Source organism: uncultured Tateyamaria sp. (assembly GCF_947503385.1).
Classification (GTDB): domain Bacteria; phylum Pseudomonadota; class Alphaproteobacteria; order Rhodobacterales; family Rhodobacteraceae; genus Tateyamaria.
Genome location: NZ_CANNDO010000007.1, coordinates 56,248 through 168,971, shown reverse-complemented (window position 1 = coordinate 168,971; position 112,724 = coordinate 56,248). Strand labels below are relative to the sequence as shown.

Annotated in this window: 112 protein-coding genes and 1 pseudogene (2 of these 113 only partly in view); 49 read left to right on the top strand and 64 right to left on the bottom strand. The window is 62.0% G+C overall.

The features are described 5' to 3' along the window. Positions 1 to 165, top strand: partial view of a triose-phosphate isomerase gene (gene tpiA / locus Q1A85_RS19225; RefSeq protein WP_299693414.1) — the end only. 582 nt of this gene lie to the left of the window's left edge; the window shows 165 of its 747 coding nt (coding positions 583–747); the start codon falls outside the window, past its left edge; it ends in the stop codon at positions 163 to 165. A gap of 87 nt (positions 166 to 252) precedes the next feature. On the opposite strand, the gene Q1A85_RS19220 is transcribed toward tpiA, so the two are convergent. The 5 genes from Q1A85_RS19220 to Q1A85_RS19200 form a co-directional block, all read right to left on the bottom strand. Next, positions 253 to 1,629 carry a TRAP transporter large permease gene (locus Q1A85_RS19220; protein WP_299693411.1) on the bottom strand — a complete coding sequence of 459 codons (1,377 nt, stop codon included), beginning with the start codon at positions 1,627 to 1,629 and terminating at the stop codon, positions 253 to 255. A 4-nt stretch (positions 1,630 to 1,633) separates the two neighbouring features. Further along, positions 1,634 to 2,323: a TRAP transporter small permease gene (locus Q1A85_RS19215; RefSeq protein ID WP_299693408.1), complete on the bottom strand. Its 690-nt coding sequence runs from the start codon at positions 2,321 to 2,323 to the stop codon at positions 1,634 to 1,636. Between the two features lie 85 nt (positions 2,324 to 2,408). After that, a complete protein-coding gene (locus tag Q1A85_RS19210; RefSeq protein WP_299693405.1) occupies positions 2,409 to 3,407 on the bottom strand; it encodes a DctP family TRAP transporter solute-binding subunit in 999 nt (332 codons plus the stop codon). Positions 3,408 to 3,636: 229 nt separating this feature from the next. After that, a complete protein-coding gene (locus tag Q1A85_RS19205; protein WP_299693402.1) occupies positions 3,637 to 4,866 on the bottom strand; it encodes a sigma-54 dependent transcriptional regulator in 1,230 nt (409 codons plus the stop codon). After that, entirely contained in the window at positions 4,863 to 6,614 is a 1,752-nt protein-coding gene (locus Q1A85_RS19200) for an ATP-binding protein (RefSeq protein ID WP_299693399.1), read from the bottom strand. Before Q1A85_RS19200 ends, Q1A85_RS19205 begins: the two co-directional genes overlap by 4 nt. 65 nt (positions 6,615 to 6,679) lie before the next feature. On the opposite strand from Q1A85_RS19200, the gene Q1A85_RS19195 reads away from it, so the two are divergent. After that, positions 6,680 to 7,852, top strand: a complete 1,173-nt coding sequence (locus tag Q1A85_RS19195; RefSeq protein WP_299693396.1) for a cytochrome P450 — start codon at positions 6,680 to 6,682, stop codon at positions 7,850 to 7,852. Positions 7,853 to 8,078: 226 nt separating this feature from the next. Here the strand turns inward: Q1A85_RS19195 and Q1A85_RS19190 are convergent, their stop codons facing one another. Continuing rightward, complete coding sequence (locus Q1A85_RS19190; protein WP_299693392.1) at positions 8,079 to 8,546, bottom strand: Lrp/AsnC family transcriptional regulator; 468 nt, start codon at positions 8,544 to 8,546, stop codon at positions 8,079 to 8,081. A 141-nt stretch (positions 8,547 to 8,687) separates the two neighbouring features. Between Q1A85_RS19190 and cysG the strand changes: the two genes are divergently transcribed. The 6 genes from cysG (at position 8,688) to Q1A85_RS19160 (ending at position 14,186) form a co-directional block, all read left to right on the top strand. Further along, the gene (cysG, locus tag Q1A85_RS19185; protein WP_299693389.1) at positions 8,688 to 10,088 is read left to right on the top strand and encodes a siroheme synthase CysG; all 1,401 of its coding nucleotides are present in this window, start codon (positions 8,688 to 8,690) and stop codon (positions 10,086 to 10,088) included. Beyond that, complete coding sequence (locus Q1A85_RS19180; RefSeq protein ID WP_299693387.1) at positions 10,088 to 10,387, top strand: DUF2849 domain-containing protein; 300 nt, start codon at positions 10,088 to 10,090, stop codon at positions 10,385 to 10,387. The genes cysG and Q1A85_RS19180 overlap by 1 nt, the downstream gene beginning before the upstream one ends. Next, positions 10,387 to 12,051 carry a nitrite/sulfite reductase gene (locus tag Q1A85_RS19175; RefSeq protein ID WP_299693384.1) on the top strand — a complete coding sequence of 555 codons (1,665 nt, stop codon included), beginning with the start codon at positions 10,387 to 10,389 and terminating at the stop codon, positions 12,049 to 12,051. Before Q1A85_RS19180 ends, Q1A85_RS19175 begins: the two co-directional genes overlap by 1 nt. Positions 12,052 to 12,057: 6 nt before the next feature. After that, on the top strand, positions 12,058 to 12,813 hold the full coding sequence (locus Q1A85_RS19170) for a phosphoadenylyl-sulfate reductase (RefSeq protein ID WP_299693381.1): 756 nt from the start codon (positions 12,058 to 12,060) through the stop codon (positions 12,811 to 12,813). Then, on the top strand, positions 12,810 to 13,220 hold the full coding sequence (locus Q1A85_RS19165; protein WP_299693379.1) for a DUF934 domain-containing protein: 411 nt from the start codon (positions 12,810 to 12,812) through the stop codon (positions 13,218 to 13,220). Before Q1A85_RS19170 ends, Q1A85_RS19165 begins: the two co-directional genes overlap by 4 nt. A 114-nt stretch (positions 13,221 to 13,334) precedes the next feature. Further along, positions 13,335 to 14,186, top strand: a complete 852-nt coding sequence (locus Q1A85_RS19160) for a ferredoxin--NADP reductase (RefSeq protein ID WP_299693377.1) — start codon at positions 13,335 to 13,337, stop codon at positions 14,184 to 14,186. Between the two features lie 446 nt (positions 14,187 to 14,632). Here the strand turns inward: Q1A85_RS19160 and Q1A85_RS19155 are convergent, their stop codons facing one another. Then, positions 14,633 to 15,775, bottom strand: coding sequence for a hypothetical protein (locus tag Q1A85_RS19155; RefSeq protein ID WP_299693375.1), 1,143 nt, complete (start codon positions 15,773 to 15,775; stop codon positions 14,633 to 14,635). Between the two features lie 204 nt (positions 15,776 to 15,979). Between Q1A85_RS19155 and infC the strand changes: the two genes are divergently transcribed. Further along, a complete protein-coding gene (gene infC / locus Q1A85_RS19150; protein ID WP_366140614.1) occupies positions 15,980 to 16,528 on the top strand; it encodes a translation initiation factor IF-3 in 549 nt (182 codons plus the stop codon). 98 nt (positions 16,529 to 16,626) lie between these two features. On the opposite strand, the gene Q1A85_RS19145 is transcribed toward infC, so the two are convergent. The 6 genes from Q1A85_RS19145 to Q1A85_RS19120 all read right to left on the bottom strand — a co-directional run bounded on the left by Q1A85_RS19145 (position 16,627) and on the right by Q1A85_RS19120 (position 23,092). Beyond that, a complete protein-coding gene (locus tag Q1A85_RS19145; protein WP_299693372.1) occupies positions 16,627 to 17,013 on the bottom strand; it encodes a phasin family protein in 387 nt (128 codons plus the stop codon). A gap of 137 nt (positions 17,014 to 17,150) precedes the next feature. Beyond that, positions 17,151 to 17,939, bottom strand: coding sequence for a xanthine dehydrogenase family protein subunit M (locus tag Q1A85_RS19140; protein WP_299693369.1), 789 nt, complete (start codon positions 17,937 to 17,939; stop codon positions 17,151 to 17,153). Between the two features lie 107 nt (positions 17,940 to 18,046). Next, the gene (locus Q1A85_RS19135) at positions 18,047 to 20,416 is read right to left on the bottom strand and encodes a xanthine dehydrogenase family protein molybdopterin-binding subunit (RefSeq protein WP_299693367.1); all 2,370 of its coding nucleotides are present in this window, start codon (positions 20,414 to 20,416) and stop codon (positions 18,047 to 18,049) included. Positions 20,417 to 20,530: 114 nt separating this feature from the next. Beyond that, entirely contained in the window at positions 20,531 to 21,016 is a 486-nt protein-coding gene (locus Q1A85_RS19130) for a (2Fe-2S)-binding protein (protein ID WP_299693365.1), read from the bottom strand. Positions 21,017 to 21,134: 118 nt separating this feature from the next. After that, positions 21,135 to 22,127, bottom strand: a complete 993-nt coding sequence (locus Q1A85_RS19125; RefSeq protein ID WP_299693363.1) for a molybdopterin-binding protein — start codon at positions 22,125 to 22,127, stop codon at positions 21,135 to 21,137. Further along, positions 22,124 to 23,092, bottom strand: coding sequence for an XdhC/CoxI family protein (locus tag Q1A85_RS19120; protein ID WP_299693361.1), 969 nt, complete (start codon positions 23,090 to 23,092; stop codon positions 22,124 to 22,126). The genes Q1A85_RS19125 and Q1A85_RS19120 overlap by 4 nt, the downstream gene beginning before the upstream one ends. 139 nt (positions 23,093 to 23,231) lie before the next feature. On the opposite strand from Q1A85_RS19120, the gene Q1A85_RS19115 reads away from it, so the two are divergent. From Q1A85_RS19115 to grxD, 3 genes are read left to right on the top strand one after another with little or no spacing between them, the layout of a single operon-like run. After that, a complete protein-coding gene (locus tag Q1A85_RS19115) occupies positions 23,232 to 23,471 on the top strand; it encodes a BolA/IbaG family iron-sulfur metabolism protein (protein WP_299693358.1) in 240 nt (79 codons plus the stop codon). A gap of 1 nt (position 23,472) precedes the next feature. Then, positions 23,473 to 23,775, top strand: coding sequence for a hypothetical protein (locus Q1A85_RS19110; RefSeq protein ID WP_299693355.1), 303 nt, complete (start codon positions 23,473 to 23,475; stop codon positions 23,773 to 23,775). Then, positions 23,772 to 24,134: a Grx4 family monothiol glutaredoxin gene (grxD, locus tag Q1A85_RS19105; protein ID WP_299693352.1), complete on the top strand. Its 363-nt coding sequence runs from the start codon at positions 23,772 to 23,774 to the stop codon at positions 24,132 to 24,134. The genes Q1A85_RS19110 and grxD overlap by 4 nt, the downstream gene beginning before the upstream one ends. Before the next feature lie 134 nt (positions 24,135 to 24,268). Here grxD and tkt read toward each other — a convergent pair whose 3' ends face one another. Continuing rightward, positions 24,269 to 26,284: a transketolase gene (gene tkt / locus Q1A85_RS19100; protein ID WP_299693488.1), complete on the bottom strand. Its 2,016-nt coding sequence runs from the start codon at positions 26,282 to 26,284 to the stop codon at positions 24,269 to 24,271. Between the two features lie 294 nt (positions 26,285 to 26,578). On the opposite strand from tkt, the gene Q1A85_RS19095 reads away from it, so the two are divergent. Next, the gene (locus Q1A85_RS19095) at positions 26,579 to 27,064 is read left to right on the top strand and encodes a hypothetical protein (RefSeq protein WP_299693350.1); all 486 of its coding nucleotides are present in this window, start codon (positions 26,579 to 26,581) and stop codon (positions 27,062 to 27,064) included. After that, positions 27,057 to 27,449: a cell division protein ZapA gene (locus tag Q1A85_RS19090; protein ID WP_299693347.1), complete on the top strand. Its 393-nt coding sequence runs from the start codon at positions 27,057 to 27,059 to the stop codon at positions 27,447 to 27,449. Before Q1A85_RS19095 ends, Q1A85_RS19090 begins: the two co-directional genes overlap by 8 nt. Here Q1A85_RS19090 and Q1A85_RS19085 read toward each other — a convergent pair. Together Q1A85_RS19085 and Q1A85_RS19080 are read right to left on the bottom strand one after the other, a co-directional pair. Beyond that, on the bottom strand, positions 27,446 to 28,978 hold the full coding sequence (locus Q1A85_RS19085; protein ID WP_299693344.1) for a right-handed parallel beta-helix repeat-containing protein: 1,533 nt from the start codon (positions 28,976 to 28,978) through the stop codon (positions 27,446 to 27,448). The two genes, Q1A85_RS19090 and Q1A85_RS19085, sit on opposite strands and share 4 nt — an antisense overlap. Before the next feature lie 145 nt (positions 28,979 to 29,123). Next, positions 29,124 to 30,089: a DUF808 domain-containing protein gene (locus Q1A85_RS19080; RefSeq protein WP_299693341.1), complete on the bottom strand. Its 966-nt coding sequence runs from the start codon at positions 30,087 to 30,089 to the stop codon at positions 29,124 to 29,126. 199 nt (positions 30,090 to 30,288) lie between these two features. Between Q1A85_RS19080 and gap (Q1A85_RS19075) the strand changes: the two genes are divergently transcribed. The 3 genes from gap (Q1A85_RS19075) to gap (Q1A85_RS19065) all read left to right on the top strand — a co-directional run bounded on the left by gap (Q1A85_RS19075) (position 30,289) and on the right by gap (Q1A85_RS19065) (position 32,630). Continuing rightward, positions 30,289 to 31,290 carry a type I glyceraldehyde-3-phosphate dehydrogenase gene (gap, locus tag Q1A85_RS19075; protein ID WP_299693338.1) on the top strand — a complete coding sequence of 334 codons (1,002 nt, stop codon included), beginning with the start codon at positions 30,289 to 30,291 and terminating at the stop codon, positions 31,288 to 31,290. A 70-nt stretch (positions 31,291 to 31,360) separates the two neighbouring features. After that, positions 31,361 to 31,504, top strand: coding sequence for a hypothetical protein (locus Q1A85_RS19070; protein ID WP_299693335.1), 144 nt, complete (start codon positions 31,361 to 31,363; stop codon positions 31,502 to 31,504). A 121-nt stretch (positions 31,505 to 31,625) separates the two neighbouring features. Continuing rightward, positions 31,626 to 32,630, top strand: coding sequence for a type I glyceraldehyde-3-phosphate dehydrogenase (gene gap, locus Q1A85_RS19065; RefSeq protein WP_299693332.1), 1,005 nt, complete (start codon positions 31,626 to 31,628; stop codon positions 32,628 to 32,630). Positions 32,631 to 32,750: 120 nt separating this feature from the next. Here the strand turns inward: gap (Q1A85_RS19065) and Q1A85_RS19060 are convergent, their stop codons facing one another. The 5 genes from Q1A85_RS19060 to Q1A85_RS19040 form a co-directional block, all read right to left on the bottom strand. Beyond that, complete coding sequence (locus Q1A85_RS19060) at positions 32,751 to 33,614, bottom strand: glycosyltransferase (protein ID WP_299693329.1); 864 nt, start codon at positions 33,612 to 33,614, stop codon at positions 32,751 to 32,753. After that, a complete protein-coding gene (locus Q1A85_RS19055) occupies positions 33,611 to 34,840 on the bottom strand; it encodes an FAD-dependent oxidoreductase (protein WP_299693326.1) in 1,230 nt (409 codons plus the stop codon). The genes Q1A85_RS19060 and Q1A85_RS19055 overlap by 4 nt, the downstream gene beginning before the upstream one ends. A 140-nt stretch (positions 34,841 to 34,980) precedes the next feature. After that, positions 34,981 to 35,472 carry a pantetheine-phosphate adenylyltransferase gene (coaD, locus tag Q1A85_RS19050; RefSeq protein WP_299693323.1) on the bottom strand — a complete coding sequence of 164 codons (492 nt, stop codon included), beginning with the start codon at positions 35,470 to 35,472 and terminating at the stop codon, positions 34,981 to 34,983. Positions 35,473 to 35,537: 65 nt separating this feature from the next. Beyond that, entirely contained in the window at positions 35,538 to 35,972 is a 435-nt protein-coding gene (locus Q1A85_RS19045; protein WP_299693320.1) for a CBS domain-containing protein, read from the bottom strand. Between the two features lie 32 nt (positions 35,973 to 36,004). Continuing rightward, positions 36,005 to 37,000 (bottom strand): LysR family transcriptional regulator, encoded by a 996-nt coding sequence (locus Q1A85_RS19040; RefSeq protein WP_299693317.1) that lies wholly within the window; start codon positions 36,998 to 37,000, stop codon positions 36,005 to 36,007. 111 nt (positions 37,001 to 37,111) lie between these two features. On the opposite strand from Q1A85_RS19040, the gene Q1A85_RS19035 reads away from it, so the two are divergent. Then, positions 37,112 to 38,611 carry a CoA-acylating methylmalonate-semialdehyde dehydrogenase gene (locus Q1A85_RS19035; protein WP_299693314.1) on the top strand — a complete coding sequence of 500 codons (1,500 nt, stop codon included), beginning with the start codon at positions 37,112 to 37,114 and terminating at the stop codon, positions 38,609 to 38,611. Between the two features lie 2 nt (positions 38,612 to 38,613). Then, positions 38,614 to 39,033 carry a hypothetical protein gene (locus Q1A85_RS19030; RefSeq protein WP_299693311.1) on the top strand — a complete coding sequence of 140 codons (420 nt, stop codon included), beginning with the start codon at positions 38,614 to 38,616 and terminating at the stop codon, positions 39,031 to 39,033. Positions 39,034 to 39,085: 52 nt separating this feature from the next. Here Q1A85_RS19030 and Q1A85_RS19025 read toward each other — a convergent pair whose 3' ends face one another. After that, the gene (locus Q1A85_RS19025; protein ID WP_299693308.1) at positions 39,086 to 39,961 is read right to left on the bottom strand and encodes a LysR substrate-binding domain-containing protein; all 876 of its coding nucleotides are present in this window, start codon (positions 39,959 to 39,961) and stop codon (positions 39,086 to 39,088) included. A gap of 121 nt (positions 39,962 to 40,082) precedes the next feature. Between Q1A85_RS19025 and Q1A85_RS19020 the strand changes: the two genes are divergently transcribed. After that, positions 40,083 to 41,078 (top strand): hypothetical protein, encoded by a 996-nt coding sequence (locus tag Q1A85_RS19020; protein ID WP_299693305.1) that lies wholly within the window; start codon positions 40,083 to 40,085, stop codon positions 41,076 to 41,078. 42 nt (positions 41,079 to 41,120) lie between these two features. Here Q1A85_RS19020 and Q1A85_RS19015 read toward each other — a convergent pair whose 3' ends face one another. Further along, positions 41,121 to 41,984: a hypothetical protein gene (locus tag Q1A85_RS19015; protein WP_299693302.1), complete on the bottom strand. Its 864-nt coding sequence runs from the start codon at positions 41,982 to 41,984 to the stop codon at positions 41,121 to 41,123. A gap of 149 nt (positions 41,985 to 42,133) precedes the next feature. Here Q1A85_RS19015 and Q1A85_RS19010 point away from each other — a divergent pair, with 149 nt between their 5' ends. The 5 genes and pseudogenes from Q1A85_RS19010 (at position 42,134) to Q1A85_RS18995 (ending at position 47,351) form a co-directional block, all read left to right on the top strand. Next, entirely contained in the window at positions 42,134 to 43,276 is a 1,143-nt protein-coding gene (locus Q1A85_RS19010; RefSeq protein ID WP_299693299.1) for an acyl-CoA dehydrogenase family protein, read from the top strand. Then, positions 43,273 to 43,623, top strand: a complete 351-nt coding sequence (locus tag Q1A85_RS19005) for a RidA family protein (protein ID WP_299693296.1) — start codon at positions 43,273 to 43,275, stop codon at positions 43,621 to 43,623. Before Q1A85_RS19010 ends, Q1A85_RS19005 begins: the two co-directional genes overlap by 4 nt. Continuing rightward, positions 43,620 to 44,627, top strand: a pseudogene (locus Q1A85_RS23005) (enoyl-CoA hydratase/isomerase family protein); the annotation flags it as partial. The gene Q1A85_RS19005 and the pseudogene Q1A85_RS23005, both read left to right, overlap by 4 nt. 33 nt (positions 44,628 to 44,660) lie before the next feature. After that, positions 44,661 to 45,539: a 3-hydroxyisobutyrate dehydrogenase gene (gene mmsB / locus Q1A85_RS23000; RefSeq protein WP_366140613.1), complete on the top strand. Its 879-nt coding sequence runs from the start codon at positions 44,661 to 44,663 to the stop codon at positions 45,537 to 45,539. Between the two features lie 243 nt (positions 45,540 to 45,782). Further along, positions 45,783 to 47,351, top strand: coding sequence for a Hint domain-containing protein (locus Q1A85_RS18995; RefSeq protein WP_299693290.1), 1,569 nt, complete (start codon positions 45,783 to 45,785; stop codon positions 47,349 to 47,351). A gap of 3 nt (positions 47,352 to 47,354) precedes the next feature. Here Q1A85_RS18995 and uvrA read toward each other — a convergent pair whose 3' ends face one another. The 9 genes from uvrA to Q1A85_RS18950 form a co-directional block, all read right to left on the bottom strand. Then, positions 47,355 to 50,288, bottom strand: a complete 2,934-nt coding sequence (gene uvrA / locus Q1A85_RS18990; RefSeq protein WP_299693287.1) for an excinuclease ABC subunit UvrA — start codon at positions 50,286 to 50,288, stop codon at positions 47,355 to 47,357. 81 nt (positions 50,289 to 50,369) lie between these two features. Next, positions 50,370 to 50,930 (bottom strand): methyltransferase domain-containing protein, encoded by a 561-nt coding sequence (locus Q1A85_RS18985; RefSeq protein WP_299693284.1) that lies wholly within the window; start codon positions 50,928 to 50,930, stop codon positions 50,370 to 50,372. 27 nt (positions 50,931 to 50,957) lie between these two features. Continuing rightward, the gene (locus Q1A85_RS18980; RefSeq protein ID WP_299693281.1) at positions 50,958 to 52,118 is read right to left on the bottom strand and encodes an MFS transporter; all 1,161 of its coding nucleotides are present in this window, start codon (positions 52,116 to 52,118) and stop codon (positions 50,958 to 50,960) included. Positions 52,119 to 52,159: 41 nt separating this feature from the next. Then, the gene (locus Q1A85_RS18975; protein WP_299693278.1) at positions 52,160 to 52,558 is read right to left on the bottom strand and encodes a hypothetical protein; all 399 of its coding nucleotides are present in this window, start codon (positions 52,556 to 52,558) and stop codon (positions 52,160 to 52,162) included. A gap of 76 nt (positions 52,559 to 52,634) precedes the next feature. Beyond that, positions 52,635 to 54,032, bottom strand: coding sequence for a dihydrolipoyl dehydrogenase (gene lpdA / locus Q1A85_RS18970; RefSeq protein ID WP_299693275.1), 1,398 nt, complete (start codon positions 54,030 to 54,032; stop codon positions 52,635 to 52,637). 102 nt (positions 54,033 to 54,134) lie between these two features. After that, positions 54,135 to 54,713 (bottom strand): DUF924 family protein, encoded by a 579-nt coding sequence (locus Q1A85_RS18965; protein WP_299693272.1) that lies wholly within the window; start codon positions 54,711 to 54,713, stop codon positions 54,135 to 54,137. 127 nt (positions 54,714 to 54,840) lie between these two features. After that, positions 54,841 to 56,109: an MFS transporter gene (locus Q1A85_RS18960; RefSeq protein ID WP_299693269.1), complete on the bottom strand. Its 1,269-nt coding sequence runs from the start codon at positions 56,107 to 56,109 to the stop codon at positions 54,841 to 54,843. A gap of 102 nt (positions 56,110 to 56,211) precedes the next feature. Continuing rightward, positions 56,212 to 57,258 carry a tRNA preQ1(34) S-adenosylmethionine ribosyltransferase-isomerase QueA gene (queA, locus tag Q1A85_RS18955; protein WP_299693266.1) on the bottom strand — a complete coding sequence of 349 codons (1,047 nt, stop codon included), beginning with the start codon at positions 57,256 to 57,258 and terminating at the stop codon, positions 56,212 to 56,214. A 21-nt stretch (positions 57,259 to 57,279) separates the two neighbouring features. Further along, on the bottom strand, positions 57,280 to 60,693 hold the full coding sequence (locus Q1A85_RS18950) for a DUF3971 domain-containing protein (protein WP_299693264.1): 3,414 nt from the start codon (positions 60,691 to 60,693) through the stop codon (positions 57,280 to 57,282). Between the two features lie 71 nt (positions 60,694 to 60,764). Between Q1A85_RS18950 and bcp the strand changes: the two genes are divergently transcribed. The 5 genes from bcp to Q1A85_RS18925 all read left to right on the top strand — a co-directional run bounded on the left by bcp (position 60,765) and on the right by Q1A85_RS18925 (position 65,535). Continuing rightward, positions 60,765 to 61,226: a thioredoxin-dependent thiol peroxidase gene (gene bcp, locus Q1A85_RS18945; RefSeq protein WP_299693261.1), complete on the top strand. Its 462-nt coding sequence runs from the start codon at positions 60,765 to 60,767 to the stop codon at positions 61,224 to 61,226. Then, the gene (locus tag Q1A85_RS18940; protein WP_299693259.1) at positions 61,227 to 62,036 is read left to right on the top strand and encodes a ferritin-like domain-containing protein; all 810 of its coding nucleotides are present in this window, start codon (positions 61,227 to 61,229) and stop codon (positions 62,034 to 62,036) included. A gap of 185 nt (positions 62,037 to 62,221) precedes the next feature. Then, complete coding sequence (locus tag Q1A85_RS18935) at positions 62,222 to 63,544, top strand: M23 family metallopeptidase (RefSeq protein WP_299693257.1); 1,323 nt, start codon at positions 62,222 to 62,224, stop codon at positions 63,542 to 63,544. Further along, a complete protein-coding gene (locus Q1A85_RS18930; protein WP_299693255.1) occupies positions 63,534 to 64,034 on the top strand; it encodes a polymer-forming cytoskeletal protein in 501 nt (166 codons plus the stop codon). Before Q1A85_RS18935 ends, Q1A85_RS18930 begins: the two co-directional genes overlap by 11 nt. 13 nt (positions 64,035 to 64,047) lie before the next feature. Continuing rightward, the gene (locus Q1A85_RS18925; protein WP_299693253.1) at positions 64,048 to 65,535 is read left to right on the top strand and encodes an MFS transporter; all 1,488 of its coding nucleotides are present in this window, start codon (positions 64,048 to 64,050) and stop codon (positions 65,533 to 65,535) included. Between the two features lie 7 nt (positions 65,536 to 65,542). On the opposite strand, the gene Q1A85_RS18920 is transcribed toward Q1A85_RS18925, so the two are convergent. Together Q1A85_RS18920 and Q1A85_RS18915 are read right to left on the bottom strand one after the other, a co-directional pair. After that, a complete protein-coding gene (locus tag Q1A85_RS18920) occupies positions 65,543 to 66,100 on the bottom strand; it encodes a peptidylprolyl isomerase (protein WP_299693250.1) in 558 nt (185 codons plus the stop codon). After that, complete coding sequence (locus tag Q1A85_RS18915) at positions 66,090 to 66,599, bottom strand: peptidylprolyl isomerase (protein WP_299693247.1); 510 nt, start codon at positions 66,597 to 66,599, stop codon at positions 66,090 to 66,092. Before Q1A85_RS18915 ends, Q1A85_RS18920 begins: the two co-directional genes overlap by 11 nt. A 130-nt stretch (positions 66,600 to 66,729) precedes the next feature. On the opposite strand from Q1A85_RS18915, the gene Q1A85_RS18910 reads away from it, so the two are divergent. The 6 genes from Q1A85_RS18910 to Q1A85_RS18885 all read left to right on the top strand — a co-directional run bounded on the left by Q1A85_RS18910 (position 66,730) and on the right by Q1A85_RS18885 (position 73,145). Then, positions 66,730 to 67,917, top strand: a complete 1,188-nt coding sequence (locus tag Q1A85_RS18910; protein ID WP_299693245.1) for a phosphoglycerate kinase — start codon at positions 66,730 to 66,732, stop codon at positions 67,915 to 67,917. A 67-nt stretch (positions 67,918 to 67,984) separates the two neighbouring features. Further along, complete coding sequence (locus Q1A85_RS18905; protein WP_299693242.1) at positions 67,985 to 68,761, top strand: SDR family oxidoreductase; 777 nt, start codon at positions 67,985 to 67,987, stop codon at positions 68,759 to 68,761. A 101-nt stretch (positions 68,762 to 68,862) separates the two neighbouring features. Beyond that, positions 68,863 to 69,162 (top strand): septum formation initiator family protein, encoded by a 300-nt coding sequence (locus Q1A85_RS18900; protein ID WP_299693239.1) that lies wholly within the window; start codon positions 68,863 to 68,865, stop codon positions 69,160 to 69,162. Positions 69,163 to 69,436: 274 nt separating this feature from the next. After that, the gene (gene pdhA / locus Q1A85_RS18895; RefSeq protein ID WP_299693237.1) at positions 69,437 to 70,450 is read left to right on the top strand and encodes a pyruvate dehydrogenase (acetyl-transferring) E1 component subunit alpha; all 1,014 of its coding nucleotides are present in this window, start codon (positions 69,437 to 69,439) and stop codon (positions 70,448 to 70,450) included. A gap of 16 nt (positions 70,451 to 70,466) precedes the next feature. Further along, a complete protein-coding gene (locus Q1A85_RS18890; RefSeq protein WP_299693234.1) occupies positions 70,467 to 71,849 on the top strand; it encodes a pyruvate dehydrogenase complex E1 component subunit beta in 1,383 nt (460 codons plus the stop codon). Positions 71,850 to 71,861: 12 nt separating this feature from the next. Beyond that, entirely contained in the window at positions 71,862 to 73,145 is a 1,284-nt protein-coding gene (locus tag Q1A85_RS18885; protein ID WP_299693231.1) for a pyruvate dehydrogenase complex dihydrolipoamide acetyltransferase, read from the top strand. 68 nt (positions 73,146 to 73,213) lie between these two features. Here Q1A85_RS18885 and cysE read toward each other — a convergent pair whose 3' ends face one another. From cysE to fabD, 26 genes are all read right to left on the bottom strand, one after another. Further along, a complete protein-coding gene (cysE, locus tag Q1A85_RS18880; protein WP_299693227.1) occupies positions 73,214 to 74,023 on the bottom strand; it encodes a serine O-acetyltransferase in 810 nt (269 codons plus the stop codon). Positions 74,024 to 74,096: 73 nt separating this feature from the next. Then, positions 74,097 to 74,348, bottom strand: coding sequence for a hypothetical protein (locus tag Q1A85_RS18875; RefSeq protein WP_299693223.1), 252 nt, complete (start codon positions 74,346 to 74,348; stop codon positions 74,097 to 74,099). Positions 74,349 to 74,392: 44 nt separating this feature from the next. After that, complete coding sequence (locus Q1A85_RS18870) at positions 74,393 to 78,343, bottom strand: glycoside hydrolase/phage tail family protein (RefSeq protein ID WP_299693220.1); 3,951 nt, start codon at positions 78,341 to 78,343, stop codon at positions 74,393 to 74,395. Further along, positions 78,343 to 78,792 (bottom strand): NlpC/P60 family protein, encoded by a 450-nt coding sequence (locus Q1A85_RS18865; protein WP_299693218.1) that lies wholly within the window; start codon positions 78,790 to 78,792, stop codon positions 78,343 to 78,345. The genes Q1A85_RS18870 and Q1A85_RS18865 overlap by 1 nt, the downstream gene beginning before the upstream one ends. Continuing rightward, a complete protein-coding gene (locus Q1A85_RS18860; RefSeq protein ID WP_299693215.1) occupies positions 78,789 to 79,676 on the bottom strand; it encodes a DUF2163 domain-containing protein in 888 nt (295 codons plus the stop codon). The genes Q1A85_RS18865 and Q1A85_RS18860 overlap by 4 nt, the downstream gene beginning before the upstream one ends. Next, the gene (locus Q1A85_RS18855) at positions 79,676 to 80,308 is read right to left on the bottom strand and encodes a DUF2460 domain-containing protein (RefSeq protein ID WP_299693212.1); all 633 of its coding nucleotides are present in this window, start codon (positions 80,306 to 80,308) and stop codon (positions 79,676 to 79,678) included. Before Q1A85_RS18855 ends, Q1A85_RS18860 begins: the two co-directional genes overlap by 1 nt. Before the next feature lie 20 nt (positions 80,309 to 80,328). Next, entirely contained in the window at positions 80,329 to 80,991 is a 663-nt protein-coding gene (locus Q1A85_RS18850) for a phage tail tape measure protein (protein ID WP_299693210.1), read from the bottom strand. Next, positions 80,988 to 81,191: a rcc01693 family protein gene (locus Q1A85_RS18845; protein WP_299693208.1), complete on the bottom strand. Its 204-nt coding sequence runs from the start codon at positions 81,189 to 81,191 to the stop codon at positions 80,988 to 80,990. Before Q1A85_RS18845 ends, Q1A85_RS18850 begins: the two co-directional genes overlap by 4 nt. Continuing rightward, a complete protein-coding gene (locus Q1A85_RS18840) occupies positions 81,188 to 81,505 on the bottom strand; it encodes a gene transfer agent family protein (protein WP_299693206.1) in 318 nt (105 codons plus the stop codon). The genes Q1A85_RS18845 and Q1A85_RS18840 overlap by 4 nt, the downstream gene beginning before the upstream one ends. Before the next feature lie 3 nt (positions 81,506 to 81,508). Beyond that, complete coding sequence (locus Q1A85_RS18835; RefSeq protein WP_299693203.1) at positions 81,509 to 81,925, bottom strand: phage major tail protein, TP901-1 family; 417 nt, start codon at positions 81,923 to 81,925, stop codon at positions 81,509 to 81,511. 47 nt (positions 81,926 to 81,972) lie between these two features. After that, on the bottom strand, positions 81,973 to 82,383 hold the full coding sequence (locus Q1A85_RS18830; protein ID WP_299693200.1) for a DUF3168 domain-containing protein: 411 nt from the start codon (positions 82,381 to 82,383) through the stop codon (positions 81,973 to 81,975). Beyond that, a complete protein-coding gene (locus Q1A85_RS18825) occupies positions 82,380 to 82,718 on the bottom strand; it encodes a head-tail adaptor protein (protein ID WP_299693197.1) in 339 nt (112 codons plus the stop codon). The genes Q1A85_RS18830 and Q1A85_RS18825 overlap by 4 nt, the downstream gene beginning before the upstream one ends. Continuing rightward, a complete protein-coding gene (locus Q1A85_RS18820; RefSeq protein WP_299693195.1) occupies positions 82,715 to 83,314 on the bottom strand; it encodes a head-tail connector protein in 600 nt (199 codons plus the stop codon). Before Q1A85_RS18820 ends, Q1A85_RS18825 begins: the two co-directional genes overlap by 4 nt. A gap of 166 nt (positions 83,315 to 83,480) precedes the next feature. Further along, a complete protein-coding gene (locus Q1A85_RS18815) occupies positions 83,481 to 84,659 on the bottom strand; it encodes a phage major capsid protein (protein ID WP_299693192.1) in 1,179 nt (392 codons plus the stop codon). Positions 84,660 to 84,697: 38 nt separating this feature from the next. After that, entirely contained in the window at positions 84,698 to 85,261 is a 564-nt protein-coding gene (locus tag Q1A85_RS18810) for an HK97 family phage prohead protease (RefSeq protein ID WP_299693189.1), read from the bottom strand. A gap of 16 nt (positions 85,262 to 85,277) precedes the next feature. Further along, positions 85,278 to 85,505: a hypothetical protein gene (locus Q1A85_RS18805; RefSeq protein ID WP_299693186.1), complete on the bottom strand. Its 228-nt coding sequence runs from the start codon at positions 85,503 to 85,505 to the stop codon at positions 85,278 to 85,280. After that, a complete protein-coding gene (locus tag Q1A85_RS18800) occupies positions 85,498 to 86,682 on the bottom strand; it encodes a phage portal protein (RefSeq protein ID WP_299693183.1) in 1,185 nt (394 codons plus the stop codon). The genes Q1A85_RS18805 and Q1A85_RS18800 overlap by 8 nt, the downstream gene beginning before the upstream one ends. 128 nt (positions 86,683 to 86,810) lie before the next feature. Beyond that, positions 86,811 to 88,175 carry a terminase family protein gene (locus Q1A85_RS18795; RefSeq protein WP_299693180.1) on the bottom strand — a complete coding sequence of 455 codons (1,365 nt, stop codon included), beginning with the start codon at positions 88,173 to 88,175 and terminating at the stop codon, positions 86,811 to 86,813. After that, on the bottom strand, positions 88,096 to 88,440 hold the full coding sequence (locus tag Q1A85_RS18790) for a hypothetical protein (RefSeq protein ID WP_299693178.1): 345 nt from the start codon (positions 88,438 to 88,440) through the stop codon (positions 88,096 to 88,098). Before Q1A85_RS18790 ends, Q1A85_RS18795 begins: the two co-directional genes overlap by 80 nt. A 253-nt stretch (positions 88,441 to 88,693) precedes the next feature. After that, positions 88,694 to 89,860, bottom strand: a complete 1,167-nt coding sequence (mltG, locus tag Q1A85_RS18785; protein ID WP_299693176.1) for an endolytic transglycosylase MltG — start codon at positions 89,858 to 89,860, stop codon at positions 88,694 to 88,696. Beyond that, positions 89,860 to 91,119, bottom strand: a complete 1,260-nt coding sequence (gene fabF / locus Q1A85_RS18780) for a beta-ketoacyl-ACP synthase II (RefSeq protein WP_299693173.1) — start codon at positions 91,117 to 91,119, stop codon at positions 89,860 to 89,862. Before fabF ends, mltG begins: the two co-directional genes overlap by 1 nt. A gap of 75 nt (positions 91,120 to 91,194) precedes the next feature. Next, the gene (locus Q1A85_RS18775; RefSeq protein ID WP_299693170.1) at positions 91,195 to 91,731 is read right to left on the bottom strand and encodes a GNAT family N-acetyltransferase; all 537 of its coding nucleotides are present in this window, start codon (positions 91,729 to 91,731) and stop codon (positions 91,195 to 91,197) included. A 151-nt stretch (positions 91,732 to 91,882) separates the two neighbouring features. Further along, positions 91,883 to 92,116: an acyl carrier protein gene (locus Q1A85_RS18770; RefSeq protein ID WP_299693167.1), complete on the bottom strand. Its 234-nt coding sequence runs from the start codon at positions 92,114 to 92,116 to the stop codon at positions 91,883 to 91,885. A 185-nt stretch (positions 92,117 to 92,301) separates the two neighbouring features. After that, positions 92,302 to 93,039 carry a 3-oxoacyl-[acyl-carrier-protein] reductase gene (gene fabG / locus Q1A85_RS18765; RefSeq protein WP_299693164.1) on the bottom strand — a complete coding sequence of 246 codons (738 nt, stop codon included), beginning with the start codon at positions 93,037 to 93,039 and terminating at the stop codon, positions 92,302 to 92,304. Between the two features lie 19 nt (positions 93,040 to 93,058). Further along, positions 93,059 to 93,490, bottom strand: a complete 432-nt coding sequence (locus Q1A85_RS18760) for a GyrI-like domain-containing protein (RefSeq protein WP_299693161.1) — start codon at positions 93,488 to 93,490, stop codon at positions 93,059 to 93,061. Further along, entirely contained in the window at positions 93,483 to 94,415 is a 933-nt protein-coding gene (gene fabD / locus Q1A85_RS18755) for an ACP S-malonyltransferase (protein WP_299693157.1), read from the bottom strand. Before fabD ends, Q1A85_RS18760 begins: the two co-directional genes overlap by 8 nt. A gap of 179 nt (positions 94,416 to 94,594) precedes the next feature. Here fabD and Q1A85_RS18750 point away from each other — a divergent pair, with 179 nt between their 5' ends. Then, a complete protein-coding gene (locus Q1A85_RS18750) occupies positions 94,595 to 95,827 on the top strand; it encodes a cytochrome b/b6 domain-containing protein (protein ID WP_299693154.1) in 1,233 nt (410 codons plus the stop codon). A gap of 142 nt (positions 95,828 to 95,969) precedes the next feature. On the opposite strand, the gene Q1A85_RS18745 is transcribed toward Q1A85_RS18750, so the two are convergent. Together Q1A85_RS18745 and Q1A85_RS18740 are read right to left on the bottom strand one after the other, a co-directional pair. Then, positions 95,970 to 96,548: a YceI family protein gene (locus tag Q1A85_RS18745; protein WP_299693151.1), complete on the bottom strand. Its 579-nt coding sequence runs from the start codon at positions 96,546 to 96,548 to the stop codon at positions 95,970 to 95,972. A 128-nt stretch (positions 96,549 to 96,676) separates the two neighbouring features. Further along, positions 96,677 to 97,186: a hypothetical protein gene (locus Q1A85_RS18740; RefSeq protein ID WP_299693148.1), complete on the bottom strand. Its 510-nt coding sequence runs from the start codon at positions 97,184 to 97,186 to the stop codon at positions 96,677 to 96,679. Between the two features lie 268 nt (positions 97,187 to 97,454). Between Q1A85_RS18740 and rpsF the strand changes: the two genes are divergently transcribed. The 5 genes from rpsF to Q1A85_RS18715 all read left to right on the top strand — a co-directional run bounded on the left by rpsF (position 97,455) and on the right by Q1A85_RS18715 (position 100,742). Then, positions 97,455 to 97,808, top strand: a complete 354-nt coding sequence (rpsF, locus tag Q1A85_RS18735; protein WP_299693145.1) for a 30S ribosomal protein S6 — start codon at positions 97,455 to 97,457, stop codon at positions 97,806 to 97,808. Positions 97,809 to 97,823: 15 nt separating this feature from the next. Next, the gene (rpsR, locus tag Q1A85_RS18730) at positions 97,824 to 98,051 is read left to right on the top strand and encodes a 30S ribosomal protein S18 (protein WP_010139260.1); all 228 of its coding nucleotides are present in this window, start codon (positions 97,824 to 97,826) and stop codon (positions 98,049 to 98,051) included. Between the two features lie 12 nt (positions 98,052 to 98,063). Beyond that, a complete protein-coding gene (gene rplI, locus Q1A85_RS18725) occupies positions 98,064 to 98,711 on the top strand; it encodes a 50S ribosomal protein L9 (RefSeq protein ID WP_299693134.1) in 648 nt (215 codons plus the stop codon). Between the two features lie 191 nt (positions 98,712 to 98,902). Beyond that, positions 98,903 to 100,108, top strand: coding sequence for an MFS transporter (locus tag Q1A85_RS18720; protein WP_299693131.1), 1,206 nt, complete (start codon positions 98,903 to 98,905; stop codon positions 100,106 to 100,108). After that, positions 100,095 to 100,742 (top strand): DUF4329 domain-containing protein, encoded by a 648-nt coding sequence (locus tag Q1A85_RS18715; RefSeq protein ID WP_299693128.1) that lies wholly within the window; start codon positions 100,095 to 100,097, stop codon positions 100,740 to 100,742. Before Q1A85_RS18720 ends, Q1A85_RS18715 begins: the two co-directional genes overlap by 14 nt. Positions 100,743 to 100,772: 30 nt before the next feature. On the opposite strand, the gene Q1A85_RS18710 is transcribed toward Q1A85_RS18715, so the two are convergent. Together Q1A85_RS18710 and tig are read right to left on the bottom strand one after the other, a co-directional pair. Next, positions 100,773 to 102,290 (bottom strand): hypothetical protein, encoded by a 1,518-nt coding sequence (locus tag Q1A85_RS18710; protein ID WP_299693125.1) that lies wholly within the window; start codon positions 102,288 to 102,290, stop codon positions 100,773 to 100,775. A gap of 223 nt (positions 102,291 to 102,513) precedes the next feature. Continuing rightward, complete coding sequence (gene tig / locus Q1A85_RS18705) at positions 102,514 to 103,845, bottom strand: trigger factor (RefSeq protein ID WP_299693122.1); 1,332 nt, start codon at positions 103,843 to 103,845, stop codon at positions 102,514 to 102,516. 265 nt (positions 103,846 to 104,110) lie between these two features. On the opposite strand from tig, the gene Q1A85_RS18700 reads away from it, so the two are divergent. The 7 genes from Q1A85_RS18700 to Q1A85_RS18670 all read left to right on the top strand — a co-directional run. Then, positions 104,111 to 104,872, top strand: a complete 762-nt coding sequence (locus tag Q1A85_RS18700; RefSeq protein WP_299693119.1) for a transporter substrate-binding domain-containing protein — start codon at positions 104,111 to 104,113, stop codon at positions 104,870 to 104,872. Beyond that, positions 104,869 to 106,353, top strand: a complete 1,485-nt coding sequence (locus tag Q1A85_RS18695; protein ID WP_299693116.1) for an ATP-binding protein — start codon at positions 104,869 to 104,871, stop codon at positions 106,351 to 106,353. Before Q1A85_RS18700 ends, Q1A85_RS18695 begins: the two co-directional genes overlap by 4 nt. Then, entirely contained in the window at positions 106,350 to 106,736 is a 387-nt protein-coding gene (locus Q1A85_RS18690; RefSeq protein ID WP_299693113.1) for a response regulator, read from the top strand. Before Q1A85_RS18695 ends, Q1A85_RS18690 begins: the two co-directional genes overlap by 4 nt. Positions 106,737 to 106,751: 15 nt before the next feature. Further along, positions 106,752 to 110,048: a chemotaxis protein CheB gene (locus Q1A85_RS18685; protein ID WP_299693110.1), complete on the top strand. Its 3,297-nt coding sequence runs from the start codon at positions 106,752 to 106,754 to the stop codon at positions 110,046 to 110,048. Then, positions 110,038 to 111,234 (top strand): HAMP domain-containing sensor histidine kinase, encoded by a 1,197-nt coding sequence (locus Q1A85_RS18680; RefSeq protein WP_299693108.1) that lies wholly within the window; start codon positions 110,038 to 110,040, stop codon positions 111,232 to 111,234. The genes Q1A85_RS18685 and Q1A85_RS18680 overlap by 11 nt, the downstream gene beginning before the upstream one ends. A gap of 114 nt (positions 111,235 to 111,348) precedes the next feature. Further along, positions 111,349 to 111,738, top strand: a complete 390-nt coding sequence (locus tag Q1A85_RS18675; RefSeq protein WP_299693105.1) for a response regulator — start codon at positions 111,349 to 111,351, stop codon at positions 111,736 to 111,738. Between the two features lie 137 nt (positions 111,739 to 111,875). After that, on the top strand, positions 111,876 to 112,724 hold the 5' portion of the coding sequence (locus Q1A85_RS18670; protein WP_299693102.1) for a bacterial transcriptional activator domain-containing protein. Its footprint extends 93 nt past the window's final position; only the first 849 of its 942 coding nucleotides appear in the window; its start codon is at positions 111,876 to 111,878; the stop codon falls past the right edge of the window.

The following is a 112,724-nucleotide window of genomic DNA, read 5'->3' as shown; positions in this document are numbered from 1 at the left end:
GGCCCCGAGGCTATGACCATCCGCCTGCTTTACGGCGGCTCGGTCAAGCCGAACAACGCCGCCGACATATTCACCGCCGACAATGTGGACGGCGCTCTGGTGGGCGGGGCGTCACTTGCGGCGGCAGATTTCCAACCGATTATCGACGCCCTCGCCGCGTCCTGACTTCTTCTCTTTGCCAAATACTCCGGGGGTTTGGGGGCTGGCCCCCATTCCCAAAAATGAATCGCGTCGCCGCAGGCGTCCAGTGGATCACTGAATGATCGTCTCCGGCCCCATCATCAGGGTCGGCAACCAGGTGGAAATCGCCGGGATGTAGGTCACCATGATCAAAAACACAAAGAGCACGGCCAGAAACGGCAATGCAGCCCGCACAACCCGCATCATCGGCATTCCGGCCACGCCGGAGGTCACAAACAGGTTCAGGCCCACAGGCGGCGTGATCATCCCGATCTCCATGTTCACCACCATGATGATGCCAAGGTGAATGGGGTCGATCCCCAGCTCAATCGCAATCGGGAACACCAGCGGCGCCACGATCACAAGCAGGCCCGACGGCTCCATGAACTGCCCGCCAATCAGCAGGATCACGTTCACGATGATCAGGAACACGACAGGGCCAAAACCCGCATCCAGCATCGCCGCCGCAATCTGCTGCGGGATCTGCTCATCCGTGAGAACATGTTTCAGGATCAACGCATTGGCGATGATGAACATCAGCGTGACTGTCAGCTTGCCCGCCTCAAAGAGCGCATTCTTGGTGTCGCGGTGCACAAGGGCGGTCACAATGGCCCACGGTTTCGAGAACAAAGAATGGTTGCGCTCGCCTTCCGGTGTGGCCAGCGGCCCCATGTCGCGATAGACAAAAACCGCAATCAGGAAGGCATAAACCGCAGCCACCGCCGCCGCCTCGGTCGGCGTAAAGATACCGCCGTAGATGCCACCCAGAATGATGACGATCAGGAACAGGCCTCCGCTCGCGTGCAGACCCGATTGCCAGACCTCGCCCCAGCCCATCCATTCGCCTTTGGGCAGGTTCTTGACCTTGGCCATGATGTAGATGGTGATCATCAGCATAGAGCCCGCCATGAGCCCCGGGATCACACCCGCCAGAAACATGCGCCCCACCGACACGTCCGTGGCAGCCGCATAGACCACCATCACGATAGAGGGTGGGATCAGGATGCCCAGCGTGCCCGCATTGGCGATCACACCGGCGGCAAAGTCCTTGGTGTACCCCACCTGCCGCATCCCCGCGATCACGATGGACCCGATGGCGACCACGGTGGCGGGCGATGAGCCGCTGAGAGCGGCGAAGAGCATACAGGCAAACACGCCCGCAATAGCCAGACCGCCGGGAAAGTGCCCCACGATGGCGATTGAAAACCGGATGATCCGCTTGGCCACCCCGCCCGTCGACATAAACGTCGAAGCAAGGATGAAGAACGGGATCGCCAGCAGCGTGTAATGCCCCGCCATCGCCTGAAACAGCGTCTGCGCAATAGAGGCCAGCGACGTGTCGCTCAGCGCCAGCAGAAAGATGATCGACGAAATGCCCAAGGACACGGCAATCGGCACGCCGATCAGCATCAGCCCGATGACGAGCGCGAAAAGGATTGCGACTTCCATGGGATCAGTCTCCGGCGTTCATGTGGCGGACGTCTTCGATGGCGTCCTCGGCTTCGTGGCTGACAATCAGCGAGGTGCTCTGGCCGGTCCACACACGGACAAAGGCCTGCACAAAACGGAACAGCAGCAACGCCATGCCAAAAGGCAGAATGAAATAGGGAATGAAGCGCGGGATTTTCTCGTATTCCTCGCCTTCATTCATGATGGGTTCGATCCACCGCAACATCTCGGGCATGGGAATGTCCACAACCTCGTACCAGCCCCGATAGCTGGTGCGCTTCATCTCTTCGAACCCGGTGGGGAACCAGCGCCCCGTGGTCTGCGGCAGGTTGGCGAAATTCGCCCAGTAGTCCCACGCCCCCTTCATCAGCAGAAAGGCGTAAATGATGCAGATCGCCCCGGCGATCAGCGCCAGCACCCGGCGCACAGGCGGGGAAAACAGGTTCGTGACCGCGTCCACGCCAAGATTGGCAGTGATTTTGACGGCATAGGAAATGCCGAACAGGATCAGCCATGAAAACAGGAACGTCACCATCTCGAGGCCCCAGATCAGGCCGGTGTTGAACCCGTAGCGCAGGACCACGTTGATAAAGGTCACGATGGTCATGCCCGCCAGCAGCAGGGCAATCATCGTCTCTTCGAGTTCATGGACAAAGCGGCCCACAGGCCCCTTGGGTACGTATGCCCCGGACATGACGTCTTCCTCGTTTGTGAGAAGGTGCAGGATCGGCGCGCCCCGAGGGCATCCTCGGGGCGCGCCGTTGTTCAGGCCTGTGGCCTTAGTTCACCGCGGCGTTGATCGCTTGGGCCGCGTCGATATTTTCCTGGCCCACGTCGTCCTTGAACTGGTCCCAGACGGGCTTCATCACGGCAACCCACTCTTCGCGCTGTTCGGGCGTCAGGCTGCGGACTTCGCCACCTGCGGCGATGATCGCGGCCTTGGCCTCTTCGTTCACCTTGGTCGACTCGCCGTTCCGCATCTGCGTCACTTCGGCCAGAATGGTCGACAACTGGTCACGCACATCATCGTCGAGGCTGTCCCAGAAGTCGGTGCCGGTCACCACGAGGTAGTCGATGATGCCGTGGTTGGTCTCGGTGATGCCGTCCTGCACCTCAAAGAACTTCTGGCCGTAGATGTTGGACCATGTGTTCTCTTGCCCGTCCACAACGCCGGTTTGCAACGCGCCATAGACCTCTTTGAAGGCCATCGGCTGGGGCGAACCACCCAAGGCGGCCATCTGTGCCTTGAGCACGTCGGAGTTCTGCACGCGGAACTTGAGGCCATTGGCATCGGCGGGCGAATTCAGCGGCACGTTGGCCGACATCTGCTTCATGCCGTTGTGCCAGAAGGCCAGACCCAGCAGGCCGCGGCGTGTCATGCTTTCCTTCATCGCCTGACCGGTCTCGGAGGCTTGGAAGGCGTCCACGGCGTTGATGTCCTTGAACATGAACGGCAGGTCAAAGATGCGGAACTGCTTGGTGAACTGTTCGAACTTGGACAGCGACGGTGCGGCCAGCTGGACATCGCCTTGCAGCAGCGCCTCGAGCACTTGGTCGTCGTTGTAAAGCGTGGAGTTCGGGAACACTTCCATGCACGCCTTGCCGTTCATCTCTTCGTTCACGCGGTTTTGCAGCAGCGTGGCGGCGATGCCTTTGGGGTGCTTGTCGGTATTGGTCACATGGCTGAACTTGATGACGATCTCGCCATCATCACATGCGGCGGCAACAGCGCCAGCGCTTACGGTCAGGGCCAGTGCGGCCGCGGTCAAAAATTTCATGGTGTCTCCTCCCAGAGCAATATTATCACGCGCCCATTTGGACATGTGCGATGAGAGGAGAAGACCAAATGCGGCCTCCCGGTGGAAAGCGGAAGTTGTGCGACCTTACGGACTTGCCATTTTTATCTCGAATTCAACGGCTTGTGAGACTTATTTCACCCGACCCACGCAACCTGCGTGCGGATTTTCGCCCACCACCCCGCGCCACTGTGTGGAAATCCGCACAGTGTTAGCGCCGGTAATCCTCGGCGCGAATCCCGTAGCGTTTGAGCTTGTCGTAAAAGGTCTTGCGCGGCAGTTGCAGCGCTTCGGCGGCGGCGCTGGCGTGTCCGTTCTGCCGCCTGAGCGCCGCGATCAACAGCGACCGTTCCACGCGCGCCAACTGCTCTGCCAGCCCGAGGTCCGTGGCCTCTGCGACATCCTCTGGCATCCCAAGGACAAAGCGCATGGCGGCACTCATCAGTGACCGCGCATTGCCGGGCCATTCCTGCGCCATCAGGCCGGCCATATAGTCCGGCGCAATCTCTGGCGCGGTCAGCCCCGCCTGTTCTGCCGCCTGCGCGACATAGTGGCGAAAGAGCACCGGAATATCCTCGGGCCGCTCGCCCACGCTGGGCACGCGCACAGGCATCACCTCTAGCCGGTAGTAAAGATCGGCGTTCAGCGCGCCCTCTTCCACAGCGGCGGACAGATCGCGGGTGCTGCCCGCAATCAGGCGCGCAGTGCTGCCGGTTTCCAGCGTTTCCAGCAATGTCAGCTGGCTGGAGGCGGGCAATCGCGTGATCTCGTCAATGAACAGACTGCCTGCTGCGGCACTTTCCATAGCGTCGGCCAGCGCCTCGGGCGACAGATCAGAGGCCGCGCGTTTGACAAAGGCCGCCTTGGACCGGAGCGAACTTAGGTGAATAACCTCTGCCACTTTGGAAATGCCGGTGCCGGGGGCACCTGTGACCAGCACCTCCGTCTCGAGCGGGGCCACGCGCCGCACCCGCGCCCGCAGCCCATCGGCCAGCGCGCTGGTGCCAAAAAGCATCCGCGCCGCCGGATCACCGCTTTCCACCAGCGCGCGCAGGCGCCGGTTTTCAAGCACCAGTGCGCGGGTTTTCAAAGCGCGTTCAAGGACGGCCATCAAGTCACTGGGCGCACAGGGTTTTTCCAGAAACCCAAAGGCCCCGTCGCGCATCGCCTGCACCGCCATTGGAATGTCGCCCTCGCCGGTCAGCAGCACCACGGGCAAATCCGGGTCGACCTTTTGGGCATGGGCCAGCAGGTAAAACCCGTCGCGCCCGGGCATTCGGATATCCGACAGGATCACCCCGTCAAACTCGCGCGCAATGTGATCCTTGGCCACCACAAAGGACCCCGCGGGCACCGGTTCCATATCCGCCAGTTCCAGCGTCTGGCACAGCGCGTCGCGCACGGCGGCGTCATCATCCACCAACAGCACCCGATTGGTCACTCTGCCGCCTCCGCCATGCTGTCCCACCGCTGCAATTCGACGCTGAACAGCGCACCACCGTCATTGGCATTGCGCCCTTTGATTTCGCCACCAAAGCTCTGCACGATCCCGTAGGAAATGGACAGGCCCAGCCCCATGCCCTCGGTCTCGCCCACGTCCTTGGTGGAATAAAACGGGTCGAACACCTTGTCCGGACTGTCGATGCCCGGTCCGCTGTCGCGAAAGGTGACCGTTATGCCCGTGCCCGCACGGATCGCGATGCTGAGGTGCCGCGTGTCCTGCGCGGCCATGGCGTCAACGGCGTTGGAGATGAGGTTGACGAACACCTGCCCCAGCCGCACCTCGCCACCGCGCACAAATATCGGCGTGCCGGGCGCATCGTAGTACAGCGCCACCTCCGCCTGCCGGATCCGGGGCATGGTGAGTTCAATCGCGCTGGCCAGCACCGCCACCACATCCACCCGCACCACCGGTTCGCTTTCCTGCCGGGCAAAGGCGCGCAGGTTCTTGATGATGCGGCCCATGCGACGGGCAAGGTCCGAGATGCGGGACAGGTTGTCGCCCGCGCGGTCGGTTTTGCCCCGGCCCAGAAATTGCACGCCGTTCTCGGCATAGCTTTGGATCGCCATGAGTGGCTGGTTCAATTCATGGCTGAGGCCCGCGCTCATCTGTCCCAGCGCGCTCAGCTTGCCCGCTTGGACAAGGTCGGCCTGCGCCTGCGCCAGCGCGCGCTGCGCCTCCTCGCGCTCTTCGGCCTCGCGGGTGAGGCGCGCATTCGTGTCCGACAGGGCCGCCGTGCGTTCCGCCACCCGCGCCTCAAGCTGCGCGTTGGCCTGCGCCAATGTGCGCCGCCGTTCGGTTGCGAGAAACAGCAGCGCGCCAAAAGCCAGACAGAGCCCCGCCACAGCCGCCGCTTGCAGCGTCGCCAGACGGCGCGCCGGGGCCACGTCCACCAGCGCCTCGCCGGTCATACCAATCACCGGCAGCGGGCGCACCAGATGCAGCGCGTTCTGTGGCAGATACGGCCCCCAGCCCATCTGCCAGACCTCGTGCCGCCCCAGCCGGTAGCTGTCAAATGGCACCCGCGTCCCGTCCGCAGGGGCCAGCCCCGGCCCGTCTTCGCGCCGCTGCCAGAACACGATCTCGGAGCGGTTGGTGATGAACACACGGTCGGTTGCATCCGTAAAGAACACCGCCGGGTTCGATCCGACCCAATCCCACTCGATGCCCGCCAAATCCGCTGTGACCACAATGGCCCCCCGAATCTCGGACCGGGCGTCAAACACCGGCGCAGCAAAGGCAAAGATGCGCGTGCCCTGACCGGTGCGCCCGTTGCCCCACCCCAGCGCACCCTGTGCCGCGCGGCTCACCAGCGGGCCGATGTCGATCGGGGCCACGCCGCTGCGCGCCTGCGCAAGGATGCCACCATTGGGCGTGGTCAACAGGATGTCCTGCGCCGCCGTCTTGTCCGCGATATCGAGGAACAGGTGCTCCGCGCCGCTGCCGCTGCCACCCGCCAGCGCTGCCTGCACCTGCGGGTGATCCGCCACCAGCACGGCAAGCTCGCGGTAACGTTGCAATTGCCCCGTCAGCCGGTCGCTTGCCAGCGCGAGGTCCGCCTCGCCCTGCCGCGCCATCTGGTCCAACGCCTGAAAATAGCCATAGCGCCACACGCCAGCAGCCGCCGCCGCGACCACCAGCACAAACCCCAGCACAACGCTGATCCGTCTCAGAACACCTCCGCCCATGGCGCACAGGGTATGCGGCGACCCAAGCCTTGCCAAGCGGATCGCGAGGCGGCAAGGGAAGACATATGTTGCAGCTGTCCCCCCACGACCCCGATTTTGTCCAGAATCCCTACCCCGCCTATGATGCGGCACGTGCCCGTGGCCCGCTGCTCTGGTGGGAGGAATACGGGATGCACGCGGCCTTTGATCACGCGACGGTCCATGCCCTGCTGCGCGACAGGCGGCTGGGGCGCGCTGTGCCGGGGCGGGATGCAGCCAGCGTGCCGGACCACCTGACAGCCTTTGACGCGGTTGAGCAGCATTCGCTGCTGGAGCTTGAGCCACCCGGTCACACCCGCCTGCGCCGCCTGATCCTCCATGCATTCACGTCCCGCCGGATCGCAGCACTGGAAGGTGATATTCACGACATCTGCGCGGACCTGATCGGTGCCCTGCCGCGTGATCCGTTCGACCTGATCCCGGCCTATTGCCAGCAAGTGCCCGTCCGCGTGATCGCCCGCCTGCTGGGCGTGCCCGAGGCGATGGGACCAGACCTGTTGCGCTGGTCCGCAGCCATGGTCGCGATGTATCAGGCGGGCCGCACCCGCGCCATCGAGGACGCCGCCAATGCCGCCGCCGCCGAATTCGCCACCTTCTTGCGCAGCTACATTGACGAGCGGCGAAACGACCCGCGCGACGACCTGATCACCCGGCTGATCGCCGCAGAGGACGGCGGCGAGACCCTCAGCCACGACGAGATGATCGGTACCTGTGTCCTGCTCCTGAACGCCGGGCACGAGGCGACAGTGCATTCGCTGGGCAACGCCGTGAAATGCCTCATTGAACACAACCAGACGGACGCCCTAGGTCCCGATCAGATCGCAGGCACGGTCGAAGAGCTGCTGCGGTTTGACCCGCCTCTGCACATGTTCACCCGCCATGTCTACGAAGACGTCACGCTGGGCGACATCACCCTGCGCCAAGGGGACGAGGTTGCGCTGATGCTGGGGGCTGCGGGGCGCGATCCCGACATCTATACCGATCCGAACCGCTTTGATCCCGCGCGCAAGGCCCTGGCGCATCTCGCCTTTGGCGGTGGTCTGCATTTCTGCGTGGGCGCGCCATTGGCCCGGCTCGAGATGCAGATAGCCCTGCCCGCATTGTTCGCGGCCCACCCCACGCTCCGCATCGCCGCGCCACCGCGCTACGCCGACAGCTACCATTTCCACAAACTGGATCACCTGATCGTCACACCGTGAGTCGCGACCGGGTCAAGATGGCCGCAGGCCCCGCGCGTTGCGCGGCGTGATCTTGACGCGGGCGCGCGTCACATCACGCTGGATCAGGTCTGGTCAGGACGCATCGCGCCCTGAACGACATCTCAGCAAAACGCGTCCCACCCACACGCCAAACCGCGCCGCACCCGCAACAGAGCGTCGCCTCACCACTGCCTGAATTTGAAATGCGCGGTAGCGCGCCTTTGGATCACGTTCCCAGCGGGAGCATCGTGGTCGATTTGATCTCTTCCATCGACAAAAGCGCTGTCACATTATGTACCCGCACCTCGGAAATCAGCGCCTGATAAAACGCGTCATAAGCCCGCGCGTTGCGCACCCGCACCTTCAGGATATAGTCGATATCCCCTGCCAGCCGGTGCGCCTCCTGCACCTCTGCCCGGTCCCGCAGCGCCTGAAGGAAGCGCGCCTGCCACTCCGCCTCATGTTCGGACGTGCGGATCAGCACAAAGAAACAGGCCTCGAACCCCAGCGCCTCGGCATCCAGCACAACCGTCTGCTGTCCGACCACACCGGCCTCGCGCAGCTTGCGGATCCGGTTCCACACCGGCGTCTTCGAAGAGCCCACGGCACGGGCGATATCGTCCAGTGACTGGCTCGCGTCGCGTTGCAGCTCCGCCAGAATTTTCCGATCCACATCGTCTATCCGAACAGACATTCCAATCCCCTTCGTTTCGGGAAACAGGCGTTCTCTCCCCGCACTCAAGCAGAACGTTTATCCTTATCTGCGCAGCTGTCTAGCGTTAAACCGGGAAAATTTCCTATATTGAGGGTCAGTTTTGCGGGATCGAGGCACGCGATGAACCATTTTCCCATCTTCCTGAACACCAGCGGACGGCGCATCGTTTTGTCGGGCGGCGGCGATGCCGCTTTGGCCAAGCTGCGGCTTTTGATGAAGACCACGGCTCATATCAGCGTCTTCGCGCCCCATGCCGATGACCAGATCAAGGCATGGGCCGATGCGGGCAAGCTGACATTGATCCCCCGCCCGATGGCACCCGGCGACGCAATGTGCGCCGCGCTGTTCTATGCCGCGGACGAAGACGCAGCCGAAGACAAGCGCGCCGCCGCCATTGCCCATGCCGACGGCGCGCTGGTCAATATCGTGGACAACCTCGCGGACAGTCAGTTCATCACCCCCGCCATCGTCGACCGCGACCCCGTCACCGTGGCCATCGGCACCGAAGGGGCCGCCCCTGTGCTCGCCCGCGCGATCAAGGCCGATCTCGAAGAACGCCTGCCCACCTCCCTTGGTACCCTGGCGCGCATCGGCAAGGCCTTCCGCAAGGCCGCCGACGCCCTGCCCTTTGGCCGGGCCCGCCGCGATTTCTGGCGCGACTATTACTTCAACGCGGGTCCCAAGGCATTCGCCGCCGGTGAGGACGCCATTCAGCCTGCCCTCGACGACCTGCTTGCCGACCACCTGATGCGCGATACCCGCAAGGGTCACATCGCCTTTGTCGGCGCAGGTCCCGGTGATCCCGAACTGCTGACCCTCAAGGCGCGCAAGGCGCTGGATGAGGCCGATGTGGTCATCTATGACCGCCTGATTTCGCCTGAAATCCTCGAACTGGCCCGCCGCGAGGCCACCATGATCGACGTGGGCAAGGAGGCGTTTGGCCCCTCCACGCCGCAGGACACCATCAACGCCTTGCTGGTGGAACATGGCGCAACCGGCGCCCAAGTCGTGCGCCTGAAATCCGGCGATGCCACCGTGTTTGGCCGTCTGGACGAGGAACTGGACGCCGTTACGTCTGCGGGCATCGACTGGCACATCGTGCCGGGCATCACCGCCGCCTCTGCCGCTGTTGCCTCTATCGGTCAGTCGCTGACGAAACGGGGCCGCAACGCCTCCGTCCGCTTCCTGACCGGGCACGACACCAAAGGCTTTGCCGATCACGATTGGAAGGCGCTCGCCGCGCCCGGCGAGGTCAGCGCCATCTACATGGGCAAGAAATCCGCCCGTTTCATTCAGGGACGGCTGATGATGCACGGGATCGACCCCGACACGCCCGTGACATTCATCGAAAACGCAAGCCGCGCCGACCAACAGGTTCTGGCGACAACCGTGGCCGAGATGGAGCCGACCCTGACCCAAGCTGGTCTTGGCGGTCCGGCCCTGACCTTTATCGGCCTGACACCGCGCGCGGCCCAGACCGCTCTCACCGACCTGCCCCTCCAAGCCCAAGAGGCCCTGTGATGCCCAAAGCCTTTACTCCCAAAGTCGTCACCGCCAACGACCTGCTCAAGGGCGACGTGATCTACCAGACCGCCACCGGCTGGACCCGCCGTCTGGACGAGGCCGAAATGCTTACCGACGAGGCCGACGCCGACCTGCGCCTGATCGAAGCGAGCCAGCAAACGGATGTGGTCGTGGGCGCGTACCTCATGGATGTCGCCACAGATGGCGGCACAGCCAGACCCACCCATTTCCGCGAAACCTTCCGCGCCACCGGGCCCAGCAATTATGCCCATGGCAAGCAAGTGGAGCTGCACTGATGTATAGCTATTCCGAGTTCGACACCGCCTTTCTCGCCGAACGCAACGCCCAGTTCCGCGCGCAGGTCGAGCGCCGCATCGCCGGCAACCTGACCGAAGATGAATTCAAACCCCTGCGCCTGATGAATGGCCTCTACCTGCAACTGCACGCCTATATGCTGCGCGTGGCCATTCCCTATGGCACGCTGAACGGTGCCAAGATGCGCAAGCTGGCCGAGATCGCCGAACGCTGGGACAAGGGGTATGGCCACTTCACCACGCGCCAGAACATCCAGTACAACTGGCCCGAGCTTCGGGATGTCCCCGACATGCTGGACGCGCTGGCAGAGGTGGGGATGCACGCCATCCAGACCTCCGGCAACACGATCCGCAACGTGACGGCGGACCACTTTGCCGGGGCCGCCGCGGACGAGATTGCCGACCCGCGCCCCGTGGCGGAACTGCTGCGCCAGTGGTCCACGGATCACCCCGAATTCCAGTTCATGCCCCGCAAATTCAAGATCGCCATCACCGGGTCCCCCAATGACCGCGCCGTGACCAAGGCGCACGACATCGGCATCCGTATGGTAGAGCGTGACGGACAGCGCGGCTACGAGATCATCGTGGGCGGCGGTCTGGGCCGAACCCCCATGATCGGCAAAGTTATCAATGACTTCCTGCCCGAAGCGGACCTGCTGCCTTATCTTGAGGCCGTGGTGTCGGTCTGGAACCAGATCGGGCGGCGCGACAATAAATACAAGGCACGGATCAAGATCACCGTGCACGAACACGGTATCGACGAAATCCGCCGTCTCGTCGCGGAACGGTTCATCGAGACGCGCAAGACGTTCACCGGCGTCGACCAGCACATGCTGCGCGAGATCGAGGGTCATTTTGCCCCGCCCGCCTTTGTGCAGGCCGACACGCGCCCCTATACCGACGCGTTGCAGCACTACCCCGCATTTCGCGCCTGGACCGACACCAACGTCACCCCGCACCGCGACCCCGACCACGCCATTGTCACGATCAGCCTCAAGAAACACGGGGCAACACCCGGTGACGCTTCGGCCGCGCAGATGCGGCTGATTGCCGAACTTGCCGAAACCTATGGCTATGATGAAATTCGCATCAGCCACGAGCAAAACGTGATCCTGCCCCATGTGCACAAGGCGTCGCTGCCCTCGATCTACTCCGCCCTGCGGGTCGAAGGTCTGGCCACGGCCAATGTTGGCCTGATCTCGGACATCATCGCCTGCCCCGGCATGGACTACTGCGCGCTGGCCACGGCCCGGTCGATCCCCATCGCCCAAGAGATCGCGACCGCCTTTGACGATCTCAAGCGCGAACACGAGATCGGCCCGCTCAAGATCAAAATATCGGGCTGCATCAACGCCTGCGGTCACCACCATGTGGGCCATATCGGTATCCTTGGCCTCGACCGCGCTGGCGTCGAAAACTACCAGATCACGCTGGGCGGTGATCACACGGAAACGGCCAAGGTGGGCGACCGCGTCGGTCCCGGCTTTTCCGCCGCCGACATCGTGCCCGCAGTAGAGCGCATCGTGGACACCTATCTGGACCTGCGCACAGACGAAAACGAGCCGTTCATCGATACGTACAAACGCACCGGCATGGCCCCGTTCAAGGCCGCGCTCTATCCCGAGACAAAGGTCGCAGCAGAGTAGGCGTTCATGCTTCTTCTCTTGGAAAATACTCACGGCGACCGGGTCGACCCTGCGCCCGCCGAAAGGGTTGGCGCGCTCAACGCGCGTCTCACCCATCACGGGGCGTGGGATGTGTTGAACGCGGCCTTTTACGCGGTGCCGGACCTTGCGCTGGTGTCCAGTTTCGGGGCGGAATCGGTGGTGCTTTTGCATCTTGCGGCGATGGTGCGGCGTGACGTGCCGGTGATTTTTATCGACACCGAGATGCTGTTTGCCGAAACGCTCGTCTATCAGCAGGAGGTGGCGGAACGGTTGCGCCTTACCAATGTCCGCATCATCCGCGCCGACGACCTCGACGCAGGGGACGCCGATGGCACGTTGCACACACGGGACACCGACGCCTGCTGCGCTCTGCGCAAGACCGCCCCGTTACAGCGGGCGCTGGCGTCGCATGGCGGCTGGATCACCGGGCGCAAACGCTATCAATCCGGGCGCCGCGCAACGCTCGCGTTTTTCGAATTGGAGGGCGCGACGGGCCGGATCAAGGTCAACCCGCTGGCACGCTGGTCTCCCGATGATGTCGCCGAATACATGACCGAAAACCGCCTGCCCCGGCACCCGCTTGTGGCCGCCGGCTATCCCAGCATCGGCTGCGCCCCCTGCACCTCGCCGGTGGCCGCGGGCGAGGACCCGCGCGCCGGGCGCTGGCGGGATCAGGACAAGGACGAATGCGGCATTCATTTTGTCGACGGCAAAATGATCCGAACAGGAGCAACAATATGACAATTCTCGTGACAGATCAGGGCTTTGGCCGCGACACTTGGGATCGCGGCTATACGCCTTTGGGCGAATGCGCCAATGATGCCGTGGCACTGGATGTGCCCAGCGACGCGGACCCCGACATCATCCCTCTCAGCGCCGAGATCATCCGCGTGGATTTTCCCAGCTTTGCCGACGGGCGCGGGTTCACCATCGCGCGGATGTTGCGCCTGCGCGGCTACCGGGGCCGGTTGCGCGCAAAGGGGCACGTGATCAGCGACCAGTATGCCATGGCACGGCGGTCCGGTTTTGACGAGGTCGAGATCAGTCAGGCTCTCGCCGCGCGCCAGCCCGAAGGCGAATGGCAGGCCCGCGCCGACTGGCAGGCGCATGATTATCAGGCCCGCCTGCGTGGTGCGTCCAACCACTGACCGCCGCCCCACTGACCCAGATCAAGGACCCGCGCGGCATTCCGCCCTATCGCGGGGACAAAAATCGCTTCCTAGATTAAGAGGCGCAGGTGTAAACCTGTGTTGACAGCCACGATGACCGAGCAAACACCCGTGAACGAGACCACCGCCGTCAAGGCGACCCCCACCCTGCCCGACGCCCAGACGGTGACCGAGGTCAAGCATTACACTGACCGGCTGTTCAGCTTTCGCTGCACGCGCCCCGCTTCGCTGCGGTTTCGGTCGGGCGAATTTGTGATGATCGGCCTGATGGGCGATCCGCACCCCGACACGGGCAAACAAAAGCCGCTGTTGCGCGCCTATTCGATTGCCTCGCCGTCATGGGATGACGAGTTGGAATTCTACTCGATTAAGGTGCAGGACGGCCCGCTCACCTCGCGGCTGCAACACATCCAGCCGGGCGAACAGATCATCCTGCGCCCCAAGCCTGTCGGCACGCTGGTCCATGATGCGCTGTTGCCGGGCAAGCGGCTGTGGTTCTTTGCCACTGGCACCGGATTTGCGCCTTTTGCCAGCCTCCTGCGTGAACCGCAGACCTACGAGGATTATGACGAGGTCATCATCACCCACACCTGCCGCGAAGTGGGTGAACTGACCTATGGCCGCGACCTGATCGAGAGCCTCAAAACTGACGCGCTGCTGAACGAACTGATCGGCGACGGGTTCTGGAAAAAGATCAAATATTACCCCACCACCACCCGCGAAGAGAGCCCCAAGATGGGCCGCATCACTGACCTGATGAAGTCGGGCGCGGCCTTTACCGATTTGGGCGTAGCCCCGCTGAACCCGGACAGTGACCGGGCGATGATTTGCGGCAACCTTGCGTTCAATCTCGAACTCAAGGCCATGTTCGAAGACTATGGGCTGGAAGAAGGCGCGAACTCGAAACCGGCGCATTACGTGGTGGAAAAGGCGTTCCTCGACTAGAAGCGCGCCCTATAGGCACCGATTGGATCGGCGACGGATGCCCCTGTGGCCACCTCGCTGCGTTCGGCGTGGTGGATGATTGCAAGGGCGGTGTGAGCGGTGCCGTCCGCGCATGAGATATCCAGATGTCACCCGCCGCACCCGACAATCTGCTATGGCAAGGCTGGTGGCGGCCTTATCTGACGCGCATCCTTTGCCCGAAAGATCGCAGGGTGCGCTGTGCTGTGGTGGCTGGATGTGCGGGTCAAACAATGTCGTCGTCGTCAAGACGGTGCCCATTTCAAAAGACACCAGCTGCGCACCGATTCTTTAATCATCGGGGCTGTGCGGGCGGGCATCCTTGCGGACACTGAACGCTCACTTCGCGCTGACAGGTCGGGCGTCCAGCAACAAAAAAGGCCGCGCCAAAGTGGCGCGGCCTTTTGCGATGTTGTGAGGTTTTGACCTTAGAGACCCATGGCGCTTTTGACCTGGTCCAGAATGCCTTGGAGCATTTCAGGATTGTCGCGCGCTTGCTCCAGACCGCCCTTGAGCGCGGTCTTTTGCAGGGACCCCATGTCGGAGCCGTCAATCATCTCGATCACCTTGTCAAAGTCGAACCCGTCCGCGGTCAGCAGGTCTGCCATACCGGCATTTTCGCCTGCATCTGCGGCAGCTTCGGTGCCTTCGGTCGCGGCCTCCGCTGCGTCGTCCACAGCGTCGGCGGCTGTCGTTTCGGTCGCGTCCGTTGCACCGACTGCGGCGTCTTCGGTCGCGTCCGTTGCCGCATCTGCCGCACTTTCGACGGCGTCGGCGGCGCTTTCTGTTGCGTCTGTGGCACCTTCGACCGCTTCGGCAGCAGTCTCTGTCGCGGCGTCGGCGGCGTCGGTGGCCGCGTCGGCTGTTGCGTCCGCTGCGTCAGTTGCGGTGTCGGCGGTGGCGTCGGCTGCATCTGCTGCGGTGTCGGTTGCCGCGTCCACGGCATTTTCGGTGGCGTCCGTCGCCGCATCAACCGCGTCAGCCGTGGCGTCGGCTGCTGCGTCTGCGGTGCTTTCTGCTGCGTTTACAGCATCTGCGGTGGCATCTGCTGCTGCATCCGCTGCGTCCGTCGCAGTCTCTGTTGCGGCATCGACGGCCTCGTTTGTGGCGTCGGTTGCGGCATCGGCTGCCTCGGTTGCAGTGTCTGTGACGGCGTCAACGGCGCTGTCCACGGTGTCGGATGCGGCATCAACCGCTCCGGCTGCTGCGTCCTCAACCGCGTTCACCGCGTCTGAGGCCGCTTCGCTTGCCGCATCTGCGGCACCTTCTGCTGCTTCAACGGTCGCATCCACCGCGCCTTCGGCGGCGTCGGTGGCCGCTTCGGCTGCTTCGGTCACCTCTTCGGCGACGGCATCGGCGGCCTCGGTTGCGGCGTCGACCGCACCTTCGACGGCACCTTCGGTCGCCTCAACCGCGTCGCCCACTGCCTCGCTGGCGCTGTCCAGCGCCTCGGGCGCGTTCACGGCTTCTGCCGCTTCGTTCAGGGCCTCTTGTGGGGTTTGCCCGGAGTAAAGCAGGTATGCCCCCCCGGCGATCACCACCGCAACTGCAATCCAAATCAGGTTTCTCATGTCCCAGTCCTCGTTTGTACGGTCCCCAAAGCGCAGAAACGCGCGCCCCCGGGTCTGAGTTCCAGATGCGCCCGGCAACCGCAAGGTGCAAGGGGGAAAATCGGGGTTTTGGGCGCAGGTTAGCCGATTTGCGGGGTTGAAGAGATCGGCGGCAATGGGTACTTTCTGGCCTCAATTTGTCGAAACGACCAAAGGACGACCATCATCGCTCGCAGACCACACAACGCGCCGCCGCAACGGGATACCGGCCCGCGCGTCAACGACAAGATCCGTGCCCCTGAAATCCGCCTGATCGGCGCCGATGGCGAGAATGTCGGGGTCGTGACCCCTGCCCGCGCCATGGATATGGCAGACGAAGCCGGGCTGGACCTTGTTGAAATTTCGCCCAATGCCACGCCCCCGGTCTGCAAGATCATGGATTTCGGCAAATTTAAGTACGAGACCCAGAAGCGCGAAGCCGAGGCTCGCAAGAAGCAAAAGATCATTGAGGTCAAAGAGGTCAAGTTCCGTCCCAACACGGACACCAACGACTATGACGTCAAGATGCGCAATGTCTTCAAGTTCCTTGAGAACGGCGACAAGGTGAAAGTGACGCTGCGGTTCCGCGGACGGGAGATGGCGCACCAGAACCTGGGGCGCGAGCTGTTGGAACGCGTGGCCGAGGACACCAAGGAGATCGGCAAGATCGAGAACTTCCCCAAGATGGAAGGTCGCCAGATGGTGATGATGATCGGCCCGCTGCCGCAAAAGTAGGCAGGCGCGGAATGACGATGACAGGGCGTTGCGGATGCAGCGCCCTTGCCTTTTGGTGCAGCGCGACGCTGCGCCCTTGGCCCCCCGCCCTGCCGCCGCTAGACGTTCACGTTGTCGATATCCGTGCTCGTGCCCGTGCCCGTGTCAGGGATGGCCGGGTCAAACAGGTGCGTGCCAAGCTCCAGCATCTTGTCGGTCTCGGCGCTGTATTGCGCCACCGCCTTGCGCAGGAAATCCAGTTGCAGCGCCTGCACATCCGCAGGGGATTGTGCGTGCAGCAGACCGTGTTGCAGGGCCACGTCCTGCTGTACGCGGTCGGCTACAAACGTCAGCCATGCGCTGCCCATATCGCTCATCCGCTCGACCACTGTGGGGGCAAGCCAGACCAGCGGGCCAAGGCCCGCCGCTTGCCAGGCCAGCAACAGCGGGGCCATTGCGGGGGCAACGGAACCGGGCACAGGCGTTGCGTCTGTCGTATCTGTCATGGGCTCTGTCCTCCGTGATGATGTCAGCCTATCACGGTCGGCCCCGGTCCAGTCTGATCCCGATCAAATCACGCGCCAGAAACACAAAGGCCCGCCGGCGCGTCGGCGGGCCTTTGCGCATCATTGGGATTGCGGGCCTAGCTGGCCTGTGCAACCGCCCGTTTTGTCATCACGCCACACAGATGGGCGCGATATGCGGCGGTGCCATGCAGGTCACTGATCATGTCGTCACTGGGCAGGCTCAGCCCGTCAAGCGCATCTGCGCTGAAATTTGACGACAGCGCTGCTTCGGCTTCGCTCCAGCGGAACACACCGTCATTGCTGGCCCCGGTGATCGCCACCCGCACGCCATCGGCGTATTTGGCCACGAACACCCCAACCAGCGCAAAGCGCGAGGCGGGCTGCACGAATTTTTCGTAATGCGCGGCCTCCGGCACGGGAAAGCGCACCTCGGTGATGATCTCACCTTCGTCCAGCGCAGTGGTGAACATGCCCTGAAAATAGTCGTCCGCCGCAATCTCGCGCGTGTTGGTTACGATTGTGGCACCGGATGCAAGTGCTGCCGCCGGATAGCAGGCCGATGGGTCATTGTTGGCAAGGCTGCCACCAATGGTGCCCCGGTTGCGCACTGCCGGGTCCCCGATATGCGCCGCTGTTGCCGCCAGTGCCGGATAGGCTCCGGCCTCTGCCGCCACGGTCGCGTGCGTCGTCGCACCGCCCACGCACAGCGCGCCGTCGTCGCCGGTGCACACGCCCCGCATCTCGGCGATGCCGGTCAGGCTCACCAATGTGGTGGGGCTCGCAAGGCGCTGTTTCAGCGTGGGGATCAGCGTCTGACCGCCCCCCAGCGCCTGCGCGTCCTCGGCCCCAAGGGCCGCAACCGCATCCGCCACCGTGCCCGGCTTTTCAAATCCAAAGTTATACATCTCTTAGTCCTTTCCTTCGGGCCGGTTCAGGGCGTCCCTGTCTCTGTCCCAAAAAAATCCTCGGGGGGTCCGGGGGGCAGACGGCCCCCCGGTCCTGTCCTCTCAACTCACTGCATGGCCGCCCAGACGCGATCCGGTGTCGCGGGCATGTCGATGTGATCCACCTTGTGACCACCCGACTGCAACGCGTCGATGATCGCGTTGATCACCGTCGGGGGCGAGCCGATGGCCCCGGCCTCGCCACACCCCTTCACCCCAAGCGGGTTATGCGTGCAGGGCGTCTGGCAGGAATGATCCACCGTATAGTGCTCCATATGCGGCAGATTATCGGCGCGCGGCATGGTGTAATCCATGTAGGATGCCGACAGAAGCTGGCCGTTCTCATCATAGGAACAATTCTCCAGCAGCGCCTGACCGATCCCCTGCGCGATGCCGCCATGCACCTGGCCTTCGACGATCATCGGGTTGATGACGTTGCCGAAATCATCTGCCGACACAAACCGCTCGATGGTCACGGTGCCGGTATCGGGGTCCACTTCCACCTCACAGGCATAAGCCCCCGCCGGATAGGTAAAGTTCGACGGGTCGTAGAATGCCGTCTCCTCCAGCCCCGGTTCGATGTCCTCAAGCGGGTAATTGTGCGGCACGTAGGCCGCCAGTGTCACCTCACCCCATGTCACCGACTTGTCGGTGCCTGCCACGCTGAACGCGCCGTCTTTCAACTCGATATCGGCTTCAGCCGCTTCCAGCAGGTGGGCCGCGATCTTCTTGGTCTTGTTGATGATCTTCTCGGTGGCCCGCACCATGGCAGAGCCGCCCACCGCGATCGAACGTGAGCCATAGGTGCCCATGCCCATCGGTGTGCGTGCGGTGTCGCCATGCACGATCTCGACCTGATCGGCATCGATACCGATCATCTCGGCCACGACCTGCGGGAACGTCGTCTCATGTCCCTGCCCGTGGCTATGCGATCCCGTCATAACAACCAGACCGCCCGTGGCATTGACCCGCACAGTGGCGCTTTCATACAGCCCCGCACGCGCGCCCAATTGCCCCACAAGGTTCGACGGCGCGATACCGCAGGCCTCAATAAAGCAGTTCACGCCAAAGCCGCGCAGCTTGCCCTTGGCCTCGGACGCCTTGCGCCGCGCGTCGAACCCGTCGCGGTCGGCCAGTTCCAGCATCTTGTCCATGGTCGCGTCATAGTCACCGGTATCGTATTCCACCGCCACCGGCGTGGCATAGGGGAACTCCCGGATAAAGTTCTGCCGCCGCAGGTCCACCGGGTCCACACCCAACTCGCGCGCGGCCTTGTCGATGACGCGCTCCAACTGGAATGTCGCCTCCGGGCGACCGGCCCCGCGATAGGCGTCAACCGGCACTGTGTTGGTGAACACCGCCTTGACGTTGGTGTAGATCAGCGGCGTGCGATAATTGCCCGCCAGCAGCGTTCCGTGCAGCCATGTGGGCACAGACGGTGCAAAGGTCGACAGATACGCGCCCATGTTTGCGTGGGTCAGGCAGCGGAGCGCGGTAAAGTTGTTGTCCGCATCCAGCGCCAGTTCGATCTTGGTCACGTGATCGCGCCCATGGGCGTCCGAGATAAACGCCTCCGACCGCGACGACGTCCATTTGACCGGACGGTTACATGCCTTGGCCGCAAAGGTGCAAAACGCCTCCTCGGCATAATGAAAGATCTTGGTGCCAAAACCACCGCCCACATCGGGTGCCACAACCCGCAGCTTATGTTCCGGAATGCCCAGCACAAATGCACCCATCAGCAGGCGGATCACATGCGGGTTCTGGCTGGTGGTATATAGCGTCGACTCGTCCGAATGGCGGGCATAGTCGCCCACCGCCACACGCGGCTCCATCGGGTTGGCCACCAGCCGGTTGTTCACCAGTTCGAGGCTGGTCACATGCGCCGCCTCCGACATGGCCTTGTCGACCGCCTCGCGGTTCTCTTCGACAAACCCCCAGTCATAGCAAAGGTTATCGTTGAGATCGTCATGCACCTTCGTGGCCCCATCGGCCAGCGCCGCCTTCATGTCCACCATCGCGGGCAATTCGTCGATGTCGAGCACGATGGCCTCGGCCGCATCGCGCGCCTGTTCGGGCGTGTCCGCGACCACGGCGGCGATCATCTCGCCCACATGGCGGACCTTGCCGGTGGCGAGGATCGGATGCGTCGGTTCCTGCATGACGTTGCCGTCCTTGCTGGTCACTTGCCAGCCGCAGGGAATGCCGCCCACCCCGTCAAAATCAGAACTGGTAAAGATGCGCACCACACCCGGCATCGCTGCCGCCGCAGAGGTGTCCACGTTCTTCAGCGTCCCATGCGCCACATCCGAGCGCAGAAAATGCACATAGGCCTGACCCGCAAGGTTGATATCGTCCGTATAATTTCCGGCCCCGGTCAAAAACCGCATGTCTTCGCGCCGCTTGGTGCTGGCGCCGATGCCACTGTCTTTCGGCATGTTCTTCCTCCCTGAAATCTGACGACCCGTTGGGCCGATTGCGCACTGCCCCGCTGTTTCTTCTGACTGAAAATACCACGGGGGTCCGGGGGCAGCGCCCCCGGGACGTTTGTCTTATTCCGCCGCCATCGCCGGCACATCCTGACCGGACGCGGCCAGGATCGCCTTGACGATATTATGGTAGCCCGTGCAACGGCAGATATTGCCTTCGAGGTAGTCGCGCACCTCCTGCTCGCTGGGTTTCGGGTTGTCCTTGAGCAGCGCCGCCGCCGACATCACCATGCCGGGCGTGCAGAACCCGCATTGCAGGCCGTGATGGTCCTGAAACGCCTGCTGGATCACGTTGAGCGAACCGTCGGCATTGGCCATCCCTTCGATCGTGGTGACCTCTGCGCCATCGGCTTCGGCGGCGAGCATGGTGCAGGCCTTGACCGCCGCGCCATCCACATGCACGACGCAGGCGCCGCATTGCGATGTGTCGCAGCCCACATGGGTGCCCGTCAGGCCCAGTTCTTCGCGCAGAAACCCCGACAGCAAGGTGCGTCCTTCGACTGTGCCGGACGCGGCTTTGCCATTCACGGTCATTGTGACCTGTGTCATGGTCTTCCTCCCCTATGACGTGTTTGTTTGGCACGAGTTAAGCATGGGGGGCGCGACTTGAGAACCTGAAAAATCCCGCACCCCGGCTTGGCGCAGGATATTGCAATGGCAGCGCCGCTCAGCCTTCGCGGGGGCGGGGCCGCGTCGGGATCTCCTTGAGCAGCCCGCCCACGCCCATGTCCGCGATGTCCGCGCGGGTCAGCGCGAGGCCGCAAATCAGCCGTTCCATCACCCAGTCGGCACCGTTGAGCGCGGGGGACCGGGCGCAGCCAGGCAGACCGATCACGGGCTTGTCGCCCAGATGGCCCAGAAACAGCAGGTTGCCCGGATCGACCGGCATTCCGTACGCCTCCACGTGCCCGCCCGCCGCCCGCAGGGCTGCCGGAGCCACATCATGCGGGTCCGACGTGGCAGAGGCGGTCAGAACAAACAAAACCTCCCCCGGCGCATCGCGCAACGCCTCTGCAATGGCATTCGTGTCATGGGCCACCATGATGCGCGGGCCCAGTGCGAGGCCCAGCCGGTCCAGCCGTCCAGTGAGCGCCGCGCGGCCCTTGCCGGTCGGCGCGGTGGGGCCCACCCGCGTCTCGATCAGCGTGGCGGTCGCATATCGCGGCGGCAGGACCGACAGCGCGCGCGGAGATGCGGACTGCGCGCGGGTCAGCGCGGCTTGCGGTACGGCATAGGAAATGATCTTGATCGTCGCGACCATCGTGCCCGCATCCACCCGGTGCCATGGCGGCACGGTGGCCAATGTGATCATTGGGTCGACGGCGTTCAGCGCCGTGATGGCGGCCCGGTCCAGCGCCACAATGCCGGGGCCCGTGGCGTACAGGTTCACCCGCCCCGCACCGGCCCCACTGATGCGCAACCTTTGGGCGTCAGGGTCAGGCACGAGGGTTGCCGCCAATGCGGCCGCAGCCGCGTCCTCGTTGACGTCACCGGGCTCCAGCCGGGCAACGATCAGCGTGTCATGGCCCGCCTCGGCCAATGCCGCGACCTGCGCCGCATCCAGAACGGTGCCCTTGGTGATCTTGCCGCGCGCGCCCACCATGGCGTGCGCCAGCACGGTCCCTTGGGCCTGCCCGACCGGAACGGGGCCAAAGATCATGTGGGTGTCCTGAGCGTCTGCACCATCTGGCCAAGGATCGACACGGCGATCTCTGCCGGGCTGGCCGCCCCGATGTCGAGGCCGATCGGGCCATGGATACGCGCGATGTCCGCGCCGCTGAACCCGGCCTCTTCGAGACGGGCCACACGTTTGGCATGGGTGCGGGTCGAGCCGAGCGCGCCGATATAGAACGCCTGTGACCGCAACGCCAGATGCAGCGCAGGATCGTCCAGCTTGGGATCATGGGTCAGCAGCACCAGCGCTGTGCGCGTGTCGAGCCCCACCTCTGCCAAAGCCTCATCCGGCCAGTCGTTGATCAGCCGTTCGCCGGGAAAGCGGGCGGCAGAGCCGAACGCCTCACGCGGGTCGATGATCACCGGGTCATAGCCTGCAATCCGCGCCATGGGGACAAGCGCCTGTGCAATGTGGACCCCCCCCACGATGGCCAGACGGAGGGGCGGGTTGTGGATCGCCACAAATGTGCGGCCATCCTCCTCGACCCCGGTGCGGTCGGTGGCAAAACGTTTGGTGTGGCCGTCGTGATCCAGCCGCCGCTCCCAGCTTTGCAGATCGACAACGTAGGCCGCCGGTTGCCGCGCTGCGCGTGCCGCAACCAGATCGCCAAGCATGTCCACCGGCATGGCCTTGCCCACCGGTTCCACCAGCACCCGGATGGTGCCGCCACAGGCCAATCCCACGGCAAAGGCGTCGCCGTCGCTGACACCGTATTCGAGCACTCGTGGCGCGCCGTCCTCGAGCGCCTCTATCGCCTCGACCACCACGGCGCCCTCAACGCAGCCCCCCGAGACCGATCCCATCATCTCACCCGCACCCGACACCACCATCTGCGCGCCTGCGCGGCGCGGCGCGCTGCCCCATGTTTCGATCACAGTGGCGAGGGCCGCGCCCTGCCCGGCCTGCGCCCAGGCCAGCGCCTGTTCCGGTGCGGTTTCGGTTTCTTTCATCGGGTTTCCCAACTTGGCTTGGCAACAGGTTCGCAGCACGCCGGGGGCGAGGCAACCCTACCAACGTGCACATCCGCTTGTGCTTGCGCGCATTGGCCGTGCGTCCTACATCTGCTGCAACAGGATTTGGAGACGCCTCATGCCCATGCAAGCCCACGAGATCGAAGAGTTGATCCGCGCCGCGTTTCCGGATGCGCAGATCACCATCACCGATCTGGCCGGCGACGGGAACCATTACGCGGCTGAAGTGATTGACGCGTCCTTTGCGGGTATGAACCGGGTGCAGCAGCACCGGGCTGTGACAAAAGCGCTCAAGGGGAAGATGGATGGCAGCCATGGTGAGTTGCACGCACTGGCGCTGACGACGAAAGCGCCTTGATGTGAGCCTGTGGCATATCATATCCGCGCCGTTCCGGCGCGCACCGCGCCGCCCGCTGGCGGCCCGGCGGCCCGAGCGGCACGAACGGGCGGATGCGCCCCTTGGGATGGAAGCCACAAATCTCGACCTGATCGACAAGGTGAGCCGACGCAACGATGCGCTGGAACGTGTCAATCAGGTGCGCACGGACTCACCCGGCCATTGGACCGCAGCGGCCAGCACAGATGTCAAACCGATGCCCGAAGACGAAACATATGCAACGCGGTACCACCGCGTGTTCAAAGAGAAAGGCAACACGAGATGAGTGACGCAAGCGCACGGATCACCGAGACCATTCAAGGCAACGATGTGGTTCTGTACATGAAAGGCACGAAATCCATGCCGCAATGCGGCTTTTCCAGCCGCGTGGCGGGGGTGCTGAATTACATGGGCGTCGATTATGCCGATGTGAATGTGCTGGCGGATGAGGACATCCGGCAGGGCATCAAGGAATTTTCGGACTGGCCGACAATCCCGCAACTGTATGTGAAGGGCGAATTTGTCGGCGGCTGCGACATCATCACTGAGATGACCCTGTCGGGCGAGTTGGACACGTTGTTTGAAGAAAACGGCGTGGGCTATGACAAGGATGCCGCTGAAAAGATCCGCGAAGCGAACGGCTGATCGGGCATGATCCAAAGGACGCGCTGACGCGCGGCGCGATTCATGTTTTGGGATGAGGGGCGCTGCCCCTCAAACACCCCGGGATTTTTCGGGGACAGAGACGGGGCGGACCGGTGGGCCGCCCCGAATTGCTGTTACAGCAGCGATTTGGCCGTTTCGGCGACCGCCTGGGCGGTGATGCCGAATTTTTCGAACAGGACATTGGCCGGAGCCGATGCGCCGAAATCGTTCATGCCGACAAATCCGGCCTTGTTTGCCTTGCCGCGCTCGCCGTTCAGCCAACGGTCCCAGCCCTGCTGCACTGCCGCTTCGACGCCGACCCGCACGGGTCCGGGTGGCAGGATGCGGCGGCGGTAGCCCTCGTCCTGCTGGGCAAAAAGCTCCATGCAGGGCATCGAGACCACGCGCGTGCCAATGCCTTGGGCCTGCAACGCCTCACGGGCGGCCAGCGCCACGGAGACTTCGGACCCGGTGGCGATGAGGATGACCTGACGTTTGCCCGTCGCTTCGGCCAAAACATAAGCCCCCTGGGCGGTCAGGTTCTTGGTCTTGTGCTCGGTCCGGACCGTTGGCAGCCCCTGACGCGTCAGCGACAACACGGACGGCGTCTGGGTGGAGGAAAACGCCAGTTCCCATGCCTCGGCGGTTTCCACGGCATCTGCCGGGCGGAACACCATCGTGTTGGGCGTGGCGCGGCTGATGGCCAGATGTTCCACGGGTTGGTGGGTCGGGCCGTCCTCGCCCAGACCGATGCTGTCATGGGTCATCACGAACACCGTGGGGATTTTCATCAGGGCGGCCAGCCGCATGGCGGGGCGCGCGTAGTCGGTGAAACACATGAACGTGCCGCCATAGGGACGGATGCCGCCATGCAGCGCCATGCCGTTCATTGCCGCTGCCATGCCGTGTTCGCGAATGCCCCAATAGACATAGCGCCCGCTGCGGTTGTTGGTGTCGAACACACCCAGATCACCCGTTTTGGTGTTGTTGGACCCTGTCAGGTCCGCCGAGCCGCCCACGGTTTCGGGCAGCACGGGATTGAGCACCTCGAGCGCCTTTTCGGAGGCGGCGCGGGTGGCCAGTTTCGGTGCGGTGTCCGTCATCTGCTTTTTGAACGCGCGCACGGTGGAGGCGAGCTTTTTGGGCACCTCGCGGGCAAAGACGCGGGTCAGTTCTTTTTGCTTGGCCCCGGACAGAGTTGCGACGCGAGCCTCCCAGTCGGCGCGTGTCCCGGCACCGCGAGACCCGATGGCCTCCCACTGGCCTTTGACGTCCGAGGGCACTTCGAAGGGGCCGTATTTCCAGCCATAGGCCTCCTTGGCCGCCTGCAATTGCGCGGCATCTGTCAGCGCGCCGTGACCTTTGGAGGTGTCCTGTGCGGCGTGGCCCAGAGCGATATGCGTTTTGCAGGCAATCATGGTGGGCTTGGATTGCTTCTTGGCCTTGGTCAGGGCCGCATCAATAGCGTCGGGGTCGTGGCCGTCAATTTCGATCACGGCCCAGCCTGCCGCCTTGAACCGGGCAGGTTGGTCGGTGGTGTCGGACAGGGTCACAGGACCGTCGATGGTGATGTTGTTGTTGTCCCACAGCACGATCAGCCTGGACAGTTGATGGCGGCCCGCCAGAGTGATCGCCTCTTGGCTCACCCCTTCCATCAGGCAGCCGTCACCTGCGATGCAATAGGTGTGGTGGTCCATCACCTTCTTGCCGAAGCGGGCACGCAGGATTTCCTCGGCCATGGCGAAACCGACGGCGTTGGAGATGCCCTGCCCCAACGGGCCTGTTGTTGTCTCGATCCCGCCGGCGTGGCCGTATTCCGGGTGACCGGCGGTGATCGCACCCCATTGGCGAAAGTTCTTGATCTGCTCCAGCGTCATATCGGCATAACCCGTCAGGTGCAGCAGCGCATAAAGCAGCATCGAGCCATGGCCCGCCGACAGGATGAACCGGTCGCGGTCGGGCCAGTTGGGGGCGGAGGCGTCGAATTTCAGGTGCTTTTCAAACAGCACGGTCGCCACGTCGGCCATGCCCATCGGCATACCGGAATGCCCGGAATTGGCGGCGGCAACAGCGTCCAGCGTCAGCGCGCGAATGGCAGCGGCCTTAGCCCAGTGATCGGGATTGGCGGTGCGCAGAGGGGTCAGATCCACGGGGTAAGCATCCTTTGACAAAAGCGTGACAATCGCGCGCTGCATATCAGTCGAGGCCCAAAGATCAAGGCGGCGTTGGGTCTGGCTCATGGGCGGGGGTCCGCGCAGTGCAGGCAGCACTTCAACGCCGTCGCTTAAACGGTTGATCGTAAAGGGGGCGCAATTTCCTCAGCGATTGGATAGACTTTGACAGGATATGCCGCGCGCCGATTCGGACAGCGCGGGCACTGTGACAATGGAAGGCGCGGGCACAGCCGAACGGCAGGCCCGAAACGTGAGGGGACAGGCAAAACCATGAGCGATATCGATGCGTTGCAAGGACGCCTCGCAGCAGCGATGGACCGCATCGCAAACGCGGCCAGCACTTTGGAAAGTGCAGGCGCAGATGACACCGCAGCCCTGCAAACGGCACTTGAGGATGAAAAGCTGGCCAATGCGCAGCTGACCGAACGGGTGCGCAAACTGTCCGAACAGCAGGAAAGCGCGCTGGCCGAGGCAAAGGCGGCCGCGCAGGCGGCCGAGGCGCGCACCGCCGCGCTTGATCTCGAACTCCAGCGGATGCGGCAGGCCAGCGACCAGTTGCGCAGTTCAAACGAGGCATTGCGCCGGGCCAACGAAGACGGCGTGGGTGAGCCCCATCTGATCAACAAGGCGATGCTGGCCGAACTGGAGGCGCTGCGGGCCGCCCGTGCCGCCGACATCGCCGAAGCGTCGAGCATCATCGGCGCGCTGACCCCGCTTCTTGATCCCGCACAGCCGGAGGATGACACCCATGCCTGAGGTCACAATCACAATCGGCGGGCGGCAGTTTGCCGTGGCGTGTCAGGACGGTGAAGAGCATTACCTGCACACTGCCGCCAAAATGCTGGACGACGAAGCGCAAGTGCTGGCCGATCAGGTCGGTCGTCTGCCCGAGGCGCGTATGTTGCTGATGGCCGGTCTGATGCTGGCGGACAAGACGGCCAGCGTCGAAGACCGCGTGCGTGCCGTTGAATCCACATTGGCCGAACGGGATGCCGAACTCGAAGGGCTGCGCAACATGGGTGCGCCCGAACCGGAGCGGATCGAGGTGCCGGTTGTCCCAGACAGCGTGACCGAAACGCTGGCCGAATTGGCCGCACGTGCCGAGGCGGTGGCCGCAGAGATCGAGGAAAAAGCGGGCTAGACCCCGGCGGGGGCGTCCGGGTCAGGCCAGTCCCCCCGCCAATGCCCCAATCCCAACGCCGCGACATCCTGCGCGCCGGGCTTCAGCCCGCCGGGCAGGTCGTGCTTATCAGCGTCGATTGACAGCGATACCGGGTCTGACAAAGGGACCGCGCTCACAGGGACCAGCGCACCATCCCACCCGCCCAATGGCTTGCTCAGATCGCGCGCGCCTTGCGCAAATACCGGCACGGCAAAGACCTGATCAACACCATGGCCCGACACATTGCCCGCCGGATAGGTGTCAAAGGTCGGATCATCCGTCACCATGCCAAACACCCGCACGCCTTCGGTCCAGTTGAATTTCGGGAAAGCTGCGCGCGGTGGCCCGGGCTGTTCGGGGTGGTCCGCTGCAAAGAGGCCCAGCATTGTGTATCCGTCATCCCACTGCGCGGTAATGGATGCCTTGGCATAGCTCGTGCGGGTCTGGACCGAATTGTACAGCGACCACAGCCCTTGGCGCGGCGATGGCGCGGCATCGCTTTTGCGCACGAATTTGAAGATCCGACCGCCCTGCCCGGCCTGCGCTTCTGCCGCCCCATTGAGAAAGCCGGGACGGTGATCGTTGAGGATCGTATTGCCGATGATAAACACGTCCCGCGAGGCCACCCGGTCGAGGGAAATGGTCGCATGTACCGCGTAGAACCGGTTGTTGAACACGCGCCAATTCTGCGCCCCCTTTTCCGGCTCGATCGCATTGTCGCGGATGAAAGAAAATGTGTTGTCATAGATCGCGACGTCGCGATTGCGGTCCATATTGGGGCCATCCCCAATGCCGCCGCGCCGCATATCCATGCGGATGGCGTTGAATGCGTGGCTGATATGACAGTCGCGGATGATCACCTTGCCCGCGATGTCAAAGCAGCCAAAGAAGGCCCCGTTGAAATAGCTGGCATCGAATGCTACACGCCCCTTTACCGGGCCGGTCTTTTGATGATTGCCTTTGATCTCGTCCCAGTCAAACTGCCCCGTCCACATCAGATGATCTGCGTCCTGCACCCATGTGCAACCCTCAAAGGTCAGGTGGTGGGTCAGATGATCCGGAGCCTGCTGTCGTGCATAGGCAAAGAACCGGCTCTTGACGCCGGTACACCTGCGCACGGTAATGTGACGGGCCGCGCGCATGTAGATCGCCGTGGGCCAGCAATTCTCAAACGCCAAACCCTCCAGCACGATGTGATCGGCGAAAAAGATGCGGATCATGGCAAAGTCATTGTCGAGCGGGGTCAATTCGCCCTGCCGCCCCGCATCGGCGCGCGCACCGCCTTCAAGGATCGCACTGCCCGGCGCTTCGGCGCGCAACGTGATGGGCGCGCCGTCCCGCCCGGACAGGGCGATGGTCACCGGCAGGTGATAGCGGCCCGGCAACAGCAAAACCGTATCGCCCGGGCGCGCCTTGTTGACTGCGGTTTGCAAATCATAGGCCCAGCCGCCACCTGTGGCGGACCGCTGGTAATGGCGCATCGACGGCGCTGCATGGATGACGGCCATGTCCCCCTCCCGCTTGTCCCGTCGCAACTTAGCAGCACATGCCGCCACGCACAGCTAAAACGGGTAGAGCGACGCAAAAGGGACGGTGGGCGGGGCGTCGTTGGGGCGCAGCCCCCAACGCGCGTCGTCCACCGGACCGCATTGCTTACTTCAAGACACCCGCGGCACTGCGCCAGACCGGCGTGATCACCCGCTCGCCCAACGGGATCAACAAAAAGCCCAATCCAAGGCCCAGAATGCCGTCGAGCCCCGCCTTGGTCAGCCATTCGGCAAAGCCGGAGTTCAGCGCAGTACCCACGGCCTTGCCCGCGCCATAGATGATGTCTTCGGGCCCGTGCCAGCCCATTTCCGCCAGCGCGTGTACGATGATGGACCCGCCGACCCACAACATCGCTGCCGTGCCCACAACCGTTAGCACCGTCATAAAATGCGGCATCACCTTGACGATGCCCCGCCCCAATGCCCGCGTCAGGCCCAGCCGCCCGCGTGCGGCCATGGCAAGGCCCACATCATCCGCCTTCACGATGATGGCCACAGCACCGTAGACCGCCACCGTAATCATCACCGCCACCGCAGCCAGAGTGGCCGCTTCGAACCAAAAATTGCTCTCCGGGATCGCGGCCAACGCAATTGTCATAATCTCTGCCGACAGGATAAAATCCGTCTTGATCGCACCTTGGGCCTTTTGCTCTTCCAGATGCGCAGGGTCCTGCACTTCTAGCTCCTTGCCCGGATAGTCGTCATGCCCGTGACCGCCAAAGCCCATCACATGCGCCACCTTCTCCGCCCCCTCAAAGCACAGATAAGCGCCCCCCAGCATCAGAAGCGGCGGTATCATCCACGGGGCAAAATTCGAAAGCGCCAGTCCGATGGGCAGCAGAAACAGCAGCTTGTTGCGGAATGACCCCTTGGCGATGCGCCAGATGATTGGCAATTCGCGGTCAGCGGAAAACCCGTGCACATATTTTGGCGTCACCGCTGCGTCATCGATCACGGCACCTGCGGCCTTGGCCCCCGCCTTGGCCGCCTGCCCGATCACATCGTCGACCGACGCGGCGGCCACCTTGGCGATTCCCGCCACATCATCCAAAAGGGCTAGCAATCCGCTCATCGCGTCCTCCGTGCGCCGTATCCCGATACGTTAGCGCATAACATGTCGCTGACCAGTGGCAAACCGTTAGCGCGAACGGCATTCAATTGTACACTTTTATCGCTAACATACTGTTTTATTGCTTTTTTCCGGCTAGGCGTGCTGCGTCGCAGCGGGTACAGAGGCGCAAGACGGATGGGCGCTGCGCAGAGGAATTGTTATGACGATCAAAGTAGGTATCAACGGATTTGGCCGCATTGGCCGCTGCACGCTCAACCACATCGCGACCTCTCTGCGCAATGACATACAGGTTGTCGCGGTCAACGCGACCGGCCCGCTGGAAACCACGGCGCATTTGCTGAAATACGACAGCGTGCATGGCCGGTTCCCGAATGAGGTCCGCATTTCCAACGACACGATGGATATTGGCCGCGGTCCGATGCGGATGATGTCCACCTATGATCTCAACGCGCTGGACTGGACGGATTGCGATGTGGTGCTCGAATGCACCGGCAAATTCAATGATGGCGAAAAAGCCAAGGCGCATCTGGACCGTGGCGCGGGCAAGGTGCTGCTGTCCGCACCGGGCAAGAATGTCGACAAGACCATCGTGTTTGGCGTCAACGACGATCTGCTGGCCGCCAATGACCGCATGATCTCGAACGGCTCCTGCACCACCAATTGCCTCGCTCCGCTGGCCAAGGCGCTGGACGACGCGTTTGGCATCGAGCGCGGCGTGATGACAACGATCCACAGCTATACCGGCGACCAGCCAACGCTGGACCGCCGCCATGATGACCTATACCGCGCGCGCGCAGCCGCCATGGCGATGATCCCCACCTCGACCGGTGCGGCCAAGGCCCTGGGCGAAGTGCTGCCGCAACTGGCGGGCAAGCTCGATGGCACCGCCATGCGGGTGCCCACGCCCAACGTCTCGGCGGTGGACCTGACCTTTGAGGCCGGGCGCGACGTGACAGTCAAAGAGGTCAACGCCGCCATGGCAGAGGCCGCCCGCGGCCCGATGGGCCGGGTCCTCGCCTATGACGACGAGCAAAAAGTGTCGGTCGATTTCAACCACACCGAACACTCTTCGATCTTTGCCCCCGATCAGACCAAGGTTGTGGGCGGGCGCATGGTGCGCGTGCTGGCATGGTACGACAACGAATGGGCGTTCTCGGTGCGCATGGCGGATGTCGCCGTGGCGATGGGCCGCCTCCGCTAAAAATTCGTCTGCCTTGCAAGACCATCCGTGGGCTGTCACAACGGCGCAGCATGTTTCCAGCAGTGGCCCCATGACCAATTCCTTGTCCATCATCCTCGGCACGTTGCTGGTCGGAGCAATCGCCTTTGACGCCATTGCAAATGGCGGTGACTCCTTGGTGTTTCTGGGCAAAAAACTCTATGAACTGATCGAGTGGCTGGCCTTCTGGCGCTGACCGCCCCCCCCTGCCTTCTGCAACGGCCCGGTTGACAAATCTGCGCACATGCCTTTGTTAGCGGTAACGGCGTGACGGGCCTTCTGGTCCCGCGCATCCTTTGCCACACATGGGGGATATCATGGACATCAAAGTCGCAATCAACGGGTTTGGCCGCATCGGCCGGAATGTCCTGCGGTCAATCGTGGAAAGCGGGCGCACCGATATCGAGGTGATCGCCATCAACGATCTGGGGCCCGTCGAGACCAACGCCCACCTTTTGCAATATGACAGCGTACATGGCCGGTTCCCCGTGAACGTTACAACGGGCGCGGACAGCATCGACGTGGGCTTTGGCCCGATCAAGGTCACGGCCGAGCGGAACCCCGCCGACCTGCCGTGGGCGGATGTGGACGTCGTGATGGAATGCACCGGCATCTTCACCTCCAAGGACGCCTGTCAGGCGCACCTTGAAAATGGCTCCAGCCGCGTGCTGATCTCGGCCCCCGGCAAGGACGCGGACAAGACCATCGTGTATGGTGTGAACCATGACGCGCTGACCGGCGATGACCTGATTGTGTCAAACGCATCTTGCACGACGAACTGCCTGACGCCGGTGGCCAAGGTGCTGCACGACAGCTTTGGCATCAATCGCGGTTTCATGACCACTGTGCACAGCTATACCGGCGACCAGCCGACGCTCGACACGATGCACAAGGATCTCTACCGCGCCCGCGCCGCAGCGATGAGCATGATCCCCACCTCAACCGGCGCGGCCAAGGCCGTGGGTCTGGTGATGCCGGAACTCAACGGCAAGCTGGACGGCGTCGCCATCCGGGTGCCAACGCCAAATGTGTCCTGCGTGGACCTCACGGTCGAGACATCGCGCGACGTGACCGCCGACGAGGTGAATGACGCAATGCGCGCCGCTGCCGCCTCTGGGCCGCTTCAGGGTGTGTTGGGCGTGACGGATGCCAAGCTGGTCAGCATGGATTTCAACCACGACCCGCATTCGTCGATCTTTGCCACCGACCAGACCAAAGTGATGGACGGCAACATGCTGCGTATCCTGAGCTGGTACGACAATGAATGGGGCTTTTCCAACCGGATGGGCGACACAGCTGTCGAGATGGGCAAGTACCTCTGACACGCGGTTTGCACCGAAAAAAGGCCGCTTTGCCCCTGAACGGTTTAACCCGCACTTGAGGCAACAGCCAACACTGTCCCCAGACGGGTCGCCGCCGTGCGGCCTGTCCGGTCTACATCGTCAGGGCAGTTGCGCGTCGTCGTAGCCCGGATGCCGGGTATAGTACCCTTCGGCCCGACCCGCGCGCCGCACCGCGTTGAGATAGAGGTTGAACCGCAGCGCGGCCAAAACCGCAGGATCCGCCACAAAATCATCCGCATAGCTGGCCATAATGTCTGCGGTTTCGATCATATCTTGCGGCTCCCGTTGCCACCCGTCCGTGAGGCTGCCCGGCCAATAGCGCTTGCGAATGTAGGCCTCGGGGTCAAAGGCAAATCGGCCAAGCAGCGAATAGGCAAAAATCCAAGCCCGTTCGGAATGGCGCAAGGAGACGGTGGGCCGGATCAGCAGCGGCGCACCGCCGTCCACCGCGCGCCGCATCACAGCCTTGAACGCGCCGTTGTAGTGCCCTTTCCAAAACAATTCGGCAGAAAAGCGCATCGGATCGTTCACCGTTTCGGGCCAGATCGTCGGTTCGTCACGTTCGGGCAATCGTGTACCGCCATCCGTCTCGGCCAGCACCCGCCCATGCGCCAGCACGACATCGGGATCGCGGCGCAGCGATTCGACCAGTCTCGCGGTGCCCTCAGCCGGAAAGGTGTCATCATGGGGCGTGATCCGAAAAAACGGCGTGTCGCATGTGGAAATCAGACGGTTGCAATTGCTTACCCAATTGCCGCCCTGATCAGACATCAGCACGCGCACGTTCTGATGCCCCGCATAGCGGTCGAGGATTTGCTGTGGCGCATCATCCAGCCCGTGCTCGTCAGAGCACAGCACCTTGCCGCCCAACGCGATATGGTCGTCGATGTTTTCAAAGACCCGCGGCAGTTGCGGCACAGAACGATAAAGCGGGATCAGGCATGTCACGTCATGCAGGTTCATCCCAACACCTCTTGCAGCGCGCGCGCCGCCTTGACACCGAACATGGGTGCGGTGCAGAATTTACCGGTCGACAGCGAAACCCAGCTGCCGTGACGTTCTACACCAATGTCGTGACGTGCGTGCAGACCGCTTTGGCGGTCGTCGATGTCGCGGTCCCCCGCCGCCATGATAAAGCCACCGCCGATGATCGTGTTGTCTGCGTATTGCGCGAGGTCCCGCACCCCGGGGATCAGGTGCGACAACCCCTCAAGGGCGTTTGCGCGGATTTGGGCGTGATCGGATGCGCGCACCAGCGCACGGGCCTCTTCGGGTGTGCCTGTCGTGGACATGGACAGTCTGCACACCGGATACCACGACACGTAGATTCGCGTGTTCCCGTACTGCACGAAATCGCCATATGGCCCGACAAGCGCGGTCGTGCTGGGCAATTGCACAGCGCCCGACGGCGGTTCGATCATCACGGTCGCCTTCCACCGCTGGGACCAGACGCCCTGTGGCGGCAACCCCACCATCGCGTCCATATGCAACCGGTCCTCCCACAGCGCGTTGATCACACCCCGCGCCGCAACATGGACCCGGTCCTCGCCTGCGTCCAGCGTGATACGGTAGCGTCCGGGGGACGTCTCTGCCACCTCCTGCACCGAATGCTGTCCCAGAAAATGGATCAGCGGGTGCGCATAGACAGCCGCTGCAACCACGTCGGAGACTTGACCGGGATCCACGGCGATTTCAGGCGTGTGCAGCGCCATTTGAACGCTGTCGTCGTAATGCGCGGCGCGAAACGCTTGCGTGGTTTGACGCACCCGTCCGAGGGACGGCAGCGCCATTTCGGACGCCAGCCGCGCGAGCGTATCATCCACTGTGTCGAAATACGTGCAGATGTCATCGCAGCGCAGCGCGGAATCCCGAGGCACGATGTAGGTAAACAGGTCAGACACAGCAAAGCGGTCGCGCGGAAACCCGGTGAGCCGCTCCAGCTCTGCCAGGAACCCCAGGGAGCCACACGCCAAAATACCGTGCGTTTCCAAGCGCTTGTCTGCGGCGTAGACGTATCCGAAATGCAGCTTGCCTTCGTTATGGCGGCTGGCGCCCATCATCGGACGTCGGGTTCGGTCGATCAGCGTAACGGGCTGGCCATTATGGGCAAGCTCCAGCGCGGCAACACATCCCGCAAGCCCGGCCCCCAGTACCACCGCATCGGTGCAGTGCGGGCTTTCACTGCGCATGGGCGATGGTCCTGATAGCGGTGCCCTGTCCAACCCGAAGAGACCGGATTGGCGACAGACGGTCGCGTACCGATGGGCAAAGACATCGCGTGCGCCACGCCCGCCCGACACTCAATCCCTGCGCCACGATGTTCGTCCGATCAGCTAAATTGCGCTTTCAGCGCGTCGTTCACCAGCGGGGTTACGAATTTGCTGACATCGCCCCCAAGGCGGGCAATTTCCTTGACCAGTTTCGATGCAATGGCCTGATGTTCCGCCTCTGCCATCAGGAACACCGTTTCGATGCTGTCATCAAGCTGGCGGTTCATGCCAACCATCTGGAATTCATACTCAAAGTCGGCCACCGCGCGCAGACCGCGGATGATCACCTGTGCGCCCACGTCGCGGGCACAATCAATAAGCAGGTTTTCAAACGGGTGTGCCACGATTTCGGTGCCGGTCTGTGCGCTCAATTTGGCGCATTCCGCCTCGATCATGGCGACGCGTTCCTCGAGCGAAAACAGCGGACCCTTGTCGCGGTTGATCGCCACGCCGATGACCAGACGGTCCACCATGGGGCTTGCGCGTCGGATAATGTCGATATGCCCCAGCGTGATCGGGTCGAAAGTACCGGGGTATAGGCCGATGCGCATGGGGCGGCTCCGTCGTTCTGTCTTGGGCGCAGTGCAGCATTAACCCCTTGCGAGTGCAAGGCGCTTTAGTGCCCCATGATCATTCCTTCGAGCGCGTCCTTTTCCATCGCCAGTTCGGTCAGGCGCGCTTTGACCACGTCGCCCAAAGTTATCAACCCGACAAGCTGCCCGTCTTGAAGCACTGGCATGTGACGGAACCGGCCTTCGGTCATCATCTGCAACACGGCATCGGCCTTGTCGTCGCGCCCACAGGTCACCAGCTTGGCCGTCATGTACTTTTCGACCGGATCGTTGAGTATGGCGCCACCGCGCTTGGCCAATTCGCGCACGATGTCCCGTTCAGACAGGATTCCATCCGCCTTTTGCCCGTCCATGGACACAACGACAGTCCCGATCCTGCGTTCTGCCAGCATTTTGGCCGCTGCGGCGATTGTGGAGCCGGGTTTTACCGTGACAACCGCATCGTCGGATTTGGATTTGAGGATCTGGTGTACCTGCATGATCTCGCCCTCCTCGGCGTGGCTTGGGTATCTCAGCGTCCGCTTGCGGGGGGTGCCCTGTCAAGCCCCGTGGAAGGACCGGCGGCTTTGTGCGGGCGGTTGCCTGCGATATCGGCACGCTCCACCCGCACCTCAAGCCGTTGCACTTCGGTGCGCAATTCCTGCACCAGCATCTGTGCAAAGCGGGTCAGCATGGGCTGGCTTTGATCGGTGCTGTGTCGGATAAGGTAATAGCTGCGCCGCAGTGAGAACATGTCCGTGAGCACGCGCTGCAGGCCCGGTTCGTCGGCCAGTGAAAAATCGTGCACAACCCCAACGCCACCCGCCTGCCGCAACATATTGAGTTGTACGGCCACCGAGTTCGAGGCCAGCGCCACACGCGCCAGCCCCGCATCCGCCAAATAGTCCAGTTCGCGGTCAAAGATCATGTCGGGGATGTAACCCACGATGCGGTGCCGTTGCAGATCGTCCAGCGTGGCAAGCGGTGGCGCGCTGTCCAGATAGTCGGCACTGGCCGCGAAATGCAGGCGGTAATCGGTGACGCGCTGCACAGCAAGCTGACCGGCTGTCGGCGCGCTCACGCCAATGGCCATGTCCGCCTCGCGCCGGGATAGGTTAAACACGCGCGGCAATGCCACGATCTGAATGTCGAGATTGGGGAACTGTGCGGCCAAACGTCCGCAGACCTGCGGCAACAGGTGATTGGCACAGCCATCGGGCGCACCGATCCGCACCTGCCCTGACACCGCGTCATCATCATCACCCTGCCCCGCCGATATCCCTTCGGTTGCGGCGCGCATCGCCGCCTCGGCCGTGCTGGCGCGCGTCAGCAACTCCTGCCCCCGGACGGTCAGAGCGTAACCTTGCGGTGATTTCACGAACAATGCGGCCCCCAAGGTCGCCTCAAGGCGGGCCACCCGGCGCCCCACTGTTGCAGGATCAAGGCGCAGATCGGCCCCGGCCTTGGACAAAGTCTGCGCGCGCGCCACCGAGAGAAAAAGGCGGATATCGTCCCAATTGAGGTCCACGGCGCGCATCCTGCATTTTTGCAAAACAATTTTGCCGAATTGTCCCTTTTGCCCGGTTTTTTGCAAGACTATACTTGGCGCAAACCATCATACGGATATCAAGAGGACGCGATGCAACAGCTGACCCATTACCTGAACGGCGCCCATGTCAACGGCACATCGGGGCGTTTCGCTGATGTGATGAACCCCGCCACGGGCGAGGTGCAGGCACAGGTGCCGCTGGCCTCTACCGCCGAGGTCGACAAGGCGGTCGAGTTGGCCGCAGCCGCGCAACCGGCATGGGCTGCGACGAACCCGCAGCGGCGGGCGCGGGTGCTGATGAAATTCGTCGACCTGCTCAACCGAGATATGGACAAACTGGCCGAGGCGCTGAGCCGTGAACATGGCAAGACGTTGCCGGATGCCAAAGGCGACGTGCAACGTGGGCTTGAGGTGGTGGAATACTGCATCGGCGCGCCGCACCTGCTAAAAGGTGAATTCACCGACAGCGCGGGCCCCGGCATCGACATGTATTCCATGCGTCAGGCCTTGGGTGTGACGGCGGGCATCACGCCGTTCAACTTTCCCGCCATGATCCCGATGTGGATGTTTGCGCCCGCCATTGCCTGCGGCAACGCCTTTATCCTCAAGCCGTCCGAACGTGACCCATCGGTGCCCCTGATGCTGAACGAACTGATGGAAGAGGCAGGCTTGCCGCCGGGCATCCTTCAGGTGGTGAACGGCGACAAAGAGGCGGTGGATGCGCTGTTGCACCATCCTGTTGTGCAGAGCATCGGCTTTGTCGGCTCCACGCCGATTGCGGAATACATCTACAGCACCGGCTGCGCGAACGGCAAACGCGTGCAATGTTTCGGCGGTGCAAAAAACCACATGATTATCATGCCGGATGCGGACATGGATCAGGCCGCCGACGCGCTGGTCGGGGCTGGATACGGTGCTGCGGGCGAACGCTGCATGGCCATTTCCGTGGCCGTCCCCGTGGGCGACGAGACCGCCGACCGGCTGATTGAAAAGCTGGTGCCGCGCATCGAAAAGCTCAAAGTCGGCCCCTACACCGCTGGCAATGACGTGGATTACGGGCCTATCGTGACGGCGGCGGCCAAAGCCAATATCGAACGGCTGGTGCAGACCGGCATCGACCAAGGCGCGGAGTTGGTCGTGGACGGGCGTAACTTCAAATTGCAGGGCTACGAGGACGGGTTCTTTGTCGGGCCGCATCTCTTTGACCGGGCAACGCCGGACATGGACATCTACCAGCAGGAAATCTTTGGCCCCGTCCTGACCACCGTACGCGCCCAGACCTACGAAGAGGCGATTGGCCTCGCCATGGACCACGAATACGGCAACGGCACCGCAATTTTCACACGCGACGGCGATACGGCCCGCGATTTTGCCAACCGGATCAACATCGGCATGGTGGGTATCAACGTGCCCATCCCCGTGCCGCTGGCCTACCATACGTTTGGCGGCTGGAAGAAGTCGGTGTTCGGCGATCTGAACCAGCATGGCCCGGACGCGTTTAAATTCTATACGCGCACGAAGACCGTGACAGCCCGCTGGCCTTCGGGCATCAAGGAAGGCGGAGAATTTTCGATCCCCGTCATGGAGTAACATTGCCTCTCAATTTTCGCATACTTCCCGAACGCGGCCTTGTCGTGGTTCGGTACAGCGGGTTCGCGACCATCGACGACACGCTGTCGGCGTCGGCTGCGTATGTGGCCGACCCGCATTATGCACCGGGGCAAAAGCAACTGGTCGATATGACCGCGCTGACCGGCTACGAAAAGGACTATGTCCGCTTTATGGAAATGCAGGCAGGCAAGGCCGAACGGTTCAGCAACGCAGGCATTCAATCGCTGGTCGTCTATATCGCGCCCTCCCCCGTCAGCCGCGAGGTGGCCGGGCTGTTCCTGCGTTCGTGGGACGATGTGGATGCCGTGGTCCCAATGATACAGCGGACCGAGGCCGAGGCGCTTGGTCTGCTGGGCCAACCCGAACGGTCGCTGGACGACCTTTTCGCCGCCGCAGAGTAACCCCCACCCGGCCCGCAAAGGCGCACCCCCCCCCGCGCACGGCTCAGCGCGGTCACTTCTGCTGCGCTGCGAACTCCGCTTCGATCCAGGACACGATCCGATGGATGCCCCGCTGCCCGCGATGATCCCGCGACCACGACATGAACAGGTGATCGCCGGACGGCTCCGGAAGGGTCCAGAGCGCGATCAGCCGGTTGGCGCGCAGGTCGTGTTCGATCATGTAACTCGGGGCAATCGCAACACCGTGGCCGCCCATCGCGGCATCCAGCGCAAGCGCTGACCGATCAAAGTTGAGCAGCGCCGTCGCATGGGTGTGTCCCGTGGTGTCCATGAGCGTTTCCCAACGGCGGTGCGCATCCTGAAGCAACGGCATGGCCAGCAGGTCGTCGAGGCCCATCGGCCCTTCCGGCCTGTCCAGATCAGGGCTGCACACCGCGACCAGCCGGATGTCGGTCAACCGGCGGCAATGATGCGCCGGGTTCGTGTCCGGCGCGCGTCCCGGCCACAGCGCGATTTCGTTGCGCCCCAGACTGCGCGGCAACACATGCACATGGACTTCGGTGGTCAGCGCGATCTTGGGAAAGGCCGCCGCAAACGCATCCATGCGCGGCATCAACCATTTGGTGGCCGTGGACGACCCAAGATGCAGGACAATGCGGTCGCTGCCCTCAGTCATATCAACAAACGCGGTCTCCAATATGGCCAGCGCTTCGTCCACGGCGGCGCGGCAGCGCTCGCCCTCGGGTGTCAGCGACACGCCCCGTGCGCCTCGCACCAGCAACACAACGCCAAGGTCGATTTCAAGCTGCTTGATCCGTTGCGAGACGGCCCCGCGCGACAGGTTCAGCGCATCCGCCGCGCGTTGCAGATTGCCGTGCGATGCGGCCAACGCAAACACCCGGAGCGCATTGAGGTTCACATGCTTCATATCTCCCGCTCCAGCCGTTAGTTTTTCTGAACGCTCGCTGCAATCTCCTGCTTTGTCAAACCTGTAGAACCGGTCGATAGTCGGGTTGACCACCCCGACACCTGCATTCGGAAAGACGAAAATGCCCCAAACCATCCGCCCCGCAACACCACAGGATATTCCGCGGCTGATCGACCTGTTGCTTGTGGACGCTCAAGAGCGTTTTGCCGTGGACCGGATCCTGTGGACCATGGCCGACGACGCGCCAGAGCAGATCAAACAGGCGTTGACCTTTGCACTGACCGCCGACGCGCAGCCCTTTCGCCAATTCTGGCAGGTGGCGGAGGATGCGGGCCGGGTAACCGGTGTCATCCATTCGATGCTGCTGCCGGTTCCGCCAATCTATGCAGGCCAGTTTGGCGACCCGGGGCTGATCCTGCCAGACAGCGTCGTCGTCCCGGACGCGCCGGACGGCACCGTGGACGCGCTGCTGGCCGCAGCCGAGGATGCGTTGCGGGACGCCGGTGCGCAGATCACCCTGTCGTCCTATGTGACGGGCGCGGACTGGCGGCACGCGTTTCAGCGACGCGGTTATGACCCGCTGACGCTTTATCTGTCCCGAACAGACCTGAGTGCGACTGCGACACCCCCCGCCATCCGATTGGCGGCGGCGGAGGATGTGCCGGGCATCGTTCGCCGAAGTGCGGAAAACAGACAGGTCCTGTTCGATATTGATACGTTCTGGGACATCCATCCGGACGCGGATGCACGGTTCAGCCGTTGGATGACCCGAAGCCTGACGCTGCGCGACCGTGACATGTTTGTTTCGGGCCCTGCTGACAGGCTTGACGGCTATGTGATCGCACAGCCCGCGTCACGGCTTCATTTTCCGCCCGCGCATGACATTGGCAAAGTTGGGGTCATTGACGATTACTACCATCCGGACATGGCTGACCCCACGCGTCTTGCGAACGTGGGCCATGGTGCGACCACGCTTCTGCGTGCTGCCGAAGGGGCCTTTGCTGCGCGCGATGTGCGCGCGGCCTTTGTGGTGTGCCCGGCGGGGTGGCAGTCAAAGATCGACGTCCTGACAGCGGCAGGCTTTGAGACCGCGATGATCTGGTCGATCAAGCGCTAGCGCACCGGGCGGCCCGTCGCAGAGACGTCACAGCGTGGCGCCTTACCCGGTTGCATCCACGCCGTGCCCCAAGTTCTGGATGAACCGGCCCACAGGTTTGTAAACGTCCTCGTCCTTCCAATAGGCATTGTGCGAGGCCGGATTCCACGAGGTCAGGAACCCGCCCGCGTTGACGGGCACGTCCCGCAGGCCTTTGGCATCGTGCAGCGCCTCGTATTTCGGTCCGATATTCTTGAGCGGGAAGCCCAGCACATCATCGCGATCATAAAGGTTGTACCACCACGTCTTGAACCGCAGCGCAGGCGCCAGTGCCGTGCCGGGAAAGGCGATGGGCATCACGTCTTTGGCCGGATAGGCAAAGACAAAGACAGGAATGTTGCAGCCAAAGGTGATCAGGCCCGCAACCGTTTGCGTGTTCTGCACCGCTGCCGCAAACCGGCCCTGCCCCATGCGCCGGTGATGCGCCTGTTGATCGTAGATAAAATTCGACATGATGTGCCCGCCCAGCGAATGCGCAACGATCAGGATAGGCGCATCGGGGCCGACATCATCAGCGAGGTCGGCAAGCGTCTGGTCAACACGTTGATGGATCAGTTCGTAGGTCTTGTCGTTCTGGTCCGATGTGGGCCGGTAGGACGCCGCATCCGACAAGTTGCACATCACAAATCCGCGCAGGGCGTCAAAATCCGTGCGCCGCTTGATCGCTTTCAGATACGCCTCCTGCCGCGATTGCAGCACATCCGCCCAAAACACCTCGCGCCATGCAATGCGGTCCATCGTGGCACCGAGAAAGGCGCCCACCCGCCCATGCATGTCCTTTGAATAGGACAACGTGTCCGTGCGGGGCGGCGCAACGCGCCCCTGACTGCCCATGCCATGAATGACCAGAACGCCAATGTCTTTCATCGGTCAAAATCCCTATGTCTAAATGCAAAGAGCTTAACACATGTTGCGCCTATGCCGAACCATCCGGTGCGGGCGCCAAAGAGTGGTTGCAAACATCCCGCAAAGAGCGGAATTTAACGTATGTTCAATTATCGCCGCAGGGGGGTGTCATGGATTTCGCGCTGACCGAGGAACAGGGGGCCATTTTCGACATGGCATATGCCTTTGGACAGGACCAGATCGCGCCACATGCGCGCGATTGGGAAGCGGCGGGAACGATCCCCAAAGACCTGTGGCCCAAGGTGGGCGAACTGGGTTTTGCCTCGCTATACGTGTCCGAAGACGCAGGCGGCGCAGGTCTGTCCCGGCTGGACGCGACGCTGGTGTTCGAGGCGCTGTCGATGGCCTGCCCGTCCGTGGCGGCGTTCCTGTCGATCCACAATATGTGCGCCAAGATGCTCGACAGTTTCGGGTCAGAGGACCTCAAGACGCGGGTCATGCCCGGCGTGCTGAGCATGGAAACCGTGCTGAGCTATTGCTTGACCGAGCCGGGCAGCGGATCGGACGCCGCCGCCCTGCGCACCCGCGCTGACCGCACCAACGAGGGCTATGTCCTGAACGGGACCAAGGCGTTCATCTCGGGTGGCGGCTATTCGGATGCCTATGTGTGCATGGTGCGCACCGGCGAAGACGGCCCCAAGGGCGTGTCGACCGTGTATGTTGAGGACGGCACCGACGGGCTCAGTTTTGGTGGACTGGAGGATAAGATGGGCTGGCGCAGCCAACCTACGGCACAGGTCCAGTTCGACAATTGCAACATTTCCAGCGGCAATCTGGTGGGAGAAGAGGGTCAGGGTTTCAAATATGCGATGATGGGGCTGGATGGGGGCCGTTTGAACATCGCCGCCTGTTCGCTGGGGGCTGCGCAGACTGCGCTGACCGCCACGCTGGATTACATGGGCGAACGCAAGGCGTTCGGCCACCCCATTGACCAGTTTCAGGGCCTGCAATTCCGCCTCGCGGATATGGAGATTGAACTACAGGCGGCGCGTACGTTTTTGCGCCAAGCGGCATGGAAGCTGGATCAGGGTGCGCCGGATGCCACGAAATTCTGCGCCATGGCCAAGAAATTCGTGACCGAGGCCGGGTCCAAAGTCGTCGATCAGTGCCTTCAACTGCACGGCGGCTACGGCTACCTCGCCGACTACGGGATCGAAAAACTGGTGCGCGACCTGCGTGTTCATCAGATCCTCGAAGGCACGAACGAAATCATGCGCGTGATCGTGGCGCGCGACATGCTGAAGAACCGATGACCGACATTACCCGCTTCGACACCACCCCCCGCATGAGCCAAGCCGTTGTGCATGGCGATACCGTGTATTTGGCGGGACAATGTGGCACCGCCCACGATCCGATCGCGGATCAGACCCGCACGGCGCTGGCCAAGGTGGACAGCTATCTGGCGCAAGTCGGCACGTCCAAAGACAGGTTGCTGTCCGTCACAATCTGGCTGTCATCTATCGCCGATTATGACGCGATTAACCAAGTCTGGGATGCGTGGTTGCCAGTTGGCCATGCGCCGGCCCGGTCTTGCGGCGAGGTTCAAATCGGCGGCAGCGGCTATGACATCGAAATCATTTGCACGGCGGCCTTGCCATGACCGACATCTCCATCCGTATCACCGGACGCGCGGGCCGCATCACACTCCAGCGGCCAGAGGCGCTCAACGCCATGACCTACGACATGTGTCTGGCCATCGAGGCTGCCCTCAACGCCTGGACACACGATGACGCCGTCGCCCTTGTGATCCTCGATGCGGAAGGTGACCGGGCTTTTTGCTCGGGCGGTGACATCGCCGAGCTTTACGCCACAGGCACCAAGGGCAATTACACCTACGGTCAAAAATTCTGGGCCGACGAATACCGCCTGAATCACAAGATATTTCACTACCCCAAACCGGTCGTCAGCTTTCTCCAAGGTTTTACCATGGGCGGGGGCGTGGGCATTGGTTGCCACGGCTCGCACCGGATCGTGGGCGACACGTCCCAGATCGCGATGCCCGAATGCGGCATTGGTCTGGTGCCGGATGTGGGCGGGTCACTGATGCTCGCTCTCGCCCCCGGTCGCTTGGGCGAGTATCTGGGCACGACCGCTGCACGCATGAACGCAAGCGACGCAATATACGCAGGCTTTGCGGATCACTACATCCCCGAGGCAGGTTGGCCCGCGCTGATCGCTGAGCTTGAGGCCACCGCAGACGTCCAGAGGGTCGCGGCGCGCAGCGTCGCCACCGTTCCCGGCCCCTTGCAAACGGCACAGCCGGACATTGACCGGCATTTCCATGGTGCCGCCTTGTCAGACATCCTCACCACCTTGCGCGGCGAGGACAGTGACTTTGCCCGCGACACGCTCAAACGCTTGGGCCGGAACAGCCCCCTGTCCATGGCTTGCACCATCGAGGCGCTGCACCGGCTGCGCGGGCCGTCCCTGACGCTGGAAAAGGCGCTGGACCTCGAATACCGCTTTACCGCGCGCAGCATGGAGCACGGCGATTTTCTCGAAGGCATCCGCGCCGCGATCATCGACAAGGACCGCGCGCCAAAATGGCAATTCGCGGATCAGAACGTGCCCGCCACAGCCGTAAGCAAGATGCTGATGCCGCTGGGAGATATGGCGCTCAAACTGGGAGGAACGGGGATGAAAATCGGATTTGTGGGTCTGGGCAATATGGGTGCGCCGATGGCCGCCAATCTGGCCAAAGCGGGCCATGCTGTCACCGGATTTGACGTGGCGGGCACAACGGCCCCGGGCGTGGCACAGGCGGACAGTGCGGTCCAAGCCGTACAGGATGCGGATGCCGTGATCACCATGCTGCCCAATGGCGATATTCTGCGCCGTGTCGCGGGCGACGTGATCCCCGCCATGGCAGCCGGCGCCGTGCTCATTGATTGTTCTACCGTCGATGTCGAAAGCGCCCGCGCGGTTGCAGCACAAGCGGAGGCGGCCGGACTTTTGTCGGTAGACGCGCCCGTATCGGGCGGGATCGGTGGCGCAGCGGGAGGCACGTTGACCTTCATGGCAGGCGGCAGCGCAGCGGCCTTTGCAAAGGCTGAACCGCTTTTTGACATCATGGGTCAAAAAGCCGTCCATTGTGGGGATGCGGGCGCAGGCCAAGCGGCCAAAATCTGCAACAACATGATCCTTGGCGTCACGATGATTGCCACCTGCGAGGCGTTTGCACTGGCCGACAAGCTGGGGCTTGACCGGCAAAAGATGTTCGATGTAGTCAGCACATCCTCGGGATACAGCTGGAGCATGAACGCCTACTGCCCTGCCCCCAGCGTTGGCCCGCAGAGCCCCGCCGACAACGACTATCAACCGGGATTTGCGGCGGAACTGATGCTGAAAGACCTCGGGCTTAGCCAGCAGGCCGCCGCAGCGGTCGACGCGGACACGACCATGGGGGCTATGGCCGCCGAACTTTATCGCCGCTTTGTCGAGGATGAGGACGGGCGCGGGCAGGATTTCAGCGCCATGTTGCCCCGGCTGATGGCGCGCGGCCACGGGCAAAGCTGATCCGCGGCACGCGCACCAAAATGTGGCAAAACCGGGAAACGGCGCAGGACCTGCGTCGGCCCACCTCTCGTAAACCCGAGTAAAACATACACTTTCGCGCAGGCAGCAGGCATTGCTGCGCCAATGCTGAACTATGGCCAATTGTCATCAAATTAGCTGAAACTGCTCTCATTTCCGCTGCACTTCCACGTCAGGATCGGGCGCAAGCCTCGCCGTAAGAGAGGCGCCTGAAGGACGAGATGTATGCCCACCGCCACAGAGCTGCCGATCGACAGCACTGCCACTGCTGAGACGATGGCAAACACCATCTTTGGCGATGGGGTGACCGTCAATTCGGCCAGCTATTCCGGCGATCCGCTCAGCTCGGGTGTGTATACCGACGGCGATACCGTATCACCCGGCGTGACCCCCGGTGACACCGGCGTTATCCTGTCGACGGGTCACGTAGCGGACTTCACCAACTCGGACGGCACGCTCAACACCAACCAGAACGCGGGCACCTCAACCAACACGGCCGGTGTGGACGGCGATGCCGACTTTGAGACGCTGACCACAAGCAGCACGTCTGACGCCGCGTTCATGGAGGTGAATTTCACCCCGCAAGGCGATTTCATCACCATCGATTTTGTCCTGAGTTCGGAAGAATACCCCGAATACGCCAATTCGCAGTTCAACGACGTGGTCGGTGTGTGGGTCAACGGGGTCGAGGCAACCGTGACCGTGGGTGACGGCAGTGCATCCATTGGAAACATCAACGGAAATTCCACGCAGAACCTGTATCAGGACAACACAGGCGACCAGTTCAACACCGAGATGGACGGGTTCACCATCACGCTGACCTTTGTTGCCCCGGTCAACTCCGGTGTGCCCAACACGCTCAAGATCGGCGTCGCGGACGTGGCCGATAGCCAATATGACACCAATCTGCTGATCGCGGGCGGGTCGGTCCAATCGACCATCGTCGCGCAGGACGACGCGGTCACTTTGGGCAATGCCGACACCAATGTCGTCAATGTGCTGGACAATGACAGCTCCACCGGCGGTACGCTGACGATCACGGCCATTCAGGGCACTCCGGTGGTGGCGGGCCAGTCCGTGACGCTGGCAACCGGTCAGATCATCACGCTCAACGCCAACGGCACATTGACGGTCGCGGGCGACAGCGACCCGGAAACTGTTTATTTCAACTACACCGTCACCGACCAGAACGGTGCCAGTGACACGGCACTGGTCGAAGTGACGCAAGTCCCCTGCTTTGTCCGCGGCACAATGATCCGCACGCCCCACGGCCTGCGGCCCATCGAAAGCCTGCGGGCGGGCGATCTGGTCGATACGGCGGATCATGGCCCGCTGCCGCTGCGTTGGATCGGGCAGCGCACGGTCGCCGCACGCGACCGCCATCGCCCCGTGCGCATCCAGCGCGGCGCGTATGGTGCAGCCCAGGACCTGTGGGTGTCACAGCAGCACCGGATTGTGGTGGGTGGTTACAAGGCGCAACTGCTTTTTGGTGAGGACGAAGTGCTGGTCAAAGCGCGCGATCTGGTGGACGGAACGCGCGTGCAGATTGAAACCGGTTGGGAGGTGGTGACCTATCTGCATATGTTGTTTGAAGCGCACCAAATCGTCGAAGCGGGTGGCGTGGCCTGCGAGAGCTATCTGCCCGGCCCCCAGACGATGCCCGGCTTTGATGCGGACACCCAAGACGAAATCCTGTCGCTGTTTCCAGACCTCGCGCGGTCGTGGTCAAGCTACGGCCCGGCGGCGCGCAGCATGATCAAAGGGTACGAAGCGCAGGCGTTGCGCGCCGCCTGACCGCTACTCTGCCGCCACGCGGCGCGGGTTCAGCATCGGCTTGAGGTAGTGGCCGGTGTGGCTGTCGGCGACCTCTGCCACCTCTTCGGGTGTGCCTGTGGCCACAACTTTGCCGCCGCCATCGCCGCCCTCGGGGCCGATGTCGATAATGTGGTCGGCGGTTTTTACCACGTCGAGGTTGTGTTCAATGACCACGACCGTATTGCCCTGATCCACCAGTTCGTGCAGCACTTCCAACAACTTGCGCACATCTTCAAAGTGCAGACCGGTGGTTGGTTCATCGAGGATGTAAAGCGTGCGACCCGTAGAGCGTTTCGACAACTCCTTTGACAGTTTCACCCGCTGTGCCTCGCCGCCTGACAGTGTCGTCGCCTGTTGGCCCACTTTGATATAGCCGAGGCCGACGCGCATCAGCGCGTCCATCTTTTCCCGGATGCTGGGCACCGCTTGAAAAAACGCCTGCGCGTCCTCGACAGTCATGTCGAGGACATCGGCGATAGACTTGCCCTTGAACTTGATCTCAAGTGTTTCGCGGTTGTAGCGCGCGCCCTTGCAGGTCTCACACTCCACGTAGACATCCGGAAGAAAGTGCATTTCGATCTTGATCACACCGTCGCCCTGACACGCCTCACAGCGCCCGCCTTTGACGTTGAAGCTAAAACGGCCCGGCTTGTAGCCACGCGCCTTTGATTCCGGCAACCCGGCAAACCAGTCGCGGATCGGGGTGAAGGCTCCGGTATAGGTGGCCGGGTTCGAACGCGGCGTGCGCCCGATGGGGCGCTGGTCGATGTCGATCACCTTGTCCAGATGCTCCAACCCCTTGATCGTTTCGCACGGTGCAGGCGTTTGGCGCGCGCCATTCAGAGCCATGGATGCAGTTTTGAACAGCGTTTCGATGGTCAGCGTGGACTTGCCCCCGCCCGACACGCCAGTGACGCAGACAAATTTACCCAGTGGGAAATCCACCGTAACATTTTGCAGATTGTTGCCGTTGGCCTTGACCACCGACACCTTCTTTTTGCCCTTCTTGCCCTTGCGGCGCTCGGCAGGCACGGCAATCTCGCGTTTGCCGGACAGGTAGTCACCGGTGATCGAATTGGGGTTCGCCGCAATCTCTTGCGGCAGGCCGTGGGCCACCACTTCGCCGCCATGCACACCGGCGCCGGGGCCGATGTCGAACACGTAATCCGCCTCGCGAATGGCCTCTTCATCATGTTCCACGACGATCACCGTGTTGCCCTGATCCCGCAGGTTCTTGAGCGTGCCCAAGAGGCGGTCATTGTCGCGCTGGTGCAGGCCGATGGACGGCTCGTCCAGCACATAGAGGACACCAGTCAGACCGCTGCCGATCTGGCTGGCCAGCCGGATGCGCTGGCTTTCCCCGCCCGACAGTGTTCCGCTTGAACGTGACAGTGTAAGGTACTCAAGTCCCACATTATTCAGGAACCCAAGTCGTTCGCGGATTTCTTTGAGAATGGCGCGCGCGATTTCGTTTTTCTGCTGAGTCAGATGTTCCGGCACCCGTTCGCACCAGTCGAAGGCCTCGCGGATTGACATCTGGACGATCTGACCCACGTGCAGGCGATCCTGCGGCGCGCCGCCCGCCGGGCCGATCTTGACCGCCAGTGCCTCGGGACGCAGACGGTAGCCGCCGCAATCGCCACAGGGACGGTTGTTCTGGTAACGCTCGAATTCTTCGCGAATCCAGTTGCTGTCGGTCTCGCGATAGCGGCGTTCCATGTTGGGGATCACCCCCTCGAACACGCGCGTGACCTGGTAGACGCGCCCGCCCTCATCATAGCGGAACGGAATTTCTTCGTCGCCGGAACCATAGAGAAAGACCTGTTTGACATGTGCCGGCAGGTCCTTCCACTTCGTTTGGGGATCGAATTCGTAATGCTTGGCGATGGCTTCGATGGTTTGCAGGAAGTACGGTGATTTCCCTTTGCGCCATGGGGCCAGCGCCCCGTCATAGACCTTGAGGGTTTGGTCCGGCACGACAAGCCGTTCATCAAAGAACAGTTCTTGTCCCAGCCCGTCGCAGGTCGGGCACGCCCCAAAGGGCGCGTTAAACGAAAACAGGCGCGGTTCAATCTCGGGGATTGTGAACCCGCTTTCGGGACAGGCAAAGTTTTCGGAGAATGTGATGCGCGTGGGCTCATCGGACGCCTCCGCGCCCTCTTCGCCCGATGAGGGGGTGGCAACCCCCGAAGAGGGCGCCGTTTCAAGGATCGCAATCCCATCTGCGAGGTCCAGCGCCGTACGCAGCGAATCCGCAAGCCGCGTTTCCAACCCGTCCCGGACCACGATCCGGTCCACCACCACGTCGATGTCATGGCGGAACTTCTTGTCCAGCGTCGGCGGTTCGTCCAATTCGTAAAATTCGCCGTCCACTTTGACCCGCTGAAACCCCTGCTTGCGCAGTTCCAGAAACTCCTTGCGATACTCGCCCTTGCGGTCTCGTATTATGGGGGCGAGCAGATAGGCGCGGGTCCCCTCCTCCATCGCCATGATGCGGTCGACCATGTCCTGCACCTGCTGCGCCTCAATGGGCTTGCCGGTGGCGGGCGAGTACGGCGTGCCCGCGCGGGCATAAAGCAGACGCATGTAGTCATAGATCTCGGTGACCGTACCAACGGTCGAGCGCGGGTTCTTGGACGTTGTCTTTTGCTCAATGGAAATCGCGGGGCTGAGGCCGCTAATGTGGTCCACATCCGGTTTTTGCATCATGTCGAGGAACTGGCGCGCATAGGCCGACAGCGATTCCACGTATCGCCGCTGCCCTTCGGCATAGATCGTGTCGAAGGCGAGCGACGATTTGCCTGACCCCGACAGGCCCGTGATCACCACCAGTTGGTCGCGCGGGATGTCCACATCGATGGATTTCAGGTTATGCTCGCGCGCGCCGCGGACTTCGATATTTTTCTGCTCGGCCATAATCGCCCCCATTAACGATTTGCATATAGATCAGGCGACCTGAGTCTCCAATGGAAAAGTGAGAACGGAACGCGAACAGGCTTATGTGCGCCGGGCCAGAGCCCATGCGCAGATCGGCATCTCGGGATCGTCGTCCAATGGGTCACTATCTGCATCATATTCAGGCGGCCAGACCTCTTCCATGTTCCTCAGGGCCGCTTGTCTATTACCCCACTGCCAGGATGTGACAGCATCCGCCGCGAAACCGGCCTCGATCAGCAGATTTTTTAATCCCCGCGCCGACCAACGCGAGCAATCGTTTGGGGCCGCGTGGAAAGGAATGAAAAACGGGACAGCCACCCAGAAATGCCCGCCCTTCTTGAGCATCTGGCGCACGTGGCGCGTGGCCGCATAGGGCCGGTCAAGATGTTCCCAGACCTGATTGGCCATGACCAAATCGTATTTGCGCGGCTTGCCCTCGCCGTCACGGATGGGTCCCTCGCAGATGTCAAACTCCGGGTAGCGATACTGGTCGTACACCGCGAAATCGAACTGCTCCCCCCATTTCCCGCTGATCTCGGCCACCCGCAGGTTTGGGGGGTCCAGCCCTTCGATCATCTTACGGCTTTTTCGGTGCATGATGATGCGGTTCAGGCTGGGCATGGGCGCAGTTGAGCCGATTTCGCCAACTTACGCCAGCGCCTTGCGCCGGGCTGCCATCCACCAATGCACCAGCGCACCACCGGACAGCACCGCAATCGCCGTCCAGACAAGGCCGGGATATCCTGCAACGCCCAACACGGCCAGCAATGCGGGTGTGCCCATCGTGTTGCCAAGATTGCCGGTTTGCGCCAGCGCGCCATAAGCCTGCGCCTGCGAGTCGGGCGTGGTGTTGAGTTGCGGGACGGCGGCAAAACTGGCCCCCTGCACCAGCCCCAAAGCCCCGGCAAGCGCGAGACAGGCCACGGGCAAACCCGGTGCCACCCACAGCCAAAGCAGTGCCACGACACAGGCGCCAAAGCCGATCTGGATCAGGGCAACGGCCGTTATAAAACGCAATGCGAACACGCCAAACGTCAACGACACAGCGATGGACACCAGCGGCATGGCCCCCATCACCCACGCCCGCAATTCAGGTGCGATATAAGGAGGCAGCACCGTGAGGATGGCAAGGAAACAGAAGGTGTAAAACAACCATCCCGCCGCGGGTGCGGATATATGGGGCGAGCGGTATATGGCCACATGGTCCGAAAGGACGCCGGACAGGCTCAGCGCGCCCGGCGGCGGCGCCTCGATCGGGCGCAGGAACAGTGTCAGGATCACCGCAAACACCGCAAGCCAAATGGCGTGTGCCAGAAACAGCGCCTCGATCCCGCCCCATGCCACCAACGGCAGGCCCACAGCAACAAGCAGGGAAAACGCGACGCTGAAAAACGTGCTCCACAGCGTGAGGGTGAACCCGCGATGCCGCGCCGCACTTAGCCCCGCGATCAGTGTCGGCGCGGCGACCACCATAGCAAGATGCGACACCCCTTCGACCACACGGGACGCGAGCATGAGCGGCAAGCTGGGCAATGTGGCCTGATAGGCTGACACCAGTGCCCCGGCCCACAGCGCCCACAGCATCGCACGGCGGTAGCGGATGCGCGCGACAACCAGACCGGCCGCCACGCCCAACACGATGCCGACAAACCCCACAAGCGACACGATGAATCCCAGCGCCGTGCCTGCATCGGGATAGACCGCAGGCAATTGGCCAAAGATGACCGAAATCTTGGCATATTGTCCGGCAGCCCCCAGCCCCGCCCCCCAAAGGGCAAAGACGAGGGGGAAGTTGGTGCGGTCTGACATGCCCGACGCTCACCACAGGTGCCTGTCAGGCGCAAGCCTTGTCAGCCAGCGGCCTCGAAAATCTGGACACGGCTCACCGAACTGCCATTGCCGTAAACCCGCACCAGAACAAAGCCAATGGTCTGGGACCGGATCCGGCCAACCGTGTGATAGGACGGGTCATAGGCGCAGCGTCCGGTGATCATTGCCCGTCGCTCAGCCGTGGTAAAGAACGGATCAGGTCCGTCTGCGGCGTCTCGCTTGCCAAATTTGTGAAAGTTTGCGCGGTCCTGCTGGACGATAGCGCAGACATCATTCAGCGGTGCCCCACGAGAGTTGTACGTGTCCTGAGGGGTGAGCATGGTGAAATACTCGAACATAAGCTGCTGCGCCGCAGCAGGCGCGCCCAACAGCCAAACGGCGCACAGGCCCCCCGCCATCACATGAGAAATGCGTTGCATTGAATACCCCAGAATCAACAAACCGATGGACGCACGATAGCGGCCACCGGTTCGTCACTGTAGAAATATCCGTATCTTACATATGAATAACGCGGTCATACGCGTCCAGCACGCTTTCGTGCATCATCTCGGACAGCGTCGGGTGCGGGAAGACGGTGTGCATCAGGTCCTCTTCGGTGGTTTCGAGCGCTTGGCCCACCACGTAGCCCTGAATCAGTTCCGTCACCTCGGCGCCGACCATGTGCGCGCCCAAAAGCTCGCCAGTCTTTTTGTCGAAGACCGTTTTGATCATGCCCTCGGGTTCGCCCAGTGCAATCGCCTTGCCGTTGCCGATAAAGGGGAAGCGGCCCACTTTGATCTCGTAACCCGCCTCTTTGGCCGCCGCTTCGGTCAGGCCGACGCTGGCCACCTGCGGGTGGCAATAGGTGCAGCCCGCGATGGAGTTGGGTTTGATCGGGTGCACGTCATTTTTGCCCGCGATCAGTTCGGCCACCATAACGCCTTCGTGGCTGGCCTTGTGCGCAAGCCATGGCGCGCCGGCGATATCACCAATGGCATAAAGCCCTTCGACACCCGTGCGGCAGAATTCATCCGTTACCACATGGGTACGGTCAATTTTGACCCCCATCCCTTCGAGGCCGAGGTTTTCGACATTTCCGACGATGCCCACAGCAGAGATCACGGTGTCAAAGTCGTGTTTTTCGACCTTGCCGCCCACTTCGATATGCGCAGTCACTTTGCCCTTGGCGCGGTCCAGCTGTTTGACCATCGCCTTTTGCATGATTTTCATGCCCTGCTTTTCGAACGACTTCTTGGCAAAGGCGCTGATTTCCGCATCTTCCACGGGCAGCACGCGGTCCATGACCTCGACCACGGTCGTGTCGGCCCCCAGCGTGTTGTAAAAGCTGGCAAATTCGATCCCGATGGCGCCCGAACCGATCACCAGCAACTTTTTCGGCATCCGTTTCGGCGTGAGGGCGGCCTTGTAGGTCCAGACCAGTTCGCCATCCGCCTCAAGCCCCGGCAATTCACGGGCACGCGCGCCGGTGGCGAGGATGATGTTTTTGGCCGTTAGCTCTTCGGTGCCCTTGTCAGTCTTGACCGACACTTTGCCTTTGGCGGGGATTGTCCCTTCGCCCATGATCACGGTAACTTTGTTCTTTTTCATAAGGTGGCCGATGCCACCTGACAATTGCCCCGCGACCTGACGCGAGCGTTTGACCACTGCGTCCAGATCATAGCCAACATTGTCCGCCTTGAGGCCAAATTCCTTGGCCCGGTGCATCAAGTGGAACACTTCGGACGAGCGCAGCATTGCCTTGGTCGGGATGCAGCCCCAGTTCAGGCAGATGCCGCCCAGATGCTCACGTTCGACCACACAGGTGCTCAGACCCAGTTGTGCCGCGCGGATGGCCGCAACATATCCGCCGGGTCCGGACCCGATCACCACAACATCGAATGATTTTGCCGCCATTTGCGTGTCCTCGTCGATAGCATCCCAAAACTAGTTTAGTGTTAAACTAATTTCCGGAATGCCTCAACGCAAGCTGGGCGCGACAAATCGACTGACGCAGGGTCAGGCGGCGTGGGCCTGTTCAAGCGACCGCACAACAGCACCGTAACCACCCGCATCCAGATGTGCCTGTTCCAGCGCCGTGCTCTTGCGGTTCAGTGCGGCATTGCGATGCGGGAACCGGCCAAACTGCCGGATCACTTCGCGGTGCGCGCGCGCGTGCAAGAGCCCTTTGGGATCAGTCAACCGTTCACAGATCAGCCGCACAGCGCGGTCCTGATCGCACAGGTTTTCCGAATGCTCGAGCGGCATGTAAAAGAATTGGCGCGCGGGTGCGTCGATGCGCGTGTCCCAGCCCTTGTTGATCGCGGATTTTGCCGCCGTCAGAGCCGCCCGGTCCAGTGCAAAGGCGCGCGCGTCGTCACGGAACATGTTGCGCGACAGTTGATCGGTCAGGATGATGTAGGCCAGCGCGCCGTTGGGATATGTCAGCCACATGGAAAAGCTGCCCTCGCGTGCCGCTTCCCACGTTGTCAGAAACCGTGCACGTATCTCAGCGTCGAAATCGGGATCATTGTTATACCATTGGTCCGGGCTGCATTCATCCAGCCAAAACGCCAGTATCTCATCAGGTCCAACCACACCCATTCTCCTCACACCATGGCCCCCTACATAAAACCGTTACACAGCACGCTTGCGCCGCGCTAATCACGAAATACAACAACGCCGACACAAAGCTGCAACCATGTCGGGACGAAAGGTCGCGGTGTCATGTGGCCTCTGCCGGATTTTCCGACTCCAATTCGACGTCGATGGCGTATTCTTGGGCGATTTCCATAGCGACAGGTGTCATGGAGGCCTGCGCCATCGGCACGTACGCCCCCGTATCCTCAACCGCGATGGAGGAGCGTTGCGTCATACGATACGCGGCATAGCCCACCAGAACGGCAAACAATACGCCGGTGAACATGTAAAAACCGCCCGGCCCCACACGCTCCATCAACGCACCCACGATCAACGGCCCCGCAACCGCGCCCAGACCGTTGATGAACACCAGCCCACCAGAGGCTGCGGCCATATCATCGTGATCGAGAAAGTCGTTCGTATGCGCCAGAAGCAGCGAATAAAGTGGGTTCGACATGCCCCCGACCACAAAGGCGGACACCAGCAGCAGCGCAAAGGTCCCGCCCAGCATCAGCCCGAGAATCGATCCAATCGTGCCGATCACCGCCACGGCGAGGATCAGCAGCCGCCGGTCAAACCGGTCCGAAAGCCAGCCGATGGGATATTGCAGCAGCACCGCGCCGATAAAGAACGTCGACACAAAGGACGAGATTTGCGCGACACTCAGCCCTGCGAGGGTACCATAAACCGGCGCCATGCCGAACTGAGCGGCAAAGACGCCACCCAAAAGAAACATGCCCACGCAGCCCAGCGGCGATACATTGTAAAGCGCGCGCAGGGTCATCGGCTTGGTCGTATCAAAGGCGGGCACCGGGCTGATCGACAACAGGATCGGCGTGATCGCCAGTGACACCAGCACAGAGGGGATCACAAAGAGCACAAAGCCCGACGGATCAGCGGTCAGCAGCAGGTATTGGCTGACCACAATGCCCACGGTCATCACCACCATATAGAGCGACAGCGCCTTGCCCCGGTTGGAATTGTCTGCCGCATCGTTGAGCCAGCTTTCCGCCGTGACATACACCGCCGAAAAGCAAAACCCGATCAGCACCCGCCCCAGCGTCCAGACCCACGGATCGGCAAAGGTCGGATACAGGATCATCACCGCCGAAATCAGCGATGCAAGTGCCGCAAAGACACGCACATGGCCCACCCGCCGGATCATATGCGGCGCCATCCGGCTGCCCCCCAGAAACCCGGCGAAATAGGCCGACATCACGATCGACATCTCTAGGGTCGAGAACCCTTCGATCTCGCCACGGATACCCAGCAGCGTGCCCTGCATCCCGTTGCCGATCATCAGCAGGAACATGCCAAAAAGTAGCGCCCAGGCGCTGGTCAGGACTTGGAACATGGTGCGGGCTCCTTGAGCGGCGGGATATGCCTGCGGTTGCACACATCAAATGGTGAGTCGCAAGGAAATGCGACGGCACATGTCGATTTCGACGCACGCGTGTCACGGCAGCAAGAGCGATGCATCCCCGTAAGAAAAGAACCGGTAGCGCTGTGCAACAGCGTGATCATATATGCGCGCGATGCGCTCCTGCCCCATCAGGGCGGCCACCAGCATCATCAGCGTTGACTTGGGCAAGTGGAAATTGGTCATCAGCCCGTCCGCCACGGTGAATTCGAACCCCGGATAGATAAAGATATCCGTGTCCCCCTCCCACGGGGCCAGCCCGACATCACGGCCCATCGTTTCGATCAGGCGCAGCGCAGTGGTGCCAACGGGGATGACGCGGTGACCGGCGGCCTTGGCACCGGCGATGGCCTGCGCGGCATCCGCGCTCACGCGGCCCCATTCGGCGTGCATCTTGTGCTGTGTGACGTCATCCACCTTGACCGGCAGGAACGTTCCCGCCCCCACGTGCAACGTCACGAACGTGCGCTGCACACCGCGCGCCTCCAGCGCGGTCAGAAGCGCATCGTCAAAATGTAGCGAGGCCGTCGGCGCCGCCACGGCGCCGCTGTTGCGGGCCCAGACGGTCTGGTAATCCGTCTTGTCCTGCGCATCCGCAGGACGTTTGGCGGCAATATAGGGCGGCAGCGGCATCGCCCCTGCCTGCGCCAGTGCCGCATCAAAATCCTCGCCCGCCAGATTGAACCGCAAATGCCCCTGACCGTCCGCGATACCTTCGAGCACGGCATTGAGGTCGTCTGAAAAGACAACGGACTCCCCCAGCTTTACCTTCTTGAGCGGCTTCAGCAGCGCGCCCCATGTGCCGTCGGCGCGCGGCTCCAGCAGCGTGGCCTCGATCCGTGCGGCAGTCTCACCTTGCGCGCTGCGCCGCGTCCGCGTGCCTGACAGGCGCGCCGGGATCACGCGGGTGTCGTTCAGGACCAGAAGATCGCCGGGGTTCAGCCACTCCACCAAATCCGTGACCCGCTGGTCATGGATCGCGTCGCCCGCCCCCACCAGCAGCCGCGCCGAGGACCGTGGCACCGCAGGCCGCGTTGCGATCAGGTCTTCGGGCAGGTCGAAATCAAAATCAGTCAGATGCATGTGCCGCCTCTAGCGGTCCAATCACCGCTCGTCACGGGCATCGTTCCGTTCGCGCAGGCGACGTTCCGCCGCAGTCTCGCCGGTCTCTTGAGGTTCGGCGACAAAGGCTTCGGGCGTGGTGGCGGGGGGGGCTGTGCCTTCGACCTCCGGCAGATCGGGCGCAGGGGCGCGGAAAATCTCGCGGAACATGCCGGGGGTAAAGGCCGACAGCGGGTTCACACTGACCTGCGGGTCGGCAACGGGACCGCGCAGGCGATAGTTAAAGCCGATCAGCCCCTCGCCCCGGCGGGTAAAGATACTTCCGATGCCATTTAGCAGATAAATCGGTGAAATCACGCCCTGCATGTCCAGCCGCGAATTGGACACATCATATATGCCGTCCATCGACAGCCCCATGGACGGTCCCACAGCACTGGCGCGTGTCAGCGCCATGGTCGTGGGCGTGATGCGAAAGGCGGCATCGACCTCCTGAAAATGAATGCCATTACCGCCTGCCTGTTCCAGCAGGCCTACAATACTCAGCGCATTGAGCAGTGCTGCGATGGCGGGCGCGTCCTGCACCCGCGTGTTGCGCACCTCCAGCGTGCCATCAAAGCTGGCCGCGCCAACGGGCAGCAGGGTCAGCGACATGTCCCCGCCCCGCGCCTGTTTCAAAAGCCCGGCAGAGGCAAACACCGCCCCCGCATCTGAGGCCCGGACCCGGATGGCACTGCGCCCGTTCTGCGGCAGGATCTGTCCTTCGACCGGTGCGCCGCCGTTGACGCGCGCGGTGAACCGCCCATCAATGCCCTGCGCCATGCTGAATTCCCCGCGCATATTGTCGAGCGCGATGGCATCCGTGATCTGAAGCCGATCCAGCGACAACGCCAGTGGCCCGCCCCCCTGCGCGCCGCCACTGTCCGAGCCGCCGAAATCCGCCTCTCTGAGATCGAGCGTGCCGCCGCGCACTGCCACCGATGGCGGGCGGTTCGCCCCGCGCCCGACCAGATCAACCGGGGCACGCAGCCAATTGCCCACGCGCACTTCGGAAAAGCGGGCGCGGTCCAACCCGCCCGCCGGGGTGAGCGTGATGTTGCCCCGCGCGCTGAGACCCGGCGCGTCCAGAACCAGTTCGTCCACCCGCGGCGTGGGTCCCAGCGCGCCGCTCAGCCGCAACGTACCCGGTGTGCCGGGTGCCTTGCGCCACCCCAATGGCGGCGATGACAGTCCAACCCCGCGCAAATCCGTGGCCAGCGCAAAGGCGGGTGTGCCGCCCCCCGCAGGCAGGTCCACAGACAAATCTCCGGTACCGCGCCCGCTGACCATGCCCGGCGGCAATCCGATGTCAAAGGCGTCCACCGCCGCCGCCGAAAGCTCAATCTGGCCGCGCACCGTGCTGGCCTGCGGCCCGTCGCCCAGCGGTTGCGCCCAAACCACGTCAAACGGCACCCCGTCGAGGGTCCCCGGCCCCGACACCTCCACCAAGGACGGATCGGCGGTCACGCGCAGCACATCCGCCAAGATTGTGCGCCCCTCGATCAGTGATGTGCTGCGCACCGCACGGGCCGTGCCCGTCGCAGAATAGAGCACGTCAGCCGTCGTAATCCCCTTTTGCAGCGGCAGCGAAAGAGTGCCCGCCGCCTGCAACTGACCATCGGCAAGGCCGGGTGCGAGGCCCGCACGTGTCATCACCTCGAATGGCGGTTGGTCCAGCATCGACAGCGCCGCCGTGACACTGCCACGCGTCTGGAGCCGGATCACCGCTGGCGCGCCACCTTTGACCGTCACATCCGGAATGATGAAGGACGACCCCGCCACATCAATGGCCCCGCCCTCGGGGGCGATGACCTGCCCCTGATCCACCGACACGACAAACCGGTTGTTGAGCATGTTTGCAGTGCCTTGCGCCCCGGTGACGGGCGGCAGGGTCTTCACATACCGCACCTCGGCTGCGTCATAGGCAAAGCTGAAATAGACGTCAGGCGCCGCATTCGGACCATCGCGCAGAACCACGTCGATATCCCGCATCTCGCCCGCGATGAGATTGTCCACAACCCAGTCGCGCACTTTGGGGGCAAAGGCTTTGGGCCAGAGGCTGAACAGCCGGTCCGGGGCCAGCCCGTCCATCTGCGCATCAAGACTGTAGCGCCAGCCGTCCTCCTCTGCGACCAGCATACCACGGGCCAGCAGCGCCTGCCCCTGATCCACAAACAGGGCCTGCCCGATTTCGAGCGTAAAGGGCGCCAGCGACAGGCGGAAATCCATGTCTGCCGCATCCATGGATATCGGCGCGGCATATAACTCCGCCGGGTTCGCCGTCAGCGTCGTGGCCGAAAATTGCCCCACCAGATCGTCGAGCGTGCCCGCGTCGGTCACATTCAGCGCCGCTTGCCCGTCGATCCGCGCCGTGATCCAGTCGCTCTCCACAGACAGTTCGTCAAAGCGCATCACGCCGGTGGCCGGGTCGTAATTGAAATAGGACCGCGCCGCAGAAAAGGGCACAGGCCGCGTGGCATCCGTGGGCTGAATGACCCCCTCACCTATGGAAAATGTCACCGATAGCGGTGCCAGCGCACCGTCTTCGCCCACCCCCCCCCGCATCGCGCCCGAAATGGGCGCGCGCAGCACGTCCAGCCACGCAAACGGAGTCGCGATCGTGGCGATGTCACCTGCCGCCACATCGCTGAGCGTCACGCCGAATTGGGCGGCGGTCGACCCGATCAGACTTTCGTAATTGGCCTGCAACGTGGCGACCCCCTGCCCGCCGCTGAGCAGCGCAAGGTCCGAGGTCAGCCGCAGCGTGTCGCCCGCGCGGACGGCCCGCAACCGGCCCCCGTCCACGGTCCAGGCACGCCCGGTGCGCGCATCTTCCAGCCGCAGGGTCAGGGCCTGCACCTCTGCGTCGCGCAGCGCCGCGAGCGCGGGCCGTTCGATCAGCGTGTCGATCCGTTCGATCAACGCACCCAGATTCGCCGCCTGCTCTGCGGGGGCGGTCAGGTCATAGCCGCCCGACAGCACAACCGACCCGTCCTCTTGTCGGCGCAGGTTCGCAAACACCCCGCTCAGATCGATCTCGTTCACCAGAATACGCCCCGACAGCAAGGCCGTCATCGACAGGCCCGCGCGCATTTCGGCAAATCCGACGATCTCGGCCCCGCTGGGCGACAGAACCCGCACATTCGTCATGCGCACGCGCGGATACCGCGCATCCTCAACCACGAAATTCAGCGTATCAAAGGTGAGCGTCGCATCGTCGATCCCGGCGGCCACCTCCGCCTCGATCCGGTCGCGCAGCCATTCCGGCGCCGCGATGGGCCGCCCCATCAGGACATAAAGCGCCAGACCGATCACAGCAGCGAAAAACAGCGAGAACAACAGGCTGGGCAACCCGTGACGTCGCCACAGGCCTTTGCGCCGCCGCTTTGGGACGTCAGAGGGGGGATCCGCGCTGCTCATACCTTTATTCTTGTCCGCCCAGCCCTATCATGCCAGTCACAACTTTCACAGTAGGACGAAAAGGCCCAGACATGCTTGATATCGCCAGCCCCGCCCCCGATTTCACCCTGCCGCAGGGCGACGGCACAGAGGTGACCTTGTCCGCGCTCAAAGGTGGTCCGGTCGTGCTGTATTTTTACCCACGCGACGACACCCCCGGCTGCACGAAGGAATCAATCGCCTTTTCCGAACACCTCTCCGCGTTCGAAGCGGCGGGCGCAAAAGTGTTCGGCGTGTCCAAGGATTCCGTGGCCAGCCACGCCAAGTTCGCCACCAAAAAGAACCTGACCGTGCCGTTGCTGTCGGACGAAAACGGGACGGTCTGCGAAGACTACGGCGTGTGGAAGGAAAAAAACATGTACGGCAAAAAGTACATGGGGATCGAACGCACGACATTTCTGATCGACGCCAATGGCGACATCGCCATGGTCTGGCCCAAGGTCAAGGTGCCCGGCCATGCCGAGGCGGTGCTGGCCGCCGTGCAGGCGCTCTAGGTGCTGCCACTGGCGCAGATGGCCGACGCGGTGCTGCGCACCGCCGATGGCCGGGAAAAAACAGCCCTGTCGCGGCGCTATGCCGCCGAATGGCAGGCCGCGCGCGCCGCAGGCGAGACGCCGGAGGTGGGCGCTGCCCGCCCGCCGGATCATCCCGCGCGCCCCGCAGCGCCAGAACTGCTCAGCCCGCGTGACGTGCCGCGCCGCCGGCCCGGCTCACCGCAGGGGCGCACCGCGTTGCTGCACGCGGTGGCGCATATCGAACTGAACGCGGTGGACCTGCACTGGGACATCATCGCGCGCTTTGCGCACGTGCCCATGCCCACCGGATTTTACGACGACTGGGTCAAGGCGGCTGACGAAGAATCCAAACATTTCAACCTGATGTGCGACTGTCTTGAAGCAATGGACAGCCACTATGGCGCAATGCCCGCCCATGCGGGCATGTGGCGCGCCGCCGAAGACACGGCAACCGATTTCATGGGGCGTCTCGCCGTTGTGCCCATGGTACTTGAGGCGCGCGGCCTTGACGTGACACCCGGCATGATCGCGGTGTTTCGCAAGGCCGGTGCCGATCAGGCCGTCGAAGCGCTTGAAACGATCTATGCCGAAGAAGTGGCGCATGTCGCCTACGGCTCCAAATGGTTCCACTTTCTGTGCGGCCGCGAGAATCGCGACCCCAAAGAGGCGTTTCACGCATTGGTGCAGACCTATTTCCACAGCCCCCTCAAACCTCCGTTTAACGAGGAAAAGCGGGCCGAGGCCGGACTGCCGCCGGATTTCTACTGGCCGCTTGCGGTTGCGGACTAACGCCATCCGTCACCGTATTGAGATGTAAGCAAAGTCCCGCCGATGTGAGTCTTTTCTGCACCTCTGGTGCACACTTATCCCCAGGAGGGTTGCCCCCATCTTGCAGGCACCTTAGACACACGCCTCAAGGCGTCGTGTTGGGGGACGGGCGCGCCAAAACTGGGACGAGACAGGGGATCAGGCTGTTGCGCACACGCCTAGAGATCAAAATACATGCGTTGCTGGAAAAATACTTTCCAGAACGCCGTGTTTTTCTGAAGTCCGACAATGACACCCGATTCATTCGATTGCGCCCTGCAACGCAGCTGATCGCCTTTGCGGGCAGCTCGTTTGTGGTGGCCTGGGCCATTGTCGCGACCGCTATTTTGTTGATGGACAGCATCGGTGCCGGCAACTTTCGCGAACAGGCGAAGCGGGACCAGCGCACCTATCAGGCGCGCCTGAACGATCTGGCCGGTCAACGCGACGCCCGCGCCGAAGAGGCGCTGGCCGCACAGCAACGCTTTAACGCGGCGCTGGAACAAATCTCGGTCATGCAGTCTGAACTGCTGGCCTCCGAGACCCGCCGCCGCGAACTGGAAACCGGGATCGAAGTGATTCAGACCACGCTGCGCGACACCATGCAGGAACGCGAGGCGGCCCGGTCGCAGGTCGCAGCCCTCGAACAGCAGGGCGACGGCGAAACGGCACTGGCCGCCGCTGGCGGTGGCGCACCGATGGATTTCGTGGCCGAAGCGCTGGCACAGACTGCCGCGGAACGCGATCAGGTGGTCGAGGACGCTCAGACTGCCCTTCTGGCCGCCGATGAGATGGCGACACAAATCGCCCTGATGAAAGAGCAGAACGACCAGATTTTCCGCCAGCTTGAAGAGGCGATGACCGTCTCCGTCGCGCCACTGGACAAGATGTTCCGCGCCGCAGGAATGCCCACAGACCGGATCATCGAACAGGTGCGCCGTGGCTATTCCGGTCAGGGTGGCCCGCTGACCCCGCTCAGCTTCTCGACCCGCGGCGAAGAGCCCAGCCCCGACACGCTGCGCGCCAACCGCATTCTGAACCAGATGGACAAGCTGAACCTCTACCGGATCGCCGCGCAAAAGGCGCCGTTTGCGACCCCAGTCAAGGATGCGTTCCGCTTCACCTCCTCGTTCGGCTTCCGGCGTGACCCCAAGACAGGCGGGCGGCGGATGCACAAGGGCGTCGATTTCGCCGCCAGCCTCGGCACACCGCTTTATGCCACCGCTGACGGTGTTGTGACCCACGCGGGCTGGCAATCCGGCTATGGTCGTCTGGTCAAGATCCAGCACGAATTCGGCATCGAAACCCGCTACGCCCACCTGTCGCGCCTGCGCGTGAAAGTTGGGCAAAAGGTCTCGCGCGGGGATCGGATTGGTGATATGGGAGCCTCCGGACGGGTGACCGGCGTGCATCTGCACTACGAAGTCCGTGTCGGTGGCAAAGCCGTCAACCCGATGATCTATATCAAGGCAGCAAACGATGTTTTCTAAGAGCAAAATCAACGAACCCGGGCCCGCAACAGAGGGTGGCAAGCCAGCCGCGCCTGCGTCTTCGGCCCCTGCCCCGTCGTCCAAACCGGCACCGCAAAGCGAATTCAAGGCCAGCGCGCCCAAAGCCAAGCCGCCCGCCTCGATCCTGTCTGCGGACCTGCATGTCACGGGCAATATGAAAACCACCGGCGACGTTCAGGTCGAAGGGACCGTGGAAGGCGACATTCGCGCCCACCTGCTGACCATCGGCGAAAGCGCCACGATCAAGGGCGAAGTCATCGCAGATGACGTCGTGATCAATGGCCGCATCGTGGGCCGCGTGCGCGGCCTCAAGGTGCGCCTGACCTCGACCGCCCGCGTCGAAGGCGACATCATCCATAAGACCATCGCCATCGAAAGCGGCGCCCATTTCGAAGGCTCTGTCCAGCGTCAGGACGATCCGCTGAACTCTGGCAACAAGGGCGCGCCCGGCGCACCCAAACCCGAATAATCCAATCCCGGATATGACCGATCAACGGGCGCCCCAGACCTCTGCGGCGCCCGTTTTTCATTCCGGCTTTTGCACCGAAGGCGCGCGCCCCTTCATCATGCTGGCCGCCGTTCTGGCCACGTCGATCGGCTTGATTGACGGCCATGTCGTTGCCATCGCCTTGCCCGCGATGCGCAACAGCCTTGGCGCGGATCTGGTTGAGGCGCAGTGGATCCACAACGCCTACATGCTCACCTTGTCAGCCCTGATCCTCGTCGGTGGCGCAATGGGGGATCGGTTCGGGTTGGGCCGTGTCTTTTGCCTCGGCATCGCGCTGTTTGTGGTGGCATCGCTGTTTTGCGCGTTGGCCCCTACACCGCTTTTCATGATTGTGTCCCGCGCTGTGCAGGGCATCGGGGCGGCCATCATGGTGCCGGGATCGCTGGCCCTCATTGCGCGGGCATACCCGCGCGACAGCCGCGGACGGGCCATTGGCATCTGGGCCGCTGCCTCTGCGGTGACGACCGCCGCCGGGCCGATCATTGGCGGGCTTGTGCTGACCGTTGGCGGACCCGAGATGTGGCGCTGGATTTTTGCAATCAACCTGCCGCTGGGCGGGCTGGCGCTGATCCTGTTGTTTCGCAATCTGGGCGACGACCCGACCAAAGCCGACGCGCGCGTAGATGTGCCGGGCGCAGTGACGGCAACGCTGGCCCTGCTGGCGATTGCGTGGGGCCTGACGAGCCTTCATCACGGATCGGCAGCAGTGGGTTGGCTGGCGGCGGGGAGCGGGATGCTGGTTCTGTTTTTGTGGACCCAAGCGCGCAGCGCCCAGCCCATGATGCCCCTGACGCTTTTTGCCGTGCGCCCGTTCTGGGCCGCCAACGCCATGAGCTTTACACTGTATTCCGCATTGTCGCTCATGTTCTTTTTTATGCCGATGACGTTCATCGCTGGATGGGGGCTCCGTGAGATTGAGGCTGCGGCTGCCTTTGCACCAATGTCCGTGTTCATCGCGGCATTTTCGGCATCGGCAGGAAAACTGGCAGACAGGATCGGCCCCGCGCCGCTGTTGTGCGCGGGCTCACTGGTGGTGGCGGCTGGCTACGCGATGATGGCGATCCTTGCGCCAGAGCAGAATTTCTGGGGCCACATCCTGCCCGCAATGTGTCTGGTGGGCCTTGGCATGGCGGCGGTGGCCGCACCGCTGTCGACGGCGGTGATGGGCGCGGTTGACGAACAACAATCCGGCACCGCGTCCGGGGTCAACAATGCGGTGACGCGGATGGCGGGACTGATTTCTGTCGCGGCTGCGGGCGGCCTTGCCGCGGCGCTCTATTCGGCGGCGGGCGGCACGGCGAGCTTTGGCATCGAAAGCGACACAGCCGGACACCCCGCAGCCATGACGTCAGCGTTCAGCGGATTGGCATGGGTCGCGGCGGCACTTGCACTGATCAGCGCGGGCCTTGGTTGGCTGACACGGTCCGGGCCAGCCCCAAACGGGGCGGACCCGCAATCCTGATTGCGCGCTATTCCGTCACAGAGACCGTCACCATGCGGTCCGGCGCGCCCGTGATGGCACCGGAATCGCGGTTGCCCTTTTTGATCGCGTTCACGACGTCCTGACCGGCAGTGACCCGTCCGACAACAGTGTATTGGTTGTTCAGAAAATAGCCCGGCTCGAACATGATAAAGAACTGACTGTTGGCGCTGTCCACCTGTGACGACCGCGCCATGCCAACAACACCGGCATCAAAGGGGATGGCCGAGAACTCCTGCGTCAGGTTCGGCAAATCGGATTTGCCGGTTCCCACCCGCCGGGCGGTGTACCCGTCACCGACAACACCGAATTGGACATCGCCGGTCTGAGCCATAAAGCCGGGGATCACCCGGTGAAACGCGACATTGTCATACGCGCCAGCTGCCGCCAGCGACGTGATCTGACGCGCATGTCCGGGGGCCACGTCTTCGAACAGGTCGATGGCGATAACGCCATTGGCCCCCTCGCCCGCGACCGTAATCTCGATCCCGGTGGCCGCGGCGGGTCCCGCCGCGATCACCAGAGCAGCGGCAAGTTTACACCACATCCGCAGCCACCTTGACGCTGATCATCCGGTCCGGTTCGGCAGGTGGCTCGCCGCGCGTGATCGCATCGACATGCTCCATCCCTGAGGTCACCCGGCCATAGACCGTGTATTGACCGTTCAGGAAATTGTTGTCGGAAAAGTTGATGAAAAACTGGCTGTTGGCACTGTCGGGATTGGCCGACCGGGCTGCGCCAATGGTGCCCCGGTCGTGGGGCAGTTTGGAAAACTCGGCGGGCAGATCGGGCTTGTCCGATCCGCCTGTGCCCGCCATGCGAATGTTGAATCCGTCTTCCATGTCGCCATGCTGCACGTCGCCGGTTTGCGCCATGAAGCCGTCGATCACACGGTGAAAGGCCACGTTGTCATACTCGCCCCCGCGCGCCAGTTCCTTCATGCGCTCCACATGTTTGGGCGCCACGTCGGGCAGCAATTCGATGGTGACAGTGCCCGCCTTGAGCTCCATCAGGATCGTGTTTTCGGGGTCTTTGATGTCGGCCATGTCTGCCATCCTTGTCAGTCTCTTTGACCCCCTTCCTAAGCGGATGCCGCGCATGGGACAAGTCACGCATTGACGCGCAAGCCGTTTGGCGCAATGCAAGGCGCATCATCAGCAAAGAGGACGCGGGAACATGGGTTGGAAAACACTGGATGATATGGATCTGGCGGGCAAACGCGTGCTGACCCGTGTCGACATCAACGTGCCCATGGACGGCGATACCGTGACGGACGCCACCCGCATTGACCGCATCGTGCCCACCGTCCGCGACATCCGCGCAAGCGGTGGCAGCCCGGTGCTGCTGGCCCATTTCGGACGTCCCAAGGGACAACCGAACCCCGACCTGTCGCTCAGCCGTCTGGTGCCTGCACTGGAGGCTGCCTTTGGCGCGCCCGTCACCTTTGTTGAACGGCCCAGCCGCGACTGGATCGACGCGCAGCCCGGCGACGCAATCATCCTTGTGGAAAACACCCGCTTTTCCCCGATGGAAGAGGCAAACGATCCGCAAATGGCGCAATTCCTAGCCTCTTTGGGCGACATCTATTGCAACGACGCGTTTTCCGCCGCGCACCGGGCCCATGCCTCGACCACGGGCGTGGCGCATGTGCTGCCATCCTGCGCAGGACGGCTCATGCAGGCCGAACTGTCCGCTCTTGAGGCAGCGCTGTCCAACCCCAAACGCCCCGTGGGTGCGGTGGTGGGCGGGGCCAAAGTGTCGACCAAGCTCGACCTGCTGCAAAACCTCGTTCGCAAACTCGACGTGCTGATCATTGGCGGAGGCATGGCCAACACCTTCCTTGCCGCCCAAGGCGCGCAACTGGGCGCATCGCTGCAAGAGGCGGACCTGCATGACACCGCGCGCGACATCCTTGCCGCGGCAGAGACGGCGGGGTGTCGCGTGGTGTTGCCAAAAGACGGACGCGTCGCGCGAGAATTCGCCGCCGGTGCGGACCACGACACTGTGGCATTGGGTCCAGACACCGTATTGGAGGATGACCAGATGGTGCTGGATGCCGGGGACGCTGCGGCATCCGAAATCGCTCAAATCATCGCGGGTCTGGCCACGCTGATCTGGAATGGCCCGCTGGGCGCATTTGAAATCCCGCCATTCGACATGGCCACCGTCACCGCAGCACAAGCCGCGGCACAGGCCACAAAAAGCGGTACATTGATCACGGTCGCGGGTGGCGGCGATACGGTTGCCGCGCTCAATCAGGCGGGCGTCGCCGATGACTTTACCTACATCTCCACCGCAGGGGGCGCGTTCCTTGAGTGGATGGAAGGCAAGGAACTGCCCGGCGTCGCGGCACTGTCGCAATAATCACCTGCCCTGTTGGATGGCGCGGCAAACGCCCCATATGTGACCGAACACTGATGGGGGGAAAGACATGGCCGCATATACGTTGATCACAGGAGCATCCGAAGGTTTGGGCGTCGAATTTGCGCGGATCGCTGCCAAGGAAGGCCGCAACCTGATCCTTGCCGCGCGCTCCAAGGACAAGCTGGACGCCGTCGCGACCGAATTGCGTTCGGACGCCGTCGACGTTATCGTCATCCCCGCCGACCTGTCCCAGATGGACGAGGTCGAACGCCTGTGGTCCGAGGCCAGCGACGGGCGTGAGATTGACGTGCTCGTCAACAATTCGGGCCTTGGCTACAACGGCCCGTTCGCGGACGGACAGGGTTGGACGCGTGAACTCAGTTCGATCAACGTCAATATGCTGGCCTTGACCCGGCTGATGAAGCTGGCGGTCCCCCATATGACCGCCCTGCCCAAGGCGCGCATCCTGAACGTCGCTTCTGTCGCCAGCTTTACGCCCGGCCCCAACATGGCGGTGTATCACGCGACCAAGGCATATGTGCTGTCGCTGTCCGAAGCTGTCGCCGAAGAACTGCGCGGCACAAACGTCACCATCACCGCCTTGTGCCCCGGCGCCACGGCCACCAACTTCTTTGACGAGGCGGATATGGACGGCGTGCGCCTGCTCAAAATGGCCAAGCCCATGGACGCCGCACAGGTGGCCGAACTGGGCTGGTTGCAGGCACGTATCGGGCAGCGGATCGTGGTGCCGGGCGCGTTGAACAAAGTCTTTGCCTTTCTGCCCCGCATCTCGCCCCGTGGCATCACCACGCGGATTGCAGCGCAAATGATGGGAAAACACTGAAAAACCTGCGCTTTTTGGATCAATGGGGATTCACAAAACGAATCACTTATGTCATACTCTGCCAAAGGCGGCCCGTCAGAGGCCCCACACAGGCAGAGCATATGACCCGCACCAAACGCGCCCCCGTCGGCACACTTGTATTTTTCGCAATCTCCTTCGCGCTTGGCATCTATTTCACTTTTGCTGCGGTGCAGGGGGATTACGGCCTGTTCCGCCGCGCCGAAATCGAAGCCGAAGCGCGCGTGATGACCGAACAGCTGGCGCGCGTGCAGGCCGATGTCGCACAGATGGAAAACCTCACCCAGCGGCTGTCTGACGCCTATCTCGATCTGGATCTGCTGGACGAGCAGGCCCGCAGCATCCTTGGCATGTTGCGCAGCGACGAAATCGTGATCCGCTGAACAGCTTGCGCGGCAGGTGCCGATACGCCTACGTATTCAAAGCGGCTGATACACCTCCCCTCATCCCAATTCATTCCCCGTCATAGCAGACATGCATCCCAGCGTGGCTGGGCCAAAGTGCTGATTTCCAACGCATAAATCAGATACGAATGGCATTCGAACAGAGTGCGCTTGTGCCCGGATGACCTTGCGGCAGATTGCCACTCGCATGGATTGCAAGAATCCTGTAACAGATAGTTTAACGCTAAACTACTTATCAGGAGGAGGCGCTGACATGGCCGCGCGCAAAGCCACCAAGAAACCGAACGTGTCCGCGGATGAGCTCAAGGGCTATTACCGTGACATGCTGCTCATCCGCCGTTTCGAAGAAAAGGCGGGCCAGCTTTATGGCATGGGCCTGATCGGTGGCTTTTGTCACCTCTACATCGGACAGGAAGCTGTGGTTGTCGGTCTCGAGGCCGCGGCCGAAGACGGCGACAAGCGCATCACCTCCTACCGCGATCACGGCCACATGCTGGCGTGCGGCATGGACGCCAATGGTGTGATGGCCGAGCTGACGGGCCGCGAGGGCGGATATTCCAAAGGCAAAGGCGGCTCCATGCATATGTTCTCCAAGGAGAAACATTTTTATGGTGGCCACGGGATCGTTGCCGCACAGGTGCCGCTGGGCGCGGGCCTTGCGTTTTCCGACATGTACAAGGGCAATGACCGCGTGACCTTTACCTATTTCGGGGACGGTGCGGCCAACCAGGGTCAGGTTTACGAGGCCTACAACATGGCCGAGCTGTGGATGCTGCCGGTGATCTTTGTGATCGAGAACAACCAATACGCCATGGGCACCTCGACCAAACGCTCGACCAAATCGCCCTCCTATTGGGAACGCGGCGCCGCCTACGGCATTCCGGGCGAAGAGGTGGACGGCATGGACGTGCTGGCGGTCAAGGAAGCCGGTCAAAAGGCCGTCGCCCACTGCCGCGCGGGCAAAGGGCCTTATATTCTGGAAATCAAAACCTATCGCTACCGCGGCCACTCCATGTCCGACCCGGCCAAATACCGGACCCGCGAGGAAGTGCAGAAGATGCGCGACGAACGTGACCCGATCGAGGCGGTCCGTTCCATGCTGCTCACCGGCAAGCACGCAACCGAAGATGATCTCAAGGCCATCGACAAGGAAATTAAGGATATCGTGAACGCCTCAGCCGAGTTCGCCAAGGAAAGCCCCGAGCCCGCGCTCGAAGAGCTTTGGACCGACATTTACGCTGGCGACACCGCGCCGCAGAACGCTTGAAGGGGGAGACCAACCAATGGCAATTGAAATTCTGATGCCCGCGCTTTCCCCGACGATGGAGGAAGGTACGCTTGCAAAATGGCTGGTGAAAGAGGGCGACACGGTATCGTCTGGTGACATCATGGCCGAGATCGAAACCGACAAGGCCACCATGGAATTCGAAGCCGTGGACGAAGGCGTGGTCGGCAAAATCCTCGTCTCCGAAGGCACCGAAGGGGTCAAGGTCAACACGCCCATCGCCGTCCTGATCGAGGAAGGCGAAAGCGCGGATGATATCGAAACATCCAGCGCCCCTGCCCCCGCGGCCCTGTCCGGCGAAGAAGGCAAGGCGTCCGCACCCGCCACCGCAGCCACACCCTCCGAGCCACCCGTGGCGCCATCCGTCGATCTCAGCCCCGACTACCCAGAGGGCACGGCAATGAAAGAACAGACCGTGCGCGAAGCGATCCGCGATGCCATGGCCGAAGAGATGCGCGCCGACGACACCGTGTTCCTGATGGGCGAAGAGGTTGCCGAATATCAGGGTGCCTACAAAGTGTCCCAGGGCTTGCTGGACGAGTTCGGGTCCCGCCGGGTGATTGACACGCCCATTACGGAACACGGCTTTGCCGGGATCGGTGTTGGTGCAGCCTTCGGTGGCCTGCGCCCGATCGTTGAGTTTATGACGTGGAACTTTGCCATGCAGGCGATTGACCACATCATCAATTCGGCGGCCAAAACGCTTTATATGTCCGGTGGCCAGATGGGCGCGCCCATGGTTTTCCGTGGCCCCAACGGTGCTGCCGCCCGCGTCGGTGCCCAGCACTCTCAGGACTACGCCGCTTGGTACATGCAGGTGCCGGGCCTCAAGGTCGTGATGCCCTATTCGGCGGCCGACGCCAAAGGTCTGATGAAAACGGCGATCCGCGACAACAACCCGGTCTGTTTTCTGGAAAACGAGATCCTCTATGGCCGCACGTTCGACGTGCCGGACATGGACGATTTCACAATTCCCTTCGGCAAAGCGCGTATCTGGCGCGAAGGCACGGATGTGACGATCGTCTCCTTTGGCATCGGGATGCAATACGCGCTTGAAGCGGCGGATAAGCTGGCGGAGGACGGGATCAGCGCTGAGGTCATCGACCTGCGTACGATCCGCCCCATGGACACCGGCACCGTGATCAACTCTGTCATGAAGACAAACCGCTGCGTGACCGTCGAAGAAGGTTGGCCCCAGGGGTCGGTCGGCGGCTATCTCAGCACGGTCATCATGCAAGAGGCGTTCGATTATCTCGACGCACCCGTGATCAACTGCACCGGCAAGGACGTGCCGATGCCCTACGCCGCCAACCTCGAAAAACACGCCCTGATCACCACCGCCGAAGTGGTCGAAGCCGTGAAACAAGTCACCTATCGGTAAGGAGCCCGAGACATGCCCATCGAAATTCTCATGCCCGCGCTCTCTCCGACGATGGAAGAAGGCACGCTCGCCAAATGGCTGGTCAAAGAAGGCGACACCGTCACCTCCGGCGACCTGCTGGCCGAGATCGAGACCGACAAGGCCACCATGGAATTCGAAGCCGTGGATGAAGGCGTCGTCGGCAAGATCCTGATTGCCGAGGGCACCGAAGGCGTAAAGGTCAACACTGCCATCGCCGTGCTGCTCGAAGACGGCGAAAGCGCCGATGACATAGGTGCCTCATCCGCCGCTCCCGCGCCGTCTTCGGCGGATGAGGAAGCAAAAGCGTCCGAAGACGCGCCGGCACCCGCTCAGGCCGCCCCTGCCAAGGACGGCCAACGCATCTTTGCTTCTCCCCTTGCCCGCCGCATCGCCGCACAAAAGGGTCTCGACCTTGCGGCCATCAAGGGCTCTGGTCCCCATGGCCGTATTGTCAAGGCGGACGTCGAAAAGGCCGAAGCCGCACCAGCCGCCAAACCCGCAGCCGCCACTGCCGAGGCCCCAAAGGCCGCAGCCATGGCCGCCGGCCCATCCAGCGACATGGTTGCCAAGATGTACGAAGGCCGCGATTACGAAGAGGTCAGCCTTGACGGGATGCGCAAAACCATTGCCGCACGTCTTACCGAAGCAAAACAGTCTGTCCCGCATTTCTACCTGCGCAAGGATATCCAGCTTGACGCCTTGCTCGCCTTCCGCGCACAGCTAAACAAAACGCTCGAGGCCCGGAGCGTAAAACTGTCGGTCAACGACTTCATCATCAAGGCCTGCGCACTTGCGCTGCAACAAGTGCCAGATGCCAACGCCGTTTGGGCCGGCGACAAAATGCTGTCGATGAAAGCCTCCGACGTGGCTGTCGCCGTGGCCATTGAGGGCGGACTGTTCACGCCAGTGCTCAAGGATGCCGAGATGAAGTCGCTCTCAGCGCTGTCGACCGAGATGAAGGACCTTGCCACCCGAGCCCGCGACCGCAAACTTGCGCCGCACGAGTATCAGGGGGGCAGCTTTGCCATCTCGAACCTCGGCATGTTTGGCATCGACAATTTCGACGCCATCATAAACCCGCCCCATGCAGCCATCCTTGCGGTCGGCGCCGGTGTGAAAAAACCCGTGGTGGGCGCGGATGGCGAGGTTACGGTGGCCACCGTCATGTCGACCACCCTGTCCGTCGACCACCGCGTGATCGACGGCGCGCTCGGCGCGAACCTGCTGAATGCCATCAAGGACAATCTGGAAAACCCGATGTCCATGCTGGCCTGATTCAGACGCTACAAACACAAAAAAGGCCGGAGCGGTGCTCCGGCCTTGTTTATTTATGAAATAGGATTTTAGACGTCTTTGCCCAGCATGTGGTTCATCGATACCGACGGCTGATCACACCCCGCTTCTCCGACGATCCGTGCGGGGATGCCCGCAACTGTTTTGCATGGCGGCACCTCTTCAAGTACCACGGACCCTGCGGCGATGCGGCTGCAATTGCCAACCTTGATGTTGCCCAGCACCTTCGCGCCCGCACCGATCAGGACACCATCGCCGATCTTAGGATGCCTGTCCTCATCCTCCTTGCCCGTGCCGCCCAGCGTCACAGAATGCAGCATCGACACATTGTCACCCACCACAGCCGTTTCGCCGATGACGATGGAATGGGCGTGGTCGATCATTATCCCTTTGCCGATTTTTGCAGCCGGGTGGATGTCGATCCCAAAGATCTCCGACGCCCGCATCTGGAAGAAATAGGCAAGATCCTTGTGCCCGTTCGACCAAAGGTAATGCGCGATGCGGTATGCCTGCATCGCCTGATACCCTTTGAAGTACAGCACCGGCTGCAACAGCCTGTGGCACGCAGGATCACGCTCATACACCGCCACAAGGTCGGCGCGCGCCGCCTCGATCAGACGCGGATCGGCCGCATAGGCTTCCTCAACAATCTCTCGCACAACCACCATCGACATTTCGTTCGATGCCAGTTTGGCAGACACCCGATACGACAAAGCCTTGTCCAAGGATTTGTGATGCAGAATGCAGGCGTGGACAAACCCGCCAACCAGCGGCTCGTCAGTGACAGCCTGACGCGCTTCTTCGGTGATTTGGTCCCAAACGGGATCTACCGATGTGATGTTCGTTCTGAGATCAGCCATGACAGGTCCTTTCGCGGCTCTCTTACCCTACATAAGAGCTATTCGCCAAACGCAAACCCGTGATGGACCTCATTCACTCTCGCGATCCTTGCCGGGTGCTGCGCCGCAGGATGGTTTGCAATACGACCATCAGGGCGGACGCAAACTCGGCATCGCAAACCGTACGCTCTTCGGCCATGTCGCCGTTGCGTGCGGCTCCGGCCAATGTGCCATCCCCGAAATGCGGGTGCAGCTCTCCATAAGTCCGGCGATGCCAATCCGCGGTTTCCGCTTCGACGATCAAGCTGTGCGCAACCGATGCCTGCCGCAACCGCGGTGCCGTCATCACCACGCGTGCGGCACAGACCAAGTCCGCTGTCAAAACCGCCCTCACGTCAGATCAACCGACAAGCTGCGGAACGGACCGATGCCGTAGCGTGCGGAATTTTGGGCAACGGACACATCAAAGATATCGCCCACCCCGTCAGCGGCACGCGCGGCATCCTCGTATACCCACTCCGCCTGTGTCACCGTCTCTTCGCGCAAGGTCCCTGCACCGGTCGTGACGCGGACAGTGTAAGTCTCGCTTTCTTCGCCCAGCGGCACGTCCGGCAAGTCCCAACTGTCCCCATCAATCCGGGTTCGCCGGATCCACGAGAATTTCAGACCATTTGCCGTACTAGCATGAGAAAGGTGCACAGGGGCATAGGGGCGCAAGCCATTGCCATCAAAGGCATAAGTCACCTGTTCATAGCTCGGGTCATCCAGCGATCTGCGCGCGGGACCAATGCGATAGGTTTGGGCGACACGCCGCAAGCTCGACAAAAGGTCAATCTGCTGTGGCGCTCCGTTCAGGGAAACAACCCACGACCCCACCGGCCAGACATCCGGCACCAGCGCGTCTGTCCCAAGCTGTCCACGCAAACGATGGAGCAGTATGTAGCGACCCGGCGCAAGCAGTTCTGCATCGCGGAACTGGACCAGTTCCCAGCCATCAGGTGATCCGTCTCCGATCGCGACCAGATTTGCGCCGTTCAACAAGGCCGCATCCGACACGGACGCGAGCGTTCCATGCATCATCTGTACCTCCAAATGTGCACCGCGATCGACAAGCCCAGCGCGCGCCTTGAACAACTCCGTTTGCGTGAATCCGACAGAGGCACGCGCGGCCAACACCGTGTTCAACGCAAAATCCGAGTCGGTGCTGGATTGATACACAGCTACACTGCCCGGCCACGGCGTGCCCGTCACAGCCAGATGCGGCGCGTGTGGCACCTCATCACCGGTTAGCAGAGGCAAATCCAGGAATGCGGAAGTCAAAGGCACCGGCGGTACAAACGCATTGACCGACGCCAACTCGTCCGAAAGCTCGGCCGGCGTGTAGACATCCGGTTCGATCCGCACCCCTTCCAGCAATTGCATCTCACCCATCTCAACCCGATCAACCCGAAAAAGGGCAGAGCCCTCGAACTGATCCGCTGGCAATTGGATGACATCGCCCGCGCCTACCCCAATCTGTGAGGGCGGCAAAGCCAATCGAACCGTGTCACGCGCAATACGTGCTTCGGCCAACCACCGCTCGACCACCTGCCGCCCTTCGGGTCGGGTCAGTGCCAACGGCAGTTCCGACGCGCTTACCGCGTGCGTTGCATCATCGGGCAGGACGGCTTCCTCGGACAACACATCAAAGTTTCCGTCAGTCTCGACAAAGCGCAGGCGCACACGTCCGGCCAACTCGGCCTCCGACTCGCGGGCTTGTTCGGTCCGTCCGTCCAGATCGGGGCTGATGGCAAGCGCCTCCGGGTCAACCGCAATAGCATCACGGCCCGACCGCATGACAAACCGCAGCAGGCCGTCCCGTTCAATCGCGTCAAAGCCGTAGCGTAACATGAGCGGCTGCAACGCACTGCGTGCATCGCTGACATCGTCTATGACGTAACCCCGGACCGTACCGTAAAGCTCCGATGTATCCAAATCTGTCAGCCCGGCACGCGCGCAAACTTCGCGCACGACAGATGCAAGGCTGCGCGACGAGGTGCGCCCGTTGATCCAATGGCCGCGCGGATAGTTCTCACCGTCTGACCATGTTTCAACCGCATTGGGAAAAAACGGATACGGCCGCGCATCCCACGCCCAGACAAAGGCGCGGGACATATCCACCATTGGCCCATCGTAAAGGTCGGACTGCGGATTGTTGTCCGTATCCTTCCAGAACATGTTCATCGCACGCAGATACTGGCGCTGGATCAGATCGTCCCGTGCTCCATTTGAATAACTCGGCAGGCTGCTTTCCGATGATTTCTGATCAAGGAACTTGTTCGGCTGGTTCGTCGCCTTGTCGACAGCGGCACAACCGTATTCTGTGAACCAGACAGGTTTCGAACGCGGCTCCCATGCTGTGGGCAGGTCCGCCCGGACGCCCGATACCCGCTCGTGATGCGGGTTGTCCCACCAATTACGAATATCCTTGTACCGCCACACCCAAGGCTCGCCATGAACGTCATCCGTGATCGGTGTGCGGATTTGCGCCGCAGCGGCCTCAGGCGAGTGATAGAACCAGTCGTAGCCCTCGCCACCGGCCACATTCGCCTGAAGGTATTCCAAATTGTAGATATCGTCCCAGACGGCATCCAGATGATCTTCGCCGTCGCGCCAATCCGACAGCGGCATGTAATTGTCGATAGCGATAAAATCGATGTTGTCATCGGCCCACAGCGGATCGAGGTGAAAAAACCGATCACCGGTCCCATCCTGCGGCTGAAACCCGAAATACTCGGACCAATCAGCGGCGTAGCTGATCTTTGCATCCGGCAAAATCGCGCGCACTTCGGCGGCAAGCGCAACCAGCTTCTCCACGAACACAAAGCGGTTTGCCTCTGCACGGATTTGCGTCATTCCCCGCATTTCCGAACCGATACAAAACGCCTCGACACCACCGGCTGCACGACACAGCGCAGCATAGTGCAGGATGAACCGCGAAAAGGACCATTCCTCTGCGGGTCCCGTATAGTATCCACCCTGATTTGGCATCGCGGTCGCGCTAAAGTCTGCGGCGGTAACGGTGCCAAAAAATGCGTCGACTTCGGCTTCGGCCACTGCGGTGCCGTCTGGCGATCCATCCACGCCCGCGGCCTTTGACAACGTGATACGCCCGCGCCACGGCAAGCGCGGCTGGGTCAGCGCATCAGAAAACGGATCAGGCAGTGCGTTGCCATCCATCTGGTCCATCAGGATGAACGGATAGAACATGACCGCCTTGCCAGCCTCTTGCAGCGCTTCGATCGCCTCTATGATCGACAGATCGGCCGGAGTACCCCCATAGATGGGGCGGTCATCGACCCGCTCGACCTGCAACGCCTGCGCGCGATCAATCCCGCCGCTGGTCCATGCCATGTTTTCGCCATAGGCGTCTTTGTGCACGACTTTGGGACGCAGGGTGCAATCCCCACAGCGCAGATCATCCCCAAACCAAGACACAATCAAAGAGGCCGCTTCGCAATTCGGCAACTCGTCGTTCAGCGCATCCAACGACACCTTGAAGTCAGCCACGCCTGCGGGGGTATTCACATTGGCGCTCCAACGGCCCCGGTTGTTGTCAGCGTAATTGACCGTTGTCGTCGCCAAAGCGTACTCACCCGACCCCGGCATCAGTGCGACGCCCTGCAACGCGCGGGTCAACTCTTGGTCCGCATCCGCCTGCTCAGGTTGCTCAGGACGCACAACTTCAAAAGAAAACTGCGGCACGCGATTGCCAAATCGCTCCAGATTTAGGTCTTCGATGACGACATAGGCCGTCCCGCGATAGGCAGGCACCAATCCCTGACCTTCGACGGCTTCCATCAACGGGTCGGGCAACTGATCTTTTGTCCCGGTGTAGACCCGCATGTTCAGATCGTCGCGCGCCAGTTCTTCGCCATCTGCCCAAACGCGACCGATACGCACAATCTCGCCTTCGCACACCGCAAGTGCGACGCTGACAGAATAGCTGTAGCTGGTGGTTGTCGTCTTGGGCGTCGCAGGCGCACCTTTGCCGCCGCCCCCAGTGGTCGTTGTGTTCGTCGTCTCAAGAAAGTCCGAAGCCCAGATCACCTGCCCCGCCATCCTCATGCGACCATAAAGCTGCGAGATGGCGTTGCCTTCGCCCGAGTTCGTCAGGCGGAACCGGTCTATTTTGCCATGTTCGACAACGGATGAACCCTGACCCATCAAACGCTGATCAATCACACGCCCAAGGGTCGCCCCGACAGCGCGTCCAATCGCAACGCTCGACAAGCCTGCAAGGGTTCCGCCAATGGACCCGCCAATGGCCGCACCTGCCGCAGATAATACAACCGTCGCCATCAGCTGGCCTCCTTCGCGGGAAATTCAAAACGCGCCACAATCCGGCGCGCCCATGGGGCGCTCAGCGGGCTTTCGACGACCCCGTGCCCGCTATAGGCGTGGATGAACCTTGCGGTTGCACCGATCTCCGACTGGATACCAAGATGCTTGGCCACGGCGCCTGACTTCATGCGGAACAAGATAACGTCACCCACAGCGGCATCATCGCGCGGCTTTGGCACGAGATGTAGCAAGGCAGCGGCCCAAAGGCGCTCTTCACCCTGAGGCTCCGACCAGTCCATACTGTAGGCTGGCGGCACTTCGGGCTCCGCCCCATGGACGCCGCGCCAAACGCCGCGCACGAGGCCAAGGCAATCACATCCTGCCCCGCGGCACGCCATCTGATGCACATAAGGCGTGCCCAGCCACGCACGCGCCTCCGCCACCAACCCGGTCTGAAACGCGCTCATCTGAGACTTCCCCCGGAGTTTGCACCCGATTGCGTGGGATAGGCCATGACCCAATCCTCATTCGGAAGATCGGGAAAGCCCTGGAAATTCAGAATGTTGTTGAATTTCAGCCGACATGTCTCAAGGCGTTTGTCACATCCAGCCACCAACCGGACCGTGGCCGATGCCTCAATCTCATAGCGGATCGGCTCCCACAGTTCGATCTGGCGGGCACCGTCGACGAACCGGTCAGACTTGATGGATCCCCACAAGCCGGCGCCGCCGCCGTCCAACACGTCCAAACGACCGCGCTGAAACCACGCCGCCTCGAAACCGGACAAGCTGTCCCACTCGAAAATCCGCCCGTCAATCACGCGATCAGGCTGACCCTCAAACACATAGCCGGGCGTACCCAAGGCAAACCGGCACTGGCCATCCCCCAAAACAGCCGTACACGGTTTTTGGTAGATGCGCCCCAACGGGCGGTTCAACGCTTCGGTCAACCCGCGCAACTCCGCGTGAAACGCACCTCCGGACCGACGGATCTCACCAATGGTTCCGCGGAACTGCAACCACCGCACATCGACATCTGCCCAGTTCACGAGCCAAGCCTGCACCTCCGCCCCATCGAACCGGCCCGCTTCGATCTCGTCTTCCCGCACAGAAACGTCCGACAACGCCCCCAGCGCTTCGGTGTTGTCGACACTCAGACCCGTGCTTTGCGCCAATGCAGCCGCAGTCAGGCCGGTATCTGCGCGAAAGGTGATCCCATCAAAACTCAGATCACGGTCGTGATCGGTAAAACCGAAGGATTGACCATCAGGCCGCGCAATCGCCCAAGCGCGACACAAGGTGGTCAGGCCAGTCGCGGCATGATCCAGAAACGCTTCGCTCTGCCCCGCCATCAGACACGCACCTCAATCACAGGTACATTGGGCACTTCGCCCGCCTGAAAACTTGCCACAGATGTCTGAATACGGTCCGTCTCGAACCGAACCGGTACGTCGAACTCGAAACCAGCTTTCACAATCACGTCCACATCCGGCGGATGTGCAAAGGTCACGAAACCGGTGGTCAGATCGACCTCATAGTCGACGCCCTCCTGCATCTCATCATTTTCGAGACCCACACGAACAGTGCCCGACACCGGTTTTGCGATGGGCCGCGCATAGCTTTGGTCGCCACTGCGATAGGTCTTGAGCAGCTGAAAACTTTGCTGCTCCCCGTCACCCAAACCAATATCCTGATCACGGAAGGTGGGCACGGCGCTGGCCGAAGCCGATTTGAAATCGGACCAGTCTTTCCAGCGAAAGCCGTACATCTGTCCCATGCGCGCCTCGAAAAACGCGATCAAGGTTTCGATATCGTCCAGCGACCGCATTCCCAGCCCCGCATCGTAACGGCGGCGCGAATGCGCCCAAGGCGTGTTGCGCTCTTCGAACCCGTTGGCCAGCGTCACCACCTCGGTGCGCCGTTCGGGACCGCCAACAGAACCAAAGCTCAGGCTGGCTGGAAATCGTACGTCGTGAAAGTTCATATCTGGCTCCCCTGCCCGTCTCAACGGTTCCGGTTTGACCGTGCCAAGGCCCGGTTCATTTGTGCTGCGATCTGGTTCTGGCTGCGGGCAAAGCCCTGCACATCCGGCGTCGTGATGTTCATCACCACCGTGGTGCTGCCCCCGCCCGCGCCCTTGACGCCCAGCTTGCCATCCGGGCCGCGCGCCAGTGGCATGATCGCCTCCGGCCCCGCTTCACCCATGATTCCCATGCCACCGCGCATTCCAAAAGGCGTGGTTCCGCTGACCACGCCGCCGCTTGCAAACGGCATCACCCGGCCCTGACTGAACGGCGCACCGTCCGCGAAAGGCAGAATGTTTTGCATAAACCCGCCGACGCCCGTCGCAATCATCCCACCAAAGTGATCGGTGATCGGCTTCATGGCCGCGTTGTAGGTCGACCGCGACATCGAACTGGCCAAGGTCTCCAGCGCATCCGAAAGGCTCTGGCCATCAAACACCACACCGTCGAACGCCTTGCGCAATCCCTTGGACAGGCCCTTCTCCAGCGTCGCCACATCCTTGCCTGTCGCGGCAAGGCTCTCGCGCATCCGACGCAATTCGCTGTCGAAACTCGTCACCATGTTTGATGTGGCATCAAGCGTCTGGCGCAAGCCATCCGTGTCGGCCTCAAGGCCCTCGATCTCGTCCTTGTAATCCGTCATTCGGGATCCCCTTTGATGTCATCGGGCCATGCCGCCATCAGCGCATCCAGCCCGTCGCTGAGCAGAGGCGCCGCATGGGACGGTGGGCCAAGCATCAGCTGCAATTCCGCCGGGGTCAGCGACCAGAACACATCCGGCTCCAGCCGCAATCCCACCAGTCCCGCACGGATCAGCGCGGGCCACTCCAGCCCGCCACTCATGCGCCCGGCGCCACAAAGGCCCGCGCGATCAGCTCTGCCGCAGCGCGCGCCGCGGCCATCGGTCCGCCTTCGATCTCGGCATGATCCAGCCGCGCGGGATCAAATTCTGACCCGCCGCCGCCCAGACCCGCCCGCAACAGCGCCAGAACATCCGCACTGGAAAACCGGCCCTGCTCGAACCGTTCCACCAGCGCCACCAGTGACGGCTCCGCCAGTTCCGTCTCAAGCGCGGCCAAGGCCCCAAGGGTAAGCCGCATCACCTGCCGCTCCCCATCGATCACCAGCGCCACCTCTCCCCTCCAAGGATTGGCCATGGATCAGACCAGCGCCGTAAAGATCAGCGCACCCGCCGAGGCCATCGCCATCTCGTAAGTCGCCTCGCCATTATGGCTGCCGCTGTATTCGATCGACGTCACCTGAAACGGGCCTTCGATCACGCCGAAATCCGGCACGATGATCTGGAAATTCGGCGTTTCGCCGTCAAAGAAGATCTGCCGCGCCCGTTCGTCCGTGCCCTCGTCCTTGAACACGCCCGCGCCCGAAATCGCCGCCGACCGGACCCCGGCACCGGACAGCAACTCGCGCCAGCCACCTTGGCTTTCCAGACTGGTCACATCCACCGTCTCGGCATTAAAGCTGACGCGCGTGGCACGCAGCCCTGCAATTGTCTCGAACTGGCCGTCCGTGGACATGTCGACCTTGATCAAAAGGTCCTTGCCGTTTTGAGCACCCATTAGAATTCTCCATTTGAAGTGAGTAAGTTAGCGTCCAAACGGGCGCTTCAGTCGTCTTCCACGCGCGCGCGGAATGTCAGGTCGATCTTGCGGCCCGTGCCCTTTTCGATCTTGGCCGCCTTGGCCGACCGAAACCGCAGCGACACCAGACGTCCCCGCGACAAAACCAGTGGCGCTTCGTGCAGCGCGTCACAGACCAGACCCGCCGCCGTCTTGGCCGACGCAAAACCTGGTGCCTCGGTCACAACCGACACGACGAAAACATGCTCTGCACCGGATCCCGTCTTGTCATCAGCGATGCGCACCTGCTCTGGACCCAAAGCCACATAAAGTGTCGGGACAGCACCGCTGGGCATCGCATCAAAGATAGCGGTGCCGACAGCGCCGTGCAGGTCCCCATGCGCCGACAGCGCGGTGAACACGGCCTCCTGCAAGGCGGCGGACATTGCATAGCTCATACCGCCACCTCCTCATCCGCCGCGCATACAAGGTAACGCGCCTCCGGGTCGCGCTCCGCCACGCTGCGGATATGAAACACCCGCGCGCCGTCCCGCAGGCGCTGACGCGCCACGGGGCGCTCGGGATGGCCATGCGGCGCACCCCGGACAACAATCGTGTAGGGCACCATCGACACCGGTACCCCCGCATTCTGGCTTTCGCGACCTGCGCGGGCGGTGAGTTCGGCCCAAAGCACCCCAAGCGGCACCCAGACTTCCTCAAACCCGCCCGCGCCGTCCGACACACGCTGCGGCGTCTCAAGGGTCAGGCGACGGTTCAGTCGTGGCGCACTCATCTGGCACCCCCACCGTACAGCCGTACAACCTTGTAACGCTCGATAAGCGAGGCCACGCCAAACGGCATACACCCCTCACTCAGCGCGGTTTCATCACGGTACTCATAGTAATGCGCGGCCAGCAGCAGAACGGCCTGCCGCAGATCGGCAGGAATGTCCGTCCACGCCGGACCGTACCCCGCCGTCAAGACCACTTCGACCATGCCCGCTTGCGGCACAGGCGGCAAACAGGTGCCGACAGCCCGCAACCGCGGACAATGCATGTCCCGTTCCAGCCAGTAGGTGTCAGCTCCGACATCGGTGCGCACGCCAGTGCGATCCACCAGAACGACGTTGGACACCGCGCTCACCGGGGCAATCGGCAAGGCTTGCGCGGCACTCTCGCGCCACACGGTAAATCCCGCCATGAACTCCCGCTCGAACAACACCTTGCTTGTGCGTGCCTCAACCGCCGTGACGGCGGCCCGCAGGAAACTCACCAGCACCACGTCCTGCACGCTGCCCGTGCCAAACCCGCTGCCCAGGCGCAGATGCGCCTTGAATTCTTCAACCGGCAGCGCCGCATCGGGCACCGTGGTCACTTCGCTCAACATCATGGACCTTCTCCACCGCAATTCCGTCCTTGCCTCCCCGAAAACCGGGCGTGCGCCAGTCCGCATTGCTCGGACGGAGGGGAGCAGCTAGACAACACGGCGCACGTCGCGCACGCCCGGCACCGGGGGCAGGCTTCAACCCGCCCCCGGCTGTTCACGATCATCCCGTTCAGGACGTCGCGAATTTCAGCAGTTTGATCGCGGCAAAGTCGCTCACGTCGCCGCCCACACGCTTGGTGGCATAGAACAGGACGTGCGGTTTCGCGCTGAAGGGGTCACGCAACACGCGCAGATCAGGACGTTCGGCAACCGTGTAACCAGCGGCAAAATCGCCAAAGGCGATGGCGTTGGCACCTGTGGTGGCGTCAGGCATGTCTTCTGCGATCAGAACGGGATAGCCCATCAGCGTCGCAGGCTGACCTGCGGCCAGACCGTCGGTCCACAGGAAACGACCATCATTGTCCTTCATCTTGCGGACGAGACCCGCCGTCTTGGAGTTCATCACGAAGCTGGCATTGGCGCGGTACTCCGCACCCAGCGCATAGACCACGTCGATGATGGTCTCGGCTGTCACGCCGCCGTCAACACCCGTGGGAACGTAACCCAGCGTGCCCCAGCTCCAGATGCTGTCATCCACATCCGAGTGCGTCAGGAACCCCTTGGGTTTGTCCACACCATCGCCATTGATGAACGCGGCAGCTTCGGCGCGGGCAAACTTGTCGGCAATGCGACCGGCCAGCCACCCTTCGATGTCGAACGCGCTGTCGTCCAACAGACGCTGCGATGCTTTCGGCAGCGCCGACAGTTCGTGCAGCGGAATGGTGATGCGGTCGATGGACGGGGTGTCCGTTTCGGTCAGGTTGGCGGTTTCGGTTGCCCAACCCGTGCCGACTTCGCCGTGGTCCACAAGCACGTCATAGGACGTCGCTTCGACGTTGACGACAGACGCAATCGAACGGATCGACGCGGTTGCGTTCAGAACCGACTGCACTGTCGCAGAGGTGGCCGGATCAACAAGGTATCCGCCATCCGAATTCACGGCGGTGGACAGCGATTTGCCTTCCAGCTCAAGACCCCGCAAGCCATCATCTTCACCCGAACGCAGGTAGGCGTTAAACGCCTTCTGGTGGGGGGCACCCATATCCACGGCACCTGCCAGAGGGGTGCGCGCAGCCGTCATATTTTTCCGATCCAGCATGGTCAGTCGCTCTTCCGTTTGTTGAAGTTTGGTTTGAAATTCGGCTTGGAAGCCTTTGAACTCAGTCACGAAACCCGTCATGGCTTCCGCAACCTCCTGGGCGGGGGACAAACCTTCCCCGGCCCGCGCCTCACGTGCGGTCTTGCTCATTCGCAAATCCTCGATTGTTGTAGAAAAAGGCCGCGCGATCAGCGCTGCGCCAGCTCCGCGCGCGCAGCCCGCAGGGCCGCCGCCATGTCACGCAAAGTGTCGTCCGCGTCCGAGGCCACCGCCTCCGATTTGCCCGCCACCCGCGCACTGGGCAACATCGGGAAGGTCACCAGCGACACTTCCCAAAGTTCCAGTTCCGTAAGGACCCGCTGGCCCTTGTCGTTCTTTGCCGCCTTCAGCGTCCGGTAGCCGATAGACAGCCCGTCTATCGCACCCGCGGCGATCAATTCTACCGCTTCGCGCCCCTTGGCCACTTCCGGCAACAGACGCCCCTTGACCCACAGGCCCTTGGCGTCCTCACGCACCTCGTCCCACACCCCGATGGGTTGGGCCGGGTCGTGCTGCCACAGCATCTTGACGCGGCGCCCTTCGGCCGTGATCTGCCCCAAAGAGGCGGCATACGCCCCCTTTGCAACCACGTCACCGCCCTGATCACACGCGCCAAACAGGCTCGCATAACCCTCGATCACATGGCCGTCCTGGACCGCGACAGCCGCGCCAAACCGGGCAAATTTCGTCTCCAGACCGGTCTCTACCTGCATCTGCTCAACTCCTCGATTACTGCGGGATTGCCGCCATGATGGATTGAAGCCCCGTCGCCAGAACGGCGGCCACAACCCCGTAAACCGTCAGCCAAAGCCGCTTTTCCAGCCGCTCCATCAACTCTTCGAGCCGGTCCAACCGGGCCGAGATATTGTCCAGATGCACCTCCGTGAGCCGCTCATGCGCCTCCAGTTTCAGACCCGGCGCACAGGCAAAGCGTTCAAATAGCTTCGCATCATCCATGCGCCGCATCCTCCGCCAACGCAGGCAGTCCCAGCAAACGCCGCTTTTCGGCCTGCGTCAGGAAATCAGCAGCCGCCACCCGCGCCCACTGCGCGTCGCGTTCGGCGGACAGGGCCGGCACCTGATCAAGATCCGGACTCAGAACCACATCCTCGCCCGTATGCGCGCCCAGCCACTCCGCCAGCGCCGCTGCCACCCGCGTGGCCAGTGGCAACACCGTCAGGCGATAGAAGGCCCGGTTCGCCTCTTGGTAATTGGCATATGTCGCGTCGCCCTGAAGGCCCAGCAGCATCGGCGGCACACCAAAGGCCAGCGCGATCTCCCGCGCCGCGGCCTCCTTGGTCTTCTGGAATTCCATGTCCGACGGGGAAAAGCCCATGGGTTTCCAGTCGAGCCCACCTTCCAGCAACATCGGACGCCCGGCATTGCGCGCGCCGGAATGGTTTGTCTCGATCTCGCTCACCAGCCGCTCGTACTGGTCGCCCGACAGTTGCGACTGCCCGTCCGTGCCCCGGTAAACAATCGCGCCCGAAGGCCGTGCTGCATTGTCCAGCAGCGATTTCGACCAGCGCGACGCCGCCGTATGGACGTCCAGCGCCATCGCCGCCGCCTGCATCGGGCTCAACCCGTAATGATCATCCTGCGGATGAAAGCTTTTGATATGGCAAATGGGCGAAATGGGGCCGGACGCATCGAACCGATGCACTTTGCCCCCCACGCGGTACTCATAAGCAATGGGCCAGCCATCTGGCCCCGGCACCACCGACATCCGGTCCGACCGCAGCACATGCAACTCCAGCGGCGCGCCACTTTCGCCCGCCACAGCCTCGACATAAGCATTGCCCGACAGCAAAAGCTGCGCATAAAGCGCCTCGAACAACTCCGCACGCCCCTGTCCGGGGTTGGGCGACTTCAGCAGCGCCAGAATGGGGTGCGTCTCAAATCGTTGTGCCGCATCCTGCAACACCAGCGGCAATGCCGCCGCCGCCTCGGAAATCAACCGCACCGACCGAAACCCGACCGGATTGCCCGAAAATCCCGACTTGGTCAGCGACACCGCATCCCGCGGCGACCACGCCACGCGGCCACCTGATTGAAAGGCCACCACCTTGCCCGTCGCGCTTGCCTTCTGCTCTGGTACATCCGCCACAGCCCGGTTCCGAAAGAAATCAAACAAGGGGGGTCTCCTTCACGTGATCCCAAGGGGCCTGTGGCCCGTCCATCCAACGAAAAAGGCGGCCGCTCACTGCAACCGCCTTGCTTCTTCTCTTTGCAAAATACTCGCCCCGCAGGGCCGGCCCGCCGTCAGGCGCCCAAGCTGCGCACGCCGGGCCGCCGATACTCCCGCGCGGGCTCGATCATCAACTCATGCAGCGCCCAGACCAGCGCATCCACCCGGTCGGGTGAACCCGTGCCCTCGAACCCGCGCCGTGTGATCCGCACCATCTCGTCCTCCAACGCGTCCAGCCCCGGCACATGCGCCACCCGGCCCTGCTCATAAAGAGCGGCCGCAGGTTCGGCGCGCAACGACTTGCCGTCCTTGGCCCGTACCGCCTTGTAAGGCACCATCGGGTCCACCTGCCGGACCACATCACGCAGGGCATCGCCGCCCTGATTGACCTCAACCACCATTCGGTCGGCCCCAAAGGTCTCGACCGCGGCAACCGCCGCCCGCGCCCATTCCATCGGGCTTGCCCCCTGCACCGTGCAATCGGCCAGCACATAGGCCCGCCACTCCTGCGGTGGACCGTCCAGCGTTGCGCCCGCAACCACGATGCCACAGGCATCCGAGGTGCTTTTTGACGTCACACAAGGATCGACGGCGACCACCACACGGTCGAAATGGCGCGGCGGCGTGCGCCGTGACGCCTCCAGCATCTCCGTCGTCCAAAGCGCGCCCTCGGCGTCGCTCAGCAGCACACCGTCAAGCTCCTGCCGACCCAGCCGGGTTCCTTCATAGCGCGCCCTTACCTCTTCGAGGAACGAGGCCGCCAGATTGGCCGCATTGGCCTCGGTCGGCGCATGGGTCACAACGGTTGACGGCATCTCCAACAGCGTTTTCAGCACCTCGACATTGCGCGGCGTTGTCGTCACGCAGACCCGGGGATCGTCACCCAGCCGCAGGGCAAACTGCAACATGTCCCAGGTCTCCTGCCCCTTTTTCCACTTGGCCAGCTCATCGACCCACGCCGCGTCAAATTGTGGCCCCCTCAACCCTTCGGGGTCAAAGGCCGTGTGCACCGTCGCCACCGCGCCATTGGGCCATTCCAGCCGCTTGCGCCCGGCCTGCCACGCCGGGCGGCGATCCGGCGGCGAGCAGGCCAGAATGCCACTCTCACCAAAAATCATCACTTCGCGGACCTGTTCGATGGTCTCGCCCACCAGCGCCACACGGCGCGCACGGCCCGGGTCCAGCGGCATCGGCCCCTCGACCATGTCGCGCACCCATTCCGCACCGGCCCGCGTTTTCCCGGCCCCACGGCCGCCCATGATGACCCACGTCCGCCAATCCCCTGCGGGTGGCAGTTGATGCTCCATCGCCCAGAATTCAAACAGAAAAGGGAGGGCGCCCAAGGCGCCCTCACCCAACTCATCCAGAAACCGCTCCTGCGCCGCAACAGGCGCGCAAGCGACCAAGCGCGCACCGAATTTCAGCTCGGGCTGCGTCATGGTCGATGGCATATCCGTTTTGGACAATGCCGGTGCGTGCTTTTCGAACTTCTCCAAGCTGCGCCTCCGCCTTCTGTACGCTAAAGACCGCCTTCGTCAGGGACGCGAGGTGGCCGTTCACTTCGGTTTCCTTGATTTCCTCCCCGGCATCGGCCCTTTCTGTGAGGGCTTGGAAGTGCCGACGCATTTCTGCAAGCGACGCCTGAACCGACAGCAAAAGCTCGTCGGTCCGGGCCTCTTCGGCGTCCGGGGTGATAAGTGTCATGTTTGCTCTGACCTCTCATGCGTTGGGATGATCTCCGCACGAGAGAAATAGAAAAGCGACCATCGGATCACTCCGAGGCCGCTTGCCCACTTCTTCTAGCTTGTCACAAGTTATACGTGTGACCGTTCGATCTGTCAAGCCAATTCGCAAGTGGCCCTGCACACACACCGCGCGCTAAGCTTAACAAATCATTACGAAAATAGACAAGCGCCTGAAAACGTTGATACAACCCTGACGTGGGTACACCAACCGTTCAGCCGCCGTCGCTTTCTTCCGCCCGCTCCGCTTCGATCTCACGCCAGCGCGCAACGTTGCGATTGTGTTCGTCCAGCGTCTCGGCAAAGGCGTGCCCACCGGTGCCATCCGCAACAAAGAAGATGAACGACGTATCATCGGGCTGTCCCGCCGCCATCAGGCTCGCCCGTCCGGGATTTGCAATTGGTGTCGGCGGCAGCCCTTCGATGACATATGTGTTCCACGGCGTGGCGGCACGCAGCTCGGACCGGCGCAAGCCACGCCCCAGCACACCCTGCCCCCGCGTGACCCCGTAGATCACGGTGGGGTCCGTCTGCAGGCGCATCCCTTGGTTCAAGCGGTTCACGAACACTGACGACACCCGCCCGCGCTCTTCTGCCACGGCGGTTTCCTTTTCGATGATCGACGCAAGGATCAACAACTCCTCCGGGCTGTCCAGCGGCACGTCCGGGTCCCGCGCTTCCCATGCGGCTGAAACAAGCAGTTCCTGCTGTTCCTGCATCTGCGTCAGAATCGCGTTGCGATCCTGCCCGCGTGTCACCTCGTAGCTGTCCGGTGCCAAGGCACCTTCGGGCGGCACCTCCGCAACGTCACCCGCAAGGACATCAATAGCCTTCAGGGCGTCCACAATCTGCCAACTTGTCACGCCCTCGGCCAGCGCCACGCGGTACCGCGTGTCCTGATCAGCCTTCACCTCGGTATAGGCGGCAGGCGCGTCTTCGACGGCAGGCTCAAACGCAGCCTTCTCGACAAAGCGGTTGGTGTTCGGGTCCAGTTCGCGGACCTGTGCGCTCAACCGGTTCACGCCGATGCGGTAAACCACCTCGGTCCCGCAGGTGCTGGCACCGCCGCGGGTCACGATGTCGACGATCTCCTCCATCGACGCGCCCGGCTCAACCAGATAGCTCCCCGCCTTCAGTTGCGAGGTCTTGTCGGCATAATCAGCGCCCGCGCGAAAAATCCAGCCATGTGTCACCGCGCCATCGGCTTCCAGCTCGCGGCTCACCCGGCGAAAATTCGACCCCCGATCCACCTGTAGGCACATCGCCTGATCCAACGGCCCGGCGGCTTCATATTGTGCGCGCCCCCAAAGGATCACGCCGCCCAGCACAAAGAGGGACACGATAAGAAAAGTGATCGCGTTAGAGGCGATCCCGCGCCACATCAGCTGACCTTTCCAAAGATCACGCTGGCGTTGGTGCCGCCAAACCCAAAGCTGTTGGACAAGGCGACCTCCACCTTGCGTTCCCGCTTGGCGTTCGGCGCCAGATCAACCGGCGTCTCAACGGCCATGTTGTCCAGATTGATGGTCGGCGGGCAGACCTGATCGCGGATCGCAAGGATCGAGAAAATCGCCTCGATCGCGCCCGCTGCCCCCAAAAGGTGCCCGGTCGCCGATTTGGTCGAGGACATTGTCACATTGCCCGCGTGATCGCCCAAGAGCCGCTCCACCGCCCCCAACTCGATCGTGTCCGCCATGGTCGAGGTGCCGTGTGCGTTGATATAGTCGATGTCCGACGGCTCAAGGCCCGCGTTGCGCAAGGCCGCGCGCATCGAGCGTTCCCCACCTTCGCCGTCCTCTGACGGGGCGGTGATGTGATAGGCATCGCCCGACAGACCGTAGCCGCGCACCTCGGCATAGATCTTGGCGCCGCGCGCCACGGCATGGTCGTAATCCTCAAGCACCACGATGCCCGCGCCTTCACCCATCACAAACCCGTCGCGGTCGGCGTCATATGGACGGCTGGCCGCTTGCGGATCGTCCGCACGTTTCGTCGACAGCGCCTTGCAGGCGTTGAAACCCGCGATGCCAATCTTGCAGATCGCCGCCTCGGCCCCGCCTGCGATCATCACGTCGGCGTCGCCATGCTGGATCAGGCGGCTGGCGTCGCCAATGGCGTGCGCCCCCGTCGAACAGGCGGTCACCACCGAATGGTTCGGCCCCTTGAACCCGTATTTGATCGACACCTGACCCGAGATCAGGTTGATCAGCGCGCCCGGCACAAAAAACGGGGACACGCGGCGCGGCCCCTTTTCTTCCATCATCACAGCCGTATTCGCGATGGAATTCAGACCACCGATGCCCGAGCCGATCAGAACGCCCGTACGTTCAAGGCTTTCGCGGTCCTCGGGGGCCCAACCAGCGTCTTCGATGGCCTGTTGTGCCGCCGCCAGTCCGAACATGATGAAATTGTCGACCTTGCGCTGTTCCTTTGGCGCCATGTAGGCGTCCGCGTTGAACGTCCCGTCGCTGCCGTCGCCCAATGGCACTTCGCACGCATATGTGGTGGCGAGGCCCTCGGGGTCAAACTGCGTGATCGGACCAGCGCCCGATTGCCCGTCAAGAATGCGGCTCCAGCTTGCCTCGACCCCATCGGCCAACGGCGTTACCAACCCCAATCCGGTCACAACGACTCTGCGCATCTGCTCTGCCCCCAAATCTTCGTTCTGGCCTGCCTCTTACCCGCTAGGGGTGGCGCTGTTCAAGCCCATGCGCGCCTAGCCCTGCGGCACCGACTTGCGAATATACAGGACGTAATCACGCCCGTCGGATACCGCCTCGCGCAGCACCTTGTATCCCAGAATGCCCGCCAAGCGGTGTGATGCATCATTGCCCGGTGCCACACGGCACACCAGCGGTCCCGTAATGACCCGGTCAAACCAGTCATGCGCAGCGCCTGCCGCCTCGCGACCCAACCCCCGACCGGCAAATTCCGGGTCTAAAAACCACGCGGCTTCGGGGTGGGCATCGTAATCCTCGCCCAAGCCGCGCGCGCCAAAGAAAAATCCGGTTTGACCCAGCATCTTTTTACCCTGATGCAGTTCGATGGCCCATTGTCCAAACCCGCTCACCTGCCAGTGGCCGGCCTGAAAGACAAAGGATTGCCATGCCTCGTCACGTCCCCAAGGCTCACCACCCACATGGCGCACGACGTCCGGCATCGCCCAGATTTCGGCAAACCGGTCGAAGTCTCCCGGACGCATGGCGCGCAGCGTGATGCGCGCCGTGTTGATTGTCGGCACATTGCGATTCATGTCTGGTGTCCTGCCCGATCACCTTTTGTTTTGCCCAAATCTGCGCCCATGCCGGGCAAAAGACAAGAACTAGCGAACCGCAAAAAGAAAAACGGCGCTTCTTTGCATATGCAAGAAGCGCCGTTTCAAAAGGGCCGTGGCCCGAACTGGCTCAGGAGGCTTTGGTGATAAAGCCCACAGCGTCGCCGAACGTCTGGATGGTCTCGGCGGCGTCATCGGGAATCTCGATGCCAAACTCTTCTTCGAAGGCCATCACCAGCTCCACGGTGTCCAGGCTGTCTGCGCCCAGATCGTCGATAAAGGATGCGTTATCGGAGACTTTCTCCTCATCCACGCCCAGGTGTTCCACAACGATCTTTTTCACGCGGTCCGCGATGTCGCTCATATGACTGTCCTCATTTTACCGGGGCTAATTTCGCGCCCCCAAGTGGTGTCCCCGATCTTGTCAGGGCTCTGGTCTTGCCCCCTTGGGGCGGTGAAGTATCGGGCCCTTTGACAAGGGCCCCAAACCGGAATCTGCGCCGCCTATAGCATATCTTTGGTTGATAGCAAGGCCGTGGCGCGGTGCCGCTACAACATGGCCATGCCACCATTGACGTGCAAGGTGGTGCCCGTCACATAGGCCGCCTCGGGGCTGGCAAGGTACAGCGTGGCCGCTGCGATCTCGTGGGCTTCCCCCATACGGCCAGCGGGAATTTGCCCCATGATTCCAGCCTTTTGGTCATCCGTCAGCTTGTCCGTCATGGCCGTCGCGATAAAGCCCGGCGCAACCGCGTTTACCGTGATCCCACGGCTCGCCACCTCGTAGGCAAGGCTTTTGGACATGCCGATCATGCCTGCCTTGGACGCGGCATAGTTTGCCTGACCGGGATTGCCGGTGGCCCCCACCACCGACGAGATGTTTACGATCCGGCCCCAGCGCGCCTTCATCATGCCGCGCATGACGCCTTTGCACAGCTTGAACGTGGCGGTCAGGTTCACATCCAGAACGCTTTGCCATTCCTCGTCCGACATGCGCATGAACAGGTTGTCCCGCGTGATGCCCGCATTGTTGACCAGAATATCAAGGCCGCCCATCGCCTCTGTCGCCTGTTTCGGCAGTGCCTCGACCGCCTCCATATCGCTGAGGTTGCAGGGCAGCACAAATGCCCGTTCGCCCAATTCGCCCGCCAGAGCCTCCAGCGGTTCGGTCCGCGTGCCGCTCAGCCCCACGGTCGCGCCCGCAGCGTGCAGCGTGCGCGCGATTTCTGCGCCGATCCCGCCCGACGCGCCCGTCACCAGCGCTGACTTACCTGTCAGATCAAACATTCATGCCCCTTTTCTCAAGCTATTCTACGTCCAGATACACGTCACAGACATTGTGTGCATCGTTCCGCGCGATGATCCTGTAGACCTCGCGCGCCAATCCTGTGGGCGTCAGGCCCTGTTCCGCCGCCGCCGCGTGCAGCGCCGGGTACACCTGCGGCAGACCTGAAAACGGGCCACGCAGCCGGTGCATCAATGCGCGACTGCCCGGCACCTCAATCGCCTCGAACCCCGGCAGCATCACGTCCATGGGCACGCCCACAGTCACCTCGATCTCGTCGCCCTCCACCCGGTAAAGCGCGGTCTCCGGTCCGCAGGCCAAAAGCCCCGCCTCGCGCTGCAACCCGCCAAGCGCATCGAACGCACTGGGGATTTTCGACAATCGTTCGTCAAAGGCGAACCGGCGGCGCAGGCCGCCAAGGGTCACAGGGTCAAGCGTGACAAGCTCAGCCATCTACAGCGGCCTTCACATCGTCGGGCGTTCCCACCGCACGCGTGGCGATGGACCGGTCGATGCGCCGCACCATACCCGACAGCGCCTTGCCCGCGCCGATCTCCCAGATCTCCGTCACACCTTCGCCTGCCATCCACAGCACACTCTCGCGCCAGCGTACGGAGGCCGTTACCTGATCCACCAGATGGTTGCGCAAAAGCGTGGCGGATGTGCAGCCATGCGCCAGCACGTTCGGGACAACGGTGACCTTGGGCGTCTCGATATCCACATGGCTCAGTGCTTCGGCCATCACACCCGCTGCGGGTTCCATCAGGCTGCAATGGAAAGGTGCAGACACAGGCAGCATCACCGCGCGCTTGGCCCCACGCTCCTTGGCCAGTTCCACCGCACGCTCGACCGCACCGATATGGCCCGATACAACCACCTGACTTGGATCGTTGTCATTTGCCGCCTGACACACTTCGCCCTTTGCCGCCTCCGCGGCTACAGCGCTGGCCGCCTCGAAATCCAGACCCAGCAGCGCCGCCATCGCACCCACGCCAACGGGCACGGCCTCTTGCATGGCCTGCCCGCGGGTGCGCAACAGTCGCGCGGCATCTGCCACACTCAACGATCCCGCCGCACATAGCGCCGAATATTCGCCCAGCGAATGGCCAGCGACAAACGCAGCCTTTTCGACCGTCACCCCTTCGGCGTCCAGCGCACGCATCACCGCCATGGACGTGGCCATCAGCGCCGGTTGCGCATTCTGCGTCAGCGTCAGCCTGTCCTGCTCTCCGTCCCAGATCAGCGCGCTCAGCTTTTCACCCAGTGCGTCGTCCACCTCTTCGAACACCGCGCGGGCCGCCGGATAGGCCTCGGCCAGATCACGGCCCATGCCAATGGTCTGTGCCCCCTGCCCAGGAAAAACAAATGCAATGCTCATGCGCGGCCCCTCGATGTGTTCTTTGCTGATCCCGGGTGTAATGGGCGCGGCTGCACGAAACAAGCCAGCCCTGACAGCGCTGCACGGCACCTGTGCAGCAATTTGCGGTTGTCACGCAGCACGGTCGCATAACATTAGGACCAGACGTGTTGTCCTATCGTCCCTGATGGAGAAGTATGATGTCCCTCGCCAACACCGCCTCCAGCTATGGCTCGGTCGCCAAGACCCTGCATTGGCTGACCGCCCTGCTGATCCTGACCCTGTTCCCGCTTGGGATCGTCGCCAACAACATGGCGTATGAACTGCGCACCGCCGCAGCCCCGTCTGACGACCTGCTGGCGCGGACCGCATGGCTGTTCTCGCTGCACAAGACGCTGGGTGTCACGGTGTTCTTTGTGGCGCTGATCCGGATCGCATGGGCCCTGCGCCAACCCAAACCCGGCCTGCTGCACCCTGACCGCAAAGCCGAAAGCTTTGCCGCCGAGACAGTGCATTGGCTGCTCTACGGCTCTTTGGTGCTGGTGCCCTTGTCGGGCTGGATCCACCACGCCGCAGCAAGCGGCTTTGCGCCCATCTGGTGGCCCTTTGGTCAAAATCTGCCGCTGGTCCCAAAATCCGAAACGGTTGCAGCCGCCATGGGCGGCGCGCATTGGGTGCTGACCAAAGTTCTGGCGGTTTCGCTTCTTCTGCATATTGCTGGCGCGCTCAAGCACCATTTCGTCGACCGTGACATGACCCTGCGCCGCATGTGGTTCGGCGCGCCCGACCTGCCGCAGGCTGACAGCAGCCACAAACACGCCATGCCTGTTATCGCCGCTCTTGCCTTTTGGGCGCTGGCACTGTCGGGCGGCGCGGCCATGGGCGTCTATGCGCCCCACGGTGCAGGACATGACGGCACAGCCCTCCAAAAGGTCGCCTCAGACTGGCAAGTGCAGGACGGGACCCTGTCCATCACCGTGACGCAGCTTGGATCAGAGGTGTCGGGCACGTTCTCGGACTGGACCGCTGCAATCACCTATGACGAAACCGTGGAAAACGGGATCGCAGGCACGGTCGAGGTCACCATCGCAATCGCCTCTCTCACCCTCGGCAGCGTCACCGGACAGGCCATGGGACCGGATTACTTCGATGCCACAACATTCCCCACGGCCACGTTTGCAGCCGACATCATGCGGGTGGTCGATGGTCACGAGGCCGTCGGAACGTTGACGATCCGCGACCAAAGCGTACCGATCACCCTGCCCTTTGGCCTGTCGGTCAACGGGGACGAGGCGTCCATGGTTGGGGGCATCACGCTGGACAGGCGCAATTATGGCATCGGCGACAACATGGCCGACGAAAGCTCGCTCAAATTTGCGGTGGAGGTGGACGTGGACCTCATCGCCTCACGCGGATCAGATCAAACCGGATAGCGGCAGCAACGCAAGGCGGCCTGAAAAGGCCGTCTTGTATAAAATAGTGTCGCGCGGCAGCGCGTCGTTTTGGCAGCACCGTCGACGCAAAAGGGCCACGCAATGTCCGTTGCGTGGCCCTGTCTCAACTGCGGTGCTTGTATCAGCCAGCCTTCTGCGCCTCGATCGAGATCATCACCTCGACCTCATCACCGACCGCCGGGGCAAAGGCGCCAAGGCCAAAATCCGACCGCTTCAGCGTCGTCGTTGCATCAAAGCCAGCCCAGGGCGTGCCCTGATTGGGGCCAAAGGGAAACGCGCCGGACTGGTTCAGCGTGGCGTCCAGCACCACCGACTGCGTGGTGTCGTTCATGGTCAGATCGCCGGTGATCTTGGCGGTGTTGTCGCCGGTCACTTCAATCGCGGTCGAAGTAAAAGTGATCAGATCTCCGTCTTCGGCCCCGAAAAAATCGTCGGACATGAAATGGCCATCACGGGCCTCCCAGCCTGTGAACATCGATTTTGTCGGCATCGACACGGTCACACTCGAGTTCGCAGGATTGTCCTGATCAAACATGATCTCACCTTCAAAGCCAGAGAACATGCCGAATGTGGTCGAGTATCCGAGGTGGTTGTAGGAAAACACGACCTGGCTGTGGCTGCTGTCGAGCGTGTAACGCTCGGCGGCAAAGGCGGTGCCTGCCGCTGCTGTCAGGGCTGTGGCCAGAAGGAGAGATTTCATCGTGGGTGCTCCGTAGGGTTGGTTACGCATGACGCAAAATGTGATGCATCCCGGCCCCGAAGCAACTCCACACAGATCAACAGACCGTGCGCGGCAGCGAACACGGTCTGTCCCAATTGGATGTCAGATCAGATTTTTCCGTGCGCGCTCAGGGCACAGAGCAGGGCGTACCGTGTCTCGGGATCGGCCAGCGGCACTTCGGCCAGAAGCTCGCCGCGTTTGTCCCACATCCGCACCATATGCGAAACCACGTCGACCGTGCCGAGGTTCGAAAACGCGCAGCGACGCACAACCACCGGCGACGAAAACATTGACGCGGCCGGGCGCACCAGACGCAGCACATCGCGCTCAAGGTCAATTTCCACCTCAAGGCTGCGCTTGCGCCGCGCACCTTGGATCAACGCCACACCGGCCATGCCCATGAAGGCCGACAGCGCCAGTTTGAACAGCATGACGTCCTGTTCAAAGGCACCACCGGGCTGCAACCACAATCCGACAACCGCCATCACCATCACGATCCCGGAAAACCGCTGCGCGCCACGCGCCAGCCACCGTCTGCCGTCGACCGTCCGCACCGGTGCAAAGACCGACCCGTGCGGGTATGTGTCCGAAAACATTGCGTCTGTTGTTGCCACCATGGTTCCCATCCCTCGTTCCACGTCAGGTGTTTTTTGTTAACCACAACTGTCGGGGGTAATCGTGACCAGATTGGGGCGTGCGCAAGGTATTGCAGTGCCGCCTTTGCGGCACCGAGGGGCCCGGCTTTTTCCCTTGCACAGGCGCGCGCGCGGTGTATACGGGCGCATCCCTGCAGCACCTTTTTGCCGCGCAGTCTCTCGTGACCGATCCGCAGGGGATCATGGACCGGTCTTTGAAATGCGCCTTGATAGAAGTGGAGATACGTCCATGCCTCTTTATGAGCATGTGATGATTGCCCGTCAGGACCTGAGCAACACTCAGGCCGAGGGTCTCATCGAACATTTTGGCACCGTCCTCGCCGACAACGGCGGCACCCTCGTGGATAACGAATACTGGGGTGTGAAGACGATGGCCTACAAGATCAACAAGAACCGCAAGGGCCACTACGCCTATCTGCGCACCGATGCCCCCGCTGGCGCCGTGCAAGAGATGGAGCGCCTGATGCGCCTGCACGAAGACGTCATGCGCGTTCTGTCCATCAAGGTCGACGAACATGCCGAGGGTCCATCGATCCAGATGCAGAAACGCGACGAACGCGACACCCGTCGCGAACGCCGGTAAGAAGGAGCACGCACAATGGCTGCAAAACCGTTTTTCCGCCGTCGCAAGGTTTGCCCGTTCTCTGGCGAGAACGCGCCCAAGATCGACTACAAAGATACACGCCTGCTGCAACGCTACGTGTCCGAGCGCGGCAAGATCGTGCCAAGCCGCATCACCGCCGTATCGGCCAAAAAGCAACGCGAACTGGCCCGTGCCATCAAACGCGCGCGCTTTCTCGCCCTGCTGCCCTACGCCGTGAAATAAGGAGCGACTGACATGCAAGTTATCCTTCTCGAACGTGTGGCCAAGCTGGGCCAGATGGGTGACGTCGTCGACGTCAAACCTGGCTACGCCCGCAACTTCCTGCTGCCCCAGAAAAAGGCGCTGACGGCGTCCAAGTCGAACATCGCGGATTTCGAGGCACAGAAAGCACAGCTTGAGGCGCGCAACCTCGAAACCAAGAAAGAGGCCGAAGCGCTGGGTGAAAAGCTGGATGGCCAGCAGTTCATCGTGATCCGTCAGGCCTCCGATGGCGGCAACCTCTATGGCTCCGTCACCCCCCGTGACGTGGCTGACGTCGCCACCGAAGAAGGCTTCACGGTGGATCGCAAGCAGATCGTGATCCCTGCCCCGATCAAGGAACTGGGCCTGCACGATGTGCACGTGTCCCTGCACCCCGAGGTCGATGTGGTGGTTCAACTGAACGTGGCCCGCTCTGCCGAAGAGGCCGAGTTGCAGGCGTCCGGCAAATCGATCCAGGAATTGGCCGCCGAAGAAGAGGCCGCTGCCGAGTTCGAAATTCAGGAACTGTTCGACGATATCGGTGCCGCGGCATCCGATGACGACGATCTGGCCGAAGCTGCGGGCATCGCCCCAACCGAAGGCGAAGAGGCCTCGGAAGAGGCTGATGAGCCCAAGGCCTAAAGGCCCGGTCCATTCACACCCAAGACAACCGCGCCGCATCCCGGCGCGGTTTTTTTGTCGGCACCTGATCCCGTCCCGGACACCCCGACACAAGGCCCATGCGTGCGGGTGTGCCGGGTTGGCGCCTGCGTTGCCGCACAGGCTTTTGTCTTTTGACTTGCCATGCCCGCGCGGGCGTTGGACACGACCTCATGTTCAAAAGCCGCTCCATCACCTTTATCCTGATCACGTTGATGATCGACGCCATCGGCATTGGCATCGTGTTCCCGATAATGCCGGATCTGATGGACCGCGTGGGCGCAGGCGACACAGGACAGGGCGCGCTTTGGGGTGGGCTGCTGATGGCGGCCTATGCAGGCGCACTGTTTTTGTGCGGGCCCATCGTGGGCAGCGTCTCGGACGCAGTAGGCCGCAGGCCGATTCTGATCGCCGCGTTGGTCATGCTGGCCCTGGACTATGTGATCATGGCGCTGGCGGACACGTTCTGGCTGCTGTTGCTGGGGCGCACGCTCGCCGGGCTTGCGGGGGCGACATATATCACCGCAACAGCCTATATCGCCGACATCTCGGCACCCGCGGAAAAGGCCGCCAATTTTGGCCTGATCGGCGCGGCCTTTGGTATCGGCTTTGTGCTTGGGCCTGCCATCGGCGGGGTGGCCGCCGAACTCAGCCTGACCGCGCCCTTCTGGATCGCGGCAGCCCTGTCGGCGGCCAATGCCCTCTTTGGTCTGTTTGTGCTGCCCGAAAGCCTCGCCCCGGACAAGCGCCGCCCTTTTGGCAAGCGTGACCTCAACCCGTTCAGGTCGATCCTCGACGCCTTCCGCCTGCCCGGCCTTGCCGTGCCGCTGCTGTGTATCCTGATCTTCGAGTTTGCGAACATGGTCTATCCCAGCATCTGGGCTTTCTGGACCCGCGAGGTGTTCGATTGGCCGACCCTCTATATCGGGTTGTCACTGGCGGCCTATGGGGTGCTGCTGGCACTGGTGCAAGGCGGGTTGATGCCCGTCCTGATCGGGTGGATCGGAGATTTCCGCACACTTGTGCTGGGTATGATTGCAGCGCTGATCGGATTGATCGGCTTTGGTTTCACCGGAACGGTCACGGCGCTGATCATTTTCCTGCTGCTGGCCGCGCTCTCGGACCTTGTGCCCGCGTTGATGACGGCGATGGCATCCAATCAGGTGGACGCAGACCGGCAGGGTGTCGTGCAAGGTGTCATCGCCTCGCTGTCCTCCGTGGCGGCCATTCTGTCACCCATCGTGATGACAGCCCTGTTTCAGGCCTCTGTCGACGCAGACGGCATTTATCTGCCCGGCGCACCCTTCCTCTTTGCCGCGCTGCTGGTCCTTGCCATGATGCCCTTGGCGCTGCGTTTGCGCGGACATGCGTCGGTCTGATGCGCGGTTGCCCGATCATGTCGCAGAAACCGGCCTCCAAGGCTGGACAGTGCCGCCGCGCGGCGGCACGGTGCGGCACATGAAACGCATGATGTTCCTCGCCTTTGCCCTGCTCCTCGGGGCCTGTCTCGCGCAGGACCCTGCCTCCATCGAAATGGCGCCCCGCGCCCAGCCGCAAAGCCAAGGCGAAATCGCGTTCATGTCGCGCCTGTTTAACGATATACAGCCGACCTCCATCACGGACCGACGCGAATATTGCGGGCTGATCGGTGTCGATGCGGGCGGCAGTTTTGTCGCGACCGAGCCCGTGCGCGGGCGGGTGTCATCCTGCCTGCCGCCCGATCCGCGTTTTGCCGATTTTCAGGTGCTGGCCTCGTATCACACGCACGGGGCATGGGATCCCGACTATTACACCGAAGTGCCCTCCTTTGACGACATGCGCACCGATATCGAGGACGGCACAGACGGATACATCGCCACACCCGGCGGGCGGTTCTGGTATGTGGATGCGCGCAATCAGATTGCGCGGCAAGTCTGTGGGCGCGGCTGCCTGATCGCCGATCCCGCCTACCGGTCAGACCCGGACGACCCGGTCAGCGCAACCTACACGCTGGACGATCTGCGCGCGTTCTGAGGCGGCGCGAACGCCGCCCCTGCCCCACCCTCACTCGTCGACGAGCGGCTTGAGCTGGTAATAGATGTGCGACAGCTGAAACTTGCCAAAGCTGTTGGTCTCCCCCTGTGTCACGTTGTGACAAAAGAAACAGCTGTTGGCGAAGGTCTGCGAATAGGTCTCCATCGTCGCATTGTAGAGATCCAGAGACCCGCGCATCTGCGCTGTTTCATCGCCATTCTGGTTCGGGATCGGTGCGGGACCGCCACCTTGCGGTGTTGTCGTCCAGATGCCACCGGTCTGCACGTAGTTCTTGCGCGGATCACCCGCCGCGATCTGCGACAGAACGTTTGTGTTGAGTGACACCAGTTCGGTGTTGTTCTTGACCGCCTTGTCGAACACATCCTGCGTGATCTTACCGCTGTTCACGTCGTCGGGCGTATACGGCAGGCTGCCCCATGGCCGGACACGCACAGTATCCGAGGGCACGATGCCACCGGCACAGACCGGACCGCCGTCCTTCATTTCGGCCACGATCTCAATCACGTTCGGATTGTCCTTGTTGGCCGTGGTCGTCATGCATTCGACGTTTTTACCAGTGGCCGTGCTGTCTGTGGCGAGGAACGTATAGCTGCCACTGGAATCGTAGGGCCACTGCACCGGCTCTGTCCCCCCGTTGGAGTAGTAATAACCGACATCCGGCGCGTTGTTGATGTGCTCGAACGTGGCCCAGACGAATTCCGGGTGGTCCTGCACCGTGCCCACCACGTGAATGCCCACCAGCGCCAGCGTCAGATCCTGCGTGCCGTTTGGCGTCCACACGGTGTTGTTCGCATTGGGCGTGTAGGCTGGAACCACCGCGGGCATGGTCACGTAAGCAGACGCATCCGGCAAGGTCGCGGCATCGACCCACGACGTCTTGAGCTCCATGGCCAGTGTTTCAGGCGCGACAGGCGCGTCCAGACCGACCTTTTCCACATAAGCCTCGATCAGCTTCAATTCGTCCGCGCTGATCGGAAAGTCCTTCAGGTCCTCGGCCTTGGTGTTCTTTTGCAGGGTCAGGAAATCGGCGTAGACGTCGTTGGAATGCACACCATAGTAAACCAGCGATTTGCCCTGACTCATAAGCGTGCCGCCACCAGCTTGCGTCACTTCGCCAAGCGAATCCACCGCCTTTTCCGCACGCAGCGCAACGTTCAGCGCAGGCGTCGCGGTGGCTTTCTGGAACCTGCGCACGCCGTCGACTTCGGGCAGAACATTGTAAATCGCCGCGCCGTCCAGGACGATACCGTCGCCTTCGGGCGAGGTCAGCCACAGGAACATCTGCGAGCCCCACTGGTAAAAATTGCAGATTTGCGGCCCCGCGCCGCCATTGGGATTGTCATCGGTGAAGGTCACGGAACTGGGTGGACTTACTACGCCATTGGGAGTGACCGTGCCGCCGAACCACGAGGCAATATCGGCTGTGCACGTGGCCTCTGCATCCGTGGGCATGGTCATCTGTGCCCAAGCCGGAGTTGATGCCAGCAGACATGCACAGGTCGAAAGTGTAAGTGTTTTCCGTCTCATAGAGCCCTCCAAATCGCGCAGAACGCGCGCTCAATCAAAATGCGGGGGCGGTTTGAAAAATGTTAAAACAATAGGGTAATAGGCTGCCCCCATAGGCCAACGGTCGGACAGTTCGCCAGTCAAGTCAACTACCCTAGGTAGTGATTTTCGCCTGCCGCATCCGTCAGCACAAAAAAGGCCGCCCGAAGGCGGCCTGATTGTCAGTCTGACAGCTGCGTGGCGATCAATCGTCCTCGAGCGCCTCAACAGCCTTTTGCAGATCGTCCTTGCTGATTTCCTTTTCGGAGACGTCAGCATTTTCGACGATGTGGTCCACAACCTTGTCTTCGAACAGCGGCGCGCGCAGTTGCTGTTGCATTTGCGGATTTTGCTGCACGAATTCAAAGAACTGGCGTTCCTGACCGGGATATTGACGCGCTTGCGCCATCACGGCTTGGCTCATCTCGGCATCGGTGACTTCGACCTCGGCCTTTTGGCCGATCTCTGCCAGAAGCAGGCCCAGACGCACGCGGCGCTCGGCAAGTGTCTTGTGCTCATCCGTGGGCTCGACCTCGGGGTGGTCATGGCCCTCGACCTCGGGGTTTTCCTCGTGCCACAGCTGATGCGCAATCTGCTTGGCTTCGGCCTCGACAAGGCTCGGCGGCAGTTCAAAGCTGACCACCTTGTCCAGCGCGTCGAGCAGACCGCGCTTCATCACCTGACGGGCCGCACCGGCATATTCACCTTCAAGCTGCTCGCCAATGCGGGCCTTGAGACCGTCCAGATCATCCGCGCCGTATTTCTTGGCCAGTTCGTCGTCGATCTCGGCGGCGACGGGTTCCTTGACCTCTTTGATCTTGCACTCAAAGACGGCTTCTTTGCCCTTGAGGTTTTCGGCTTGGTAGTCCTCGGGGAAGGTGACGGTCACGTCTTTCTCTTCACCGGCCTTCGAGCCGACAAGCTGTTCCTCGAAACCGGGGATGAACTGACCGGAGCCCAGCACCAGCGGGAAATCCTCGGCGGCACCACCGTCAAACGCTTCGCCATCCACACGACCCAAGAAGTCGAAAACAACCTGATCGCCGTCCTTGGCTTTGGAACCTTTCTTGCGTGCCTTGAAGTCCTGCGCGTTCTCGGCGAGCGAGCCCAGCGTCTCTTCGATCGCGGCCTCGTCGGCCTTGACCACCAGACGCTCAAGTTTCAGCGCGCCCATGTCGACCTCGGGGATTTCGGGAAGCGCCTCATAGGACATCTCGACGTTTACGTCGTCGCCCTCTTTCCAGTCTTCGTTGGTCATCTTGACGTCGGGCTGCATCGCGGGACGATCGCCGCTGGCCTCGAAATGCTCTGCCATCGCGCCGTCGACGCTTTCCTGCATCGCCTCGCCCAGCAGGCGCTGACCAAACTGCTTTTTCAGCAGCGCCATCGGCACCTTGCCTTTGCGAAAGCCCTTCATTTCGACTTCGGGCTGGGCTTCGGCCAGCTTTTCATTGACCTTGGCGTCCAGTTCGGCCGCCGTCACGGTAATCGCGTAGCCGCGTTTCAGACCTTCGTTCAGCGTCTCGGTGACCTGCATGTGTGCTCCCATAGCGTCATTGCCCCCGGAATTGGCCAGGGGCGCATCAGAAATCGCGCCCTTCTAGGCACGGCGCGGGGCGGGTGCAAGGGGCTTGGTCGCAATGGCAAAGGGTATTTCGGCACCGTCAGGCGAAGATCGGGGGCAAACCTACCATAAGTTGCGTGAAAACGTGTCCCCGCGTTAAGAGGAGATAAATAAGAATGAAATCATACTGAACTCTGCGAACGGTCAGATCAAATTGGCCACAGTGGGATTAAAGACGATGAGACATCACAGATTCGGAGCGTTGCGCCGTATGTTTGTGGCGCTGTGGGTCACGCTCTGTGGCGTGACGGCGACAGCGCAGACCGCGCCTTTGCTGGCGGCGGCGGATGAATGGCCCCCCTTTTCAGGCGTCGACTTGCCCGGTCAGGGCATGTCGCTGGACGTGATCCATACGGTGCTGACCGAGGCAGGATATGATGTGACCACGAGGGTGGTGCCTTGGGCGCGCCTGATGGGCGATGCGGACATTGGTCAGTTCGACATTATCGGGTCGCTGTTTGCTGATCCCGAGCTTGAGGAATACCTTATTTATTCCGATCCCTTCTTTCTCACCGAGGTCAGGCTGGTGCAGCCTGTGGGCGAAACCTATGCGTTCACGACCGTCGCCGACCTGCGCCCCTTTAGCATCGCGGTGGGCGACGGGTTTTTGTACGAGGATGAATTCGACCGCGCGACATATCTGGAAAAACACGTTGTGACGACGACACTTCAGGCCATTCAGATGGTCGCCGCAGGACGGGTCGATCTGACGCTGGACAGTGTGGATGTGGTCCGCCACACGATCACACATGACGACCCCAACCTAAAGGATCGCGTGACATTCGCTGATGGTGTCCTCGCCCGGCAAGACATCCATATGGCCATCCGCCGCGATGTCGAAGGCAGCCAAGAGATAGTCGATGCGTTCAACGCCACGCTTGCCAAGATGCGGCGGGATGGTCGTCTTGAAACCCTGTTGATGAGGCATGTCCAAAGATGATTGCGACGCTGCGCGCCATCGGCTTCGACAATCGCCTTGGGCTGCGGCTTGTGATCGCATCCCTGATTGTCGGATCGGTGCTGTCCGTGCTGAGCACCAGCGCCCAGTTGGGCGCGAGCTACTTCCGGCAGCGTACGGACGCGACGCTCGTGCTGAGCCGGATCGAAGACACGCTTGCCAGCCCGCTCGAACAGGCGGTGTGGACGTTCAACTTTGATCAGGTCGATGTCATTCTGGACGGATTGGCGGCGGATCCCAATATCGCGTTTGTGGAGTTGCAATCCTCCACCGGGCAAAGCTGGACGCGCGGCGACCCTGACGAGCAAGCCGCAACGCCCGACGATCAGCGTGTCTACGAACTGGTGCACAAGCTCGACAACAACCGCAGCGAACTGGTCGGCGTGCTGGATGTGCGGCTGTCGCTGGATGCGGTGCGTGCACGGGTCTGGGCCGAATTCTGGACCACGTTCCTCACCAATCTGGCCAAGGCCTATATCGCGGCAATCGCCCTGCTGTTTCTGGTCGGTCACATGGTGTCGCGGCATCTGCGCAAGATCGCGGATCACGTGGACAATACCAACGCCGACAACACCAACGCGTTGCGGCTGGACCGTGCAGGCAGCGAAAAGACCGATGATCTTGACCGTATTGTGGACGCGATTGACCGCTTTGAATGCCGCACCCGCGAGCAGATGGATGCGCTTGGCAACGAAATCATCGACCGCAAACAGGCAGAGGCGGAGGCGCGGCAGGCGCTGTCCATACGCTCGCAATTCCTCGCCACAATGAGCCATGAGATCCGCACGCCGCTGAACGCGATCATGGGGTTCCTGCACCTGATCGCGACCTACAAGGATATTGACGACAAACCGCGCGTCTATGCCGAAACGGCGACCAAGGCGTCGCATCAACTGATGAGCCTGATGAACAACTCGCTGGATATGTCGCGCATCGAAGCTGACGCGGTTGAAATCAAAATGACGCCAACCGATATCCACAGCCTTGCCAAGGACTGGCATCAAAGCGCCGAGGGTATGCGCCACATGCGCGACAAGAACATCAAGATCACGCTGGACGTGGCGCGCGACCTGCCGCCCCTGATCAACATGGATGCCTCGCACGTCACGCAGATCGTTTCGAACCTCGTGGACAACGCAATCAAGTTTACCGATGCCGGAGAGGTGGACATTGCGATAAAAAATGCTACCTCAGATGGCAATCCCGCAATTGACATACGTGTCAGTGACACAGGAAACGGCATTCCGGAGGACGCCCGTGCGCGCATTTTCGAACGATTTACCCAAGCGGATTCCGGAATGCTGCGCGCCCATGGCGGGTCTGGTCTTGGCCTTGCCATCTGTAGCGAGCTGGCCCGACTGATGGGTGCGACACTCACTCTCGATGACCGGATCAGGGATGGTTTTACCACCGTTTTCTTGTTAAGGTTGGAAAACGTGGCCTTGGTGGACCTCCCGACATGACGTATATGCACAAAGTGCTGCTGATCGAGGATGATGAGTTTACGCGCTTTATGATGCGCGAGATCATCTCTGGTCTGGGCGTTGAGGTCGAAATCGCATCAAACGGCGACGAAGGGTGCAAGTTGCTGGAAAAGCAACCGGGCGAGTTCGGACTGGTGTTGATGGACTTGCACATGCCGGTCATGTCCGGCATCGACGCAACTCTGAAAATCCGCAACGAGGTTCAGGATCCTCCAAGCAAGGTGCCCATCATTGCCGTCACCGCGGATGTCACCTATCACAATTCGTCCCGCGTTGCTGAACTGGGCATGAATGGTTTCACGCCCAAACCTGTATCGCCGGGGACCTTGTTATCCCTCATCGACCAATATTGCGCCGCCTAACAGGTAATTCAAAATATGACGGAAGAGTCAGGATCGGAGAAACCGATCGACGCTGAAGAAGACCAGACCGAAAAGACGTCTGAAACACTCAGGGACCCATATATCGTAGGGATTGCCGCCTCGGCAGGCGGGTTGGAGGCAGTCTCGCTCTTGGCGCAGAACCTGCCCGCGAACGCATCCGCCGTATACGTAATCGCACTGCACATGTCGCCCACGCACAAGAGCGTTCTGTCCACGCTGATCTCGCGCGAGACAAAGCTGCCGGTGTTCGAGCTCAAAAGCGAAACGGTGGCGGAGCCAAATGCAATTTACGTGACGCCGCCCAACACGGACGTCGTCTATGAGCGTGGCATGTTGCGCCTGCGCAACCCGTCCGGCCACCCGGCCACGCCCAAACCCTCTGCCGACCGCCTGTTCAAAAGCATCGCCGAAGTGTGCGGTGAAAACTGTGTGGGCATTGTGTTGTCCGGGACGGGTTCGGACGGCAGCTATGGCTCGCAATCCATCCGCGAGGCGGGCGGCATCACCATCGCGCAAGAACCGGCAACGGCCAAGTATGATGGTATGCCCACCTCGGCCATTGAAACCGGTTGCATCGACCTGACCCTGTCGCCCGAGCAAATCGGCACGCATCTGGAAAAAATCCTCGCCCGGCCCCGCAATTTCGACGGGCTGCGCGACCTGATGGACACGCCCAGCCCGCTGGGCGATCTGTTTGGCATCCTGCTGGCCCGCACGCAGGTGGATTTCCGGGACTACAAGGAAAACACCCTGAACCGCCGCGTGGCACGGCGTATGACAGCGCTGGGGATCGACACATACGATGCCTATGTGGACTACTGCCGCGCCAATGCCGACGAAGTGGACGCGCTGCACCGGGACCTTCTGATTTCGGTCACCCGTTTCTTCCGCGATCCCTACCAGTTCGAGCATCTGAAATCCGAACTGAAAGAAACGTTCGACAACCGGACCACCGGCCCCATCCGCATCTGGATTGTGGGCTGCGCCACCGGAGAAGAGGCCTATTCCGTCGCGATTATCATTGCCGAAATCCTTGGCGGTATCAGCGCACTGGCCAAGCGTAACGTGCAAATCTTTGCCACGGATATCGACCAGAACGCCATCGAAGTGGCACGGCGCGGGGTCTATCCGATCACGGCGGCGCAGGATATCCCGCCGGAATTGCTGCCCGATTACTTTGTGATGGGTGAAACCGACATCACAGTGCGCCCCGAGTTGCGCGCCGTGACGCTGTTTTCGCATCACAACGTGTTCCAGGACCCGCCCTTTATCAACGTGGATCTGGTGAGCATCCGCAACCTGCTGATCTACTTCAACCTGTCGCTGCAAGAGCGCGTTCTGAGCCGGTTGCACTATGCGCTGAGCTCGACCGGGCTGCTGTTTCTGGGCACGTCCGAAACCGTGGGCGAGATGGCCGTATTCTTTGAGGCGCGGCAGGGCGCGGACAAAGTGTTTGGCAAACGGCGCGGCATCTCGGGAGAGTTGTCGATCGAGCCCGGCACAGGCATGTTCCACCGCACGCGGCGCAAATCCGGTCTGGGCGGCAAAACGACCTCTGCCAATGATCCCAACGCGCAGGCCGATCTGTCGCTGGCGCGCGTGGTGGCGCCCAATGGTTTTATCACCACCCGCAACGGCACCATCATCGAGGTGCTGGGCGACCTGAGCCCGTTCATGGAAATCCGCGCGGGCATGTCGACCTCGCTGAACCTCAAGATGTTGATCGAACCGTTGCGATCAGAGGCCACCAGCCTCATCGCGGTGGCCATGCGCAACGAAGAACGACGCATGGGCCGCTGGCATTCGGTGGCGACCCCGGTGGGCAACCGTATCCAGCTGAACGTGTATCCGTTCCACAATTTCAAAGGCGGTGAGATGCACTGCCTTGTCTCCGTCGATACCAAGTTCGAAGAACAGGTCGAAACCAATCTCGGCGACATCACCGACGAAGAACAGCGCGCCTATATCGAACGGATGGAGCTTGAGATTCGGTCCACCCAAGAGGCGTTGCAACAGACCATCGAAGAACTACAGACCGCCAACGAAGAGATGCAGTCCGCCAACGAAGAACTGCAATCCACCAACGAGGAATTCCAGGCCACCAACGAAGAGCTGGAAACCTCGAACGAAGAACTGCAATCCACCAACGAGGAATTGCTGACCGTCAACGAAGAGCTACAGATCAGTTCTGCCGAACGTCAGGCACTGGCCTCCGAGCTTGAGGCGACATTGTCTTCGGCGCCTTATGCCATCGCATTGGCGGATCAGGCGTTGATGCTGCGCCGGATGAGCCGCGTTGCGCTCGACTTCTTTGGGCTGGTCGACCTGCCGCCCACCGGCGTGCACCTCAGCCAGTGCAGCCTGCCCGCAGGCTTCCCTGCGCTGGCGCCGCTGGCCAATACGGTGCTGCGGGTGCAGGAAACGCGCCGGGTGCCGATCCTGTCGGAGGGCAAGCATTATACGATGATGTTGTCGCCTGTGCACGATCACCACAAAAAGCTCATCGGCCTGTCGATCACGATCACCCAATACGACAATGAACCGCTGGCGCGGATTGTGTCGATGATCAGCGAACTCAGCCATGTGGCGCACTGGACCTACAACCTCGACAGCAAAGAGCTGTTCTGGTCGCCGGGGATGTACAAGCTGCACGGGATGCCCGCCGACGGGCCTGCCCCCTCTTGGGACGAGGCGCACGCACGGCTACACCCCGAGGACCGCGTCACGCATCTGGCCGAGATGGAGGATCTGTTGCAGGACGGCGGCACGCTCGACTACGAGTGCCGGGTCTTTGGCGAGGGCGGCCATATCACGCGGGTGCGCGGAATGATCACGCTGGTGCGGGATTCGCTCAATGAGCCGATCCAGATGATCGGCGTTGTCTGGGATGTGGCGACGCAGTTGCGCAACCAGAACCTGCGCGAAAGCATCGAGGCGCTTCAGGAAGATATGGGGATCGGCGTCTATTCCATTGATGTCGAAAATTACGACCCAAGCTGGAACAGTGTGATGTATGACATCCTTGGGGACAGCACCAACTCTGCCACGCCGTCGGTCGAACACCTGTTGCGCCGGATCGCGGATGGGGATCGCCAGCGCATTCAGGAACTGATCCAGGGCACATTGGAGCATGGCAAGGCATTTGTGACCAAAACCGAGGTCACGCGGCGAGACGGCAGCAGCATTCACTGCGAGTGTCGCGGACAGGCCCGGCACGGCGCAAATGGAAAGGTCAGCCATGTGTTCGGCAGCCTGCGCATTCTGAACGGTGCCAAAGCCAGTGTCGCCTGACACGGCCCGCTCCGGTGTCGGCGCCGCCGAGGAGGCGCCCGAACACTCGTTGCTCTACGAAGCAAAGGTCGCGCGCGCGGCTTTTGTGGCGATGCCCAGTGCCGCGTTTCTTTTGGATGACGCGGCCCGGATCGTGCTGCACACGCGGCGTGCCGGGCGGCTTTATCCGCATCAGGACGCGCAGCACGACACAGGCCTCGAAGGGATCGCCTTTTGGCAGTTGACCCATCTGGACGAACCCGACCTGCGGCGCGCGTTGCGCAATGCGATTTCCTCCGGACTGATCACGCTGCCGATGAACAACCCCCACCGGGTCGACGTGCCCAAGGACGTGACCTTTCACCTGTCGCTGATGCGGATCAAGGGGGTGCGCCGACAACTCTATATGTTGTCTCAGGACCATTTGCGCGCCAGCGCCACCGCATTGCAGACCGCGAACATGATGCGGGAACAGGAATCGAACCGGGGTCTCCACCTTGAGGCGCATATCAGCACCTTGCAGAATTCCGTCATGTCGATGGAAACCTTTGCCAATGCCGCCAGCCATGACCTGAAAACCCCGATCAACGCGCTGAGCGGGCTGCTTGAGCTGTTCTGTGCCAAGTTTGAAAACGATTTGCCGCCCGAAGCAGAACCCTACCTGAAACATATGCAGGGTGCGGTGGTTCAGATGGATGCGCTGACAACCAAGCTGATGGCCCATGCGCAATCTTCGGCGGCCCCGATGGAAATGCGCCAAATCCACCTGAACGATACGGTACAAAGCGTTCTTGATCTGCTCGACCCCGCCTTGCGCGACAATGCAGAGGACATCGCGCTGTCCGGCCCGAAATTCGATCTGATGGCCGAACCGACGATGCTGCACATTCTGCTGGGCAATATCGTGTCAAATGCACTGAAACACGGTCATGCCGACCGCCCGCTGCGCATCACACTGACCACCGAAGTGACTGGCACCAGCGCGGTGCTGCGGATATCCGACACGGGCACCGGCTTTGCGCCGGATCAAAACCGCGCCATTTTCACGCCGTTCACCCGACTCAAATCAAATGTGCAGGGCTCCGGTCTGGGATTGGCCACCTGCGCCGAGATCTGTCGCAGGCACAATTGGGACATATCGGCGGTGTCGGACGGGCAGTCCGGTGCAACATTTAAGATCACATTTCCGACAATTCTAAAGGTTTAGGACCTGTCAACCTGAGTTAACAAAAAGAAACCGTTCCGAACGCCTTGCCAGTTACATTAGCCATAATTTAACGTCTCGCGCATATGGCTGCCGATACGCTGAGCGAGGTTCAAGATGGCGCAGGTACTGGTCCTAGAAGACGACGCAGGTTTGCGGTTTGCATTCAGTGAAGCATTGGAAAACGCAGGGCATTCGGTTTTGCCCGCGGGCGACCCGGACAGCGCCATTGCCCATCTCAAGCGTCAGGTGCCGGATGTCCTATTGCTGGACCTTATGATCGGCAATTCCTATTCGACCGATGTCGCCAATTACGCGGCCTTTGCCGTGCCCGATGCGCATGTGATCTATGTCACGGGAAGCGGTCTGTTTCCAAAGGGTGAATTGTTTGACATGTGCCGGAACGCCCGGCTGATCCTGCGGAAACCTGTCGATTTGCAGGAATTGACCGACCTTGTTTCCCATATCTGCCCGGCCACACCCACCGCCAAAACAGCAAGCGCCTGACGCGCGTCCGCGTCAAAACACCGATAGGCGTCCCGCCGCCGGTGATAAAGTTTTCGTGATCCCCACACTTGGCAGGTTCCCGCGAGGCGGGTACGATTTGCCTGTAGTTTAAGAGATTTTATTTCGGGAGCACGATTATGAAGAACCTTCGGGTGACGATGTTCGGACGTGTGTGCATTACGGGAGGATCGGGCGCGCGCGTGGAATTTGAGACGCAAAAGTCGCGCGAATTGTTCTTTCTCAGTGCCTTTCATCTGGGCCGCGGGCTGGGCCGGATCGAAGCCGCCTCAACCCTGCGCATGGATTGTACCGACACGCAGGCGCGGCGCGCGCTGTCCACCGATTTGTGGCGCATTCGACAAGGCTTTACCCAAGCCGGGCTTGATCCCGACTGGTATCTTGAAACGACACCGCGGGATGTCGCACTGAAACCGTCCAAATATCTGCACATCGACCACATGCATTTTGATTTGCTGGTCACGCGCATCTCGGATCTGCCATACGGTACCGTCGGTGCGGATGATCTCGCAATGCTCCAAGAGGCGGCGACGCTCTATCGCGGTGACCTGTTCGAAGGGCAGTCTTGGGATTGGTGTATGGTCGCGCGCGAGCAGGCCCGGTCCTGCTACACTGACATCGCGGACCGGCTGATGCAGCATTTCATGGCCGAAGCCGAATGGACCGAGGCGATTTCATGGGCGCAGGTCCTCGTGCAGCAGGACCCTTTGTGGGAACATGCGCACCGGGCGCTGATGCGCTGTTACCTGCTGTCGGGCAATCGGGGTATGGCGATCCGCCAGTACACCGACTGTGCCGCTCTTTTGCAGGATGAGCTTGGGGTGGAACCCAGTTTTGAGACCCAGCAAATGTATCGCGGATTGTTGTCCGTGGCGATCCAGCCGCCAGCCGAACGGGTGCTGCGCCGCGATCCCGCGCTGCCTGCGGCACCGCTGCAAAAGGGCCGGTCCGGCGCGCTCACCGATCAT

What these genes read in the sequence shown, in the direction of transcription:
- Q1A85_RS19220 (WP_299693411.1), bottom strand. Translation starts at nt 1,629, where the DNA reads ATGGAAGTCGCAATCCTTTTCGCGCTCGTCATCGGGCTGATGCTGATC.
- Q1A85_RS19215 (WP_299693408.1), bottom strand. Translation starts at nt 2,323, where the DNA reads ATGTCCGGGGCATACGTACCCAAGGGGCCTGTGGGCCGCTTTGTCCAT.
- Q1A85_RS19210 (WP_299693405.1), bottom strand. Translation starts at nt 3,407, where the DNA reads ATGAAATTTTTGACCGCGGCCGCACTGGCCCTGACCGTAAGCGCTGGC.
- Q1A85_RS19200 (WP_299693399.1), bottom strand. Translation starts at nt 6,614, where the DNA reads ATGGGCGGAGGTGTTCTGAGACGGATCAGCGTTGTGCTGGGGTTTGTG.
- Q1A85_RS19195 (WP_299693396.1), top strand. Translation starts at nt 6,680, where the DNA reads ATGTTGCAGCTGTCCCCCCACGACCCCGATTTTGTCCAGAATCCCTAC.
- Q1A85_RS19190 (WP_299693392.1), bottom strand. Translation starts at nt 8,546, where the DNA reads ATGTCTGTTCGGATAGACGATGTGGATCGGAAAATTCTGGCGGAGCTG.
- cysG (WP_299693389.1), top strand. Translation starts at nt 8,688, where the DNA reads ATGAACCATTTTCCCATCTTCCTGAACACCAGCGGACGGCGCATCGTT.
- Q1A85_RS19180 (WP_299693387.1), top strand. Translation starts at nt 10,088, where the DNA reads ATGCCCAAAGCCTTTACTCCCAAAGTCGTCACCGCCAACGACCTGCTC.
- Q1A85_RS19175 (WP_299693384.1), top strand. Translation starts at nt 10,387, where the DNA reads ATGTATAGCTATTCCGAGTTCGACACCGCCTTTCTCGCCGAACGCAAC.
- Q1A85_RS19170 (WP_299693381.1), top strand. Translation starts at nt 12,058, where the DNA reads ATGCTTCTTCTCTTGGAAAATACTCACGGCGACCGGGTCGACCCTGCG.
- Q1A85_RS19165 (WP_299693379.1), top strand. Translation starts at nt 12,810, where the DNA reads ATGACAATTCTCGTGACAGATCAGGGCTTTGGCCGCGACACTTGGGAT.
- Q1A85_RS19160 (WP_299693377.1), top strand. Translation starts at nt 13,335, where the DNA reads ATGACCGAGCAAACACCCGTGAACGAGACCACCGCCGTCAAGGCGACC.
- Q1A85_RS19155 (WP_299693375.1), bottom strand. Translation starts at nt 15,775, where the DNA reads ATGAGAAACCTGATTTGGATTGCAGTTGCGGTGGTGATCGCCGGGGGG.
- Q1A85_RS19145 (WP_299693372.1), bottom strand. Translation starts at nt 17,013, where the DNA reads ATGACAGATACGACAGACGCAACGCCTGTGCCCGGTTCCGTTGCCCCC.
- Q1A85_RS19140 (WP_299693369.1), bottom strand. Translation starts at nt 17,939, where the DNA reads ATGTATAACTTTGGATTTGAAAAGCCGGGCACGGTGGCGGATGCGGTT.
- Q1A85_RS19135 (WP_299693367.1), bottom strand. Translation starts at nt 20,416, where the DNA reads ATGCCGAAAGACAGTGGCATCGGCGCCAGCACCAAGCGGCGCGAAGAC.
- Q1A85_RS19130 (WP_299693365.1), bottom strand. Translation starts at nt 21,016, where the DNA reads ATGACACAGGTCACAATGACCGTGAATGGCAAAGCCGCGTCCGGCACA.
- Q1A85_RS19125 (WP_299693363.1), bottom strand. Translation starts at nt 22,127, where the DNA reads ATGATCTTTGGCCCCGTTCCGGTCGGGCAGGCCCAAGGGACCGTGCTG.
- Q1A85_RS19120 (WP_299693361.1), bottom strand. Translation starts at nt 23,092, where the DNA reads ATGAAAGAAACCGAAACCGCACCGGAACAGGCGCTGGCCTGGGCGCAG.
- Q1A85_RS19115 (WP_299693358.1), top strand. Translation starts at nt 23,232, where the DNA reads ATGCCCATGCAAGCCCACGAGATCGAAGAGTTGATCCGCGCCGCGTTT.
- grxD (WP_299693352.1), top strand. Translation starts at nt 23,772, where the DNA reads ATGAGTGACGCAAGCGCACGGATCACCGAGACCATTCAAGGCAACGAT.
- Q1A85_RS19095 (WP_299693350.1), top strand. Translation starts at nt 26,579, where the DNA reads ATGAGCGATATCGATGCGTTGCAAGGACGCCTCGCAGCAGCGATGGAC.
- Q1A85_RS19090 (WP_299693347.1), top strand. Translation starts at nt 27,057, where the DNA reads ATGCCTGAGGTCACAATCACAATCGGCGGGCGGCAGTTTGCCGTGGCG.
- Q1A85_RS19085 (WP_299693344.1), bottom strand. Translation starts at nt 28,978, where the DNA reads ATGGCCGTCATCCATGCAGCGCCGTCGATGCGCCATTACCAGCGGTCC.
- Q1A85_RS19080 (WP_299693341.1), bottom strand. Translation starts at nt 30,089, where the DNA reads ATGAGCGGATTGCTAGCCCTTTTGGATGATGTGGCGGGAATCGCCAAG.
- gap (WP_299693338.1), top strand. Translation starts at nt 30,289, where the DNA reads ATGACGATCAAAGTAGGTATCAACGGATTTGGCCGCATTGGCCGCTGC.
- Q1A85_RS19070 (WP_299693335.1), top strand. Translation starts at nt 31,361, where the DNA reads ATGACCAATTCCTTGTCCATCATCCTCGGCACGTTGCTGGTCGGAGCA.
- gap (WP_299693332.1), top strand. Translation starts at nt 31,626, where the DNA reads ATGGACATCAAAGTCGCAATCAACGGGTTTGGCCGCATCGGCCGGAAT.
- Q1A85_RS19060 (WP_299693329.1), bottom strand. Translation starts at nt 33,614, where the DNA reads ATGAACCTGCATGACGTGACATGCCTGATCCCGCTTTATCGTTCTGTG.
- Q1A85_RS19055 (WP_299693326.1), bottom strand. Translation starts at nt 34,840, where the DNA reads ATGCGCAGTGAAAGCCCGCACTGCACCGATGCGGTGGTACTGGGGGCC.
- coaD (WP_299693323.1), bottom strand. Translation starts at nt 35,472, where the DNA reads ATGCGCATCGGCCTATACCCCGGTACTTTCGACCCGATCACGCTGGGG.
- Q1A85_RS19045 (WP_299693320.1), bottom strand. Translation starts at nt 35,972, where the DNA reads ATGCAGGTACACCAGATCCTCAAATCCAAATCCGACGATGCGGTTGTC.
- Q1A85_RS19035 (WP_299693314.1), top strand. Translation starts at nt 37,112, where the DNA reads ATGCAACAGCTGACCCATTACCTGAACGGCGCCCATGTCAACGGCACA.
- Q1A85_RS19025 (WP_299693308.1), bottom strand. Translation starts at nt 39,961, where the DNA reads ATGAAGCATGTGAACCTCAATGCGCTCCGGGTGTTTGCGTTGGCCGCA.
- Q1A85_RS19020 (WP_299693305.1), top strand. Translation starts at nt 40,083, where the DNA reads ATGCCCCAAACCATCCGCCCCGCAACACCACAGGATATTCCGCGGCTG.
- Q1A85_RS19015 (WP_299693302.1), bottom strand. Translation starts at nt 41,984, where the DNA reads ATGAAAGACATTGGCGTTCTGGTCATTCATGGCATGGGCAGTCAGGGG.
- Q1A85_RS19010 (WP_299693299.1), top strand. Translation starts at nt 42,134, where the DNA reads ATGGATTTCGCGCTGACCGAGGAACAGGGGGCCATTTTCGACATGGCA.
- Q1A85_RS19005 (WP_299693296.1), top strand. Translation starts at nt 43,273, where the DNA reads ATGACCGACATTACCCGCTTCGACACCACCCCCCGCATGAGCCAAGCC.
- mmsB (WP_366140613.1), top strand. Translation starts at nt 44,661, where the DNA reads ATGAAAATCGGATTTGTGGGTCTGGGCAATATGGGTGCGCCGATGGCC.
- Q1A85_RS18995 (WP_299693290.1), top strand. Translation starts at nt 45,783, where the DNA reads ATGCCCACCGCCACAGAGCTGCCGATCGACAGCACTGCCACTGCTGAG.
- uvrA (WP_299693287.1), bottom strand. Translation starts at nt 50,288, where the DNA reads ATGGCCGAGCAGAAAAATATCGAAGTCCGCGGCGCGCGCGAGCATAAC.
- Q1A85_RS18985 (WP_299693284.1), bottom strand. Translation starts at nt 50,930, where the DNA reads ATGCCCAGCCTGAACCGCATCATCATGCACCGAAAAAGCCGTAAGATG.
- Q1A85_RS18980 (WP_299693281.1), bottom strand. Translation starts at nt 52,118, where the DNA reads ATGTCAGACCGCACCAACTTCCCCCTCGTCTTTGCCCTTTGGGGGGCG.
- Q1A85_RS18975 (WP_299693278.1), bottom strand. Translation starts at nt 52,558, where the DNA reads ATGCAACGCATTTCTCATGTGATGGCGGGGGGCCTGTGCGCCGTTTGG.
- lpdA (WP_299693275.1), bottom strand. Translation starts at nt 54,032, where the DNA reads ATGGCGGCAAAATCATTCGATGTTGTGGTGATCGGGTCCGGACCCGGC.
- Q1A85_RS18960 (WP_299693269.1), bottom strand. Translation starts at nt 56,109, where the DNA reads ATGTTCCAAGTCCTGACCAGCGCCTGGGCGCTACTTTTTGGCATGTTC.
- queA (WP_299693266.1), bottom strand. Translation starts at nt 57,258, where the DNA reads ATGCATCTGACTGATTTTGATTTCGACCTGCCCGAAGACCTGATCGCA.
- Q1A85_RS18950 (WP_299693264.1), bottom strand. Translation starts at nt 60,693, where the DNA reads ATGAGCAGCGCGGATCCCCCCTCTGACGTCCCAAAGCGGCGGCGCAAA.
- bcp (WP_299693261.1), top strand. Translation starts at nt 60,765, where the DNA reads ATGCTTGATATCGCCAGCCCCGCCCCCGATTTCACCCTGCCGCAGGGC.
- Q1A85_RS18930 (WP_299693255.1), top strand. Translation starts at nt 63,534, where the DNA reads ATGTTTTCTAAGAGCAAAATCAACGAACCCGGGCCCGCAACAGAGGGT.
- Q1A85_RS18925 (WP_299693253.1), top strand. Translation starts at nt 64,048, where the DNA reads ATGACCGATCAACGGGCGCCCCAGACCTCTGCGGCGCCCGTTTTTCAT.
- Q1A85_RS18920 (WP_299693250.1), bottom strand. Translation starts at nt 66,100, where the DNA reads ATGTGGTGTAAACTTGCCGCTGCTCTGGTGATCGCGGCGGGACCCGCC.
- Q1A85_RS18915 (WP_299693247.1), bottom strand. Translation starts at nt 66,599, where the DNA reads ATGGCCGACATCAAAGACCCCGAAAACACGATCCTGATGGAGCTCAAG.
- Q1A85_RS18910 (WP_299693245.1), top strand. Translation starts at nt 66,730, where the DNA reads ATGGGTTGGAAAACACTGGATGATATGGATCTGGCGGGCAAACGCGTG.
- Q1A85_RS18905 (WP_299693242.1), top strand. Translation starts at nt 67,985, where the DNA reads ATGGCCGCATATACGTTGATCACAGGAGCATCCGAAGGTTTGGGCGTC.
- Q1A85_RS18900 (WP_299693239.1), top strand. Translation starts at nt 68,863, where the DNA reads ATGACCCGCACCAAACGCGCCCCCGTCGGCACACTTGTATTTTTCGCA.
- pdhA (WP_299693237.1), top strand. Translation starts at nt 69,437, where the DNA reads ATGGCCGCGCGCAAAGCCACCAAGAAACCGAACGTGTCCGCGGATGAG.
- Q1A85_RS18890 (WP_299693234.1), top strand. Translation starts at nt 70,467, where the DNA reads ATGGCAATTGAAATTCTGATGCCCGCGCTTTCCCCGACGATGGAGGAA.
- Q1A85_RS18885 (WP_299693231.1), top strand. Translation starts at nt 71,862, where the DNA reads ATGCCCATCGAAATTCTCATGCCCGCGCTCTCTCCGACGATGGAAGAA.
- cysE (WP_299693227.1), bottom strand. Translation starts at nt 74,023, where the DNA reads ATGGCTGATCTCAGAACGAACATCACATCGGTAGATCCCGTTTGGGAC.
- Q1A85_RS18875 (WP_299693223.1), bottom strand. Translation starts at nt 74,348, where the DNA reads ATGACGGCACCGCGGTTGCGGCAGGCATCGGTTGCGCACAGCTTGATC.
- Q1A85_RS18870 (WP_299693220.1), bottom strand. Translation starts at nt 78,343, where the DNA reads ATGGCGACGGTTGTATTATCTGCGGCAGGTGCGGCCATTGGCGGGTCC.
- Q1A85_RS18865 (WP_299693218.1), bottom strand. Translation starts at nt 78,792, where the DNA reads ATGAGCGCGTTTCAGACCGGGTTGGTGGCGGAGGCGCGTGCGTGGCTG.
- Q1A85_RS18860 (WP_299693215.1), bottom strand. Translation starts at nt 79,676, where the DNA reads ATGGCGGGGCAGAGCGAAGCGTTTCTGGATCATGCCGCGACTGGCCTG.
- Q1A85_RS18855 (WP_299693212.1), bottom strand. Translation starts at nt 80,308, where the DNA reads ATGAACTTTCACGACGTACGATTTCCAGCCAGCCTGAGCTTTGGTTCT.
- Q1A85_RS18850 (WP_299693210.1), bottom strand. Translation starts at nt 80,991, where the DNA reads ATGACGGATTACAAGGACGAGATCGAGGGCCTTGAGGCCGACACGGAT.
- Q1A85_RS18845 (WP_299693208.1), bottom strand. Translation starts at nt 81,191, where the DNA reads ATGAGTGGCGGGCTGGAGTGGCCCGCGCTGATCCGTGCGGGACTGGTG.
- Q1A85_RS18840 (WP_299693206.1), bottom strand. Translation starts at nt 81,505, where the DNA reads ATGGCCAATCCTTGGAGGGGAGAGGTGGCGCTGGTGATCGATGGGGAG.
- Q1A85_RS18835 (WP_299693203.1), bottom strand. Translation starts at nt 81,925, where the DNA reads ATGGGTGCTCAAAACGGCAAGGACCTTTTGATCAAGGTCGACATGTCC.
- Q1A85_RS18830 (WP_299693200.1), bottom strand. Translation starts at nt 82,383, where the DNA reads ATGAGCTATGCAATGTCCGCCGCCTTGCAGGAGGCCGTGTTCACCGCG.
- Q1A85_RS18825 (WP_299693197.1), bottom strand. Translation starts at nt 82,718, where the DNA reads ATGAGTGCGCCACGACTGAACCGTCGCCTGACCCTTGAGACGCCGCAG.
- Q1A85_RS18820 (WP_299693195.1), bottom strand. Translation starts at nt 83,314, where the DNA reads ATGATGTTGAGCGAAGTGACCACGGTGCCCGATGCGGCGCTGCCGGTT.
- Q1A85_RS18815 (WP_299693192.1), bottom strand. Translation starts at nt 84,659, where the DNA reads ATGAGCAAGACCGCACGTGAGGCGCGGGCCGGGGAAGGTTTGTCCCCC.
- Q1A85_RS18810 (WP_299693189.1), bottom strand. Translation starts at nt 85,261, where the DNA reads ATGCAGGTAGAGACCGGTCTGGAGACGAAATTTGCCCGGTTTGGCGCG.
- Q1A85_RS18805 (WP_299693186.1), bottom strand. Translation starts at nt 85,505, where the DNA reads ATGGATGATGCGAAGCTATTTGAACGCTTTGCCTGTGCGCCGGGTCTG.
- Q1A85_RS18795 (WP_299693180.1), bottom strand. Translation starts at nt 88,175, where the DNA reads ATGACGCAGCCCGAGCTGAAATTCGGTGCGCGCTTGGTCGCTTGCGCG.
- Q1A85_RS18790 (WP_299693178.1), bottom strand. Translation starts at nt 88,440, where the DNA reads ATGACACTTATCACCCCGGACGCCGAAGAGGCCCGGACCGACGAGCTT.
- mltG (WP_299693176.1), bottom strand. Translation starts at nt 89,860, where the DNA reads ATGTGGCGCGGGATCGCCTCTAACGCGATCACTTTTCTTATCGTGTCC.
- fabF (WP_299693173.1), bottom strand. Translation starts at nt 91,119, where the DNA reads ATGCGCAGAGTCGTTGTGACCGGATTGGGGTTGGTAACGCCGTTGGCC.
- Q1A85_RS18775 (WP_299693170.1), bottom strand. Translation starts at nt 91,731, where the DNA reads ATGAATCGCAATGTGCCGACAATCAACACGGCGCGCATCACGCTGCGC.
- Q1A85_RS18770 (WP_299693167.1), bottom strand. Translation starts at nt 92,116, where the DNA reads ATGAGCGACATCGCGGACCGCGTGAAAAAGATCGTTGTGGAACACCTG.
- fabG (WP_299693164.1), bottom strand. Translation starts at nt 93,039, where the DNA reads ATGTTTGATCTGACAGGTAAGTCAGCGCTGGTGACGGGCGCGTCGGGC.
- Q1A85_RS18760 (WP_299693161.1), bottom strand. Translation starts at nt 93,490, where the DNA reads ATGGCTGAGCTTGTCACGCTTGACCCTGTGACCCTTGGCGGCCTGCGC.
- fabD (WP_299693157.1), bottom strand. Translation starts at nt 94,415, where the DNA reads ATGAGCATTGCATTTGTTTTTCCTGGGCAGGGGGCACAGACCATTGGC.
- Q1A85_RS18750 (WP_299693154.1), top strand. Translation starts at nt 94,595, where the DNA reads ATGTCCCTCGCCAACACCGCCTCCAGCTATGGCTCGGTCGCCAAGACC.
- Q1A85_RS18745 (WP_299693151.1), bottom strand. Translation starts at nt 96,548, where the DNA reads ATGAAATCTCTCCTTCTGGCCACAGCCCTGACAGCAGCGGCAGGCACC.
- Q1A85_RS18740 (WP_299693148.1), bottom strand. Translation starts at nt 97,186, where the DNA reads ATGGTGGCAACAACAGACGCAATGTTTTCGGACACATACCCGCACGGG.
- rpsF (WP_299693145.1), top strand. Translation starts at nt 97,455, where the DNA reads ATGCCTCTTTATGAGCATGTGATGATTGCCCGTCAGGACCTGAGCAAC.
- rpsR (WP_010139260.1), top strand. Translation starts at nt 97,824, where the DNA reads ATGGCTGCAAAACCGTTTTTCCGCCGTCGCAAGGTTTGCCCGTTCTCT.
- rplI (WP_299693134.1), top strand. Translation starts at nt 98,064, where the DNA reads ATGCAAGTTATCCTTCTCGAACGTGTGGCCAAGCTGGGCCAGATGGGT.
- Q1A85_RS18720 (WP_299693131.1), top strand. Translation starts at nt 98,903, where the DNA reads ATGTTCAAAAGCCGCTCCATCACCTTTATCCTGATCACGTTGATGATC.
- Q1A85_RS18715 (WP_299693128.1), top strand. Translation starts at nt 100,095, where the DNA reads ATGCGTCGGTCTGATGCGCGGTTGCCCGATCATGTCGCAGAAACCGGC.
- Q1A85_RS18710 (WP_299693125.1), bottom strand. Translation starts at nt 102,290, where the DNA reads ATGAGACGGAAAACACTTACACTTTCGACCTGTGCATGTCTGCTGGCA.
- tig (WP_299693122.1), bottom strand. Translation starts at nt 103,845, where the DNA reads ATGCAGGTCACCGAGACGCTGAACGAAGGTCTGAAACGCGGCTACGCG.
- Q1A85_RS18700 (WP_299693119.1), top strand. Translation starts at nt 104,111, where the DNA reads ATGAGACATCACAGATTCGGAGCGTTGCGCCGTATGTTTGTGGCGCTG.
- Q1A85_RS18695 (WP_299693116.1), top strand. Translation starts at nt 104,869, where the DNA reads ATGATTGCGACGCTGCGCGCCATCGGCTTCGACAATCGCCTTGGGCTG.
- Q1A85_RS18690 (WP_299693113.1), top strand. Translation starts at nt 106,350, where the DNA reads ATGACGTATATGCACAAAGTGCTGCTGATCGAGGATGATGAGTTTACG.
- Q1A85_RS18685 (WP_299693110.1), top strand. Translation starts at nt 106,752, where the DNA reads ATGACGGAAGAGTCAGGATCGGAGAAACCGATCGACGCTGAAGAAGAC.
- Q1A85_RS18675 (WP_299693105.1), top strand. Translation starts at nt 111,349, where the DNA reads ATGGCGCAGGTACTGGTCCTAGAAGACGACGCAGGTTTGCGGTTTGCA.